Origin of the sequence: Achromobacter sp. ACM01 (assembly GCF_014851745.1) — a bacterium.
Lineage (GTDB): Bacteria > Pseudomonadota > Gammaproteobacteria > Burkholderiales > Burkholderiaceae_B > Achromobacter > Achromobacter aegrifaciens.
This window is the reverse complement of the sequence record NZ_JACVAF010000002.1, coordinates 681,465-796,807: the sequence shown is the minus strand read 5'-3', so window position 1 is coordinate 796,807 and position 115,343 is coordinate 681,465. Positions and strand designations below refer to the sequence as shown.

The window sequence follows — 115,343 nt, the reverse complement described above, 5'->3', positions numbered from 1 at the left end:
CTGCCTGACCATGCTGGATTCCTGACCCATGGCCGCCGCTGAATCCAAACCGCTAGACGCCTCCGTCATACGGGAAGCCGCCCGCTGGCTCGTGCGCCTGCATTCCGGCGAGGCCGGACCGGCGGATCACGCCGCCTTCGAACGCTGGCGTCACGGCCATCCCGAACGCGAGCTTGCCTGGCAACGCGCCCAGCGCCTGATGCAGCAGTTCGACACGGTGCCGGCCTCCGTGGGCGTGCCGCTCTTGACGCACCCGTCGCAGGTCAGCCGGCGCGCCGTGCTGCGTACGCTGGCGGTCCTGGGGGTTGCCGCGCCCGCCGCCTTGCTGACCTACCGCCTGTATGCGGAGCCGGCAGGCGCCTATCGCACGGCGGTGGGCGAAAACCAGGACCTGCGGCTGGCCGACGGCAGCCAGGTCCATCTGAATACCGATACGGCCATGGAGGTGGGCTACTCCGACGAAATGCGCCTGCTGCACCTGCGCGGCGGCGAAATCTATGTGCGCACGGCCGCCGACCCAGCGGGCAGGGCGCGGCCCTTCATCGTGGAGACTCCCCAGGGCCGCTTGCGCGCCTTGGGCACCCGGTTTGTCGTCCGGCAACTGGACGATGGCGACGCCCAGACCGAGCTGACCGTGCTGGAACATCGCGTCGCCGTCACCCTCGGGAATGGCAGTCCGGAGCGGATCTTCAATGCCGGCGAGTCGGTGCGCTTCACCGCCAATGCCTTTCTGCCGAACGCACAGGCCAGGTCAGACGCGCCCGGATGGACGCGCGGCGTCCTCGAAGCCGACAACATGCGCCTGGACGCGTTGCTGGCCGAGGTCTCGCGCTACCGGCGCGGCGTATTGCGCTGCGACCCGGCGGTGGGCGGCCTGCGGGTATCTGGCGTATTCCGCCTGCAAGACACCGACGCGCTGCTTGCCGTCGTGGCCAAGACCCTGGATCTGCGCGTCGTCACGCGTACCGCCTACTGGGTCACCCTGACGCGCTGAAAGCCGCCTGGTTTCACTCGCTTACAACTTTGCCGCTACGCCCTTGTCCCTTTTCCCCGCGCTCATCCGGCATACCGCGCATTGATGACCTGTAGGGATGTGACCAAGTGGCAGTCGTAGACAAAACCCAACCCCGCGTCCTGCGCTTGGCCGGATTGACACTGAGCCTGGCCGCTGCCTTCGCCGCCGCGCCGCCCGCCGCGGCCCAAAGCTCGGCCCCGGCCGCGACGCACGACTACCGCATCCCGGCAGGTCCCCTGGACCAGGCGCTTTCCGCCTTCGCCAAGGCGGGCGGCATCACCGTTTCCTTCCGGCCCGAGGACACGCGCGGACTGAGGACGCAGGGCCTGGACGGCAGCTATGGCGTGGAATCGGGGCTGGCCAGGCTGCTGGCCGGCACCGGCCTCGCCGCGGAGGAGCAGGGCGGCCAGGGATACGTGGTGCGCGCGCCAGCCCCTGCGGCCAAGGCCGTGCCTGCCGGCAACGCCAACACGCTGGAATCGATCCAGGTCAGCGGCGACTGGCTGGGCACCGGCCTGGAAAACAGCGTGCAGACCTTTGGCGGCGCCCGCACGCTGGTCAAGCGCGACGAGATCCAGAACAGCGGCGCCACCAGCGTGGCCGACGTGCTGCGGCGCGTGCCAGGTGTGCAGATCAGCGGCAGCACCAGCGCCAGCGGCAGCTCGGTCGGCCTGCACGTCGGCATCCGCGGCCTGAACCCGCGCAATTCATTCCGCACCACCATGCTGCTGGACGGCATCCCCATGGCCATGGCCCCTTATGGCCAGCCGAACCTGGTGATGTCGCCGACCAGCCTGGGCAACATCGAAGCCATCGACGTGGTGCGCGGCGGCGGGGCGGTGCGCTATGGCCCGCAGAACGTGGGCGGCGTAATCAACTTCAAGACCCGCTCGATTCCGACTGGCAGCGGACTCACCGCCGAGGCCTCCGCCCGCTACAACATCTTCAGCCAGGGCGGCACCAATACCCAGTACACCGGCTTCCTGGGCACGCAGTTCGAAAACGGGCTGGGCGTGGCGCTGATGTACTCCGGCATGGACGGCGAACAATGGCGCGATGCCAGCCATGACCGCTACAACGACGTGGCGCTGAAATGGCGCTTCGAGCTGACCCCGACGTCGGAAATCTACGGCAAGTTCGCCCATTACGACGTCAAATCGATGACGCCGGGCGGCCTGACGGTGGCGCAGTACCGCGACGATCCATTCCAGAACACCCATCCCACCGATTACTGGAAAGGGCAGCGCGATCAGGTCGACATCGGATACCTCAATTCGATCTCGGACACCCAGGAATTCGAGGCCCGGGTCTATCACTACGACAGCTCGCGCCAGAGTTCGCTCATCAATACCGCGACGGGCCGCAACGATTATCAGCCGCGCAACAACCAGGTACTGGGCATAGAGCCGCGTTACACGCAGCGCCTGGAATGGGGGCCGACCACGCACGACGTGACCATCGGCTACCGCTACATCCACGAAACCGGCCAGGACCGGCGCTATTCGGAATCCCTGGCCACGGGCCAACGCATCGGCGCGGCACAGGTCTTCGACAACAAGACCGAAGCGCACTCCATCTATCTGGACGACCGCATCGCCTACGGCAAATGGCGCGTCACGCCCGGCGTGCGGTATGAACACATCCGCACCAACCGCCAGCCCAGCGGCACCGCCAACGACACGCCGTTCGACCTGCGCAACAGCCGCGGCCTGCCTTCGCTGAACATCGCCTATCTGGTCGACGATGCGTTGACGCTCTATACCAACTACAACACCTCGTTCGGCGCGGTGCAGTACACGCAGCTGAACTCGATGTCGGCCTCCAATCCGCTCAGCCCGGAAGTCGCCAAGACCCTGGAAGCCGGCCTGCGCTACTCGGGCGAACAGACCCACACCGAGTTCACGGTCTTCAACCTGAAGTTCGACAACCAGATCCTGTCGATACCCGGCACCAATCCGGCCGTGTTCCGCAACCTGGGCGCCACCACCCACAACGGCGTCGAATTCGCCATCGACTACGACTTCGACAAGTCCGGCCCGCTCGCCGGCCTGAATCTCTACGCCAACTACACCTACGTGCGCGCCATCCAGAAATCCGGCGAATTCGAAGGCCGGGACGTGCCGTTCTATTCGCGCCAGACCGGCACGCTGGGCGGACGCTACATGCGCAACAACTGGACTTTCAACCTCTACACGACGGCACAGAGCGGCCAGTACTCGGACACCGCCAACACCGAAGAGGAGAACGCCGCCGCGACCAACGGCCGCGTGCCGGGTTTCAGCGTCTGGAACACGCAGCTCAGCTACAAATTGCCCCAATGGAAGGGCAGCGAGCTGGCGGTGGGCGTGAACAACCTGTTTGACCGGCGCTACTACACCCGCAACGTCGACACCAACGGCGGCCGCATGGTGGGCGCGCCGCGCATGGTCTACCTGCAGGCGCGCCTGGCCTACTGATGCCCAGGCGCATCTGGCTGCTCTGCCATCGCTGGGTGGCGCTGGGCCTGGGCGGGATCCTGATCCTGTCCGGACTGACCGGCGCCTTCCTCGTGGCCGCGCGGCCGCTGGACAAGCTGCTGCATCCGGAGCTCTTCCGGGCCGGCAACGCAGGCGGCGGCCAGCCCGCATCGTTCGAATCCATGCGCCGCAACCTGGCCGCCGAGTTCGGCCCGCAAGCCTCCTACACCTTCCGCCCGCCGCGCGAATCCGGCGAAACCATGCAGGTCAGGGTGAGGGCGCCCGACGCCTGGGACGGCACTGTCTATCTCGATCCGGCCAGCGGCCGGGAGCAGGGCAGAAGGGGAGAAGACGAGGGACTGGTCGCCATCGTCTACAAGCTGCACAGCGCCCTGATGCTGGATCGCACCGGCAAGGCCGTGCTGGCCTGGACCGCGCTGGCCTATCTGGTCCTGACGGTGTCAGGCCTGATCGCATGGTGGCCGCGCAAATGGCCGCCGTCCTTGCGCATGGTGTTCAACAAGGGCGCGCTGCGCGCCTTGTTCGACGTGCACCGCAACGGCGGCGCCATCCTCGCGCTGCTGCTGGCGGTGTGCATGGCCAGCGGCGCCTATCTGGCATGGCGTCCGATAGGCGGCTGGATCACGCTGGCCAGCGGCCAGCCCCCGGTCGTGGCGCCCAAGCTGCCGGCGCGGCCAGCGGGCGCCATCCCGCCGCGCTCCCTGGACGAATTGGCCGCAACCGCACAAGCGGCATTTCCGGACGGCGCGATCGGCTACCTGCTGTACACGCCGCGCATCGACCGCCCCTTGGCCATACGCATGCGCGTGCCCGACGATCCGCATCCAAACGGCAGATCCTCCGTCTGGCTCGACCCGCGCGACGGCCACGTATTGGCGGCACAGCGCTGGAACGAACTCGATCCCGGCGCGCGGATCAACTCCGTGCTGTATCCGCTGCATACGGGAGAACTGGGCGGAATTGCGGGAGTAGCCATGGTCGCGCTGCTGGGCCTGGGCTTGGGCGCGTTGGGCATCAGCGGGATCTGGCTGTGGTGGCGCAGGCGCGGATTAAAAGCCCAGGCCCGCGCCCGACTTGAATCCCCCTAGATGGACGCCTGCTTCATCCGGCGAGACAGATCGGCGGCCGCCTCCTTGCGCTCGCTATAGCGGTCCACCAAATAGGGCGAGGCATCCCGCGTAAGCAGGGTGAACTTCATCAGTTCCTCGACGACGTCGACCACGCGATCGTAGTAGGGCGATGGCTTCATGCGTCCCGCCTCGTCGAATTCCTGGTAGGCCTTGGCCACCGACGATTGATTGGGAATGGTCAACATGCGCATCCAGCGCCCCAGCACCCGCATCTGGTTCACGGCGTTGAAGGACTGCGATCCGCCCGACACCTGCATCACCGCCAACGTCTTGCCCTGGGTCGGGCGCACCGCGCCCACCGACAGCGGAATCCAGTCGATCTGCGTCTTCATCAATCCCGTCATTGCGCCGTGACGCTCGGGCGAACTCCAGACCATGCCTTCGGCCCATTGGACCAGCTCATGCAGCTCGCGCACCTTGGGATGGTCATCGCTGGCGTCATCGACCAGCGGCAGTCCCGAAGGATTGAACAGCCGGGTTTCGCCGCCCAGCGCCTGCAACAGGCGCGCGGCTTCCTCGGCCACCAGGCGGCTATAGGAGCGTTCGCGCAACGAACCGTACAGCAGCAGGAACCGCGGCGCGTGCGCGGCCCGCACGGCAGGAAACAGCCCGGCCTCGCCGGGTCGATGGAACAACGACGAATCAATGTTGGGCAAATCGGCCAGGGTTTCAGACACGGACCACCTCCGCGCCGATGCGGGTCTCAACGGTTTTCTGGATCAACTTCATGCAACACCTCTATACATACGACACTCAGATTTCAATCGGCCGACGCCCGCGCACGCAGCAGCAATAGCGCGGCAAAGGCGCCAAGCCCTATGCCCCCGGACAGCCACAGCGCGTTGACCCCCCAGCGGTCCAGCGCCACCCCGAAAAGAAATGGCGCTAGCGCCTGCGCCACCCGCGCCGGCATCATCAGCCAGCCCTGGCGCGCGCCATAGCCCTGGGGGCCGAACAGCACCAGCGGCAAGGTCCCCTTGGCAATGGTCAGGATGCCGTTGCCCGCCCCATGCAGGACGGCGAACACCGGCGCCATTACCGGACCGCCTCCCAGCAGCAGGGCAACGCCCGCCGGATGCGCCAGCGCAGCCAGGCGCGCGGACAACAAGGGATGAACCCGCCGCAAGAAACCGAATTCCAGCAGGCGGCCCGCCACCTGCGCCGGACCGATGAGCGCACCCACGGCCACGGCGGCTGCGAGCGTGGCGCCCGTGGCTTCCAGCATGCGCGGCAAATGCGTGGCCATCGCGGTGCTGATGAACCAGGTCGCCGCAAACACGAAGGCGAGGAGGGCAGTGGCATACCTCTGCTGCCGCGGCTGGGGGGCAGAGGAGGGGACATCCTGCACATTGTCCGCAGGCTCTTGCGTTCGTCCCGCGCCCGGCGCTTTCGGAAACCATGCGTTCAACGGCAGGCCGACCAGCAGGTGCAATCCTGCCCACCCCAGGCACGCTCCGCGCCAACCGAATTGGGTTTCCATCCAGGCCGAAAGCGGCCATCCCACCGTGCTCGCAAAACCGGCAATCAGCGTGATCCCCGTGATGGCGCCGCGGGCGTGATGGCCATACAGCCGCACCAGGCTGGAGAAGGCTGCTTCGTAGAGTCCGGCCCCCATCGCCACGCCGATAACCAGCCAGGCGGCGACCATCGTCCAGAGGCCCTGGGCGGCGCCCAGCAAGCCCAGCCCCAGCGCAAACAGCAGGCTCGTGCCGGCCAATACGACGCGCCCGCCATGGCGGTCGATCGCTAGTCCCGCCCAGGGACCGACCACGGCCGAAGCCACCATCGCAGCGGAAAACGCCGCATACACCGCCGGCGCCGACACCCCCAGGTCGCGGGCCATCGGATCCGCCAGCATCGCCGGCAGGTAATAGGAAGACGCCCAGGCGAGCGTCTGAGCCGTGCCCAGGGAGCCAACGACGCGTACGGGAGCGTCGAGCATGTATCAATGCCGCTGGAGGAGGCGGGATGGCGGGCTGCATGCCGCGCTGGCGCCGGTCTCGGCTCCCTCACCAGCCGCGCCCGCGCAGCAATGCTCGGTAAGGTATCCGAGCAAGCCATTCATCTGGGAGAAATCCGCGCGGTAGATCAGATTCCGGCCTTGCTGCTCGACGCTGACCAGGGCTGCGTGCGCAAGCTCCTTCAAGTGGAAAGACAACGCGTTGCGGGCAACGCCAAGCCCTTCGGCCATGACACTGGGTGTAAGGCCGTCGGGCCCCGCGACGACAAGCGCACGAAACACGCGCAGGCGTTGGGCATGGGCCAGGGCATTCAGGGCAGTAACGGCTTGATCTTCATTCATCAATCAATGATACAACAATTATTGAACTATTTATGCATGCAGGCCCGCCGCGGGCCTAAGTAAACGTGCCTCTAGATATCGGCTACATCGCGCAGCCGTACGCCGGAGAAGTTGGCCGCACTCAATGCATCAAACATCGCGCGGTCGCAGATGGGAGGCGCTCCCATGCGATCCTGGCGGAAGATATGGGCATCTCCCACCACGTCCTGTTTGAACACCAGGCTGGCTCCGCCGACGAGGCTATAAAGTTTCTCGTCCTCGCCGGTCTGATAGTTGCGGTCGAACTTGATCCTCACGCGGGAAGAGGCTTCATCCAGGGCGTCGAGTCTGCGCAGCACATTGCCTAGGTAATACTGAGGGGCGGGGCAGCCGTCAGCCAGGCTGAAGTCGCACGCCACAAATGCAAACGCCTCGGCGTCCAACTGCTCAAACAGTTGCTTCAAGGGCTCCGACACAATCCATATGCCAGCAAGCACCTCCAGATCGCGTGGCATTCCGCCTTTCTCCGGTACATGAACCAGGTGGGGACGCTCCGGATACTGATCTGGCATTCCATTAGGACGCGAGACGACATTCATCCCCGGATCGATCAGCTTCTCTTCGTTGGCGATTTCGATGCCGGGAATCCTGCCGTTTCCCAAGAAGCTGGCGTCGATCAGGAAAAATTCGCCCTTATGAGATGCGGCTTCGGCTGAAACTTCAATGACGGCCGGTTCGGTCACGGTGGCTCCAAAGTTCATAACACGCTCCTATCGGCTACGGACTGCACGGAAACACAAGTTCCGCGACCAAACCGCCACCTTCCCGGGGCTTGAGATGCAATGCTCCCCCGAACCGCTTGGCAATGGCATGCACGATCGAGATGCCAAGACCCGCGCCGTCGTTGCGGCTTCGGCCTTGGTCCCCGCGCCAGAAGCGTTGGCCAATCTTGGCTGCTTGATCCGCACTGAGCCCCGGCCCCCGGTCCGCCACGACGATGCGGCATTGTCGGGTTGGAGAATCGAAGCGGGCAACGACTTCGACAGGCATGTCATAGGGGGAGTAGCGAATCGCATTGTCCACCAGGTTGCGGATGGCAGCCTCCAGCATTTCGCGTGGAATGGCGCAGCAAGCATCAGCGCCGTCGACGGATACCGCCAGGCGCAGCCGCGCTTCGACAGTTGTCGCATCGATGACGCTGGCGATGACCTCCTGGATGGACGTACACCCGTTTTCCGAATTGGGCGATGCTTCGGCACGCGCCAGAATCATCATCTGGTCGAGCGTACCCCGCAGGCGCTTCACGCCTTCCTCGGCACTGCAGAGTGACGATTCGGCTTCTTCCCCTTCGGTCAACCTGGCCACTTGCAGGTGGGTATCGATCACGGTCAGCGGTGTGCGCAACTCGTGTGCCGCGGCGTCGGTAAACGCCCGCTGGCTGGAGAGTGCCAGGGATAAGCGTCCCAACAATCCGTTCATGGCATCCAGCACAGGACGAAGCTCGGTGGGCGGCTTTGCGACAGCGATAGGGGTGGTATCGTCCGTTTGCTTGGCCCGCAACTGCATGCGCAAGGCTTGCAGCGGCGCAAGGCCCTGCCCGATACCGATCCACAGGGCAGCCAGCCCGCCAAGAAGCGCGATCAGGAAGGGCACGCCAGCCGCAAACAGCAGCTCATTGATCAGCGTGTTCCTTTGCTCGACGCGATCCGCTGTCGTTATTTGATAACTGTCATCGCGAAGCACATAAATCCGCCACTCGTGTCCGGCGACCATGCGCGTGCTGTAACCGGCAGGCAGGCTGTCGAAATCCGAGGCCGGACTGCCGCTGGTGCGCGCCAGGACCTCGCCGCGCAGCGCGCGAATCTCGCAAGCGATTCCTTCGCTGCCGTTGACGCGGATGGCTTGCGTGAAATCCGTAGTCTTGGCGTTGGGATCTATGACAGACCCGGCAAGCAAGCCCGAGACCATGCGAGCCGACATAGCCAGGCGACCATCAAGCGTGCGGGCCAGGTCGGCGCGCACGCCCAGCATCATCCAGGCCGCCGCCGCCGCCCACAAGACCATGAGAGAAAGTCCTGCAATCAGGACTGCACGAAGACGCAAACTCATGCGTCGAGCCTCCAACCCAGCCGGAATCCCAATCCACGCGACGTTTCAATCACGTCAGCGCCAAGCTTGCGGCGCAGGTTGTGGATATGAACGTTGAGCGCGTTGCTGCTCACTTCCTCGCCCAGCCCGTACAGGCGTTCATTGAGTAGATCAGGAGGGATCCACCTCGCATTGGCCGCGGCCAGATGCGCCAGCAGATCCACCTCGCGACGCGATAGCGAAATGGCTTGGCCTCCCAACCAAGCCAGGCCGCTTTCGGGTTCCAGGCGCAAAGGTCCCGCCGTAATGGTCTGGGCTGCGCGCCCCTGTGTGCGCCTGACCAGCGCATGCAATCGCGCTGCCAGTTCGCGCAAGTCAAACGGTTTGGTCATGTAGTCGTCGGCGCCTTGTTGCAGGCCCGCGATCCTGTGGTCGATGGCATCCCGGGCGGACAGTATCAGCACGGGCAAACACGGTTCAATGCTACGCACGGCAGAGAGCAATTCCATTCCGTCACGGTCCGGAAGTCCCAGGTCGAGCACCAAGGCATTGAAGGAGTTTTCCGTTTGGGCGGCTTCAGCGTCAACGGCAGTGCAAACGTGATGCACCGTGATGCCATGCGCGCGCAAGCCAGCCACGATTCCTTTGCCGATCAGTTCATCGTCTTCTACCAGCAATACCCGCATTTGAATCCCGATCCGTTGCAACCCAGGGCCCATATGTTAGGCCAGAACTTTTCCGTCAAGAATGGCCGGCGCCTTGATTTCCGTTCGTTCCGCGCCTGCTTTCCCTTCTTTAGTTTCGGTTAATCGATCTCCTCCATCATGGCTGGATAAGCTCCCCTGCGCCTCAACATGAGGGCGGCTGGGGAAGGCCGACTATTGCCCCGGAGGAATGAGGTTGTTCGTATATCGACGAGTACTGGCCGTTGTGTTTCTGTTTTTTTTCGCCATCGGCAGTGCATGGGGGAGTGCAGGCCTGTTTTCCTGGCAGGAGGAGGCTGAATTTCTGGATCCTGTCGATGTATTCAAGCTGGCGCAGGTGCAGCAGCAGGGGACGGAACTGGCGGCGCAAGGACATATTGCCGAGAACTACTATGTCTATCGCCACTCGTTGAAGCTGGTTTCGGGGCAGGGCGAGGAAGTCCGCCTGGATCTTCCCCCTGGCACGCCCAAGAATGACGAGTTCTTTGGCGATACGGAAATCTATCTTGGAGATGCGCTGCGACTGCGTTTTCCCGCCTCCGTCACAGGTCCGTTGACACTGCATTGGCAAGGCTGTGCGGAAGGGGGCATCTGCTACCCTCCGCAGACCATGGCATTGAACTTGCCCGCGATGGCGGCGGGGGCAAGTAGCGCTGCCGAGCCTCCTGCCACCACCAGTCAGCCGGAGGCGGGCGCCGGCGCCGCAGCCGACGTCGCCGAGGACCAGGCTGCTGCCCAACGCCTGGCGACGCTGGGGCCGATCGCAGGCACATTGCTGTTCTTCGGCTTCGGCCTGCTCCTGGCTTTCACGCCTTGCACCTTGCCGATGATCCCCATCATCTCCAGCATGGTCGTGGGCGCTCAGGCCAGTCCGCGGCGCGCTTTTGTCACGTCCCTGTCGTATGTGCTGGCAATGGCCGCCACCTATGCCGCCGTGGGCGTGGCCGCCGGCTTGGCAGGCGCGAATCTCCAGGCGACCCTGCAATCCCCCTGGCTGCTGGGAGCGTTCGCGGCCTTGTTCCTGATTCTCGCCAGTTCCTTGTTCGGAATGTTCGAACTGCGCCTGCCGTCCGCCTTGTTGAACCGGGTCGGCTCCGCCAGCCAGGGGCGCGCGGGCGGAAACGTGGTCGGCGCTGCGGCGCTGGGCTTCTTGTCGGCATTGCTGGTCGGACCATGCATGACCGCGCCCTTGGCGGGAGCGCTGCTCTACATCAGCCAGACCGGCAGCGCGCTGTATGGCGGCCTGGCATTGTTTGCCCTGGGCCTGGGCATGGGCCTGCCGCTGCTGGTGATCGCCATATTCGGCGCCCGCGTACTGCCCAAGCCCGGCGCGTGGATGGATCGCGTGCGCATAGCGTTCGGCTACGTGATGGTCGGGATGGCGGTGATGATGCTCGACCGCTTCCTGCCGGCCACCCTGAGCCTGGTGCTCTGGGGGGCCTGGATACTGTCCATCGCCATCGGCCTGCTGGCCTGGCCGCAAGCGGTCGCGCAAAAGCTGCGCCTGATGTGGGCCTTGCGCACACTGGGAGCCATCGCAGGCCTGTGGTCCATTCTCATGCTGGTGGGCGCCGCGTCGGGCGGTGATTCACTGTCACAGCCGCTGGCGCACCTGCGCGCCGCCTCGTCGGCCGCCGTGCCAGCCATCGCCAACAAGCCAGCCTGCGTCGAGGCCAAGTCGGTCGAGGACGTGGACAGGCGCCTGGCGGACGCGGCCGCGCGCGGCCAATGGACCTTGATCGACTTCTACGCCGACTGGTGCATCAGTTGCCACGTGATCGAACGCAATGTATTCGGCGACCCCGCTGTGGCGCAGCGGCTGGCGCGCATGCAGGTGCTGCGGCCGGACGTGACGCGCAACGACGCAACGGATCAGGCCCTGCTCAAGCGCTGGGGCGTCATGGGGCCGCCCACGCTCATCCTGGTGGGACCCGACGGCACGGAGCGCCGAGACCTTCGCGTGGTGGGGGAGGTCAGCGCCGCTGATTTCCTGGCACGACTGAACAAGGCGGGAACGCCATGATAGGCATCGGTCCCTTCTCCATTCAAAGCATGGGCGTCTTCGCGGCTGTACTGTTTTCCTGGCTGGTGACCCGCGCGCTGGCCAAACGCCTGCCGGACGCTTCTCATCGGCTTGCCGGCGCCGTGCTGCTCGACGGCGTGTTTTGGGGCATTGTGGCGGCGCGCCTGGGATACATCGCCTTCTGGTGGGAAGACTACTTCGCGGCTCCCATGGCGCTAATCGCAATCGGGGATGGCGGATACTACTGGTGGGTTGGGGTGCCGGCCACGCTGGCCTTCATCTGGTGGCGGACCCGTACCATGCCGGCGCCGCGCCGTCCCATATACGCGGGCATATTGGTCGGGGTCGTGGCCTGGTTCGCAGGCGGCGCGCTGCTGCCGCTGCTGCTCGAGCCGCCGCGTCTGCCGGACTTGCAGTTGCAAACGCTGGATGGGAAGCCCATCGCGCTGAGGTCATACGAGGGCAAACCGCTAGTCGTCAACCTCTGGGCGAGCTGGTGCCCGCCTTGCCGCCGTGAGATGCCCGCCCTGGAACAGGCGCAGTCCGAGTTCCCGGGCGTCAGCATCGTCCTGGTCAATCAGGGGGAGGGCGCGCAACAGGCGCATGACTTCATCCAGAGCGAAGGCCTGGCATTGCGCAACGTCTTGCTCGACCCTGCGTCCGCGTCCATGCGGGCGGTGAATTCACGCGGCCTGCCCACGACCTTGTTCTATGACGCGCAGGGACGCCTGGTGGACACGCATCTGGGCGAGATCACCATGGCAGCCCTCAAGGACAAGATGTCGCGGCGTTTCGATATACCCCGAGACGGCATCCAAGATTTACCCAAGTAAGGAATGACCATGTTTGCATTGCGTATGCGTATTTCATCCATCGCAGCCATCCCGCTCGTGCTGGCAGCCGGCTACAGCCAGGCCCAGACCGGAGCCCGACCGCCGGCCATCCAGGCACTGGAAGCGCAAGGCCTCACCATCGTGGGAGAGTTCGATGTGGAAGGCGGCCTGCGCGCTTTCGCCGGCACGGCAGAAGACCGCCCCATCGCCGTCTACCTCACCAGCGATGGCAACGCCATCGTGGGCACGCGCCTGGACGCCAATGGCAAGCCCATCGACCGAATGAAACTGCGGGACCTGGTTGAAAAGCCGCTGGGCGAAAAGACGTGGAGTCAACTGGAATCCGCGACCTGGGTACAGGACGGCAAACCCGACGCGCCCCGCATTATCTACACTTTCTCCGATGCAAACTGTCCCTACTGCCACCAGTTCTGGGAAGCAGCGCGCCCCTGGGTGGACGCCGGAAAGGTGCAGCTTCGCCATCTGCTCGTGGGCGTGATCCGGGCAGACAGTCCGGCAAAGGCCGCGGCTATCCTTGGCGCTCCCGACCCAACGGCCGCACTGATCGAAAACGAACACAAGTTTGATCAGGGCGGCATCAAGCCTGCCGACAGCATTCCCGACGCTGTACTCCAGACCCTCGAAGACAACCACATGCTGATGCTGTCGAGCGGGTTCCGAGGCACGCCCGGCATCGTGGTGCGGGAGAGCGACGGCTCGGTCAAGAAATTCAGAGGCATGCCCCAGGGTGCGCAATTGGCCGAGGTGTTGGGGCCGCGCTGAATCCAAGACGGGATCCGCCTTGGACGCCAAGGCACGCAGGCGAGGAGGGCGGTGGCGAAAACCTATGCCTTCCGCGCTCGGATTCCATGCCCTGGCCCATGACGATGCCGGTGATGAATATCCGGATAGTGGGGATGCGTGTGCGTCAGCGCTTCATGGCGGTGCGGATGCGTATGCGGCTCCGCGCCATCCCAGGCAAAGGGATGCGCGTGCTGGTGGTGCTCGTCGTGCACGTGACGGTGGCTATGTTCCATGGCTTCGTGGGTATGTTCGTGCGCATGCCGTTCGCGCAGGTGCAACCACACGCCCAGCGCCATCAGGGCGGCCGCCGGCCAGAATAGAAGGCCCGGATTCTCGGGCCACAAGATGAAGGAAATGATCACCCCGACTAGCGGCGCCACTGAAAAGTAGGCCCCAGTCCTGGCGGTTCCCAGCGTTCTTAGCGCCAGGACGAATAGCGTCAGGCTCAGGCCGTACCCCAGAAATCCCACGACAAGACTGGCCCCCACCATGGTGACGGGCGGAAGTTCGGCGCCACCAAGCAGCGCCAGGATCGTACTGACCGCTCCGGCAGACAAGCCTTTCAGACCGGCGATCAGCATGGCGTCATTGGTGGCGACCCGACGCGTCAGATTGTTGTCTATGGCCCAGCAGAGACAGGCCCCAACTATGAGCAGCGCCCCGAGTGACGGCGCCGTGCCGCCCGGCTCCCAAGACAGCAGTACGCCGCCGAGCACGATCGCGACCATGCCGAGCACGATCTGGCGGTCGGCGTTTTCCTTGAACGCGCACCACGCGATGATGGCCGTGAGCACCCCTTCGATATTCAGCAAAAGCGAGGCCGAGGCGCCGCTCGTCTGGGTCAGCCCGAGCATCAGCAGCGCCGGGCCGAGCACGCCGCCTGTCGCAATCGCACCCGCCAGCCAGGGCAGGTCTGCGCGCGGAATCCGCAAGCCAGGCGCATCCCCCGGGCTGTGGCCGCGGCCGATGTGACGTAGCGCCAGCAGGATGCCGAGACCCAGCCCGCTGCCCAGATAGAGAAGTCCAGCCAGCAGCAACGGTGCGACGCCTTCGACCAAGGTTTTGGCGAATGGCGTGCTCGCGCCGAACAGGAGCGCCGCGGCCAGCGCGGGGGATGCTGAGCGGATCGACATGTGGACGTGTAGACGGCGGGAATGGCTTGGAGGACAAGCGTACGCCCATTTACTTGCGATTGAACGTGGAAGGCCAATCTCGCTAGATCTAGCACTTTACATAATACACATTATGCGCATAACTGGTATGTTTGGCGCTGTTGCGGGATCCCGGACGTCTGGTGCTTTATGACCGCAACAACTAGCTGGTGGTAGCCCCACTGGACTCATCGCAGATCATCGCCCGGCACGTCGCCGGCCTGGCGTTCCAGGACCTGCCGGCATCCGCCGTCGAAGCGACCCGCAGGAACCTGCTCGACACGGTCGGCGTGGCGATCGCCGGCGCCACCGCGCCCGGCTGCGCCGCGGCGGTCGGCGCCATACTTCGACGACACGCACGACCTCGCGGTCCTGCATGCGGGCGTATCGGTGGTGCCGGCCGCGCTGGCGATGGCGGACCGCATCGGCGGCGTCAACGGCGAGGACCTGGCCGTGGCCGTGACGGCGGCCTGGACCTGGCCTGCCGGCTGGGCGTGGCGACGCGGGTCTCGCCCGTGGTCCGTGGCTGGGCCTACACCGCCACCCATAGGCTGTTCGGCGCCACCGCGGCGGCGGCCCGGCTGCTGAAGCTGGACGCGGAACGAACCGGCCATGCCTTGGGGTTAGGTGCCAGGTCTCGGTTGGACGGTGGCAACGGCAGAGATGTGCACTTGAGATCGATGACGCCACGACTTAAAAAGATGAACGTTAGTCCGGCATCACGGCCCGCTGTGCAATGGCATTTTCTGGGAACATGGTGGGCGTTCAGCCGTCACGCATCAATAGGATGCTGAGCCCACACCTACTCAAGATGATTTCGCCGGATGCATATGTCGGAATGACCGCAACATGGCGAAGTCCGACCCCACAACCTTGCAAATCCACCGGCAGCAACCGCTGCGGAGCAGTCGTTCGCGGACAGACTACGAGTGGCCACTGCGGGTCGAAAGCGGAAATTGCTTGCAGAGGCGGGGAAGACCGCCGCTACGTAGCCAGCTGCGGCAGCACCACCGCGTGCTACTGGGCCAGGAACGTCAGGTGTACGGCACGGTCAGCTATCGCTGGTAGGCCGCATCGGACGGCGCGTCCGGCCCTCTCGCCGGCGCGCTGTCGCCCAACGGAGCGCGCGTTCGCCGCGCCCGCATTCCCTACGCCCTTGCGTGATGCCGTGCTTTTGTATTAAAGTTGAAAACCATTCTCATTTACATAAAGGCACGAGGAAGCGTGGTGGGCACTGATTCGGGCGTACAGCAGCAATTTCATTTGCTGTACCGCGATCATCATTCCTGGCTTTTTAGCTGGCTACGCAGACGCATGGGTTGCACCCATCACGCGGCAGATCTCGCTCACGACACGTTTGAGCGCTTGCTGGCCTCGCGCGACGCACTGCTGGGCCAGCCGCTGGGGCTGCAAGAGCCGCGTGCCTACCTGACCACCACCGCCAAACGCCTGCTCATCGACCGGGCGCGCCGCGAGCTGCTCGAACGAACTTACCTGGCCGAGCTCGAACGGCTGGCTCCGGAACTGGCTCAGCATCCCTCGCCCGAGCAATTGCTTATCGCCATGCAGGCGTTGGAACAGATCTGCCAAGCGCTGGAAGGCGTATCCGCCAAGGCCCGCGCAGCCTTCCTGCTGCACTACCTTGAAGGCCACACGCACGCCTACGTCGCCGGGCAACTGAAGGTCTCGACCAAGATGGTGCAGAAGTACCTGGTCCAGGTGCTGTTGCATTGCCATCAACGGCTTGCCTGAACCGTGGCTGCGCCCTCGCCTGCCTCGGTTGCCGCACAGGCCGCGCAATGGATCGTCCAGCTTTCCTGCGACGACGCCGCGCAACGGCGCGCGGCCAGGCAGGCCTTTGAAGCCTGGAAGGCGGCAGACCCGCTCCATGCCACGGCCGCGGAACGCATGGAGGGCCTGTTGGACCAAGTAGACGCGATCCGCGTCGGCGGCGTGGGTGAACCGGGCAGCGCCGCCCTGGCCGCCGCGCTCAATGCGCGCGGCAAGCGCAGCCGCATCAAGAAATACGCCGCCGCCGCCCTGCTGGGCTGCGTCCTGGCCGCGCCCGCATGGCTGACGTTGCAAGCCTATCCCCCCTCCTGGCTGATGGCCGACCTGCGAGCTACCAGCGGCCAATGGAGGACGCAGGTTTTGGACGATGGCACTCGCATCAGCATCAACAGCGGCACTGCCGTCAATCTCCGCTACGACTCCCGGCTCCGGGCTTTGGAACTGATCCAGGGCGAGATTCTGGTCGAGGTCGCCAAAGATGCCACGCGCCCCTTCCTGGTCGAAACCCGGGACGGAACCATGCGCGCCCTGGGCACGAAGTTCGTCGTCAGCCGCGAGGACGGCGCAACGCGATTGAGCGTGCTGGAATCGCGCGTATCGGTCCAGACCGACGCGCAACGCCGCGGCGGATCGCGCGACGCCACCGTGGTTGAAGCCGGCCAGGCCGTGCGGATCCGTCGAAACGGCCTGGATCCAGTGACGGAGATCGACACCGGCCAGATCGAAGATGGCTGGAAGCAGCACCGGCTGTTCATACACGATCGTCCGCTCGCCGAGGTGCTCGACACCCTGGCGCGCCATCGCAGCGGCCTGATTCAGTACGACGCCCACGCGCTAGCCAGCATCCGCATTTCGGCGGTGCTGCCTCTCGATGACACAGATCGCGCCATGCAGCTGCTGACAGCCAATTTGCCGACGCTGCGCGTGCGCAGCTTCACTCCCTATTTCCTGCGCGTGGACGTGGCGCCGGGAGACTGAACCGGGCGGTTCCGGACCCTCAGGCACGCGAATTTTTTTGGACAGCAGGTTCCACTTCCGAATTCTCGTTCGTCAAACCAAAAGACATCACGAACAGGAATTCCCGATATGGCCCTGCCCCGCATCACCGCGCACCCCGTTTCTTCCCGCCAGCCCTACCTGCTCCGCCACCTGCCGCTGGCCGTCGCCCTGGCGCTCGTCGCCCTGCATCCGCATGCTGCGCGGGCCCAGGCCGCAACAGGCATGGCCGTCACCCAATACGACGTCCCGGCCGGTCCGCTGGCCCCGGCGCTGAACCGTTATGCGCAGTTGTCCGGCGCGGACATCGTGGTCGACACGCGCAATCTGCAAGGCCTGACGACCCAGGGGCTGCAGGGCAGCCACACCGTTGCCGGCGGCTTCGACATCCTGCTGCGCGGCACCGGCTACAGCGCCAGGCAGACCCCCGCCGGCTACGTCATCGAGCCCGAACCGCGCGCCAGCGCCGTTACGCTGGAATCCGTGCGCGTGGACGGCGACGCGTGGCGCAACGCCACCACCGAAGAAACGGGCTCCTATGCCGCGCGCGCGGTCACGATCACCAAGGGCGCCCAGACCCTGCGTGAAATACCTCAGTCGGTATCGGTGATGACCCGGCAGCAAATGGACGACCAGGGCCTGACCACGATCGCCGACGCCATGGGCTATGTAACGGGCCTGACGGCCTCCGACTATGAAGACACCGAGAAATTCAATGCGCGCGGGTTCGGCACCAGCGCGCAATACGACGGTCTGCCTCAGCAGGCAGCCAGCACCAACATGGATCTCGCCATCTACGACCGCATCGAGATCCTGCGAGGCCCCACCGGCCTGCTGACCGGGACGGGAGAACCTGGCGGAGCCATCAACTACGTGCGCAAGCGTCCGCGCGCCGAGAGCCATTTTTCCGCCTCCGTCTCCGGCGGCTCCTGGGACCAGTACCGTCTGGAGGCCGACGGCGGGGGTCCGCTCAATGAATCGGGCACGCTGCGCGGCCGCCTCGTCGGCGCCTACAAGGACGAAAACAAATTCTATGACTGGGGACGTTCGGAACCGCGCACCTTTTACGGTGTGCTGGAATACGACCTCGCGCCGCGCACAACGATCGGCGTGACCGCTACCTACAACGATCGCCGCTTCCGCAACTTCAACGGCCTGCCCCTTTACTCGGATGGCAGCGTGCCAGATCGCGACGCGTATGTCGGCCCGTCGAAAATGTCGGACATGTCGACCTATGACGTCGGGACCGACCTGACACATCGATGGAGCAATGGCTGGGAATTCAAGGCGGCCTATCTGCATCGCGACACGCGCTATCGCGGCTATTCGGCGTTTACCGGCAGCCGTATCGATATCGACACCGGCCTGGCCGCCGGCATGTCGGTCGGACGCATCGCGAACGACTTCAAGTGGGATCAGGGCGACGTCCACGTGTCGGGGCCCGTCTCCCTGTTTGGACAGGAGCACACGCTCACGCTGGGCTACAACTACGCGCGCTCTGACGAAACGACCGGAAGCCGCTTCAGCTACATCGAGAACGTCGCACCGCTGACCGATCACGACTTCGATCAGGAATACGCGCTGCCGGTAATCAATCGCAACAACACCATCACCACGCAATCTGGCATCTACGCCTCGGGGCGATTCAAGCTGGCCGAGCCGCTGAGCCTGATCCTGGGGGGCCGCTGGACGGACTACCGCCAGAAAAGCCGCCCGGTGTCGCCACGGACCGGAGACTGGGAATACAGCGCGGCCAATACGAAGGACGAATTCACGCCGTTCGGCGGCATTGTGCTGGACCTGAATCAACAGGTCTCGGTCTACGCCAGTTATACGGACATCTTCGTGCCCCAAAGCGAGCAGGACTACACGGGGCAAACGCTCAAGCCGCGCAAGGGTTGGCAAACCGAAGCCGGCGTCAAGGGCGAGTTCTTCGATGGCCGCTTGAATGCATCGCTGGCGATGTTCCGGATTCGCGACCAGAACCGCGCCATTACCGATCCGGACCACATCGGTTGCGGCGGCACGCCCACCGGTTCGTGCTCGCGCGCGGCCGGCCTGGTGCAAAGCCAGGGTTGGGAAGCGGAAATCAGCGGCAGCCCCTTGCCGGGCTGGGACATAGCCGCCGGCTATACCTTCACCAACGCAAAATTCCTGCGTGACGCCGACGCCGACAACGTGGGCCAGCGCTTCGCTGCCGATGTTCTGCCCAAGCACCTTTTCAAACTCTGGACGCAATACCGGTTCCAACCCCGCGATTTCAACGGCGCGCTGAACGGCTGGCGCGTCGGCATGGGCTTGCAGGCGCAAAGCGATGTCTACACCTCATCCATGCGCCAGGGCGGCTACGCGGTTGTCTCCGCGCGCCTGGGCTACCAGATCAACAAGCAATGGGACGCCGCGCTTTCGATCAGCAACCTTTTCGACCGGGAGTACCTGCGCACGCCGGGCTACGACATTTTCTACAACCTCTATGGCGCGCCGCGCAGCGCTATCCTGACGCTGCGCTACACGATGTAGCGTCTGGTGGAGATCCGCAAGCCTCGCGCAGCGCCGCCGCGATGTTTCCACGCCAAAGCCTTGCTTGCGCGCGGGGTAAACCCTAGGAAGACGGTGTTTTCGGGCGTCCGCCCGACGAGATCCTGGCGACTGGCGGCTTCGCGGCAAGCGCGCAAGCGATAGGCGCGCCAACCGGAACAATTGACACACCATTGCAAATAAATCTCAATATATTTCACGCTATCCGCCCGACCGTCCGCGTTGGGAGGATGCCGGCACTGCCCCCTCCCTGGGCGCTTTTTTCCTTGTCTCTCTCCCTGCGGCCTGCGCGCGCGTGCGCCCGATTCATCGCCGGAGCCATACCCTGTACGACGGATGCTCCTCCTCCAAATTCCGGTGCTAAAGATGAACACGCCACGGGGGAACGCGTCTGCAGGCAATTCAAATCCCGACGCAGGCGCGCCGATCTTGGAGGGAGACTCTATGGCCTCAAGCACTCGACTAGCGGACGTCATCGTCAAGCTGCCAGATCGATCGACCTGCCTCGTACAACGTCGCCTGGTCATCAAACGCAGCGATGCGCCCCCACCAGAGCCGCAATACATCTGTTCATTACCATCGGGCGAGCCTGTGACATGGTTGCGCGATGGGAAGTATCGGCTGCCAGACGGCACCGTCGCTGTCGCGGTCGCTCATCGACGACCCAGCAAGTAGGTATCAAAGTCCATCGCAGTCGACATTGCGCTGCTGATGGCACGCTGCATTACCTGATGTCCGCCGTGATCGGCTATCCGGCGCATGCTTTGCTGACCGGCGCGGAAAGGCTAGGGCATGATATCGCGTCGCCCCCCCCGCCCGCGCAAGCATCAGAACCGCCCGCGCAACGTCAGCATCATGTTGCGCGGCGCGCCGTAGTTGTTGCGGTTCTCGACATAGCCCGGATACTCGTAATACACCTTGTCGAACAGATTGTTCACGTTCAACGCAGCCGTCCAATTCGACGTCACGTCATACGCGACCCGCGCGTTCCACACGCTGTACGACGGCCGGCGCACCTTCGAGATGCTGTTGGTCAGCGCGCTCTGCCAATTCACGCCCGCGCCCACGCTCAGGCGGTTCAACTGGCCGGGCAAGCGGTATTCGCTCCACAGACGCAACAGGTGCCGCGGCGTTTCCTCGCTGAAAGTCTGGCCCTCGCGGTCCGGATCGCTCAGGTATTTATTGCTGTTGAATGTATAGCCCGCCGCCACTTGCAGGCCCCGCATCAGCTCGCCGCTCATCTCCGTCTCGAAGCCCTGGCTGCGCACCTTGCCCGCCGCGCGCGAACAATACCCGCCGTTGCACACCGGCCCGGCCTCGTAGTCCTGCACAGCGCGGTTCTTCTGGTCGATGCGGTACAGAGCGAACGACGTGTTCAGCTTGCCGTCCATCAGCTCGCCCTTCACGCCCACTTCGTAGTTCGCGCCGACGATGGGCTTCAAAATGCTGCCGTCCAGCGTAGTGGCCGTTTGCGGCTCGAAGATATCCGCATAGCTGGCGTAGGCCGACCACTGCGGCGTCAGCGCGTAGACTAGCCCCACCATGGGCGTGAACTCCGCGCTGGCCTTGGCGGTACTGACATCGTCCCACGTGGCGGCCTGCGTGGTATAGCGGCTTTCAAACCAGCTGAAGCGCCCGCCCGACACCAGCGTCAGGTCTTCCGTCAGGCTGCTGCGCAGCTGCGCATAGACGCCTTTCTGCACATGCGGTTCATAGCGCGACGTGCGCTGAGAATCCGGAAAGCTTCCTGGCTTGGGCACATGCGGATTAGGGTGGAACACATCCAGCGGCAGATAGTTGGACGCGTACTCGATGCGGTCCTTCGACGTCAGCCGCGACATGCTCACACCCACCGTCAGGTCCTGCGCCATGCCCAGCACCGTGAAGCGGCCGTTCACATTCGCATCAAAACCAATGTGCTCCGCCGACTTGTCGTAATTCCACGCATTGCGCATCGGCCCCATCAAGGTCACCGGGTCCACCGCGCCCGTCGCGTCCAGCGCCGAGGTCAGGCTCGTCTCCTTCACGTAGGTGGCCGCCACGTTCACGCGCCAATCGCTGTTGAAGCGATGTGTCAGGTCTGCAAACACCTGCGTCTCATCCCGGTCCCACTGGTTCCAGTCCGCGCCCAGAAAGGTAGACCGCTTCAGCCCCAGCGAACTGCCGTCGCTATATCGCGGCAAGCCGCCGAAGAACGGCGTGGACCGCAGGCGCGACACCAGCACGCCCGCGCCCACCGTCGTGCTGGGCGACAGGTCGTAATCCAGCGCGAAGTACAGATTGGTGTTGCGCTCCTTCACCACGTCGATGAACGAACCCTTGGAATCCAGATCCAGCACCGCCCGCGCCCGCAGGCTGCCATCCGCGTTCAAGGCCCCGCCCGCATCCAGCATACCTCCCACGTGGTCCCACGAGCCCGCGCGCGCCTCCATCAACACCTGCGTCTCGGCGGTAGGGCGCTTGCGCACCAGGTTCACCGAGCCGCCCGGCTGCCCCGCGCCTTCGAACAGGCCCTGCGCGCCGCGGAACACCTCCACCCGGTCCAGATACGCCGTGCTACCGGTGAAGCTATTGCCCACCGCATAGAAACTGCGCGACAGCGGCACGCCGTCGTATTGGATATTTGTGATCTTGAACCCGCGAGAATAGAAATTGCGCCCGCCGTCGGCCACCTCGCTGATTGTCACGCCCGTGGTGTTCTCCAAGACCTCGCTGATGGTCGACAGGTTCTGGTCATCCAACCGCTTGCGCGTCACCACCGTGACCGACTGCGGAATGTCCTTCAGCGCCTGCTCGGTCTTGCCGATGGTCGCCATGCTGGACCCGTAAGACTGCGTGCCCTCGGTCTGCGCATGATAGGCGCCCGTCACCAGCACCGGCGCCAGCGTGCTGGTGGCGGACGGCGCCTCGGCTTCCACACGGATACCGCCGTCCACATTCACCGCGCGATACCCCGTGCCCGTCAACAGCGCGCGCAAGCCATCCGCCACGCCATACTGGCCACTCAGGCCCGCGCTGTGCGCCCCGGTCAACTGCGACGAGGAATACCCCAACGAAATCCCCGCCTGCCGCGCAAACGCGGCCAGCGCGTCATTCAACGGTCCCGGCGCAATCGCGTACACGCGGGCCGATTCGGACTGCGCCGCCGTGGCCGGCGCGGCCTGGGCGTAGGAGAGCGACGGCGCCGACAAGGCGGCCAAGGCCGCCGCCAACGGCAGCAGCACGGTAAAGAAGGGATGGGGGCAAGCGCGCAAGCAAGCCCGCGCGCCGGACGACGGCGTCGCGGCCCGGAGACGATGGGTCTTCACGAAAGGGATACTCCAATGAGGGTCGGTCGGTGCTGGGCAGTGCGCACTGCTACAACCGATATGACGAACGAATTCGCCCATCCCCTCAGATTTTTTTGTTTGTTCAGCCCCGCGCCCGTTCCGGCGCCCGTGCGCGTGCCCGAACCCGCGTCACCCGCCCGCCCCACCACAAGCGTCCCGCCTGCGGCTCCACCGGCAGAATCTGACGCAGCAGCGCCAGCACCTTGCGCGTATCGTCCAACTGGAACACCCCCGACACCGGCAACCGCGCCACCGCCGGGTCACACTCGATCGCCCCGTGATAGCGCGACAGCTCCTGCAAGAAGGCGTCCAGCGGCATATCGCGCACCGACAAGGCCCCCTCGACCCAGGCCCCGCCATCCATCACGCGCCCCTCCACCGGCACCAGCGCCCGCACACCTTGCGGCGTCATCCGCGCAGACTCCCCGGCCCGCAGCGTCGCGCCCGCCGTCTCGCCCGCGCCATCGCGCGGCAGCAACGCCACCGCGCCTTCATCCACCGCCACCTCGCTGCCGTCGTCCCACTGCCGCACCCGATACCGCGTTCCCAGCGCGTGCGCCCGCCCGTCGCGCGTCTCCACGAACAGCGGCCGCGACAGCGGGTCATGCCCAGAAATCACATACACCTCGCCCACCAGCAAACGAATGCGCCGCACTGGCCCGCCGTAATCGATATCGACCGCCGTCTCCGTATTCAGCACCAGCGTCCCGCCATCCGGCAGCGCGACGCGACGCCGCTCGCCCCGCGACGTAGACACATCGGCCAGCGCCTGCCGCACCGCAGGCACATCCCCCGCCCGCCACGCCACCCAACCGCCCGCCGCGAGCGCACCCAGCGACATCAAGGCCTTGCGGCGCGACCTCCGTGCCTGTGCCGCCTCTGTCTGCCGCAGAATCCGCGCCGCCGCCTCGCCCGGCATCTCCACCGCTGGCCCCTGCAAACGCGCGCCCAGCGCCTGCAAACGCTCCCACACCAACGCATGCGCGGGCTGCGCCCGCAGCCAGGCATCGAACGCCTGCCACGCCGACGCATCCGCCGTGTTGTATTGCAGCTTGATGCGCCAGCGGATCGCTTCGTCCAACATCGCCCGATCCACCGCGCCCTCCGCGCCGTCCTCCGGACGCGCGCCTGGCGCCCCTGGCGACACGCCCGCCCGATCAAACCCCATAGACCAGCCGATAGCAGTGCTGCAACGCCTGCGCCAGATAACGCTCCACCGTCGCCACCGACCTCCCCACCTGCCGCGCAATCTGCGGGCACGTATGCCCCTCCATCTGCGCCAACAGAAACACCTCACGCACCTCCGGCTTCAACCGGCCCAGCATCTGCGCCACCTGCTCCAGCGACTCCAGAATCAACAGCCGCGACTCTTCCGAGGGCCAATGGCTCTGCGGATAAGTCTGCAACACCGCCAGATAACTGCGCTCGATCTCCAACCGCCGCCAATGGTCCACCAGCAAGCGGTTCGCGATGGTGCGCAGGTAGGCCCGCGGCTCGCGCAGCACGGTGTCAGAGGGGGAGTTTGCCGACAGCAGGCGCACAAACGTGTCCTGCGCCAGATCCGCCGCGCGATGCGCATCGCCCAGCTTCAGCCGCAGCCAGCCGTGCAGCCAGGAATGATGGTCGCGGTACAGCGTCGCGATGCCGGCGTCGGGACTGGCGCTAGGGGTAGCGGGCATGGGGATATATTGGGAATGGGAATTGTTCCCATTATATCCAGACGAATACCGGCCCAAGCCCGGTGTTCGCCCCCATGCCCGCCGGCTCGGGCGGGTCTTTGTCGTTGGGCGGGCGCCTACTGCAACGAAGCCGGCGCGTCGTGCAACACGCCGCAAGGGTCCGCGTCCGCGCCGCAAGCCCGCGCCTGCTCCAGCATGGCATTGACCTGCTCCCTGTGAACAGCGCCGCAGCATTGCTGTGACGCGGTACTGGCCGGCTTCCCAGCGAAGGTCATTTGGCCATCCATGGCCCGAGCTTGAACTCGCTGCTCATTTCGACGCAACACCTACGAGGTGAGCTGTGAATTTGCAATCAATCAGTGTTGCGTTAGCCGCCATCTCATGCGCAACACAAGAAGCACAGCGGGGACCGCAACGCAGATTTGGAGACCCCGATGATCTCCAGAGTGGAGTCGAACGCAACACCAATCCCGAACTACCAAGAATGCGTATTAAGCCCGTAGCGCAACTGAACCTTACTTCTGCACAATGGCTTCCGATGCCAGGCGGCCGGTTTCAATGCACGAAACAAGGTTGGCCCTTACCAACGTGTCCACAGCGCCTTCATCACGCGCACCCGGCGACGTCATAAGCACAATGCGAGCACTATCGAAGGCCTGCGCCAGATCACTTGCGCTGGGCCATTTGGGCTGCAACGCCGACAAGCTCGACTGGACATTGCCCAAGATGCGATTACTGGCATTTTTCAGCTCTGGGACCAGTCGGCTGGAACCCAGAACCGGACTTGCCGCAGCCACGACACAAGTCAATTGAGCCGCTGCCGCCGAAAAAATGGCGTCCTGCGCCGTCAGGGAATACTGCGCCATTAACAATGCGGAGCCCGTCGCGATGCCCGCTCCCACTGCGGTCGTAGCAACATTGCCGATAATCGCGCCTACGGCTCCCGTCACAGCGCCGCCAATCGCTCCCGTACGCAGCTCAAGCCCCCCGGTCCGCGCCCTTTCCGAACGGTAGCGGTAGTATTCGGTCTGAACTTGCAGCTTCGCAACGACGTCGTCAACGGTGGTTTCGGACGACAGGTCGAATGCCTTTTGCGCATTGGTTTTTTCTCCTGTGTTCGTCTTGCTGGGATCGCTCCAGACGTCCAGAACCGGATAGGCATTTGGCGGTGTCCAGGCGCATCCGGATATACCACCCGCGAAGCTCACCAACGCCAATCTGACGGCTGTTCGGACGATGCAACGAGATGTTGGGTATGACACGCGCCCTCCTCTATCGAACTCGATGGTCGCGACACCGCCGAGACAACTGAATCACTGATACGCCTTTTTCATTTTCCGAGTTGACCGATGCCTTGTTCGATGACACTGGTACGCACTCGGACGCCCTGCTCCTGCAATGCCAGATTCCGAAGCACAATTGTCAGATTGGGCAGAGGCATACCGGCGGCATCGAACAATTTCAAGTCCGCATTGATATCAAGGTTCAAGTCGCGCACCAACACGCTCGCGATTTCAGGCGGGCAATTGCAGCCCGCAGCGCAATCGGCCGTCCCGGGCGCCGCTTTCTTTGGCGCTTCGCACCACGGGCCCGCGAAGGTCGCAGCCGGCTTTGCCCGTCCATCCTTGCAGGTCCTGCCATGCCCGTTGACGACAGCTTTCGACCCCAGCGTGTCGCACCATGGCGAATGCGCTGCGGCAATATCCACGGCAGACACCAGGCCCCGCCGGTACTTGGACCGAAGGTCCATCGCAATCGCGCGGGCCGACCAGGCCGCCGCATCGAAGATCGCATGCCCGTCCACGTCGCGGTTGCCGTCGTTGCCCTGCGCGTCGGTCGTTCCCCGCCAAGAGCTGGCCCCATGTTTCTGGCACCAGTAGTTATTCATTTTGATGCAGCGCTTCGCAACCGCGGCGCACTCGACCGCGTTGCCATTGGCATCTGTCAGCGCTTTCCTGGCTTCTTCGCACCAATTCGAGGCCTCGGCCTGGGGGGGTGGCATCGACTGTGCGCCCACGGAAAAGGACAACACTGCCGCCATCGTGGCAGGCGCAACGAGCAGTGACCAGGATACGAGTTGTCGCATGGCAGGCACCTGAAGAGACGGCATACCCGGCAGCCAGACTTCAGCACCGCTGCGCTTCAGAGAGCGCGGAAAGCTGCTGGGAGCATGGATCGTGGGAGCGTTGCTCTCGAATTTTTACCACGCGTGGATTCGTTCAAACACCACCACAACATCCTCCAAATTGAGTATGACGCAGCCCGGTTTTTTCCGGAGGAACGTCACCGCAACTGGAGTCCGCTCAGGGCTGCCCCCCAGTCGCCTTGGCAACATATGCCGCCAATACCTCGATTTCCTGATCCGACAAGCTCGTATAAGCCGGCATCTGGCCGATGCCATTGCGGATGGCCGTCGCCACGCGCGCCGCATCGGGCTTGATTTCGTCGAGCTTGGGACCGATGGCGCCGCTGGATTGCGCGTCGTTCAGGGTATGGCAGATCGCGCAGGCTGGCGTTGCGCCAACGAACAAGGCGCGGCCAGCCTCCATGTCGGGTTCGGCTGCCGACACGCCGGCATGGAGGCTGGCGATCAGCAATCCGGCGCCTAATGCGCGCTTCCTGGGTAACGCCAGTGCAGCTTCCCTCATGCCTTGGCCACCACCGTCACGGCGTGATCGCGCCAACTGCTATTGATGTAGCCGCCGGAATTCTGCGGACGCTCTTCTTCCTGCACGCGGCCCTCGGTATCCGTGGCCCGGCTGACCAGCACGTGTTCGCCCGCCGCCAATTCCACCGGCAACGCGAACTGGCGCCAGGCATAGCGCCCGAGGTCCGGGCCGACCAGCTCCGCCTTCTGCCAGTTCTTGCCGCCGTCTATCGAGACCTCGACCTGCTTGATGCCGTTGGTGCCGCCAAACGCCACGCCCTGCACCACCACGCGCCCGGCCTTCAGGGTGGACGCAGCCGGATTGGGCGTATTGATCCACGACTTCACGCCCATGGCCCAGACAGAGGGCTGGCTCGGATTCCCTTTCTGCCCAGGTGGCGCGAGGCGATAGCCGGTCTGCTGGATCGCGGCCGGGCTTTCCTTTTCAGTGAAGGCCAGCCGCTTGATGTATTTGACGCTGTTCACGCCTGTGTAGCCCGGCACGATCAGGCGCAAGGGGCCGCCATGAGCCAGCGGTATCGGTTCGCCGTTGAGCTCCCAGGCCAGGAGCGCATCCCGCATCGCTTCCTTTGGCACCGAGCGCTCGACCATGACCATGTTCGGATCCAGGCCGTCAGGCAGTTTTTCGCCGCCGGTGCCGGTCATGTACACGGCGGCCGCCTCCAGTCCGCCGCAATGCTCGACCAGGACGCTGACCGGCAAGCCGCTCCAGATCACGCAACCGGCCGCGCCGACCTGCCAAGGCGTGCCGCTGGGTTTGTTGGGGAAATAGCCGCGGCCATTGCCCGAGCACTGCAAGACCATCGCCAGCGTCTGCAGGCCCATGCTCTTCAGCTGCCCCACGCTCAGCGACATGGGTTTTGCCACGCCGGCGATTTCAAGGACCCATGCGTCGCGGTCGGCCACGATGGACTCGTCGGGCGGCGGCAGATTGTTGCGCACGTAGAGTTGGCGCAGCGGCGTGACCACCCCGCTGCCGAATGCCTCGCGCCGCGTTTCTATGGTGTTGGCGCTGTGCACGATCATCGCATCGGGCTGCTTCCAGGCCGCGTAGGCCGGCAGCGGCTTGGCGGCGGATGCCGGGGCCGGTGGCGCGGCCGCGGCTGGCGCGGCTTTCTGTTCCGCGGCCAAGGCCGCGCGTCCCAGGCCCGCTGCGGCCAGCGCGCTGGCGCCGCCAGCCAACAGGCGCCGCCGCGCCGCGCTCTCGATCAGGGATGAACGCATTGCAGTCTCCTCGTTGGGGTCTGGAATCGTTGGTGTTCCAGAACCCTGCCGGCCTGCTACGACGTGGCTGTCTACCCCGCACGCACGTGTCCCAGGCCGCCAATAGTTATGACTGCGATGTTGGTTGAGCGATCTTTTCGTGTCAATTAGTTATTTGCAATACCCTGCCCTAGCCCATTTGGATAGGACGAGCCCATGCCAGCCAGCGCGGCCTAGGCCCGCCGGGCCAGGCTGTACACCGACGCCGGCGGCAGGTTCAGCGGCACGAACCCGACCTTGCTGGCCTGCAAGCCGCAAGCCTCCAGCACACTGGCGGATATCGGACAACGCACGCCATAGGTGAATAGCGCCATCGAGCCCTCTGCCGGCAGCGCGTCGAACACGGCGGCCAGCAGTTGCTGGTGATGCGCATGGCTCATGTTGCGCAACGGCAGGCCGCAGATGGCGGCGCCGATGCCATCCATCTCGGGATGGCGCTTGCGGCAGAGTTCCTGCGCCGGCACCTGCAGGACCGCCGCTTGCGGAAACTGCGCCCGCAAGCTGGAACTCATGGCCTGGTCCTGCTCGACCAGCACCAAACTGGACGGATCTACTCCGCGGCGCAGCATTTCGCGCGTGAACACGCCCGTGCCGCAGCCCAGTTCCAGGACTTTGCCCGCGCCGGGCGGTATGCAGGCGGTGATGGCCGCTGCCAGTGCCGGGCCGGACGGCGCCACAGCGCCTATGGCCGCGGGATTGGACAGCAGCGCCCGGACGAACTGCGTACGCTCCTGCAGCCAGCCCAACGGCGAGCGGCTCGCGGACTGGCGCGGGATAACGGTCTTGTAGGATTGCGTGGAATGCATGGGGGCCTCAGTCTCCTGGATCGGGAATGCCGTGCGACCCCAAAACCTTAACTGCGCAAGGCCCGCCGCACCCGCAACCGTCGGTAAGCACCCTTGTCAATTCGGACATCGACGGAGTGCCTGCCCCATCCGCGCCCGCACGCGGACGGACAGCTTAAGTTGCATGACTATCCCCTGCACGGCGCTACTGAGCCTTACCGCCGGCCGGAACTTCAGCCAGATCGTGTTTGGCCGCCGCCAGCACCGCCGGATCCAGCTTCTCGGAATACTTGCGTACGACCGGCAGCGTCTTCTGTCTGATCAATGCCAATTCGGAGGCAGGAATCTCGTTGATCACCATGCCGTCCTGTTTCAGCTGGTCCAGCACTTTGGCAGCCTCCTCGCGGACCAGCCGCCGCTGGAACATGGCAACCTCGCGCGCCGCGCCGCGTACGATGCCGCGGTCGGCTTCGGAAAGCCCATCCCACCATTTCTTGCTGGCCATGACCACGCTCGGGTTGTAAACATGGTTGGTCAGGGACAGATACTTTTGCACCTCGTTGATCTTGGCGCTCTGAATGATCCCCACCGGGTTCTCCTGCGCGTCGATGGCGCGGGTTTCCAGCGCCGTGTAGACCTCGGTGAACGGCATCGGAACCGCATTGGCTCCCAGCGCCTTGAAACTTTCGAGGAACACCGGACTTTGCATGGTACGTATCTTCAGGCCCGCCAGGTCTTCGGCCCTGACGATGGGACGCTTGGAATTGGTGACTTCGCGAAAGCCGGTTTCCCAGTACGCCAGGCCGACCAATCCCGCACCTTCGAGCTTCTGGAACAATAGCGCGCCGGTGCGGCCGTCGAGCAGCGCATCGGCCTCCTGGTAGTTCGTGATCGTGAAAGGCAGATCGAAGACGGCGAAATCGCGCACCACGCCCACCAGGTTCGATGGCGGGCCGAGCATCATCTGCTGCACGCCCGCCTGCAGCGCCTGCTGCATCTGCGGATCGGATCCAAGCCGGTTGCTGCTGTAGGTCGCAATGGTCAGCCGCCCGGCGCTGCGCTCTTTCACCAGGTCGGCGAATTTCCGGGCGCCTACGGCCAAGGGGTGGTCATCGGCAATGCCCAGCCCGAACTTCAGCTCGGCGGCATGCGTAACCGCGGGCAACAGCGCTGCCAGCGCCAGGCACACGGAAGCAATTCTGGTTTTCATGGTTTTTCTCCAGGGTAGATCATCAAGGTACCCGCACCCCCATGACCACATTGAAAGACGTAGCCCGCGTCGCGGGCGTGTCCCGCGCCACCGTATCGCTCGTCTGCCGCAACAGCCCCCTGGTCGCCGCGAAAACGCGCGCGCGCGTCGAACAGGCCATGGCCGAAGTCGGCTACGTCTACAACCGCAGTGCCGCCAACCTGCGCTCTTCGCGCACCGACACCATCGGCCTGGTCATCCCCGAAATCGCCAATCCGGTCTACGCGGAGATACTTCAGGGAATCGAGGAGTGCATGGCGCCGCTGGGCAAGCAGGTCGTCATGGCCAGCACCAGCGAATCGCTGGAGGTGCAGGACCGTATCCTGCAACGGATGCTCGAAATGCGCGTCGATGGACTGATCATCAGCGCGGCAACCGGCTCCGCCCCCTCGACCTTCGATGCCTGCATCCGCGCCGGCGTACCTGTGGTGCAGGTATTGCGCTCGGTCGATTCCGCGCGCCTGGATTACGCGGGTACGGACAACCGCGCCGGCGCGGGCCGCGCAACGCGGCACCTGCTATCGCTGGGGCATACCCGCCTGGCCTTCCTGGGCAGTTCCGTGGCCACGTCCGTAAGCCATGACCGCTATCTCGGCTATTGCGACGCGTTGCAGGCAAAGGGGCTGTCCGTGGATCAGGAACTGGTGGCCAGTTGCCTGCCCAAGATCGGCGATGCGGCAGCCGCGGCGCATCGCCTGCTCTCTTCCGCGAATCCGCCCACCGCGCTGGTTTGCTTCAATGACATCGTTGCTTTCGGCGTGACGATGGCCCTGTACGAACGCGGTCAGGAGCCCGGCAGGGATGTCAGCGTGATCGGCTTCGACAACATCGAATGGGCGGAAAACTGGCGCCCCGCGCTCAGCACGATGTCCATCAGCGCACTCGAAATCGGCCGGCATGCCGGCGAACTTCTCAGCCGGCGCCTGCAGGACAAAGAGGAAGCGCCGCAACGCATGATCAGCGAGGCCACGCTGATCGAACGGCGCTCCACGGGCGGCCTGGCCGGGCCGCGATAGCGCGCAGGCTCACCGCATAAGGGCAGCAGAGCACGCGTCTAGCGCCCTCAAGGCGTCTGCCTCTACTCCGCTTTGACCTGCGCGGTGGCGATGACGCCGCCCCATTTCCCCTTTTCGTCATGCACGAACGCGCTGGCCTGGGTTCGGCTTAGCGGCATGACGAAGGTTCCCAGGTCCGCCAGACGGCTCTGCACCTCCGATTCCTGCAGGGCTTTGTTGATGGCCGCGTTCAGGGTGTCCAGAACCAGCGCCGGCGTCCCCTTCGGCGCAAAGACCGCGAACCAGCCCAAGGTCACCATGCCGGGCAAGGTGTCCTTGACCAAGGGAATGCCTTCGAAGCCCGGCAGCGTCCGATCCGCGCTCATCGCAACCGGCACCAGCTTGCCCGCGCGCACCAGAGGCACAAGCGGCGCGACGCCGTCTATGTAGACAGGTATGTCGCCCTTGATCAGGGCTTGCAAGGCTTGCGAGGTGCCGCTGAAGCTGACCTGCCGGAACTCGCGGCCGCCAAGTTGGCCGATCAGGTAGACCGACAGGTTGGGTATCGAACCGCGGGTCGGACTGCCTATCACCAGGTCCGAAGCCTCTCCCCCTTTGGCGGCCGCGATCAGGTCGGCGACCGAACGGTAAGGCGTGCCGGGAGTCGTGACCAGCATCATGGGCGTATAGGCCAGCGTGGCAACCACTTCGGTATCGCGTTCGATGTCGAACTTGGCGGCTTGGTACAGGAACGGCGTGGTAACGGCCGCGGCTGCGTGGAACATGGCCAGTGTGTAGCCGTCCGGGTCGGCGCGGGTCAGCGCGTTCATGCCGATGATGCCATTCCCCCCGGGGCGGTTCTCGACGATGACCTGGTGCCCCCATTGGCGGCCCAGCCTGTCGGCGATCAGGCGCGTGATGATGTCCGGCGCGCTGCCCGCGGCCGTGGGTGCAATGATCCTGACCGGCTTGTCGGGGTACTGCTGCGCGCCTGCAGCGCTGTAAGTCGCGCAACCCAGAACAATAGCCAACCCCGTCAGCCAGCGTGCTGCTTTCATGATGTCTCCTTATGGGCGCGTGCCGGAAAAGGTCCACGGCCGCTTATTAATTGCCACTATATCAATTAAATATAAATTTAATTGATATAGTGTTAAATAAGGGTTTACACCACGCGCTCGCGCACTTGCGCGCCGGAATCGGGGAGGACTATCGGGTGGCCGTCTTGCGTTTGGGCTTGGCCTGCACGCCAGGCTCCCGGGCCCATTGCGCGATGCCGTCGAGCAGGATCCGCAGGCCGGCTTCAAATGCCAATTCGGTACTTAGTCCTGAGAACGCCTCTGCGACGTAGCGGGCTCCGGGATAGCGGTCCGCCGGCATGGCATCCAGCCGTCCGCGGATGAAATCGCGATGGTAGACAGGCAACTGCTTGGACGCTTCGGCACGGCTGCTTGCGACCAGGAATTGCGCCAGCAGGTGGTAGGCCAGGGCCACCTGCTCAGCCGAAAAGCCACCTTGCATGAAGGCCGTGGTCACGTGGTTGAAGAACACCGCGCCAAAATCGGTTTCACCTGAATCCACGTCCTGGAACAGGCGGAAGCGGTTATGGGAGGCGACATAGGTGCTGACGCCGGGATTCTCCACCGCAAAGGCCAGGCTGACTCGCGCGATGGTTTCGATGTCGGCGCGCCAGTCGCCGGTCAGCGCCGGCATCCGTGCCAGCCGCTCCCGGTAGTAGTTGTTGAGCACGCCCGATATCAATTTGTCGCGCCCGCCCAAGTAGTAATGGATCAGGCCGGGCGCGACGCCGAAGTCGCGCGCCAGTTGCACCATGGAGATCTGATCCAGCGAGGTTTCGCGTGCCAGCGCGATCGCGCGTTCGATGATGGCAGCCCGGCTGAGCGTGGCTTCACCGTTGATCGGCGACTCGACCCGGGGTGGACGGCCACGCTTGCGCGGTGCGGCATCGGTGGCGGGCTTTTTTGCGGTGGGCATATCGGCACACTCTGGGAAATCCGGATGACCGGGGCATCCTAAGGTTTTATTGCCTCCCTGGCAAATATCCCGCCCGTCCCGCCTCTTCAGCCATCATGCGTCGTGGCGCCGTGCCGCAACAGCACCTCACGCAAGGAGGCGGGAATGGGCGTGCCCACCCTTGCGTCCTGCCGTACGCAGATGGGGGAAAACACCGCCGCAAATACCGGGCTTCCGTCAGGCCGGGTGGCGTGCGCCCGGATATCGAATGAACGCGTGCGCAGCGCTCCTAGACTACATGCGATATGGACTACGTCTCCCGGCCAGAGCGTACCGGTAAAGTCTAAGGACATGCCCCGGCACGGCGTGCCGACCTCATGCGCCTCGCCCAAGCGCTTCCCTTCCCCGAGATGCTCTGTATACAGCCCCACCGCGCCCAACAGGTAGTCGGTAAAGCGCCCGGTATAGACCACCCCCGCCGGATCGCAATCCCCCCATCGCACCTCGCGCCGGACCACGAAGGGGTCGAGGCTCAGGACCATCTCGGTGGCTTTCATGGTTGTCCCTCGCACTCGGCAGGCATCAGCCCGGCCGCTTCGAATTCCCGCACCAGGGCCGGATATTGCTCACGCAGCCGGCCGACGTCGACGCGCCCGGTGCGCGTCATGAAACGCAGCACGAACTCCCGCGGTCCATACTGATCCATCCAGTCCCGCATGCGCTCGTACCAGTTGAAGGAAGCTTCCGACGCGCCTATCAGCTTTTGCTTTTGCGGCTGGCGCGTGGCGCAATATGAAGCCAGCGCACCAGGAATATCGCCGGGCGAACCATTCAATGCATCGGCCAGCGCGATGGCGTCCTCCATGGCGATACGCGTGCCCGACCCGATGGAAAAATGTGCGCTGCTGAGCGCGTCGCCTATCAGCACCCGGTTGCCCACGCACCAGTTGCGCGCGCGTATGACCGGGAACTGGCGCCAACTGGAATGGTTCGAGACCAATGCGTCCCCGTCCAGTTCGGGCGCGAATACCTGTTCGAACAGCTGCTGCCGCGCCTCGGCACTCATCGCCTCCATGCCCAGGTCCTGCCAACTGCGGTGATCGCATTCCGCGACGAAGGTGCTCATGGATGCCGAATAGGGGTAGTAGTGCGCCACAAAGTAACCAGCGCCGTGCTTGCGGAACACCAGGCTTGGGGATGGGAAGGCCTTTGCGACGCCATACCAGGCGAAATGGTTTGTGAGGCTGTACCGGTGCACGTCGAACCCGCACTCGTCACTGTCACGCACCCGGGAATTGATCCCGTCCGCGCCCACCACCACATCGGCATCGAGCGCCTGGAAATCATCGATCCGTTCCTGGTAGCGCACATCCACGCCCAACCGCCTGGCGTGTACGCCCAGGATGCGCAGCAGCTCGATGCGCGCAATGGCGCCGCCGCTGCCGGGGCGCTGCACCGTGACCGGCGTCTCGTTCGACACGATGACCTGCCGGTCGCTGAAGCGCATGGCGCCGGCGAGCGCGTCGAATACCCCGGGGGAGGCATCCCGCAATCGATCCAGCCCCTTGTCGGCCATGACTACGCCGAAGCCGAAGGTGGCATCGGCCGGGTTCTGTTCATACACGGTGACGGCCGCGGCCGGTTGGCGCTGTTTCAACAGGATGGCAAGAAACAGGCCCGCCGGCCCGCCTCCGATGATGGCGGCTTTCATGCGAGCTCCAGAGGTGCAATGGACAGGACGTCCATGTCGAACTGTTCGATACGGCCGCTCAACCCGCCGGTCAAGGCGCCATACCAGACGGCCGGTTTAAAGCCCAGTTCCTTGCGCTCGAACCGCAGCCCAGGATTGCCCAAGATGCACAGATAGCCGTTTCCGGCGGGCTGCGTGGAATAGCCCGCGCTGCCGCGGGCGGCATCCAGCAAACCCTTGAATTCGGGCACGTCCAGTACATAGATGGCCGCCTTGTCCTGCGCCTGCCTGCCCAGCGCGGCGCCCTTGGCCCGCCACACCGGCTCGATGGAGTCAAAGCCGCCCTCCTCCAATGCCATCGCGGCTTCGAGCGTATTCTGGGCGTCCTGCGCGTCTTCCGCGCTGAAGGGCCGCACCTGCCAGGTGATTTCGATGGGATAGCCGTTGGGATCGTTGAAGTAGATGGATTCGATCACCTCGTGGCGGATCTGGTAACGCAAGGGAATCCCGACCGCCTCCACGCGAGCGCGCCATCGCAGCAGCTCGGCCTCGCTTTCGACCCGCCAGGCGGTGTGGGTAGCGCGGTCCTGGTAATGATCCGTGGGCGTCAGGCGCTCGGGACGCTGCGTGCCGATGTAGTAGAAGAAGGCGATGGTGCTGCCATTGCCGCTGTCGAAAAAGAAGTGCAGGAAATCAGGATGGTTCTGCGGGCCCCATCCCTTGGCGGAAATGGCATGCACCAGCGGCAAGCCCAGCAGGTCGCGATAGAAGCGCACGGTTTGCGCGAGCTTCCAGGTCGGCCTGGCCGTGTGGTGCACTCCGTGCAGCCGCACCTTGGGGATGGAAGAAAGTTCAGGCAAGGACGGGCTCATTTGGCGTGTTCTCCATTCGTTTGCTGGCCGCGTTCGGCCTCGAGCGTGGCGGCGATCTGGCCGCGCAACGCTTTTTTGCTCAGCTTTCCAGATGCGGAAAGGGGAAATTCGTCCACGACTTCCAGGCGTTCAGGCCACTTGAACTTCGCTAGCCCGACCTCTTGCAGATAGCCGCAGACCATGGGTAGCGTGAGCGCCGCGCCAGGGAGGCGAGCTATCACGAAGGCACAGACGCGTTCCCCGTAGACCGGATCCGGCATGGCCACCACGGCCGAGGCCAGGATGGCCGGATGCCCGTTAAGCACGTTCTCGACCTCCTCGGCGTTGATCTTTTCGCCGCCGCGGTCCACCACGTCCTTGATCCGCCCGCAGAAGTAGTAGTAGCGCCGGCCGTCGTGCACTTCGCAGCGCATCAGGTCGCCCGAGCGGTAGAAGCCGTCGGCCGTGAAACGACCGACGTCCTCCGCCTCCGACTTGTAGTAACCGCGTATGGTGTAAGGCCCCCTGAACAGCGCTTCGCCGGTTTCACCTACAGGCACTTCGGTGTCGGTGCCGGGCGTCACGATCCGGACCTCGTCGTGGCCCGAAACCGGCCGGCCGACCGAATTTTCGAGCACGTTCGCGCTGTCGCCCTCCTTGGCGAACATGATGACGCCCTCGGTCATGCCGAAGATATGGAATGCGGGCGATCCGGTGGTTCTGGCCAGGCCCGCGGCGTTGCGAGGCGTAATGAAACGGCGGCGCGCCTTTACGCTGGCGTCCGCGCGGTCCAGCTCGGGCAGGATGCGGGTCAGGATCGGGCCCGCCACGCCGAACCAGGTGGGCCGGTAAGTCCGCACCAAGCCCTGCAAGGTGGCTTCGTCCAGGCTGCGGCATACGGTGACCTGAGCGCCGCTCAACAGGAATGGACCGAAGAAGCAGCCCATGTTCAGGTTGTGCATGTAGGGCGTGGGAAAGAACAGCACGTCGTCGCTGGTGTAGCGGTTCCAGGCTGCCACCGCCCGCATGTTGTAGAGATACTCGGAATGAAAGCGCGGGATGATCTTGGGCACCCCGGTCGTACCGCCCGACAGCTGGAACACCGCCACCTGGAACGGATGCGCCTGCACTTGCGCAAGGCGCGCGCGGGCGGCTGCCAGCGGCGTGGCCGCGATCAGGCCGTCTATCGTGACGGCACATCCGCGAGCGGACCCGCGCGCCTGTACGACATGCGCCAACGTCGGCACATGCCGCTGCATCTCTTCTGCGAAGGCCACGTCGTCGAACTTCGGATCGTCGCCCTGGACAAGGTGCAGCCGTGCTTGCGCCAGGTTTCCCAGATATTCGATCTCCAGTTTGCGGAAGGCCTGCAAGGAGCAGATGGGGATGATCCCCGCCTTCAGGCAGGCGCAGAACGCCACCAGCAGTTCATGGCTATTGCCGCACTGGAAGATTGCGCGGTCCAGCGGCCGCAGGCCCAGATCCAGCAGCGCCGCGCCCAGCCTGTCGCTGCGCTGGTCCAGCTCACGGTAGGTGTAGTGACCGTCCGGCCCTACCAGCGCCAGCCTGTCGGCGTGAACGGCAAAGGCATCGCGCAGGCCGCCCGCCAGGGTTTCCCCAGTAAGCACGCCCTGGCGCACATACTCGCGCACCCTGTCTTCATCCGGGTAACGCACGCCCAGCAGGCGCTCGGCCGGCAAGATCCTTTCCAGACTCGTCATTGATCGTTCCTCTTGCGCCCGTGGCGGGCGTGTCTACGGATTGCCCGGTCAGAAATGCGCGCGCAACCACGCTTCCAGATGCTGGGCCGCTACCGTCCTGCCGGCGGGCTCGTCCTTGGCCAGCGCCATGCCATGGTGGTTGCCGCGCACCCGCACATGGGTCTTGGCCTGTGTACCGATCTGGCCGTGGATGGCGACGATGTCGGCCGGGAACGTGCATTGGTCTCCGGTGTACTCGATCAGCAGCGTCGGCTGCCGCACGGCCGGCAGGGTCTGCTCCAGCGCGGCATTGGACGAGAGTCCCGACCAGGTCGACAGCCAGGACTCCGGCGTTACTATCCGGGCAAAGCCCACGCTGCCCCAGTTGGACACGAAGGGATCCTTGCCCCAAAGCGAGCCGGTCTTGCGGTCCGAAGGATCCAGCGTGATATCCCAGGCCCTGGGGTCCGCATCCGTGCGCCAGACGTGAAAGATCGGCGCGAATGCGGCCTGCTGCCGGTCCAGCGGCTGCAGCGAACCCGCCTTGACCTTGCCGCGGGCATCCTGCTTGGCGGCGAGCAAGGCGCGCGCTTGCTGGTCGATGCGCCGCACACGCTCAACCTGCGCGGCACGATACTTATCGAGAAACGCCTGGTCGTACCGCGCCTGCCCCGTCCGCGCGTCATAGCCGTTCTCGGCGCTGAACGGATCCAGCGCCGGATCGGTACGCATCGGATCGGCTTCGTCAACGACCGAGGGATCCAGACCAGACATGAGCAGCCTGCCTTGCCCCGGATGCGGCGACAGCAACACCAGTCCGTCCACCACCGGCATGGCGAGTTCGTTCAGCTTGGTGGGGCGGCCGGCAGGCGTTTTGCCGATACGGGAATCCGGCGCCAAAAGGGACTGCTGGTTGTACAGCGCATACAACCCGGCGCCGCCCGAATTGCCCAGGAGGACGATGCGCTCGTAGCCAAGATCCCGCAAGTGCTGCATGCCCGCCGCCACATCGAACAAGGCGATCTCATGCTCCAGCCTGAGGTCGTTGCCGATCGAGCGCGGCCCCTGCACCCAGCAGGCGCAGCCCGCATCGAGCACCGTCGGCACCATATAGTGCGTAACGGACATCTCGCGCGGATGCATCAGGGATACGACCGTACGCTCCTTGCCTGTCGCCGTGAACAGGAAGCCCAGGGTCCGCTGGCCGTCGGCCGTGCCCAAGGCGTAAGGCACAACCTTATAGGGCCGCTGCATCAACTCGGCATCCCAGGATGCCCCCCGCATGCCTGCCGTCACTGCGGCCATCTCTTTCTCAGCCACGAGCCTCTCCAATTAATTAACACCCAGGCAATTAATTTATGAGATATTTATCTGGGTGTCAATTAATTCTCGATAAGGCCAGCGCGGCGCATAAAAAAGCGCCGGCAGACGCCAATTATTGGCGCTTGCCGGCGTGGTCTTTCCTGGCCCTCTCCGTCAGCGCTGTACCGGACGCAGATTCAAGGTACCCGCCTTCTCGCTATCCACCTTGGCGCGGCTGAACGCCATGGGGAAATACTCGCCCGTTGCCCAGTCCTTGAGCAGGTTCTGGTAATACGGGCTGCGCGGGTCGGCGGATTGTCCCGGCACGTTCTGCATGCGCGAGTTGTCCCAGTCGGCCACGTCGATCACCTGGCGGTATGACGCGCCGCTGGTCTGGCGGAAGTCGCTGGCGCGGAAGGTGGCGCGGTGCACGGTGTCGTTGTCGCCGCTGACCGGATAGCGCGGCGTGCCGTAGGCATTGGCGGTGGCCTCGGGCAGCAGGCTGGCCAGGCTGTGCTCGAACTGGATGTGGTGCAGCTTGCCCCACTGCCATTGCGAGGAATCCGGTCCCAGCTTGGCGCGCAGCTTCTGCAAGCCGTCGTTCAGCGCCTGCAGCAGCAGCGCGTCACGGCCCTGCTGCGGCTGCGCACCGAAAGCGCTGTCCGGCGTGGCCAGCTTTTCCAGCGTTTTGGCGGTGGACAGATTGCCGAAGGCGGCCCGGCCGTTGGCAGGCACGTAGAGTTCAGTCACGCGCTTGACGACCTCGGGCAGCCAGAACTCGTACACCGTGGCCGCGCGCGATTCCGTTCCCACTCGGGCGTCCCAGTCCTTCAGCATGCTCAAGGCCTGCGACGTCGCGGGATCGGCCGAATTCAGCGACTTCGCGTAGCCCGTCAGCGTGCGCGCCGGAATGGACAGGTTGTCGTACTGCAGCGCCTGCGAACTCTGGACCGTTTGCCCCTTGCTGTCGGCCAGCACCTCGCGTATGCGCTGCACACGGTAGGGTTCGGCCCAGGTGCGGGCGGACATGTCCTTGTAGCGGTAGTCGGCCGGCAGGTTGTATTCGTTGGCGGTGGCGACGTAGCCCTCGGGCGGGTTGTAGGCGCGGGGCAGCGCGCTGCCCGGCAGGACGCCGCGCCATTCGAACTCGCCATTGCCGGGCACGGGGAGCATGCCGGACCAATCCGCGCGCGGGCGTATCGGCGCGATGCTGCCGCCGAACCAGCCGATGTTGCCGTCCACGTCGGCATACACCATGTTCTCGCTGGGCGTGTAGTGCTTTTCCATGCCGGCGACGAACTCGTTCCAGTTCTGCGCCTGGTTCAGCCGCAGGCTGGCCAGATAGGCCGCGGTTCCGGGAAATTCCAGATAGGCCGCGCGCAAGGCGTAGGCCTTGCGCTTGACCGGATCCACGTAGATCACCGGGCCGTGGCGGGTGAACTTCAGCTGGCGCGTTGCCGCTGCCTGTCCGCGCACGGGGATCGACTCATCCACCTGGCGCATCTTTTCCCAGCGGCCGTTGTAGCGGTATTCGTCCGGCCTGGCTGGATTGGTGTCGTAGACGTACAGGTCTTCTTCGTCGCCAAAGGCGAAGATCGTCAGCCCGAAAGCGATGCGGTCGTTGTGGCCCATGGACACGCCGGGCAGCGCCGGCTCGCCCGCGCCGATCACGTTCCAGCCCGGCGCGTTCAGGTGCACCATGTAGCGCAGCGAAGGCATGGTGATGGACCGGTGCGGATCGCCCGCGAGGATGGGCTTGCCGCTGGCCGTATGCTGCCCGGCTATGGTCCAGTTGTTGCTCTCGTAGCGGGTCGCCATGGGGTCGAACGCCGGATCCAGCGACGCCAGCAGATTCGCGGACAATTCCTGCGCAAGTTTTTCGCGCTCGGCGGCCGCGAGCGGGCTGCGCGGGAAGTCGGCCGCGACGAATTTCTGGCCGTTGCGCGCCAGGTTGTAGTCGCCCAGGACCTTGCTGTCGACGTCGCGCACGTCCAGTCCGGCAGGCACCTGCAGCGCCAAGGGCGGCTCGAAGGTGCTGAGTCCCTGCACGGCGTTCAGGCCCAGCGCCGCGACGCGTTGCGCCATCCGCACCTCTTCGTTGAGATTGCGGGTCAGGCCATAGATGCGGATGAGCGAGGTCTCGGGGCTCCAGTAGCCGGGCTCGGTGCCGGTCAGCTTGAATTCCGGCGGCATCTGATCGGGATTCGCCTTGACCCAATCGATGTAGGCATTGATGCCCGCCGCGAAGGACGTGAGGATCGCCTTGCCCTGCGGGTGGTAGCTGGCGAATTCGGCCTGCATGTCGCCGCGGTACAGGAACAGGCGCGCCGCGCGGTCCTGCTCGACAAAGCGCGGGCCGAATTGTTCGGCCATCTTGCCCTCGCCCTGGCGGCGCCAGAGGTCCAGTTGCCAGAGGCGGTCGCGCGCCGCGTTGAAGCCTTGGGCGAAGAACAGGTCATCCTGGTTCTGCGCGTAGATGTGGGACACGCCGTGGCGGTCGCGCACGATCTCCACTGGCTGGGACAGCCCCTTCATATCGACGGTTTCTTTCTTGCCTCCGGGCGACGCGCAGCCTGCCAGCACTGCAATCAGCCCGCTCGCCAGGAATGCCGCGGCCCTGCGATTGAACGTACGCATTGACTCCTCCTCGGGTTTATTTGTCTTCTATGTGCCTGCCGGCATCGAGGGGGCCATGCCGCCCGACGCGACAGCTAGCAATATGTACAGCGAAATTCCAAAGGCGGCGAACGCTGTTTCATTTGAACAGGCTTGCCAGAATCGGTAACGTCTGCGCCAGGTCCGTGTTGAAGCCCGATGGCAGAGCGGCACGCCTCTTGCGCAAGCATGCTTTCAAGCCTAAATTGATCTGGTCGCCTGGCGCTTGGCCATTGCAAGCGAACTGCGCGCATGGCGTTCTGGTTGTTTTTCTGTCTTTTGTTCCACCAAGGAGCGATATGATGAAAGTGAAACACCTGTTAGGCCCGGCAGCCCTTGCGCTGTCACTGCTGGTCGCCGCGCCGGTGGTAGCGGCGCCTACCGACCCGGCGCCCATCATCACCGGCAAGCAATGGTCGGAGTCCGACGCGAATCTGAAGAAGGCCTACCTGCTGGGCATGGCGAACCTCATCCAGGTGGAGCAGGCCTATCAGCAGCGCCGCGCGCCGGCGGACAACCAGACGCTGATCCCGCGTTTCGCCAAGGGTTTGCAGAGCCATACGCTCGATTCGGTGCGCGAACGGCTGGATAGCTGGTACGCGGCCAATCCGACCCGGATGGACCGCCCCGTGGTCGAAACGCTCTGGTTCGAAATCGTCGCGCCCGCGGCGCCGGCCACGCCGGCCGCTCCCGCCAAGCGCGCCCGCTAGGAGTCAACCATGAAAGTCATCCGATCGATCGCCATAGGCCTCATGATGGGGTCGCTGGTAGCCTGCACCAACATGAGTTCCAAGCAGCAAGGCACCCTGTCGGGCGCGGCCATCGGCGCCGCTGCCGGCGCGGGCATTGCCGCCATCGCGGGCGGCAGCGGCTGGACTGGGGCCGCCATCGGCGCCGCCGCCGGCGGCATTGCCGGCAATATCTACGGCGACAAGCACTAAGCCTCCGCCCTTGCGCAATGGCCAGCCCCGGGCCGCGGCCCGGGACTGCGGCTACAGATTGCCGGTGGACTTGCCGATCCGCCAGTACACGCCTCCTCCCGTCATACCGCCGTCGACCGGCAAGTCCGCGCCGGTGATGAACGAAGCCTCGGGCCCCAACAGGAACATTACCGCCGCCGCGATCTCGTCGGCATCCGCGCCGCGTGACAGCGGCGTGGCGTCGCGGTTGCCTTCATAGAACAGGCGCGCCCGGCCGGCGTCATGCACGGCATTGGGCTGCATGATCATCGGCGTTTCCACCAGGCCCGGGCATACGGTGTTGACGCGTATGCCCCGCCCCGCCAGTTCCAGCGATGCCGCCCGCGTCAGCCCGCGCAGGGCCCACTTGCTGGCGGTGTAGGCTGCGCTGAAGTAGCCGGTAAGCCCCGCCGTCGAAGACGTATTGACGATGGCCGCGCCCTGCGGCATCAGTGCGGCCAGGTTGCGGATGGCGAGGAATGGCCCGTCCAGATTGATATCCAGCAGGCGCCGCCATTCCGCGTGCGTGGTCTCGGTCACGGTCTTGCGCAGGGTCACGCCAGCGTTGTTGACCAGGCCGTAGAGCGGCACGCCCGCAGCCGAAATCTCATCGGCCAACGCCAGCCAATCGGATTCGCGGGCCACGTCCGCGACCCGGATGCGCAGCCGTTCGGCATCCGCGCCCGCCGCCGCGCGCAACTCCGCCCAGGTCGCATCGCTTTCGGGCAAGACGTCCAGCGCGTAGACGGTTGCGCCGGCCTGCAACAGGCGCAGCGCCTCGGCCGCGCCCTGCCCTCTGGCCGCGCCCGTCACGACGGCCGCCTTGCCGTTCCACCACGATGCCACGTCCTTGTCGTCGCTCATGTCTTGGACACTCCGCCGTCGACCATCAGCACGTGACCAGTGACATAGCCGGATGCCTGCGAAGCCAGATACAGCGCCGCGTCGGCGATCTCGGACGGCTGGCCCACGCGGCGCGCCGGCAGGCGCTCCACGTATTCGGCAAAGGTGGCGGCGTCGGCGTGCATCCAGCTGCTCATCGGCGTTTCGATGAAGCCGGGCGCAATGGCGTTGACGCGCAGCCCCTTGGGACTCCACTCCAGCGCCAGGCATTGGGTCAGATGGGCCACGCCGGCCTTGGCAGCCGCATAGTCGGCGCAGTTCGGGCGCGGCTTGACGCCGGCATAGCTGGACAGGTTGATGATGGCGCCGCTGCCTTGCGCGATCATGTGGCGCGCAGCCGCCTGCGCGCCGAAGAACGTGCCTTTCAGGTTGATGTCCATGGTGCGTTGCCATGCGGCTTCGTCCAGGTCCAGGGCGGGCATGCGGGCCATGAAGCCGGCGTTGTTGACCCACACGTCCAGCGCGCCGTACTGGGCAGCCACCGCGTCGGCCAGTGCGCGTACCGCCTGCGCTTGCGTGACGTCCAGTTGGCGGCAATCCGCGTCCACGCCGGACAGCGCCCCAAGGTCCAGGTCGGTGGCGACCACGGTCGCGCCCTGCTGGCGGAACGCCGCCGCCATGGCGCGTCCAATACCGCCCCCGGCCCCCGTGACAACCGCGATTTTCCCTGCCAGATCCGGATAGTTCATTTTGCTCATGTGATGATGAAAAAATTGGAGTTCAGTTGAATGCCGCGCGCTTGGCGGCCTTGTTGACTGCGGTGTTGCCGGCTTCCTCGCCCGGCAGGCGGATGTCGTTCAGGTCCATGCCCGCCGTCTCCTTGATGAGGAAGGCGCCGGCAAACGCCATCAGCCCCAGCGCCCCCACGTAGGCCGTGTAGACCCAATCCAGCCCTTGGGCGCCCAGCCAGGCATTGATGTAGGGCGCGGTGCCGCCAAAGATCGCGACCGACAGCGAAGAGATGAAGCCCACGCCCATGGCGCGCGCGCCGGTCGGCACCTGTTCGGCCACCACGGCGGGGAAGATCGCCGCCAGCAGCGCCCAAACCAGGAGGCCTATCAACTGCCCCACGAACAGCGTCCAGGGCTGGTCGGTCACGATGTGCGATACCGGGAACACCGCCAGCGCCACGCCCAGGCCGAAGGCCATCACCATCGGCTTGCGGCCGTAGCGGTCCGCCAGCCAGCCGCAGACCGGCAGCCACAACAGGCACACCAACTGCGCGATCAGGCTGGCCGTGTAGGCGCCCGCCGGATCCATGCCCTTGGTCGCGATGGCCGTGGCCGGCGCGAAGGTGACCCAGGTGTAATACGTGGCGTTGGACGCCGCGGCGATCATCACGATGTTGCGGGCGATCTTCAAGGCCTGCCGCGCCGACACCTTCTGCGTGCCGCCCTGCTCCGCGCTGTGTTCGAAGACCTCGCTTTCGCTTGCGCTGCGGCGCAGGAACAGCGCGTAGACACCCAGCAGCGCCCCCACGCCAAAGCCCACGCGCCAGCCCCAGGCTTCCATCGCGGGCTTGCCCAGCCAGGACGTCAGCAACGCCGCCAGCGCGGTCGCGGCCATGACGCCGATGGTCACGCTGACGAACACCGAACTCGACCACAGCCCGCGCCGCGCGGGCGGCGCGATTTCGGCAACGTAGGTATAGGCCACGCCGGACTCCCCGCCATGCGCCAATCCCTGCATCAGGCGGCAAATGAAGAGCAATACCGAAGCCAGCACCCCGGCCTGCTCATAGGTGGGCAGCAGCGCGATCGCCAGGCTGGTCAGGGCCAGCAGGCACATGGTCAGAACCAGCGTGAACTTGCGGCCGTAGCGGTCGCCGATGCGGCCAAACAGCCAGCCGCCGATCGGCCGCGCCAGGAATCCGCCCGCGAACACGGCCAGCGTGGCCAGCAGCGCCGAACCGCGGTCGGTCGGGTCGAACAGGTTCATGGCCAGATAGGCCGAGAACGTGCCGTACAAGGTCCAGTCGAACCATTCCAGGGCATTGCCCACGGCCGCCGCGCGCAGCGAAGCGTGGCGGCGTTGGCGGTCCTGTGTCTCCATCATTATTGTCGTCGTCATTTTTTTATCCGTGCTGGTCTTGGCCGAGGTGCCGCGCGAACCAATTGGCCGCGGCGTTGCTGGTGCGTTCGAAATGTTCCGTGTAGACCGAGTAATGGCCGCCGGGCAGCAGCAGCAACTCCTTGGGCTGATGCGCCGCGTTGAAAGCGTCCTGCTGCAGATCGGCAGGCGTCAGGCCGTCGCCGGTGGCGACGATCATCAGCAGCGGCGTGGGCGCGATACGGCGCACGTACATGCCGGGCTCATAGGCGCGGGCCAGTTCCAGCGACCGCAACGTGACCTCATTGACCCAGCTTGGGCAGCGGCGCGCTTCGCCCGTCATGTAGTTGTAGGAGTCCGGGCCCGGATAGGCGACCGGCGCGTCGGGATCGGCATCGACCATGCGCAGCATCGCAGGCGGCTGGCCCGCGTCGCGTGCCTCGCGGTCGGCTTCGAACGCGGCCTGCAGCGCCTGCGCCTTGTCGTAGCGCACGCGCCGTTGGGCCGCGGAGAAACCGCTGGTGGTCGGAACCTGGCTGACCACGCACTTGACGCGGCGGTCGATGGCGGCCACCGTCAGCGCGTGGCCGCCGCTGTAGCTGCTGCCCCAGATGCCGATGCGCTCACGGTCGACTTCCGGACGTTGGCGCAGATAGGAAATTGCCGAGCGGAAATCCTGGATCTGCCGCTGCGGATCGATCTCCTGGCGCGGCATGCCCTCGCTGCGGCCGAGATTGCGGAAGTCGAAGGTCAGCGCGGCCAGGCCCCGGGCCACCACAGCGGCCGCGTACTCTTCCAGGTCGCCGCCGGCGACCATGGACCAGCCGTGCGCGAGCGCGACCGCGCCGACCGGGCCGCTGGCCTGCTCGGGCCGGTAGAAGGTACCGCGCACCAGATCCCCTTCGACCAGGAATTCAATCGGTTCTGCCGATCCTTTTGGGCCTGATCGTTCTGGCATAGATGAACTCATGCCTGTCTCCTTATCGCTCATCAATGAGCTAAGCTTGTGTGAACAGGTCGAATTCTGCCCATCGGGCCTGGCGCGAACAAGCGCTATTATTCAAGCCATCAATCGTTAATCCCGATTGATATAAGAACGACTACTACGCGCACGGAAGGTGCCCCGGAGCCATGGATCTACGCCAATTCGATTGTTTTCTGGCCGTTGCGGACAAGCTGCATTTCGGCCGCGCGGCGGAAGCGCTGCACATGAGCCAGTCATCCGTATCGGAAGCGGTCAAGGCGTTGGAAAAGACGCTGGGCGCCCCTTTGTTCGAGCGCAGCAGCCGCCGCGTCGCGCTTACGCCGTTGGGCGAAACCTTGAAGCTGGGCGCGGGACCGGCCGTGGTCATGCTGAAAGCCGCGCTGGACGACTGCAAGCGCCAGGCCGCGGGCAAGCCGCGCCATCTGCGCATCGGCTTCCTGGGCGGCGGTTTCTACGAGCTATACCGCCCGCTGGTCTCGGAATTCAAGGCCGCGCATCCCAACGTGGAGCTGGAGTTCGTGGAACTGACCTACGTCACCCACTACGCGGCGGTGGCCGACGGCTCGGTCGACATTGCGTTCTGCCGTTTGCCGCTGGGCGCGGACGGCCTGTGCCATGGGCCCATCGTGTTGCGGGACCAGCGCATGCTGTGCGTCCCGCTTGATCACCCGTTTGCCGCGGCGACCCTGCTGGACCCCGAGCTGCTGGCCGAGGAACGGCTGGTGCGCATGGTGCCGGGATCGGTCAACCAGGAATGGCAGGACTACCACTTTCCGCGCCACACGCCCAAGGGCAAGCCCATCGGCGACGGCCCGGTGGTGCGCACGATCCGCGAGGGCATCGCGGCCGTGAACACGCGCGAAGGCCTGCTGATGCTGACCAAGCGCGCCGCCAGTTATTACGCGACGCCCGAGATCGCATTCGTCGAGATCGACCTGCCCGCCATGCCTTCTGCCCTGGTCAGGCGGGTAGACGACCACCGGCCCATCCTCCAGGAACTGGAAGCCTTGCTGCTGCGCATCGCCGAGCGGCATGGCGTGGCGGCTTGATCCGGGCCGCGAGGCCCGGGCCTCCGCTTATATCGAAGCGGATCAGCGCTGCGAATCCAGGACTTCGTTGTTCTTCACCACTTCCTGCGCCTTGGAGTAGCTTTCGATCAGCAGTTGGTAGGCCGGGAACACCTTGGTGTAGACCTCGGCCCACTGCATGGCGTCTTCGCGGTTCCAGGTCTTCTGCAGTTCCGAGGCCACGGCGGCAGTGTCCATCGGCACCACGCCGGCCTGCACCACGCGCGCCAGCGTGATTTCCTGGGCCATCTTGGTGTACGTGCCAGAGGCGTCGATCACCGCGAACACCTTGTAGCCGTCGGCGACGGCGCTGATGGCCGGGAACGCCATGCACACGCTGGTGATGGTGCCGGCGATGATGAGCGTCTTGCGCCCGGTGGCCTTCACGGCGGCAACGAATTCGGGGTTGTCCCAGGCGTTGATCTCGCCCTTGCGCGCAATGTATTGCGCATGCGGGGCGTTGGCGTGGATCTCGGGAATCAGCGGACCATTCGGGCCTTGCGGCACGGAAGCCGTGGTGATGACGGGCATCTTGGCCAGCGTGGCCATCGACGCCAAGGCGCCAGCGCGGGCACGCAGCTCCGGCATGGGCATGTCGCCCACGGTCTGGAACAGGCCGCTCTGATGATCGATCAGCAGCATGACGGCGTCGTCGGCGTCGATAACAGGACGTTGGCCGTTGAAGTTGGCGGGTGCGGACATGGTGTACTCCTAATTTGAAAGGTCGACGGCTTGTGGCCGAATCAGAAGCCTTATGGCTGCACAAATATTAAAAATAGAACAAAATTGTCGGAAGACCGATTTTTTGCTTTCAGCGTTCTATTTTTTCAACCAAAGGGATGCCCATGCAGGATCTCAACGACCTTTTCTATTTCGTGCAGACCGTCGAGCACCAGGGCTTTGCCCCCGCGGGACGTGCGCTGGGCATGCCCAAGTCCCGCCTCAGCCGCAGGCTGGCCCTGCTGGAAGAGCGCCTCGGCGTGCGCCTCATCCAGCGCTCGACCCGGCATTTCATGGTCACGGACATAGGCCAGACCTACTACGAGCGCTGCAAGGCCATGCTGGCCGAAGCGGAAGCCGCGCAGGAAGTGATCGACGCGGCCCAGGTCGAGCCGCGCGGCGTGGTCAAGCTGACCTGCCCGATCGCCCTGCTGCATACCCATGTGGGCGGCATGCTCGCCGACTTCATGATCAAGTACCCGCGCGTGGTCATACAGTTGGAGGCCACCAACCGCCGGGTCGACGTGCTGGGTGAAGCCGTGGACGTGGCGATCCGCGTGCGCCCGCCTCCGCTGGAAGACAGCGAACTGGTCATGCGTGTGCTGTCGGATCGCGGCCAGAGCCTGGTGGCCAGCCCCGCGCTGACGGCGCAATGCGGCCAACCGGCGACCCCGGACGACCTGGGCGCCTGGCCCAGCCTGGCGCTGGGCTCGCCCAACCAGGCCTATCGCCTGGAGCTGTACAAGCAGGACGGCCAGCAGGCCACGGTCTCGCTTGCCCCCAGGATGATCACCACCGACATGATCGCCTTGCGCAACGCGGCGGTGGCCGGCGTGGGCGTCGTGCAACTGCCCACCATGATGGTGCGCGAACAGCTGCAGGCGGGACAGCTGGTCCGGCTGCTGCCTGACTGGGCCCCGCGCCGCGAGCTGATACATGCGGTGTTCCCGTCGCGGCGCGGCCTGCTGTCGTCGGTCAGGGCCTTGGTGGATTATCTGGCGGAGCGCTTCGGGAAGTTGCAGGAAGACTAGCCCAGCGTTCCGTTTTCAGGACAGCCAGGGCTAAAAATGGCGACTACCGACGCCATTGTCCTTAATCTATCTTGCCGCCTGGTCACTTCTACCGCTGTCGACGCTTGCACGCGTCGGCTGCAGCCCAGGCAACTTGAACTTCCACAGACTCGCAATCCTCCCGCTGGCCGCGCTGGCAATCGGCGCCGCGCAGGCCGCCGGGTCCGCGCTGCCGCCCATCGATCCCTGGCGTTATACCGAGGACTACAGCTACCTGGACGACCCGGCCAAGCGCACGGGCGCCTGGGGCGAAGCCGGCAAATGGATCCGGCTGGGCGATTCCTCCGCGCTGACCCTGGGCGCCGAGCTGCGCGCCCGCTATGAGCGCTACCGCAACAACGAATTCGGCGACGCGGCCGTACCCGACGAGGGTTACCAGCTGTACCGTTTCCTGCCCTATGCCGACCTGCGGCTGGGCCGGCAGGTGCGCGCCTTCGGCCAGTTGAACCTGACCCATGCCGAACGCGACACCGGCTCCATCGGACCGCCCGACGACACCGGCAGCGACGTGCTGCAGGCTTTCGTCGACGTCTCCCTTGCCGGCGCTGGGGGCACCTGGACCGCGCGCGCGGGCCGCCAGGTCATGGCCTATGGCAGCGAACGGCTGATCTCGGCGCGCTACGGTCCCAACGTGCTGCGCTCGTTCGACGGCGGCGCGCTCAGCTGGGCAGGCCAGGGGCTGCGCGTGGACGGTTTCCTGGTGCGCCCGGTGCGCAACGATCCGGACGATTTCAGCGACCGCGCCGACTCCCAGCGCCGGCTCGGCGGCCTCTACGGCACCTGGTCCGCGCCCGGCGGCCTGGGCGACACCGGCCTGGATGCCTACCTGCTGTCGCTGTCCAGCGACTCGGCCACCTACAACCAGGGCAGCGGCCCCGAAACCCGCAACGCGCTGGGCGCGCGCTACTTCGGCCAGCGCGCCTCCTGGCGCTGGGACCTGGAAGCGGTCTACCAATACGGCAGCTTCGCCGGCGCGCCGGCGCGCGCCTGGTCGCTCGCCAGCGACGTGAGCTACACCTTCCACGGCACGCCATTGCAGCCGCGCGTAGGCCTGAAGGCCAACATCATCAGCGGCGACCGCAATCCGGACGATCCCAAGCTCCAGACCTTTGCCGTCTTCTTCCCCAAGGGCAAGTACTTCGGCGAAGCGGGCCTGATCGGCCCTTCCAACCTGATCAACCTGCATCCCTCGCTCACGCTGGACCTGGGCTCCGGCTGGACTTTGGGAACCGCGGCGGTCTTCTATTGGCGTCAAAGCCTGCAGGACGGCGTGTACGGCGTGGCCGGCAATCTGCTGCGCCCGGCCGGCGCCAGCCGCGCCCGCTACATCGGCACACAGGCCGACGTGGTGCTGGGCTGGGAAGTGTCGCGCCACCTGAGTTTCGAAGCCGCCTACTCGGTGTTCCGGCCCGGAAGCTTCATCCGCGACACCGGCCGCGCCGAAACCGTCCATTTTTTTGGCCTGGAAGCGCTATGGCGCTACTGAACCCCCTCGATGACCGGAGACGACACATGAAAAGAACCACGGCGCTTGTCCTCGCATTGGCAGCCGCGCTGCCCTGCGCCGCCCACAGCCGCGACGCCGACCTGGTGCTGCGCAATGGCCAGATCATCACCATGGACCCCGCGGCGCCGCGCGCAACGGCCCTGGCGATCCAGGGCGAACGCATCGTGGCGGTGGGCGGGGACGGCGATGTCGAGCAACACGTCGGACCGGCCACGCGCCAGTTGGACCTGCAGGGCCGCACGGTGATACCCGGCCTCATCGACACGCATATCCACGCCATCCGCGGCGGCCAGACCTATGCGTTCGAAACCTACTGGTACGACGCACCCAGCCTGGCAGACGCGCTGGGCCGGCTGGCGCGCGACGCCGCGCAACGCCCGCGCGACCATTGGGTCGCGGTGGTCGGATCCTGGCATCCGCGGCAATTCCGCGAGCGCCGCGCGCCCACCCGCGCCGACCTGGACCAGGCGGTCCCCCGGCATCCCGCCTATGTCCAATACCTGTACGACTACGCCCTGCTCAATAGCCGCGGCATCGAAGCCCTGGGCCTGGACGGCCCGCAGCCGCCGGAACTGCACGGCATCACGGTCGAGCGCGACGCGCAGGGCCGCGCCACCGGCAGGCTGCTGGGCGGCATCGGCCCGTTCAACGCGCTGTTCGCCCGCCTGAGCCATACCGCCGACCGCCCCGCCGGGCTGCAAGCCTTTCTGCGCGCCATGAACGCGCGCGGGCTGACGGGCTTCATCGATCCGTCGGCCGGCGGCGCTGAAGCCTACGAGCCGCTCTACGCGCTGCGCGACCGTGGCGAACTCACCGTGCGCGCGGGTTACCGGATCTCGGCCATGCGCGCGGGCGGCGAGGCGCAATGGTTCCGCGACATCATGGCCTTCCGCCCGCCGCGCCACGACGACGGCAAACTCGCGTTCCTGGGATTGGGTGAAAACCTGGTATCCGCCATGAACGACGGCGTGCGCATGGGCCCGGGATTCAACCCGCCGGCCGAAGCGCGCCAGGAACTCGCCCGCATCGCCCGCTACGCGGCCGAACGCCGCATCCCGCTCGAGATCCACGCCTACACCGACGATGCCGCCAGCGCCATCCTCGACGTGTTCGAGGAAGTCGGCCGCGACCACGACCTGCGCCCGCTGCGCTGGTCCATCGCCCACCTGAACACCGGCTCGCGCCGCACGCTGGAACGCATGGCGCGTTTGGGGCTGGCCTATACGGTGCAGATGGGTCCGTACTTCGAGGGCGAGGCGATACGCGAGGCCAATCCCAAGGGGGCGGAGCAGGATTCGCCGCCGGTGCGCACGGCGCTGGACCTGGGTCTGCCGGTCGCGGGCGGCACCGATTCGACCCGCATCGGCGTGGCTGGCGTCTGGCAGGCCGTGGAGTACCACGTGCAGGGACGCGCCATCGGCGCCACCGTGCTGCGCGAGCCCGGCGCCTTGCTCACGCGGGAGGAAGCGCTGGCGCTCTACACGCGCCAGGCAGCCTGGCTGGCATTCGACGAAGACGACCGCGGGCAACTGAACGCCGGCAAGCTGGCCGACCTGGCGGTGCTGGACCAGCCCTACCTGACGATGCCGGCGGACCAGATCCACGCCATCAATTCGGTGCTCACGCTGCTGGGCGGCAAGCCGGTGCATGATGCCGGGGTGTTGCCGGCGGCGCCTGCGAAGGCGGTCCAATAAAAAATTGCGGCCCCGCACTGGGCGGGGCCGCAGCGCATCACGCTCAGAACGAGTGGCTGATCCCGACCTGGAAGCCCTTCGAGTTCGCGCCCGGCACGCCTTCCGGCGCGACGTCCCCGGTCACGAAGGCGGCATTGCCCTCGTTCTTGATGAAGGACGCCGCCGTGTACAGCACCGTGCGCTTGCTGAGCGCGTAGGTGTAGCCCAGCGCAAACTGCTGGGCGTCGTCCCCTTCGTACTGTCCGCTCTGGGTGGAACGGGAGTACGACAGCTTCACGTGGCCGCCACCCACAGGCACCGACGCGCCCGCCAGGGCCACGTGCTGCTTGTCCGACCCGATCTTCTGCTGCAGGTAGTTGGCAAACAGCTTCACCACGCGGAAGTCATAGCTGGCGCCCAGGGTCGCGGTTTCGTAGTGCTCGCCGCTGCCCATCGACGTCCTGCCGTATGCGGCGGCGACATTGAGCGGACCGGACTGGTAGCCCAGCCGCCCGCCGGCATAGTCGGCGCCGCGCAGGTCTTCTTCGCGCGCATAGTTCAGGTGTCCGTATATCCCGCCGAGTTTCTTCGGCAGGAAGTACGCCACCATGTTGCTGGCGCGCGAGAGCGTGGTGGCGCCCTCCATCCCCAAGGGCCAGCCCTTGATGATGTTGCTGCTGCCGCCCACGCCCACGGTGCCGAAGGGCGAGAACGAGGACACGTTCCAGAACGCCGCGGTGTAGTCCCGCCCCAGCCGCAGTTCGCCGTAGCGCTCGTTGCTCAAGCTGATGGTCGAACGCCGTGTCCAGTTCAGGCCTTGCGGCCCGCCACTATTCGGCAGGATGGGCGCCTCCAGCCAGAACCCCACCGAGTTGCCGTTGCCCAGATTCTCGGTGCCGCGCATGCCGATGCGGCTGGGCAGCATGTAGCCGCCCTGGTCCATGCCGATCTTGGACGTGCTGCCCGCGGTGGCGCTGGTCACGTTCAGGTCGATGTGGCCGAACAGGGTCAGCGACGACGATTGCGCAAGCGCCGGTCCCGCAAGCGCACAGGCTCCCAACAGCCCGATTCTTCTGATTATTGACATATTCCCCCCAGTTTCCCCGACTCAATTGCCGACGCGTATGCCGGCGCCGCGGATCAGGCTGCCGGTGCTTTCCATTTCGCGGCCGATCAGCTCGGCGAATTGCTGCTGCGGCATGGGCGCGGGCTCGGCCCCCAGGTTGTCGAAGCGCTCGCGCGTGGCGTCCGAGCGCAGCGCCTGTTCGGTGCCGGCATGCAGCTTGGCCAGGACCGCCGGCGGCGTCGCGGCCGGCACGAACATGGCCACCCAGAACAGCTGGTCCACGTCGCGGTAGCCAGCCTCTGCTGTCGTGGGCACGTCCGGCAACGCGGGCGAGCGGTGGTCGGCGCTGATCGCCAGCGCGGTCAGCTTGCCAGCCTTGACCATGGGCAGCGCCAGCGGCAATGGCAGGAAGAACCAGTCGACCCGGCCGGCGATCACGTCGTTGACCGCCTCCGGCGTGCCGCGGTACGGCACGTGGATAGCCTGGATGCCAGTCGCGGCCCTGAACTTTTCGCCCGCGATGTGCGCGCCGCTGCCGCTGCCGGACGAGCCGTAGGTATATTGGTCGGGTTCGGCGCGGGCGCGCTCCACCAGGTCCTTCAGCGACTTGAAGTTGCGCGCGTTCGACGCCACGATCACGTTCGGCATCGAGGCCAGCATGGTCACGGGCGTGAAGTCCTTGAGGGTGTCGTATTTGAGGTTGGCGTAGAGCGACTGGTTGGCCACGTGGGCGGCGGAGTGCACCAGCACCGTGTAGCCATCGGCCGCGGCGCCCGCCACCATGGTGGCGCCCAGCACGCCGCCTGCGCCCGGCCGGTTCTCCACCACCACCGGCTGGCCGAGTTTCTTCTCCAGCTGTTCCGCCACCGTCCTGCCGATGACATCGGTGGTCGACCCCGCCGTGAACGGCACTACCATCCTGATGGGGCGCGCCGGATAGTCCGGCTGGGCCTGCAGCGTGGCGCTAAGCCCCACGACGCCGGCCAGGGCCGTCGCGTATTGAAGAAAATGTCTGCGGTGCAGTGTCATGGTTTGTCTCCTTTTATGCTTCTGCTGCGCGAAAAAAAAGCCGATCGCCCATGACGGACAGGCGATCGGCCGGATAAAGCGGGTCGCGGATCAGGGGGCGAGGACGGGCCGGTCCTGCGCGCCTTCCAGCACCTTGATGTAGGCCTCGCGGGCTTGCGCCAGCGGCACCACGGCGGCCGGACTGACCGGAAAGGACTGCAGGCTGCCGTCCTCGAAGCCGGGCAGCAGCTCGCGGAACACCGCGGCGCAGCGGGCCGAGTCCAGCTTCAGGCTGTCCACGCCGATCAATTGGAGGTCGCGGCGGTAGAAGGCCTGGATGTCGAAGGGCACGTTGCGGTCAGGGGTGGAAATGACGATCTGCCGCCCGCCCACCTTCAACGATTCCAGCGCCGCGGCGAAGTACGGCGAGCCCACCGTGTTGTAGGCAATGTCCGCGCCCGTCTGGCTGGTCAGCTCCATGACACGCTGGGCGATCCCGTCGCGGCTGCCATCGATGACCGACACGCCTGAAACCGCATGGCCGACGTAGCCTTCGCCGCCGCGCTCCACCCCGATCACCCGGGCGCCGGCGCGACTGGCCAGCTGGATGGCGGCCTGCCCGACCTTGCCGTTCGAGCCGAACACCACCACCGTCTGGCCCGGGCCAGACAGGCCGGCGCGGCGCAGCCCTTCATAGGCGGTGACAAACGGCACGCCCGCCATGGCGGCGCTGGCCGCGGCGATGTGGGCAGGCCTGCGCACCAAGGCGGCCACAGGCAGCACCAGGTAGCGCGCGTGGGTCCCGTCGCGCGTAATGCCCAGGTCGCCGCCCGTGCCCCACACCTCCTGCCCCATCCATTCCGCGGGTCCGGCTATCACCTTGCCCGCGTAGTCGCGTCCGGGCGTGCGCGGCCAGATCGCGTAAGGCATCATGCCCATCGCCGCCTTGACGTCGCTGGGATTGATCCCGGCCGCGCTGACTTCGACCACGGCATGGCCTTCCGGCGCCTGCGGCACGGAGATGTCGACCAGGGCCGGCCGCAGCTCGGCGACGGTGGAAACGCGTTCGATCACGCGCAGGGCTTGGATTTTCTTGCTCATGTCTGTCTCGGGTTCTGGTTGTTGCGGGCAAAGGCTGCCCAAGGCGCGGCAAGCCGCGCCGGGATTGAGGTCGAAAGCGGGGAAAGCCGGATCAGGAAAGCGGCGGCTTGGGCATGCGCGTTTCGCCCGGCTCGAGCTTGAGCTCCACGTCCAGGCGGTAGGTGCCGTCGCCCGTCGCTTCGAACTTCCGCAGCAGCGACCCCACCGCGCCGAATGCCGCATCGCTATACGCGTAGGCGTCGTTGGCGTCGAAGATCTGGGTGGTCAACACCTTGTGGCCGGGCGCCGAGGCGATGAAGTGCAGGTGCGCGGGCCGCATGTGGTTGCGCTGCTGCAGCGCCAGCAGGTCGCCGCAGGGGCCGTCGATGGGCACGCCGTAGCCGGCGGGCTTGACGCTGTCGAACCAGAAGCGGCCGTCCGCGTCAGTCATGAACACGGCCCGCAGGTTCATGTCTTCCTGCTCGGGATCCTGGTTTTCGTACAGGCCGCTGGGCGCGGCCTGCCAGGTTTCCAGGCGCGCGCCGGCCAGCGGCTGGCCATCCAGCGTGCAGATGCGCCCCGTCACCAGCAGCCGATCGCCGGTCGTATCCTCGGTGGCGATCTTGGAACCGTTTTCGAGCACGGGCTGGTTGGCGCGCCAGAACGGCCCGATCAGCGCGGGCTCCGTGCCGCCGGCCTCCAGCACGCCCTCGGCGTCCATCAACAGGACCAGCGTGGCCACGCCCAGGATGTCGGCCAGCAGGATGCCTTCGTGCCGCAGCGGATTGGTGGCCTGGCCCACTCGCACCATGAAATCCAGGCCCCGGTGCAGTTCCTCGTAGCTCAGTTTCACGTCCGCCGCAAACGCGTGCAGGTGGCGGATCAGGGAATCAAGAACCTCGCGGGTGCGCGGGTCCGTGGCCTGGTTGGCCGCAAGAACGGCTTGCAGCAACGCTTGCGGCGTGGCGGGTATGGCGCGCTGTTCGCCGGCGGCGCGCGTGTCCGCGCAGGAATTGGCATGACTCATAAACATTCAACCCTGTAGTCTGACTAATGAAATTTGCGTGCCGCGCTTCAGTCGGCGCTTATTCCCGCCTGGGCCGCCACGGCAGCCCATTGCGGGACCTCCTGCGCCACCCTGGCCTTCAGCGCCGCTGAAGAACTGGCGATGACGCGAAATCCGAGCCCGTCGAGCTGCCTGCGCACCGGCTCTTTGCCCAGCGCTTCGGCCACCGCCTTGTTGATGCGTTCGACCGTGGCGGCCGGCGTGCCCGCCGGGGCGAACAGCGCCTGCATGGTTTCCGAGCGGAAATCGGCGAAGCCGGCTTGTGCGATCGTCGGCACGCCGGAAAGCGCCGGCCAGCGCTCTTCCCCGCCCACGGCCAAGGCCCTGAGCCGGCCGTCGGCGAGAAACGCCTGCGCCGCGGGCAGCGCGGCAAAGGCGCAGTCGACCTGGCCTCCCAGCGCCGCCAGCACTGCGGGCGCCGCGCCCGAGTACGGGACGTGCAAAGCCTTGACACCCGCGCGCCGCCACAGCAGTTCGGCAGCCAGATGCACGCTGTTGCCGTTGCCCGGCGTGGCGTACGTGAGCGTGCCGGGATCCCGGGCGGCAGCGTCCAGCAGATCCTTGAGCGCGGCAAGCCGGCTTTCGGCGCGGACCACGATGACGTCCGGGGAACTCACCGCCAGGCTCACCGGCGCGAAGTCGCGCACCGGATCGTAGGCGGGCCGTTCTGCGGCGATGGCAGGATTCGTGACGAACGAGGACGACACCAGCAGCAGCGTGCCGCCGTCCGCCTGCGCCCGGGCGACCGAGGCCACGCCGATATTGCCGCCTGCGCCTGGGCGGTTCTCCACGATCACGCTCTGCCCCAGATAGGCCGGCAGCTGCGCGGCCAGCAGGCGCGCGACGATGTCCGTGGAGCCTCCGGGGGCGAACGGCACCACCAGGCGCACCGGCGTGCGCGAACTCCTGCCGAAGAACGGAACGAGCTGCTTGGCCCGGCCCATCGCAGGCACCGCGCAAAGCGCGCCCGTACAGGCGACGGCCCGCAACACGCGTCTTCTTGCAATCAGCCGGGATACGCCATAGTCATCGCTCATTCCATGTCTCCTCTGTTGTTCTCTTTGTTATCGATGGCGCCGCACCTGGCCGGCGCAGGCCATCGTCCGGCATCAGCTTTCCGCTTTCTCTTTCAGGAAGCCGTCGGTGCCGTAGACCAGGCCGGTGTTCTCGGCGGCGCGCACCACGTCGGGATGCCAGGCAATGCGCCCGCATTCCTCGTCGGTGCCGCCGACGACGGAATAGACGACCAGGGCATGCGGGTTGGGATTGCGGAATCCGCGCATCACGCCGATGGGGCAGGAAATCACGTCCCACTGGTTCAGCATCACCGAGTGCTCGCCCTTCTCGCCCCAGATCACTTCCATCTGACCGTTCAGAGGGCAGAAGACTTCCTCGGTCTTGTGCGCATGCAGGCTGGCGCCCTGCCCCACGGGAATTTCGATGAAGGTCACGCCAAAGCGGTGGTTGCCGGGGATGGCTGGCTCCACGCCTTTGTTCTCCAGCACGCCGCGGTTCATGATCTTGTAGATGTTCTTCTTCATGCCGGGCAGGCGGCTTTCGATGAAGGTCTCCCGGTAGGGCTCGACCTTGCCCCAGCGCGCGATGCGGGTGGCTTCCATTTCCTGAGCATTGATATCCATGTCATTCCTTTTTCTGATGAGCTTTAAAGAGAGAGGTGCTGCGGCTTTTCTCGCGGCTGGTGCAAGTTAAAGCTCACCCCGATGCAGCGTCCACTACCATTTTCTTACCGCTCCCATATAATTTTGTTATGACTCAATCCGCCACATAGGGCTGCTACGGAAATGGATCTGCGGCAACTTCGCTACTTTGTCGTTCTGGCCAACCAGGGGCATTTCGGCCGCGCCGCAAGCGTCCTGCATGTGGCGCAGCCCGCGCTTACGCGCCAGATCCAGCTGCTGGAAGAAGAGCTCGGCGTCCAGCTCTTCGTGCGCCATTCGCGCGGCGCGTCGCCCACCGAAGAAGCCGCCTTCCTGCTGGAACGCGCTTCTTTCCTGCTGCGCTACGCCGAACAGCTCAAGCAGGACATGTCTGCCCTGCAACGCCATCCCAGCGGCCCCGTCGTCATCGGTCTTTCTCCCGGACTCGCAATGACGCTGGCCGTGCCCCTGACTCGCGCCGTGCAGGAACAGCTCCCCGAAGTCCGGCTGCGCTTCGTTCAAGCCTTCTCTCCCACGCTGCACGAAATGCTGCTCAAGGGCCAGGTGGACCTGGCCATGCTCAACGGTCCGGTTCCCGTCGCCAACCTGCTCACCTATCCCTTCCTGACCGAAGGCATGTGCCTCATCGAACCGCCCTCGCATCGCAAGGCCCGGCCCGCGCGGATCGGCGTGCGCGACCTGGCCGAGCTGCCGCTGGTGATGACCGGCCTGGCCAAGTCCGGCGTGCGGCTCGAGCTCGAGGCCCAGGCGGCGCACGCCGGGGTGCATCTGAATCCGGTGGTGGAAGTCGAAACCATGGAAGTCGCCAAGCGCCTCATAAAGGAAAAGGTCGGCGTGACCGTGCACTTCGCCGCAACCGTGCTGGAAGACATCGAGGCAGGCCGCCTGTCCGCCCAGCCCATCGACGGCCTCAGCCTGCGCCGCATCCTGGCCCACCCTTCGGATCGGCCGGCCTCGCGCGCCACCAAGGCGGCGGTCGAGATCCTGCGCCAGGTAGCGCGCGAGCTGGTGGCGACGAAGCGCTGGCCCCACGCCACGCTGGACTTCTGAACCCGCCCCCGCAGGTTGCGGCATTTTTATCATCGTCCCGCGTTCCAGACGCGGGACGCAGCGTACGGTTGCCGCGCCTTCCAAAAGACCCCGCGATCGGGCAGGCATGAACCGCCGCGGCGCGGCTCTCGGCATACACTGCTACGCGCCAAGCCTGTCCCGGACCCCGCCATGCACACGCTCAATCCATGATGTACCTACTGTGGTCGCTACCCGCCCTGGCCGTCATCGGCGCCATCGCCAGCGGACGCCTGAACACCACGGCCGCCGCCTTGCTGGGCCTGCTGGCCGCCGTGCCCATCGCCCTGTATGCGGCGCCCGCCTCCTTCACCACCGGCCAGCTCGGGGTGGCGCTGGAACGCGGCCTCTGGATAGGCGGGATCATCACGCCGTACATCCTGGGCGGGCTGCTGTTCTGGAACATGGCGGCACAAGGACGCGCGCCGCACGCGGCGGCGGACGGCGCAAACACCGCACTGGCCCATCCGCTGGCGCGCCGCCGGCTGCTGTTCTTTGCCTGTTTCCTGGTCGGCCCTTTCGCCGAAGCGGCCACTGGCTTCGGCGTGGGCATGCTGGGAACGGTGCTGCTGATCCGGCCTTTGAATTTGAAGCCGCGCGAAACCATGGTGTTCGCGCTGCTGAGCCAGACCCTGATCCCTTGGGGCGCCATGGGCAGCGGCACGCTGCTGGCGTCGGCCTATGCGCGCGTCCCGGCCACGGAGCTGGCGCTGTACGGCATGGCGCCGGTCGCCTTGCTGACGGTATTGTGGATGCTGCTGTACTGGCGCACCGCCAGGCGCGCAGGCTTGCGCGCTGAACCCGCGGAGCATGTGCGCGAAGCCGTCTGGATGATCGCGAGCCTGGCGGCCCTGAGCGCCGCGACAGCGCTATTGGGACCGGAAACCGCGCTGCTGTCGGCCTACGGCCCGCTCATCGTGCTGCGCTTCCTGCTGGACCGCCGGCCCGACCGGCCCCGGATGATGGCGGCGGCGCGCAAGGCGCTGCCCTATATCCTGATGATTGCTTGGCTGGTGGCCACGCGCTTGCTGCCAGGCTTGAACGGCGGCCTGGCCGGTCTGGCTGCGTTCAAGCCGTTCCCGGACCTGCCCGGCTGGATGCCGCTGCTGCATGCCGGCAGTTGGCTGATCGTGGGCGCCGTGCTCATGGCCGCCATTTGCCGCCAGCGCGACCTGCTCGCGACGCAGGCGCGCGCGGCCTGGACCACGGGACGGCACGCGGTGTACTCCGTGTTCCTGTTCGCCATGATGGCCGAAGTCCTGGCCGGCGCCGGCATCTCGCAAGCGTATGCCGACGGCCTGTTCGCCAGCCTGAAGGACTGGACCATATTGATCACGCCGCTGCTGGCCGGCGTATTCGGCATCCTGGCCAACAGCGGCAACGCGCCCAACAGCCTCTTCATGCCTGCGCAACTGTCGCTGGCCTTGAATGCGGGCCTGAGCGTGCCGGCTGCGGCCGCGCTGCTGCATGTGTCGGGCACGTCGATGGGAATTTTTTCACCGGTGCGGATGTCGATCGCGGCAGGCCTGGCGCATGGCCGCGGCGAAGAGCGCGGCGTGTATGTGCAGTTGCTGCCCTACGCGCTGGCGGCGTTCGGACTGCTGCTGTGCCTGGCGGTGCTGGTGGTGCTGGCGGGGGCCTGATCGCTATCCGCGACCAGCCTGCGATACGGTACACGGCCCGCTTCAGGCGTTCGCGTACATCCGCAGGATCCCATGCCCGATGACTCCCTGGCTGAGCGCGTACTGGCTGAATGCCCCTAGCGGCATCGGCCTGCCATGGAAGTACCCTTGCGTGACCTGCGCGCCCAAGGCGCGCACCATGTCGTAGTCCTCCTGGCTCTCGATGCCTTCGGCCACCACCGTCATGTCCAGCGACCGCGCCATCTCGACGGTGCAGGCCAGGACATCCTGGGCATGGCGATGGCGGCGCGCCCGGGCGATCATGTCGCGATCGATCTTCAATTCGTCGAAAGGCGCGCACAGCAACCGGTCGAGCGAGGAGTCGCCGGTGCCGAAGTCGTCGATCGCGCAGCTGAAGCCGCGCAAGCGCAGTTGCGTGATGGCGCCCGCCAGCGCCCCGTTGGAGCGCGCGCCACCGTCCTCGGTGATCTCGATGACGATGCGGCTCGGATCCACGCCGGCGAATTCGGCCCGGTCGGCCACGTCCTGGGCCCAGCAGATGGAACTTGCGACGGCCGCGGGCACGTTGATGCTGATGACGCAATCGGGCCGGCCGCCCAGTTCGCGCTGCGCCTCGAAGGCGCGCGCCAACATGTAGTCGGTCAGCGACCCCAGCAAGCCCGCCGCCTCGAAAGCCGGCAGGAAAGCGGCCGGAGGAATCATCGCGCCGTCATCCGCGACCCAGCGCGCCAGCATTTCAGCGCCGCGCAGTTCGCCCGTCGACACGCAATGCTGTGGCTGGAAGTACGCAGCAATCTCGCGCTGCGCCAGGGCGCGGCGCAGACGTTCGGTGTCCAGGCCGGCCAGCGCGACGCCGCTGCTCTGCGCCGCGGCGCGCAACGTCGCCTCGCCATCGGCCAGCGCGGTCCGGGCCAGGGATTCGATCATCGAAATCAGGCAGGCCGCCTCCAGCGGCTTGCCCAGCGCGGCGATGATGGGCAGGCCGCGATTCCGGGCGTAGGTCGCCGCCGCCTGCAGGATCCGGGTCGGATGGCTGCTGGCGATCGCGATGCCGCCGCAACCGCCGGCATCGGCCAGCGCATCGATCATCTGCAGCCCGGTGCGGTCCGCCATGTCCAGATCGACAATGACCAGATCCCATTGCTGCTGCTGGATCGCCGCCACGGCCGACGCGCCGTCGTGCGCCGTCGCCACTTCAGGCACGCCGATCTTGCCCAGCATCCGCGCCAGCGCGGCACGTTGGAATTCGTCTTGGTCGACAACTAGGGCGGATTTGAGCATGATGGTCCCGGAGAACGAAGCGCCCATGGCGCGGCGGCGAGGCGCCTGCGGGCGGAAGGCCAGGCAGCGAACTGCCGACGAATTCATTGTTCCACCCGCCGCCGGGAACGGAAATCAGCCGAGTCCTATATTGCCGGTTCCGGCCTGTTTGGCTCTATCATGGCGTCACCCATTCCGGCGGAGCCGAACCCAGCATGGCCGCGCAGATCCAAGACGCCCCTGAGCCCGAGACCGCCGGCCGGCCGTCGCGCAGCGCCATCAGCATCCTGAACCGCTATCAACGGGCGCTGCTATATGTGGGTGGCGCCGTCACAACCTTGGTCCTGCTGACAGTCGCTGGCGTCATGCTGTTCGCGCAAGCCAAGGATTACGTCGCGGAACGCTATGCCGGCTTCGTGGTGCGCAAAGCGCTGTTGCAGACGGCGCTGGGCGTGCGCGAGGGCGCATTCCGCATCGGTCTTTCGCACGAGGAGTACGCCTGGCCCGCACGCGTGTCGTCCGCGGCCCCCGACCTGGTGCAGACTTTCGCGCGCCTGCAAGGGCGCATGGAATTCCAGCGCAACCCCAACTTTCCTCCGGTGGTGGCCCTGGCCGACATCGAACCCGGCCGGCCCGCCGCCGCCTACCTGCCCTATCTGCATCTGACCGACGAGATCAGCTATTCCGCTGCGGCCTACGCCAAGGCGCTTTCGGTCAGCGGCTTCTTCTACAGCCCCGACCGCGGCTTCCTCGGCGTGGGTCCCATGTCCGACACCGTGGATCCGCTGGCGCTGGTGGGCGCGAAAGACGTCGCGGAACTGATCCGGACGATCGCCCCCGACCTGGGCGACCTGGAATCGCCCGAGATCCAGCAGCGCCTGATGGCGGCAGGCGGACCGCGCTGGCTGCCGCCCGCCGTCGATCCCTTGACGCGCAAGCTGTCCCTGCGGCTGTACCAGGCCGCAAGCAGCCAGGGCCGCATATTCGCCATCTTTGTTGCCATCTATCCTGCCGATACGCTGAACGCCTATCTGACGACAACGCGCTACGAAGAGGCAGCCCTGATCGTCGACCAGGACGGGCGCCAGCTCCTGCCTGTGGCCATGGAAGAGCAAGACGCGAAGATCGCTGCCAGGATGCTGGACGCAACGCGATCGGATCCGGTCGCGCCGTCGGAGGTGCGTTACCGCGACGGCCTGTTCATCCTCGGCGACCAGGTTTCCGAATCCGGCTGGCGCCTGACCTACGCCTTTTCCTGGCGCACCATAGTCGCCGACCTATGGCCCAGGCTGGCCGGCTACGCGCTCGCGACGCTGCTGATGGTGACGTTCGTCTGGGCGGTACTGCTGCTGCTCGACCGCAAGGTCTTCAAGCCCGGCTATGCCCGCTCACAGCGCATATTCGAAAGCGAGAACCTGAACCGCACCATGGTCGCCACCGCGCCCTCGGGCCTTGCGCTGCTGTCGCTGAACACGGGCGAAGTGCTGTTGCAGAACGAGGTCATGCAGGATTATGCCGCCAGCGCAGCGCCCGGCAGCCCGCCCTTGCATGCGCGTCTGCTCGCCCTGTATGGCGGCGCTTCGGACGCCGCCGGCTGGCACGCCGAGCTGGAACTGGCCCATCCACGCATCGGCGGCAGCCACAGCGATCTGCTGGTGAACGCGGTGCGGACCAAGTACCAGGGCGTGGACGTGCTGCTGTGCAACTTCACCGACATCACGGCCCGCAAGCAACTTGAACAGAAACTGGACGAAGCCCGCGTCGCCGCCGACACCGCGAATCAGGCCAAATCCGCCTTCCTGGCCACCATGAGCCACGAAATCCGCACGCCGCTGAACGCCATCCTGGGCAATCTCGAACTGCTCGAGCGCTCTGGCCTGCAGCCCGCCCAGAGCGAGCGCCTGCGGGCGGTGACGTCCTCCTCGGCCACGCTGCTGGAGATCATCAACGACATTCTGGATTTCTCCAAGGTCGAATCCGGCCAGATGAGCGTCGAGTCGATTCCTTTCGACCTCGCGGAAGCCGCCCGGCAAGTCGTCGCCGTTTTCACGCCGGCCGCTCAAGCCAAGGGCCTGGAGCTGGATTGCAGCATAGACGACGGCTTGGCGCCCCGCTATCTGGGCGACCCCACGCGCATCCGCCAGATCATGTTCAACCTGGTCGGCAACGCCATCAAATTCACATCCCACGGCGATGTGCTTCTTGAGGTCTACCGCCAGGACGACGATGCGCCCGACACCCCTATCGTGATCGGCGTCAGCGACACGGGCATCGGCATGACCCCGGCGCAGCAAGCCGTGCTGTTCCGGCCGTTCACCCAGGCGGATTCCTCCATCGCCCGGCGCTACGGCGGCACGGGGCTGGGCCTGGCGCTATGCGGCCGGCTGGCCACGCTCATGCACGGCAGCATAGCCGTCACCAGCAAGCCGCAGGAAGGCAGCACCTTCCTCGTCACGCTCCCCTTGCCCCCCGCACCCGCCGAGGCCCCGGATGCCGCAGTTCCGGCGAGCACGGCGCCGCTGGAACCGGAGCAGCCGCTTGCCGCCCGCATCCTGGTGATCGATGACAACCCCGCCAACCGCGAGCTCATGAAAATACAGCTGGAGACCCTGGGCTATCAGGCGGACCTGGCGGCGGATGGCAGCGCGGCCTTGGCGCGCTTCATGGAACAGGCCTACGGCCTGGTCATCACCGACGTGAACATGCCCGGCATGGACGGCTATGCCTTGGCCCGCTGCCTGCGCGCGCAAGGCGCGCAAGTGCCCATCATCGCCTACACCGCCCACGTCGGCGCGCAGGAGCACCAGCAATGCCGCGACGCCGGCATCGACACGGTGCTGGTCAAACCCCTGCTGCTGGACAAGCTGGATGCCGCCATCCGGCGCCTGCTGCGCGGCGCCCCGGCGCCTGCCCCGCGCCCGCGCGCCCGGGACGAGATCGCACAAGGCCCGCTGCCTGCGCGAGTCCATGAGGCACTGACGCGCTCGCTGCACCAGTCGCTCGCAGCCATCCGCAAGGAACTCGCGGCGATCCGGACCGGCAATGCGCCCGCCGAGTCCGAGGCGGGAGCGCATCTGCACTCGCTGCGCGGGGCCTACGCCATGATTCACGAAACGGCGCTGGCAGACCGGTGCGCACAGATGGAAGACCTGGCGCGCAACCGGCGCACCGATGCCTTGGCTGAGGCCTTGGACGTGTTCGAACCCATGGCGCTGGCAGCCCTCGCAGGGCGCCACCCCCGCGACGCCGAAAAATAGGCTTAGTCCTATCCGAACCGGGCCTGCAATCGGACTCGGCTGCTTATCCGCCAGACCACGCGCCTCTACAGTCTGTCCTGCGCCGCCTCGCCGCGCCTGGCCGCCTCGCCAGCCTGGTCCCACCCTGTTCCATCATGAAGCCTCTGAATCTACGCGTCGTGCTCGCCGACGACCATCCCGCCGTGCGCGCCGGCGTGCAACACACGCTCGCATCCAGCAGCACCGTATCCGTGATCGGCGCGGCCCGCGACTCCACCGAGCTGATGGAGATGCTGAGCCGGCATCCGTGCGAGGTGCTGATCTCCGACTATTCCATGCCGGGCGGCCATTTCGGCGACGGCATCACCCTGTTCGGCCTGATCCGCCAGCGCTACCCCGGCCTGAAGATCGTCGTGCTGACCATGCTGGAAAGCCCCGGCATCGTGCATTCGCTATTGAACCTGGGCATTCCCGCCGTCCTCAGCAAGTCCGATTCGTTGAATCATCTGTTGCCCGCGATACATGGCGCCCATGCCAACGGCCGCTATCTTTCGCCGCGGATCGCCGATCTGGCCAATGCGCTGGACCGCGGCGACTATGGGATCCACATGCTGACCCGGCGCGAGCTGGAAGTGGTGCGCCTGTTCGTATCCGGCCTGACAATCAACGAAATCGCCGAGCGCCTGCATCGCAGCAAGAAGACCATCAGTACGCAGAAAGGCACCGCCATGCTAAAGCTGGGGTTGGAGCGCGACATTGAACTGCTGCGCTACGGCATCGAATCGGGACTGGTCAGCGCCAATCCGTCGGGAAGCCCGGCAGGCGCAATGGACCAAGCGCCTGCATCGTCATAAGCCGGGGCAAGCGGCCGGCCTCAACCCTGCGCGCCTTCCGCCGGCTCCTGCACTGGGGACGCGGAGTCCGCGGCCAGCGTGGCTGTCAGGCCGTTCTCCATCGCATACCGGAACAGGTCGACCTCACGTTCGATGCCGAGCTTTTCCATGGCCTTGGCCTTCTGGGTGCTGATGGTCTTCTTGCTGCGATGCAGGCGCTCGGCGATTTCATTGATCGTCAGGCCCGAGGCATACAGCCGCACGACCTCGGATTCGCGCTGGCTCAACACGCTTTCTGGATTGCGTCCCCGCCGGTTCCAGTCTATGCCCTGGATTACCTTGTTGGCGCTGGGCGAATAGTACTTGCCGCCGGTATGCGCGGCGTGGATGGCGGGTATCAAGTGCGCCAGCGCGTCAGACTTGCTGACGATGCCGCCTATGCCCAGCGTGACCAGCGTGTGCAGGACCGCCGCGTTGTCCAGCATGGTCAGGACCACCAGCTTCAGTTGCGGATAGCGCCGTTGCAACAAGCCGAACAGCGATGCTCCATCGCCGAAATCGCCCGCGGGCATGGAGTAGTCGGATACCACCACGTCGCAGGGCGTACGGTCCAGCAATGCGACCAGCTCGGTGGAGTTGGCGGCCGCGCCCACCAGCGCAATCGTGGGCACTTCGGCCAGCGCGTGCTGTACGCCCGCGACCATGCCGGGATGGTCATCCGCCAGCATCACCTTGATCTTGAATTCGTCCATGTCCGACCCTCTGGTCCGGCGCGCTGCCGGGGCGCTGCATTGTATTCGCCCTAATGGCGTCAGCGAATATTGAAAGGCGGAGCCCGCCCGACCACGGCGGGCTCCGCCAGCCGCCGGCTAGTCGTAGGCCAGCATGACGACCGCCTTGGCGGGCCCGGCCGGCGGATGCGTTCGGCTTGCGGTCAAGGCCAGCGCGCCGCCGCCCGCGGGCAGATGGCAGGTCGCGGCCTGCTGCTTGCCCATGCCTGCGCAAGCCAGGGCATATGACGATGCGTCCAGACTGACGAGGCTGACGGTCGCGCTGCTGCGCTCGACGCGCGCGCCCTGGAACTGCATGGCGGCGCCTGCCGCCGTCGGCGCCAGCGTGCGCGTATATGAAGCTGCGGAAATGCCGCCGGTGAACGAGACCATCCCTCCGGCGGCATGCGCCGCCCAGGGCATCACGCCCGCCGCCAACACGCTTGCCATGACCATACGAACAGAAATCCTCGCAGGATGCCTCATGTCAACTCCTCAACAAATGCGGCAAGGGCGCCGCATATTCTTCATTCATGACCGGATAACGACTGCCAGGTCTCGGAATTGAGAGCGCGGAGCCGCCGCCCCGGCCGTGGCACAACAGCCTCTTGCGCGGCGGCAAGTCTGGAAGCGCGAAGCGTGGCCTGCAGGCCACCTCGAAGCCGGCCTTGACGCCGGGCAAACAGGCGGTGCGGGCTTGAGCGGAACAGGCGGTTCGCTGCGGTGCGATGGAGTTGCGTTGCGCGCTCCGAGCCTGAGCCGGCGTAGCCGTCCGCGCCCTGCCCGCAGTCCTGTCCAGGGGCGAATTCATCAGCCGTGTCCTAGTTCGTAAGCCATTGATATAGGACGAATCCGAATACTGGAAAACAAATGCAAATATAGCCCTGAAAATGGATAGCAAGCGGGAATTTCATGGGATTCTTCGCTTCTGCATCGCGCGCGCCACACATCCGCGCGCGCAGTCCCAACCGATACACCGATATGCCGAATACCACCGCCACGGCCAGCCTTGGCGATCCTCAAAACCTGCTCAGCGCTGGTGCGCGACATGCCAGGGAACTCAGCCTCCTCGCCCGCTATCACTCCGTGATGCTGTTCGGAGGCGGCATCGTGCTGTCCGTCCTGATCGTGGTCGCGGCGTGCCTGGTGCTTTATCACTCCGCGCATGCCGCCATCTCCAGGCTGCACACGGAACTCGTCGCGCACCAGTCCCAGGTGGCGCTGGACCTCGAAGGCAAGCAGACGGCCATGCGGCGCGGCGTCATCCATGCGGAGCTGCTCTGGCAGGCGCGCCCCGCGCCCACGCCCGAAACCGAGGCGGCTTTCCGCGCTGGCGGCGGCCACGCGCGGCTGCAGGTCGGCGCGGGCCTGCCATCCATTCTGGCGGCCGGCAGCGTCACGGCCGCCTCGCCCCCGACCAGCTACGCCCGCTACCTGGGCATGACGGAACTGCAGGCGTTCACCGCGACGGCCAGCGAGCGCGAAAGAAAGCTGCCGCTGACGGCTTACGGCTACAGTCCGGACCTGAGTTTCCTGGCCCTGATGCCCGCGCCCTCCACGCCCTATGCGCAGTTGCTCGAGCACCTGGGCGCGGCGGACACCGCCGGTCTCATCGGCCAACTGTCCTATGACCTCGGCATGCTGTCCGATCCCGCCGTGGCCAAACAATGGGAGACCAGCCGGCGCATCCTCTGGCAGCCGCCCGCAATCAATCCGCTGACGGGCCAAAACGTGATCAAGCTGGTCGAACCCGCGTTCGACGGGCCCCAGCCGTTCATGATCTTCGTCAGCGACTACCCCGTCAGCGCCCTGGCAGCCCGCCTGGATGACATCCCCGCGGGCACCGCCGTGGCGCTGGTCGACGGCAATGGCGGCATCCTGCTCGAGTCCGACCGCGCGCAATCCGCCGCAGGCCTGGATACGCCCAGCCGGATCGCGCTGGCGTCGCATCCGTGGAAGCAGGCGGCGCAAGAACCCCTGACGCGCTATCAGGACGGCGTGTTCAGCGTCGGCGCGCGGTTGCTCGATACCGGTTGGACCCTGGTGTATGCCTATTCCTGGCGCACCGTCGCGGCTGCGCTTCTGCCCAGCCTCACGCTATACCTGACCGTAACCGTGCTGCTGCTCGGGACGCTCTGGGCGCTCTTGCTGTGGTTCAGCCGCAAGGCCCTGGCCCCCGTGTACCGCCGTTCGCAGCATGTGTTTGAAAGCGAGCACATGAACCGCTCCATCATCGCATCGGCGCAGTTCGGCGTGGGACTGGTGTCCTGCGCAAGCGGCGAGGCGCTGCTGCAAAACGCGATGATGCAGCGTTACGCTGCCCGCGCCGCGCCAGGCGTGTCGCTGCATGCCTTGCTGCGTGACTGCCACGCCCGCGGCGACCGCGAGGCCTGGCTGCAGCGCGACCGCGAACTTACCCTGACGCTGGACGATGGCCGCGAATGCGAACTGCTGGTCAACATCGTCAAGACCCGCTATCACGGCGATGACGTGCTGCTGTGCAGCTTCTCGGACGCCACGGCCCGCAAGGACATCGAAAAGAAGCGCGAGGACGCGCGCATCGCCGCGATCGATGCAGCGCGGGCAAAGTCCGTCTTCCTGGCCAGCATGAGCCACGAGATCCGCACTCCCCTGAGCCTGGTCCTGGGCCACCTGGAACTGCTGGACCGGGATCCGGCCGCCGCCGGCCAGGGCGGGCGTCTGCGCACCGTCCGCAACGCTTCGCGCGCACTGGTCGATCTCATCAACGACATTCTGGACGTGTCGCGCATGGAGTCGGGGCAGATGACGGTCGAGCGCATACCGTTCGACCTGCCGCAGCTTGTCGCCCAGGTCGTCGCGATGTTCAAGCCCGCCGCGCTCGCCAAGGGAGTGCAACTGTCCGCCACTGTCGGCAGCGAGGTGGCCCAGATCTATGCCGGCGACCCGACGCGGATACGCCAGGTTCTGGTCAATCTGGTCGGCAATGCCCTCAAGTTCACCGACGCGGGCGCAGTGGAAATCACGGTCGAGCCTGCGCGCGACCCTGCGCTGGCGGATTCCATGCTCATGCGCGTGCGCGACACAGGCATCGGGATGACGCCCGAACAGGCGGATCGCGTGTTCACGCTGTACGCGCAGACCGACAGCTCGATAAACCGCCGCTACGGCGGCTCCGGGCTGGGCCTGCCGATCAGCAAGAAGCTGGTGGAAATGATGGACGGCACGATCGCCGTCGCCTGCCCCGCCGACGGGGGCGCCATATTCACGGTGACGCTGCCCTTGCATCCCTGCGCGCAAACGCTGAACGCTGCGCCGTCCGCATACGACCCCGCAACGCCTGCGCCCGACGCCCTGCCTCAGGACATCCGCGTGCTGGTGGTCGACGACCATCCGGCCAACCGCGAACTGATCCTGGACCAGCTGGCCGCCCTGGGCGTCGCGGCAGACGCGGCGGAAGGAGCGGCGGCGGCGATGCGCTGCGTGAAGATGCGCCGCTACGACATGGTGCTGACGGACATCTCCATGCCCGAGATCAACGGTTATGCGCTGGCGCAGTTCCTGCGCGAACGCGGCCCCAGGCTGCCGGTCGTCGCGGTCACGGCGCACGTGGAGCCGGACGAACTGCACAACAGTCAGGCGGACTTCGACGCGGTGCTGCTCAAGCCCATGTCGCTGCGTACGCTACGGCGCGTCATAAGCGAGCACATTCCGCGGGCGCGGCTGAATGAAGAGCCCGCGGGGCTTGCCGAGCCGGCGGCGTTGCCGCCGGATCCCGCCGTCCTGGCGGCGCTGGACTCCAGCCTGGGCTTCTCGCTGGCGGCCATCCGCGACGCGCTGGCGCGAGCGGACTTTCAAGGCGTGCGCGAACAATGCCATTCGATCCGCGGCGCGTTCGCCATGATAGGAAAGACCGCCGTGGCCGACCTCTGCATGCAGATGGGGCAGTATGCGGCAGCCCAGGACCGCGGCAAGCTCCATGAGCGCCTGGTAAGTCTGGAGACCGCCGCGCGCGCCGCCTTGCGCTGAATCCTGGGTGTTGCCAATTGTCCTTCGCAGCGCGGCCACGTATAACGTCGTCTTGGCCGCCTGCCCGGGACGACAGACCCGGCCGGCGTCGCGTCAACCCGCAACCAGGTGTCACCCCGCATGAAGGCATACTTCCACGACGACCAGAAACTGCACCATCCGCAGACCTATTTCTCGCGCGGCAAGATGCGCACGCCCCAGGAAGTGCCATCGCGCCTGGACGCGTTGGCCGAGGCCGCGCGCAAGCTGGGCTTTGACGTGCAGGCGCCGCCAGACCAGGGCGCGGGCGCGATCTCGGCGGTCCACACGCTGGACTACCTGCGTTTCCTGCAAGGGGCGCACTCCGCCTGGAAGCAATTGCCCGACGATTGGGGCGACGAGGTCGTCTCCAACGTCTTCGTGCGCCAACCCAACGCCTTGCGCGGCGTGCTGGCCCAGGCCGCGCGTTACCTGGCCGACGGCAGCTGCCCGGTCGGCCAGCACACCTGGCACTCTGCCTACTGGTCGGCGCAATGCGCCATCGCCGGCGCCGATGCGCTGTTGGCGGGCGAGCGCCACGCCTACGCCATCTGCCGTCCGCCCGGACATCACGCGCGGCGCGACGCGGCCGGCGGCTTCTGCTACCTGAACAACGCCGCGATCGCCGCGCAGCGCCTGACCTCGCGCTTTCCGCGCGTGGCGATCCTGGACACCGACATGCACCACGGCCAGGGGATCCAGGAGATCTTCTACGAACGCAGCGACGTCCTGTATGTGTCCATCCACGGCGATCCCGAGAACTTCTATCCCGTCGTCGCGGGCTACGAGGACGAGCGCGGCGCCGGCCCGGGCTACGGCTACAACATCAACCTGCCCATGCCCCATGGCTCGCCGGAATCGGTGTTCTTCGACAAGCTGGGAGAGGCGCGCCGCGCCATCGAACTGTTCCAACCCGACGCCCTGGTGCTGTCGCTGGGCTTCGACATCTTCGAGAAGGACCCGCAGGCCATGGTCGCCGTCAGCGAAAACGGCTTCGAACGCCTGGGCCGGGAAGTCGGCGGCCTGGCGCTGCCCACCCTGATCGTGCAAGAGGGCGGCTATTACATCGAAGGCCTGGAATCGAACGCCTCGCGCTTCTTCGGCGGACTGGCTTCGGGCTGACCCCGCGCGCCGTCGGCGTCCCGCCGCGGACGCCGGTCGCAAGTCCGCTGCCGTGGCGCAAAAGCCGCGCTAGTGGTTTTCCCTAGAAATGGAAAAGCCCGGTTCACAAGCCGGGGCGCCTCCGGTACATTTCGTCCAGTGGCCTGACCACTGGGCCACCAGATATCCAGGCACCCTCGGTGATCGCCCGGGGGGCATGCAAGACAAAGCCCGGGCAGACCCATTACCCTCTACATCCCGACCATTCATCCAAACGCAACAATGACCTCTCTCCAGGCCGTCGCCTCCACCCGCCTCTACCGCATGATTGCCGACCAGATCGCCGCGCGCATCAAGGCGGGCGACTTCCCCGCGGGCGGGCGGCTGCCGGCAGAGCGCGAACTGGCTGAACAGTTGCAGGTCAGCCGCGCCTCGGTGCGCGAGGCGCTGATCGCGCTGGAAATCGAAGGCTATGTGGAAGTGCGCGTAGGCACGGGCGTGTTCGTGAACCCGGCGCGCGAAGACGGCCAGTACCTGTCGCCGCAGCAGGCGCCGGTTGCCGCCAACGGCGTCGAAGCCACCGACATCGGCCCCTTCGACCTGCTGGAAACCCGTTTGCTGCTGGAACCCGAGTGCGCAGCCCTGGCGGCGCAAAAGGCATCGCCCGCCCAGATCGCGGCGATCCGCGCCGCGCACGAAGGCATGTCCCTGACCGAATCGCCAAGCGTGCACGACCGCGCCTTCCACAGCGCGATCGGCGCGGCCTGCGGCAACGCCGCCCTGGCGGCGGCAATTTCCCATATCTGGCACCTCAGCACGCTGAGTCCCGTATTCAACCGTCTTGAAGAGCACTTCGTGACCACCAAGGTGTGGAGCGAAGCCCAGCAGGAACACGAACGCATCCTCGCGGCCATTTCCGACCGCGATCCCATCCGCGCGCGCCACGCCATGCACGACCACCTGGTCGGCATCCTGGCCCGCCTGCGGGAAGACTTCGGCAGCGCTGGGATCCGATGATTTGATGAACGCCTGAACCCCGGCCTGAACGCCAGGCCCCTCCCCTTACCGACAGAACAAGCACCGCCGGCGCAGAACGCGCCGCCTGCGGCAAGGGGAGCGGCTTGCCCGCCGATACGCAAACAGCAGTTCCGCAGTACCCGTAAGTCCCATACCTAAAACACATCAAGGTGAAAACATGCAGCTGACCCGTACCGTGAAGCTTTTGAGCGCGGCGCTATTGGCGCTTGGCGCCCATGCCGCCCAGGCCAACAAGGCTGACAACTCCCTCAACATCGCGTTCGACGCGGCGCCCGCCACGCTGGACGCCTACAAGGAATCGGACCGTCCCGGCCTGGCGCTGGCGCGCATGGTGTTCTCGGGACTGCTGCAGAAGAACCAGGACACGGGCGAATTCGGTCCGGCCATCGCCACCGGCTACAAGTTCGTGGACGACACCACGATCGAACTGCCCATCCGCAAGGACGTGAAGTTCCATGACGGCTCGTTGCTCACCATCGACGACGTGCTGTACACCCTGAACCTGGTGTCATCCGAAGGCTACAAGGCGCGCTTCCAGAACCAGGTGGCCTGGATCGCCAAGGCCGAAAAGGCCTCCGACGATACCGTCCGCATCAAGATGAAGACGCCGTACCCGCTGGCGCTGGAAATGCTGTCGGAAAACCTGCCGATCTATCCGCGCAAGTACTACGAGGCCAACCAGTCCGACATGGGCGCCAAGCCCATCGGCACCGGCCCCTACCGCCTGGTGGAAAGCCAGCCCGGCAGCCGCTACGTGTACGAGCGCTTCGAGGACTACTTCGGCCCCAAGCCCGCCGTGCAGAAGCTGGTGGTGCGCGTGCTGCCGGACGCCAATACCCAATACGCCGAGATGTTGTCCGGCGGCCTGGACTGGATCTGGCGCGTGCCGCCGGACGTGGCCAAGCGCATGGAAAAGCAGCCGGCCGTCACGGTCAAGAGCAGCAGCATCATGCGCATCAGCTACATCTCGCTGAACCCGCGCGCTGACGACGGCAAGTCGCCGCTGGCCAAGCAGGAAGTGCGCCAGGCCATCAACTACGCCATCGACCGCGAAGCCATCCGCAAGGCCCTGGTAGGCGGCGCCTCCAAGGTGATCAACGCGGCCTGCAACCCGGCGCAGTTCGGCTGCGCCGCCGACGTGCAGTCCTACAAGTTCGATCCGGCCCGCGCCAAGCAGCTGCTGGCCCAGGCCGGCTACCCCAACGGCGTGACGCTGGACCTGGTGATCTCTGCCCCGCCGCGCGCCATCCTGGACGCCGCCGCCGCGCAGATGGCGCAGGCCGGCATCAAGCTGAACCTGGTCGAACAGCAGTACGGCACCGCCATGACCAACTGGCGCGAAGGCAAGATCGCCATGCTGTCGTCCAACTGGGGCTCCTACGGCATCGCCGACGCGGCGCTGTCGACCAGCAACTTCTTCCGCGGCGGTCCGGACGACCAGGCGCGCAACCCGGAAGTCATCAAGTACCTGGAAACCGCCGACACCTCCGTGGACCGCGAGCTGCGCGCCAAGAACTACGCCGCCGCCCAGAAGATCGTGGCCGAACAGGCCTACTGGGTGCCGCTGTGGAACCACTCGCTCAACGCCGTGCAGTCCAAGGACCTGAACTTCTCGGTCGACGGCGACGAGTTCCCGCGTTTCTACAAGGCCCGCTGGAACTGACCGGCGCCGCCGGCGCGGCCCCGTTCCCACGCCCGGCCGGGCGGGAGCGGCGGCCTCTCCGGCGCATTCCGTCATAGGTAGCCCCATGATTGCATTCCTGTTCCGCCGCCTGATTGTGTCCGCGCTGCTGGTGGTGTTCGTCTCGCTGATCAGCTTCTCGCTGGTGTTCGCTTCCGGCAACCCGGCGGCGCGCCTGGCCGGTGAAGGCAGCGCCGCCGACGCGGCCCGCCTGGCGCAGCTGCACGGCTTCAACGACCCCATCCTGGTCCAGTACGGCCGCTGGCTGGGCGGCGTCGCCCGCGGCGACTTCGGCGACAGCCTGTACTTCAGCCGCCCGGTGGCCGAACTGCTGACCCAGCATTTCCCCGCCACCGCCAAGCTGGGCCTGGCCGCCATGCTGTTCGCGCTGCTGCTGGCGATACCGCTGGGCGTGGTCGCCGGACTGCGCCGCGGCTCGCTGATCGACCGCGCCACCATGCTGCTGTCGGCCTGCGCCCAGGCCATGCCGCCGTTCTGCCTGGCCTTCCTGCTCATCATCCTTTTCAGCGTGCGCAACCAATGGCTGCCGGCCTCGGGCTTTGACAGCTGGAAGCACTACGTGATGCCGGTGACCGCGCTGGGGCTGTTCGCCATGCCGGCAATGCTGCGGCTGATGAAATCCGAAATGGAAACCGTGCTGGCCACCGACTACATCCGGACTGCGCGGGCCATGGGCCTGGGCGGCCCGAGCGTGGTGCTCAAGTACGCGCTGCGCAACGCCTTGCGGCCGCTGGTGTCGCTGGCCGCGGCCCAGATGGGCACGCTGCTGGCCGGTTCCGTCGTCATCGAGACCGTGTTCGCCATCAACGGCGCGGGTCTCCTGGCCTGGACCTCGATCCTGCGCGGCGACTTTCCCACGATGCAGGCGCTGATCCTGATCTTCGCCCTGATCTACATCGTCCTGACCCTGGTCGCCGACCTGATCAACGGTTGGCTCGACCCCCGCGTGCGAGTTTCCTCATGAGCAGCGTCATCGCCTCCTCCTTTCCCGTCCGCTCCCGCGGCGCACGCGCGGCCCGCCTGGGCCGCAACCTGGGCCTGGCCGTGCTGGCGCTGCTGGTGCTGGCCGGCCTGCTGGGCCCCTACCTCGTCCCGCACGACCCGTACACGCAGGACCTGCTGGCGCGGCTGCAAGAGCCCGTCTGGGGCGAAGACGGCAGCTGGAACCATATCCTCGGCACCGACCAGCTGGGCCGCGACGTGCTGGCGCGCGCGCTGTACGGCGTGCGCGTGTCGGCGCTGATCGGCCTGTCGGTCGCGCTGATGGGCGGGCTGATCGGCACCATGCTGGGCGTGGCCGCCGGCTACTTCGGCGGCGCGGTGGATCGCGCCGTGTCCTTCCTGATCACCGCGCGCCTGGCGCTGCCCATCATCCTGGTGGCGCTGGCGGTGGTGTCGGTGGTGGGCGCCTCGCTCACCGTGGTGGTGCTGGTGCTGGGCCTGTTGCTGTGGGAACGCTATGCGCTGGTGGCCCGCACCATGGCGGCCGGCCTGCGCAACGCCGAGTTCGTCACGGCCTCGCGCCTGCAGGGCTGCACCCATCTGCAGATCATCTGGCGCGACATCCTGCCCAACCTGGTGGGCAACCTGCTCATCATCGGCACCGTGGACGCCGCCATGGTGATCACGCTGGAAGCGTCGCTGTCGTTCCTGGGCCTGGGCGTGCCGGCGCCGATGCCGTCGCTGGGCCTGATGATCGCCGAAGGCAAGGAGAACATGCTGTTCCAGCCCTCGCTGGTGGTGATCCCCAGCGTGGTGCTGTTCGTGCTGGTGTTGTGCGTGAACCGCGCGGGCGAATCGCTGCGTGCCGTGCAAATGAAGAAGGGCTGACCCCATGACCGATACCAGCCATCCCCTGCTGCGGGTCCAGGATCTGCACATCGACATCCAGACGCCCACCCACGTCAAGCACGTGGTGCGCGCGGTGGACTTCAGCCTGGAGCGCGGCAAGACACTGTGCATCGTGGGCGAATCGGGTTGCGGCAAATCGTTGACCGCGCTGGCGCTGCTGGACCTGCTGCCGGCGGCCGCGCGCCGCCGCGTGGCGAAGCTGGAGTTCGCCGGCCAGGACTTGGCGGCGCTCACGCCCGCCGAACTGGCGCAGCTGCGCGGCGCGCGCATCGCCATGATCTTCCAGGATCCGATGACCTCGCTGAACCCGGTGTTCCCCATCGGCACCCAGCTGGTCGACGTGCTGCGCCGGCACAAGCGTGTCAGCCGGCGCGCGGCTGAAGAACGCGCGGAGTACCTGCTGCGCCGCGTCGGCATCGCCAATCCCCGCGACCGCATGCGGCAGTATCCCTTTGAACTTTCGGGCGGACTGCGCCAGCGCGTCATGATCGCAATGGCGCTCATGTGCGGTCCCGGGCTGCTGATCGCCGACGAACCCACCACCGCGCTGGACGTCACCGTGCAGGCCGAGCTGCTGGACCTGCTGCGCGACATCCAGGCCGAGTTCGGTCTGGGCATGGTGTTCATCTCCCATGACATGGGCCTGGTGGCGCGCATCGCCGACCATGTCATCGTCATGTACGCGGGCGACATCGTCGAAGGCGGCAGCGTGCGCGAAGTGCTGGAGCAACCCAGCCATCCCTATACCGCGATGCTGCTGAACTGCATCCCCCAGCCCGGACGCACCGCGCCGCGCGCCGACCTGCCCACCATCGCCGGCGCCGTCCCCTCGCTGGACACCGCCATCCGCGGCTGCGCCTTCCGCGAGCGCTGCCCGGCGGCCGAAGCCCGCTGTGCCCAGCCCTTCCCCGCGCGCGTGCAGGGCGGACACCGCTGCCTGTGCATCAAACCCGGCGCCTTGCGCCTAGGAGCCACGGCATGAGCAGCCCGACCGCCACTTCCGCCAGCATCAGCCTGAACGCGCTGTGCTTCCAGTATGGCCGCGCCGGCCTGTTCTCGCGCCGGCCCGCGCCGCGCATCCTGCATGACATCGACTTGCACGTGCCCGCCGGCCAGACCATCGGCCTGGTGGGCGAATCCGGCAGCGGCAAGTCCACCATCGCCAAGCTGATGCTGGGCCTGTTGGCGCCGACCCAGGGCCAGGCGCTGCTGGACGGCAAGCCGCTGGCCGCGATGCCGGCCCGCGCCCGCGCCCGCCGCATCCAGATGGTGTTTCAGGATCCTTATTCCTCGCTCAACCCGCGCCGCACCATCAGCGAGATCCTGACCGCGCCGCTGCGCACGCATAGCATCGGCAATGCGGCCTCCCAGGCCGCGTCGGTGCGCCGCATGATGGACGCCGTGGGCCTGGTGCCGGCCTTCGCCGCGCGCTATCCGCGCGAGCTGTCCGGCGGCCAGCGCCAGCGCGTGGCCATCGCGCGCGCCTTGATGCTGGAGCCGCAGTTGCTGATCTGCGACGAACCCACTTCGGCGCTGGACGTATCGGTGCAGGCGCAGATCCTGAACCTTTTGATGGAGCTGCAGCGCGAACGCGGCCTGGGCTATCTGTTCATCAGCCACAACCTGGCCGTGGTGCAGCACATTGCCGACGAGATCGTGGTGCTGCAAGGCGGCCGCGTGGTCGAACGCGGTCCTGCCAGCCAGGTTTACTTCGAGCCGGTCCACCCGTACACGCGGCAGCTCATCGGCGCCACCCTGGCGGTACCGCAGGCGCAGGAGCTCGCGGCATGACCACACCCGCCACCCGCCACCTGCTGCTGGTCGGCAACGACCAGAAAGTCACCTGGGACGACGGCCAGATCCGTTTCCTGGCCCCGGGCAATGACAGCCTGTGCGTCTACGACGCCGGCGCGAATCCCGCCGCGCCGGAATTGGTCGCCACCTTGTCCCTGCCCAACTCCCTGTTCGGCCCGCCAGTCAACCTGGCCGTCACGCCCGACCAGCGCCTGGGCCTGATCGCGGATTCGATGGATTGGCCCGCGCGCGCCGACGGCGCCGGCTGGCAGCCCGAGCCGGGCCGCGGCCTGTACGTGATCGACCTGCAAGCCTGCCCGCCCGCCATTGTGCAGCGGCTGGAGGTCGGGTTGCAGCCCTCGGGCCTGTCCATCAACCGCGCCGGCACGCTGGCGCTGGTGGCCAACAAGGCCGGCCGCTCGGTGTCGGTGCTGCGCATCGCGGGCAAGCGCGCCGAGGTCTGCGGCGAAGTGGACGTAGGCACCCCTGTGGTGGCCGTTTCATTTTCCGCGGACGGCCGCCGCGCCTTCGTGGTCAAGACCGACACCCATCGCCTGGGCGTGCTGCGCATCGACGAGAGCGGCGCGGCCCCCATCGTGACCCACGATCCGGCCGAGGATCTGACCACCGGCCTGGTGCCGTTCAACCTGGTGGTGTCGCCCGACGGCGCGCTGGCGCTGGTGGTGGACATGGGCAGCCCGACCGCGTCGGACGGCCACGCGGATTCGGTCAGCGTGGTGGACCTGCGCGCCGATCCGCCGCGCGTGATCGACCGCGTCATGGTCGAGGACGGCCCCGAAGGCATCGCCATCAGTCCCGACGGCCGCCATGCCGCGGTCGCCATCGTCCAAGGTTCCAACAACCCGTCCAGCGTCTGGTTCCACCACCCGCGCGGACAGATCGTATTGCTGCGCATCGACGGGCAGTCCGTGACCCGCGCCGGCGCCATCGAAGTCGGCGCGCTGCCCGAGGGCCTGGCCTTCAGCCCCGACAGCCGCTACCTCTATGTCGGCAATTTCCTCGATGCCGAAATGCAGGTTCTGGCCGTGGGCGACCACGGCCTGAGCGACACCGGCACCCGCATCGCCCTGCCCGGACGGCCCGCTTCGATGCGCGCCCAATCCTACTGACCCTACCCATCCCCCCTGCTCCCGGAGTTCCGCCATGACCACCGCTCCTCAAAAGAAACCGGCCCTGCTGGCCGCCGCCCTGCTCGCCCTCGCCGGCCTCGCGCCGTTGTCGGCCCACGCCCTGGATATCAAGCTCGGCCACGTGCTGGCGCCCAGCCACAGCTGGAACAAGGCCGCCGAAGGCTTTGCCGCCGAGGTCAAGGAAAAGACCGCCGGCCGCGTCAATTTCGTGCTGTTCCCCAGCGGCCAGCTGGGCAATGAAAAGACCATGCTCGAAGGCCTGCAGATCGGCAGCCAGGGCGCGGCCATCATCGGCTCGGGCTCGCTGCAGCCCATCGAACCCAAGTTCGGCGTGGTCGAGCTGCCCTACACCTGGTCGACCTCGCAACAGGCCTACAAGGCCTTCGACGGCGAACTGGGCGAGGCGTTGGCCAAGCTGGCCGACAAGAAGAACCTGACCATCATCTCGTGGTGGGAAAACGGCTTTCGCCACGTCACCAACAACCGCGGCGCGGTGGCCAAACCCGCCGACCTGGCCGGCCTGAAGACCCGCGTCACGCCCGACAAGATGCGCCTGGACACCTTTACCGCGCTGGGCGCCAACCCCGCGCCGCTGGCCTTCGGCGAACTGTATTCGGCCCTGCAGCAGAAGGTGTTCGACGCCCAGGAGAACCCGCTGTCCATCATCTACACCTCTTCCTTCTTCGAGGTGCAGAAATACCTGTCGCTGACCGGCCACGTCTGGGGTCCGGCCAACCTGATCATCTCCAAGCCGGTGTGGAACCGCCTCTCAGCCGAGGACAAGAAGATCGTGCAGGCCGCCGCCGACAAGTGGCGCGACGCCCAGCGCCAGATGATCACCGACGGCGACCAGCAATACATCGCCCAGCTGAAGGACAAGGGCATGCAGGTCAACGAGGTCGACAAGGCCGCCTTCGCCGCCGCGGTGGAGCCGGTGTGGAAGACCTACTCGGTCACCTACGGCCCCGAGCTGATGGCGCTGGTGCAGAAGTACCGCGAGGCCAAGTAATGCTCAACCGACTGTCCGCGATCCTGTCGGGCATCAGCAAGGCCTTCGCCGCCCTGGCGGTGGCCTTGCTGGCGATCCTGATCTCCTACGTGGTGTTCGCCCGCTTCGTCACCCACACCACGCCGCACTGGGCCGAGGAACTGCCGCGGCTGGTGCTGGTGTGGTCGGCCTTCATCGGCGGCGTCGTCTGCAGCCATGAGCGTTCGCACCTGATGGCCGGGCTGCTGCCCTTCGTGGTGCGCAATCCCCGGATCCTCAACGCCTTTGAACGCATCAACCAGGCGCTCATCATCGTCGGCCTGGCGGCGCTGGGTTATGCCGGCTGGCAGCTGGCCGAGCTGACCATGGACCAGACCCTGCCCGCGCTGGACGTGTCCGCCGGCACCGTCTACCTGGCGCTGCCTTTCGCCTGCGCCATCACCATCGTGGTGCACCTGGCGCAGCTGTTCTCTTCCGCTCCCGCCGCTGCAAAGGATTAACAAGATGTCTACGGGTGCTCTCTTCCTGATGGGCGTGTTCACGATCACGGTGCTGATCGACATGCCCATCGCTTTCGGCCTGGTGCTGTCCTGCCTGGCCTATCTGGCGGTCTTCGACTCCGCGCCCATGATGGTGGCGGCGCAACAGTATGTGGTGGGGCTGGACAGCTTCACGCTGCTGGCGATTCCGCTGTTCATCCTGGCCGCGCAGCTGATGAACGGCGCCGGCCTGACCCAGCGCATCGTGCGCCTGTGCGCCGCCATCGTCGGCGACATCAAGGGTGGCCTGGCGGTGGTGGCCGTGCTGGCCTGCCTGATGTTCGGCGCGCTGTCCGGTTCCGGCGTGGCCGACGTGGTCGCCATCGGCAGCCTGCTGCTGCCCGCCATGGCCCGCAGCGGCTACGACAAGGGCTTTTCCTGCGCCCTGGTCGGCAGCGCCGGCGCCACTTCCACCATCATCCCGCCCAGCATCGTGCTGATCGTCTACGGCACCATCACCGACACCTCGGTGGGCAAGCTGTTCGTGGCCGGGATCATTCCGGGCATCCTGCTGGGGCTGTCGCTGATCGGCGTGGCCGTCTGGCAGTCGCGCAAGCACAACTGGGCCGGCGGCCAGCCATTCAGCTGGCCGGAACTGCGCGCCGCCGCCATCGACGCGCTGCCTGCCCTGATGGTGCCGGTGCTGATCATCGGCGGCATCCGCTTCGGGATCTTCACCGCTACCGAGGCCGCCTCCAGCGCCATCATCTACGCCTTGCTGATCGGCTTCTTCTGGTATCGCACGCTGAGCCTGAAGTCGCTGTGGGACAACCTGAAGTCCACCGGCGAAAGCAGCGCGTCCATCCTCCTCATCATCGGCGCGTCGGGCCTGTTCGCCTGGGTGCTGGTGGCCGAGCAGGTGCCGCAGGCGCTGTCCACGCTGCTGGTCGAATGGACCGACAGCAAGACCGCCGTGCTGCTGGTGCTGACCGTGGTGCTGCTGCTCCTGGGCACTTTCATGGAAGCGATCCCGGTCATCATCATCGTGGCCCCGGTCGTGATGCCGGTGCTGGCGCACTACAACATCGATCCGGTGCACTTCGGCATCCTGCTGTCGATCAACATGGCCATTGGCGCCAACACGCCGCCCGTCGGGGTCGACCTGATGGCCGCGTGCAAGATCGGCGGCATCAACATGATGCAGACCCTGCGTCCTCTGTCCTGGATGATGCTGGCCATGACCGCGGTCATGCTGCTGCTGACTTTCGTACCTGAACTGGTGCTGTTCCTGCCGAGGCACGTGCAATGACCCCTATCACCCCCTCCCGCCGTCCCCCCTTCCTGCGCCGCAGCTGGATGTTCGTGCCCGGATTCGACCCCAACGCCCAGGCCGACGGCCTGGCCAGCGGCGCCGATGCGCTGGTCGCGGACCTGGAAGAGTTCACCGCCCCGGCGGACCGGCCAGCCGCGCGCCCCATCATCGCCGAACTGTTCGGCCGCTGCCGCGCCCTGGGCGTGGTAGCCGCGGTGCGCATCAACAAGCTTGAAGACGACGGCCTGGCGGACCTGCGCGGCGTGATGCCGGGCGCGCCGGACGCGGTGTTCCTGCCCCACGCCGAAAGCGCGGCGCAGATCGCCGCTCTGGACCAGGCGATCACCGCGCTGGAAGCCGAACTGGGCCTGCCCGCGGGCAGCACCGAGATCGTGCCCACGCTGGAGTCCGCGCTGGGCGTGCACCGCGCCTATGACATCCTGACCGCCAGCCCGCGCGTGTCCGCCTGCCTGCTGGCCGCCGAGGACCTGACCGCCAGCCTGGGCGCCGAGCGCGGCAAGGACGGCATCGAACTGCATCACCTGCGCGCCCGCTTCCTGCTGGATTGCACGGCGGCCGGCTGCCTGCCCATCGACTGCCCCTTCAACTACCGCGACATGCCGGCGCTGGAAGCCGATGTGCGCTGGGCCCGCCGCATGGGCCTGAAGTCCAAGTGCGCCACCGTGGCCGACCAGGTCAAGCTGATCCACGCGGTGTTCACGCCCGCCCCGGACGAAGTCATGGCGGCCCATGATTGCGTCGCCCGCTATGAAGCCCAGCGCGCCGGCCGCCACGACGCCGAGCGCATCGATCCGCCTGTCTACAACACCGCGCGCCGCCTGTTGGCGCGCCATCACCAATTCGAACGATGGGCCGCCGAGCGCCGCGCGCAGGCCGTCCCGCAACAAGGAGACTCCGCATGACGTCAGCAGCAATTCCCGAACGCAATGGCGGTCAGATCCTGATGCAGCAGCTGCGCATCCATGGCGCGCGCCGCGTGTTCATGATCCCCGGCGAAAGCTATCTGCCCTGCATCGACGCGCTGAACGACCACACCGATGCCATCGAGGCCATCGTCTGCCGCCAGGAAAGCGGCGCGGCCTACATGGCCGAAGCCTATGGCAAGCTGACCGGCGAACCCGGCATCTGCTTCGTCACGCGGGGCCCGGGCGCCACCAACGCCAGCATCGGCGTGCATACCGCCTTCCAGGACTCCACCCCGATGATCCTGTTCGTGGGCCAGGTGGGCAACGACTTCATGGAGCGCGAAGCCTTCCAGGAAATCGACTATCGCCGCATGTTCGGCCAGATGGCCAAATGGGTGGCCCAGATCGACCGCACCGACCGCATCCCCGAGTACATCTCGCGCGCCTTCGCAATTGCCACCAGCGGCCGTCCCGGCCCCGTGGTGCTGGCGCTGCCCGAGGACACGCTGTGGGGCCGCGCCCGCGTGGCCGACCTGCCGCGCTACCCGCGCGTGCACAGCCACCCCGGCGCCACCGACCTGGCCCGCATGACCCAATTGCTGGACGCTGCCGAACGTCCCTTCCTGCTGCTGGGCGGCAATGGCTGGCACCAGACCGCCATCGACCAGATCGCCGGCTTCGCCGAACGCTTCGAGCTGCCGGTAGGCACGGCCTGGCGCCGCCTGGAGTGCTTCGACCAGCGCCACCCCAACGCCGCCGGCCACGTCGGCTGGGCCATGACGCCCGAGCTGCGCCAGCGCCTGCACGACGCCGACCTGGTGCTGGCCGTGGGCACGCGCATGGGCGAGGCCACGACCGAAGGGTATACCGTCATCGAAAGCCCGCTGCCGCGCCAGCAACTGATCCACGTGTATCCGGACGCCGCCGAACTGGGCCGCGTGTTCTCGCCCACCCAGGCCATCGTGGCGGACGTGGCCAGCTTCGCCGCCAGCGTGGCGGGCCTGGTCCCCGGCCACAAGACGGCGCGCGGCGAGGCGGTGCGCGCCGCGCACCAGGAACTGGTTGACAGCCTCAAGCCGCTGCCATCGCCCGGGCCGATGAGCCTGGACCAGGCCGCCGCCTACGTCGACGCGCACGTGCCGGCCGACGCCTGCATCACCGTGGGCGCAGGCAACTATGCGCTGTATCCCCACCGCTACCGCCGCTATGCCGGCCCCGGCACCAGCCTCACGCCCACCGTGGGCTCCATGGGCTACGGCCTGCCGGCGGCGATCTCGGCGAAGCTGGAAGACCGCAAGCGCACGGTGGTCTGCTATGCCGGCGACGGCTGCTTCCAGATGAACATGCAGGAACTGGGCGTGGCGCTGCAATACCGCCTGGGCGTGGTGGTGCTGGTGTTCAACAACGGCATCTGGGGCACCATCCGCGCGCACCAGGAACGCGAGTTCCCGGCGCGCACCATCGCCCTGTCCTTCGAGAACCCGGACTTCACGCAGATCATCCGCGGCTACGGCGGCTACGGCGAAGCCGTGGAAGACACCGCCAGCTTCGGTCCCGCATTCGAACGCGCGCTGGCCTTTGCCGAACGCGAGAACATGCCGGCCCTTCTGGAAATCCGCTACGACGCCAATGGCATTTCGCCGGGCGAAACCCTGATGGGCATCCGCGAAGCCGCACTGGCCCGCAATGCCGCCGCCAGCCACTGACACAGAGGAACTCCAACATGACGACGATATCGATCAACGGACAGCGGCTGTGGCAGTCGCTGATGGACCTGGCGCAGATCGGCGCCACGGCCAAGGGCGGCAACTGCCGCCTGGCGCTGACCGCGCTGGATGGCCAGGGCCGCGACCTGGTCACCGGCTGGATGCGCGATGCCGGCATGACGCTGCGCGTGGACCAAGTGGGCAACATCTTCGCCCGCCGCGCCGGCCGCAACAATGACCTGCCGCCGGTCATGACCGGCAGCCATATCGACACCCAGCCCACCGGCGGCAAGTTCGACGGCTGCTATGGCGTGCTGGCGGGCCTGGAGGTCATGCGCAGCCTGAACGACCACGGCGTGGTCACGGAGGCGCCGCTGGAAGTCGCCATCTGGACCAACGAGGAAGGCTCGCGCTTCGTGCCCGTGATGATGGGTTCGGGCGTATTCGCCGGCAAATTCCCGCTGGAAGTGGCGCTGACCGCGACCGACCGCGACGGCAAGTCGGTGGCCGAAGAGCTGGCAGCCATCGGCTATGCCGGCACGGACCCCGTGGGCGGCCGCCCGGTGGGCGCCTATTTCGAGGCCCACATCGAACAAGGCCCGATCCTGGAGCATGAAGAAAAAGTGGTTGGCGTGGTGACCGGGTCGCTCGGCCTGCGCTGGTACGACGTGACCGTGACCGGCATGGAAATGCATGCCGGCCCCACCCCCATGCCGATCCGGCGCGACGCGCTGTACGCCTCCAGCTTCCTGCTGCAGGCGGTGGTCGACATTGCCAACGATAACCAGCCGCATGGCCGCGGCACCGTGGGTGAAATCCACGCGCACCCCGGTTCGCGCAACGTCATCCCGGGCCAGGTGCGTTTCACGGTGGACCTGCGCCACGAGGACGAGGCCACGCTCACCCGCATGGACCAGCGCTGGCACGAAATCTGCGCCGAAATCGCCCAGCGCCACAACGTGGAAGTGGACGTGAAGCACGTGCAGTACTTCCCGCCCACCCCGTTCGACCCGGACCTGGTCGGCAAGGTGCGCGACGGCGCCGCGCGCCGCGGCCTGGCCGCCATGGACATCGTCACCGGCGCGGGCCACGACGCGGTCTACATGGCCGCAGTCACCCCTACCGCCATGATCTTCGTGCCGTGCAAGGACGGCGTCAGCCACAACGAGATCGAGGACGCCAAGCCCGCTGACCTGGAAGCGGGCTGCAACGTGCTGCTCGACGCCATGGTGGCGCGCGCCAACGCCCAGGAGGTCCGCTCATGACCCAGGACGCCGCCTACTGGCGCGCCCGCGCCGCCGCGCTCGCCTTCAATGGCCAGGCCTACATCGACGGCGCCTATTGCGACGCGGCCGATGGCGCCATCTTCCCCGCCACCAGCCCGATAGACGGGCGCAAGCTGGCCGACGTGGCGTCTTGCGGCGCGGCCGACGTGGACCGCGCCGTGCAGGCCGCCCGCCGCGCCTTCGAAGCCGGCGTCTGGAGCGCCTTGGCGCCGCGCCAGCGCAAGCAGCATCTGCTGCGCCTGGCCGCGCTGATCGACGAGCACCGCGAGGAACTCGCGCTGCTGGAAACGCTGGACATGGGCAAGCCCATCCGCGACGCGCTGGCCTTCGACGTACCCGAGACGGCGCGCTGCTACGCCTGGTACGCCGAGGCGATCGACAAGATCTACGACGAGATCGCCCCCACCGGCCCGGACGCGCTGGCCACCATCACGCGCGAAGCGCTGGGCGTGGTCGCGGCGGTGGTGCCGTGGAACTACCCGCTGATGATGGCCGCCTGGAAAGTCGCGCCAGCCTTGGCCGCCGGCAACAGCGTCATCCTCAAACCGGCCGAACAAGCCTCGCTGTCTGCCATCCGGCTGGCGGCGCTGGCCGAGGAAGCAGGCATCCCCGCCGGCGTCTTCAGCGTGGTGCCCGGCCTGGGCGCGCAGGCCGGCCAGGCGCTGGGCCTGCATCCCGATGTGGACTGCATCGCCTTCACCGGGTCGACCGCCACCGGCAAGCGCTTCATGGAGTATTCGGGACAATCGAACCTGAAGCGCGTGTGGCTGGAGTGCGGCGGCAAGTCGCCGCACATCGTGTTCGAGGACTGCCCCGACCTGGACCGCGCCGCTCAGGCTGCGGCCCTGGCCATTTTCTCCAACCAGGGCGAAGTCTGCATCGCGGGCTCGCGCCTGTATGTGCAGGACGGCATCTACGACGCCTTCATGTCCAAGGTCGCGGACTACGCCGCCGCCCTGCAACCGGGCGATCCGCTGGATCCCGCCACCGCCATGGGCGCCATGGTCGACGAACGCCAGATGCGCGGCGTGCTGGCCCGCATCGAAGCGGGCTCGGCCGAAGGCGCGCAGTTGCGCATGGGTGGGCGCCAGGCCCTGGGCGCCACCGGGGGCTACTACATCGAACCGACGATTTTCGATTGCGCCAGCCAGGACAGCAGCCTGGTGCGCGAGGAGATCTTCGGCCCGGTGCTGGCCGCGCAGCGCTTCGCCACCGAGGACGACGCGGTGCGGCTGGCCAACGATTCGATCTACGGCCTGGGCGCTGGGCTCTGGACTGCCAACCTGTCGCGCGCGCACCGTCTCTCGCGCCGCCTGCGCGCGGGCCTGGTGTGGGTCAACTGCTACGCCGACGGCGACATCACCGTGCCTTTCGGCGGGGTCAAACAGTCGGGCTTCGGCCGCGACAAGTCGCTGCACGCGCTGGACAAGTACAGCGACCTGAAGACGACCTGGATCAGCCTGACGGCTTGATCCCCTGGGCGGACGCCCGCGCGGCGTCCGCCATCCTTGCCATTTCGCGTTATCTGCTTGGCCGCCAGCGCCATTGAAGGCGGTGGGCCCTTGTGCGACCTTGAACGGCGACGGGCTGCCCACCGCGGTTCCGTTGCGGGCAGGCGCAGGCGCTCTCCCGCCATCAGAACAATGACTGGAGACTACGATGCGCAATGCGACAAGGCGAGCCGCGCTGGCCGCCATGCTGGCCGCCACAGCCTGGGCCGCAGCCGGGCCGGCTTGGGCGCAAGCCCCCTATCCCTCCAAGCCCGTCACGATCCTGGTCGGATTCCCGCCCGGCACGGCCACCGACACCGTCGCCCGCATGGTCGGCGACCGCCTGGCGCAGCGTCTGGGCCAGCAGTTCATCGTCGAGAACAAGCCTGGCGCGGGCGGCTCCATCGCCGCCGGCCTGGGCGCGCGCGCCAAGCCCGACGGCTATACGCTCATGATCGGCGCGTCCGCGCCGCAAGCCATCAACCCGCATGTCTATCCCAACCTGAACTACGACGCGCGCAAGGATTTCGCGCCCATCGGCCTGCTGACCTGGCTGCCCTACCTGTTCGTCGTCAGCCCCGACAATCCGGCCAACAACCTGCAGGACTTCCTCGCTGCCGTGAAGGCCAAACCGAACCAGTACACCTACGCCACCACCGGCGTCGGCACCACCAGCCATCTGGTGACCTCGGTGCTGCTGGCCAAGGCCGGCGCCAGCATGATCCACGTGCCCTACAAAGGCAGCAGCCAGGCGCAGACCGATATCGTGGGCGGGCGGACCTACGCCACCTTCGACACCATGGTGTCCTCGCTGGCCCTGGTTAAAGCGGGACGCCTGAAGGCGATCGCCGTCAGCACCCCTGAGCGGGTCGCGAGCCTGCCGGAGGTGCCCACCGTCGCCGAACAGGGCTACCCCGGTTTCGACATGGGCGCCTGGCTGGGCCTGATCGCGCCCGCCGGCATCCCGCCCGAGATCCAGCAGAAGCTGGCCGTCGAGGTCAACGCCGTGCTGGCAGACCCCGCCGTGCGCGACAAGCTGGCGGACCTGGGCGCCCAGGTCCGCACCACCGCCACGCCCGCCGAGTTCGGCGCGCTGATGAAATCCGAATACGAATCGTGGGGCAAGGTGGTCCGCGATTTCAACGTCAAGGCCAGCGACTGAACCGGAGACCCGAACCATGCAAAAAGCCATGAGCCCCGCGGAACGCGACACCCGCATTCAACTGGCCGCCTGCTACCGGCTGGTGTCCCACTTTGGCATGAGCGATCTCATCTACAACCACATCACCGCGCGCATACCCGGGCCCGAGGGCCATCTGCTGATCAATCCCTACGGCATGATGTACGACGAAATCACCGCTTCCAGCCTGATCAGGATAGGCCTGGACGGGAACGTGCTGGACAATCCCGGCGAGTACGGCATCAACGCTGCGGGCTACGTGATCCACAGCGCCGTGCACGGCGCGCGCCACGACGTGCAATGCGTCATCCATACCCACACGCGGGCCGGCATGGCGGTATCGGCGCTGCAATGCGGCCTGCTGCCGCTGACCCAGACCGCCATGCGCTTCGCCAAGATTCCCTACCACGACTATGAGAGCGTGGCCATCGACCTGGACGAGCGCGCGCGCCTGGTGGCGGACCTGGGCCAGTCCGAGGCGATGATCCTGCGCAACCACGGCCTGCTAGCCGCCGGCCCGAGCATCGCGCAGGCATTCAACACACTGTATTGGCTGGAGATGGCCTGCAAGGCGCAGGTCGACGCCCTGGCCGCCAACCGCGAACTATGCGTGCCGCCGCCAGAGGTCGTCGAGAAGACCTGGCACCTGTATCAGCCGACAACGCGCCGCCCCTTCGGCGAACTGGAATGGCCGGCCATGGTGCGTCTGATGGACAGGAAGGATCCTGGCTACCGCGATTGAGCCCCTGCCTGGTCTCGCCCCAGAAGGTCGATGCCGGCCGCGCTGTCCGCGCCGTCCGGCAGGATCGCCGCGAGGCTGGTCTTGACCTCCACGAAGTACGGCGCGGCCGAGGCCAGCCCGCGGGCGATGGCCGCGGCCACCTGGTCCGGATGGGTGACATACTCGGTCTGCATGCCGAAGGCGCGCGCCATCATCGCGAAATCGGGACTTGCCAGATTGGTGCCCGCGTAGCGCCCGGGATAGGTGCGCGCCTGATGCAGGCGGATGGAGCCATAGCAATTGTTGTTGGAGACGATGAAGAACACCGGCAGTCCGCGCTCGGCCGCGGCCATCATCTCGTTGCCCGTCATCATGAAGCCGCCGTCGCCAACCAGGCACACCACCTTGCCATGCGGATTGCGCAGCTGCGAGGCAATCGCCGCCGGCGTGCCGTAGCCCATGGCGCCCGATTGCGAGGCCATCAGCCGTTGCGGGTAGACGAAGGGAAAGTGGCGATACACCGGCGCCGCGAAGGTGCCCGCGTCCAGGCAAACCATGAGGTCCGGCGGCGCCTGTTCTGCCAGCGCTCGCACCACCGACACGAAGGGCACGCCATCGTCGGCCTTTGGATCGGGCCAGGCGGCGGAGCGCTCGCGGATCGCGCGCAAGGATTCCGCCCAGTCCTCGCGCCCGCCACGGTCCGCCGCCGGCAGCGCGGCCAGCGCCTGCGCCGTGGCCACCGGATCCGCGATGATGCCCACGTCCGCCGCAAAGTGCTGGTTCACGAAATGCGCGTCGGCATGGCAATGCACCAGCGTCTGCGACGGCCTGGGATAGGCCGGAAACGTGTAGCCCTGGGTGGTGATGTCGCCCAGGCGCGTGCCCAGGGCCAGGATCAGATCGCTGGAATCGAACGCCTCCACCTGCGCGGGCTGCGTCGCCAGGTCCAGGTCGCCGGCGTACAGCGGATGCGTGTTGGGGAACAAGTCATGCTGGCGGAACGATACTGCCACCGGTATGCCGTGCCGCTCCGCCAGCTGCCGCAGCGCCTCGCGGCCGCCCGGCGCGTTGAAGGCGCCCCCGGCAATGATCAGCGGCTTGCAGGCGGCGTCCAGCAAGGCTTGCAGTCGCGCCAGCGCGGCGGGCGCCGGCTGCGCGGGACTGGCCGGCTCGGCCACCCAGTCCGGTTGCGGCACGCAGGCCTGCTGGACGTCTTCCGGCACCACCAGCACCACTGGCCCTGGCGTACCCGAAGCGGCCACGCGCAAAGCCTTGAAAGCGGCCCAGGCCACGTCCTCGGGCGCCGCCACCTCATGCACCCATTTGGCGATCGAACCGAACATCTTCTGGTAATCGATCTCCTGGAAGGCCTCCTTGCGCAGGTCCTTGCGCGGCACTTGCCCGATCAGCAGGATCAGCGGCACGCCGTCCTGCTGCGCGGCATGCACGCCGATGGCCGCATTCGCCGCGCCCGGTCCCCTGGACACCATGGCCACGCCCGGGCGGCCCGTCAACCGGCCATCGGCGCACGCCATGAATGCCGCGCCCCCTTCGTGCCTGCAGGTCACCACGTCGATGCCGGCGAAATCGTGCAAGGCGTCGAGCACGCCCAGATAGCTTTCGCCAGGGACCAGGAAGACCCGGTCGATGCCGTTGCGGGCGAAGACCCCGAGCAAGGCGTGGGAAGACGTGTTCAGTTCGGCAGCAGGTGTCATGGAGGGCAGGAAACCAAGGGCAAGCGCGCAGGCGCGGGTCTGATACGCAGGAATTCTAGGGTGGCTGGCGGCAGGCCATGTAGGCATACTGTGCCTATCAGATATACAAAAAACGCACACAAGGAGGAGCCGCCCGCAAGCGCTGGCGGCGAGACATCGCGATGGACCTGCGCAAGATCGAAAACCTGATCCACGTGGCCGACTCGGGCAGCTTCTCCAAGGCCGCCTCGGTGCTGGGCATCGCGCAATCGGCGCTGGGCCGCCAGGTCAGAAAGCTGGAAGACGAATGCGGCTGCGCCCTGCTCTACCGCAACGGCCGCGGCGTGTCCTTGACCCCGGAAGGCGAGAAACTGCTGGATAGCCTGCGCCCCTTGCTGGCGCAAATGGCGCGGGTGGTGACCGAATTCCATGACGAGCAGAAATCGCCCTCCGGCCAGGTCACGCTGGGCCTGACGCCCACGCTGTCCCACATGGTCGGCATGCCGCTGGTGGCGGCAGTCTGGAAGCGCCATCCGCGCATCCAGCTCAACGTCATCACCGGCTACAGCGGCTATGTGCACGAATGGCTGGCCAACGCCCGCGTCGACATCGCGGTGCTGCACGATGCGCGGCGTTCCCAGCACGTGGTGGTCGATCCCCTGGCCGAGCTGGACTTGGCGCTGGTATCGCCCGCACAGAACCTGTCCCCCGCCGCGCGGGCCTTGCCCTCCATCGACTTCGCTCAGCTGGGCGATCTGCCACTGGCGCTGCCCACGCGCAGCCATGGCCTGCGCCGCACGCTGGAACAGGCGGCAGCGCAGGCTGATGCGCCCCTGAATGTCGTGTTCGAAATGGACGCGCTGGAACTGATGAAGGAAATCGTCTTGAACGGACTGGCCCACACGGTGCTGGCCCTGCCTGCAGTGGTAGGCGAATTGAACAGCGGCCAGCTCGTCGCCCGCAGGATCGTCAATCCTGCCCTGTCCACCCGCCTGATGCTGGCCACCGCATCGAACCGGCCGCTGACGCAGGCGGTGAAGATAGTGCAGGACATCCTGCGTGAATTGCTGCGGGACATGGTTGAGGCGGAGCCTTATCGGTCGTACATGCGGATGGCGGATGCGCGGTCGGCACCGCCATGAGGTTTTGCCGCCTTCCATCCCCCCGCATCACCTCGGCACCGGCAACGGCGGCGCAGGCGTCAGCGGCCCCGTCGGCACGCCGCGCTGCGCGGGCATCGGCGGCAGGCGGGATGGCGCGGGGCTCATCCAGCCGGGCTGCCGGCTCGGTCCACTGGAGGGTGGCGCGGGCGGGCCAGGCGGCCTGCCCGCGGTGGCGCAACCGGTGCCCAGGCAGGGTTCCTGGGTAGCGCCCGGATTGATCAGCCGGGGACATGATGCGCCGACGCAGGCATCGGGTATGACGCGGGCCGAAGGCGGGGGTTGGGGAACCGCGGGTCCGGCGCCTTGCGCGACGGCTGGCCCGCAGGCCGCCGCCAGCAGCGCGGCGGCGCAAAGAATTTTCATGGCTGCAGCCCCTCTGCCCCTGGTCTGCGGCCGCGCGCGATGTTGCCTGCGCAGCCCGGGCCCGCGTCGCGCCGGGGCCTGGACGGACGCGGGATGATTCCAGTGTGCTCCCGCGCCTGAATGCCTGTCCAGGCAGCCCCGCCGTCAATCCAGCCGGATATCCGCGCTTTTCACCACCGACGCCCAGCGCGCGCGTTCGCTGTTGAAGAACTGCGCCAGTTCGGCGGGATTGCGGGTGACGATTTCAGCGCCCTGTTCGTTCAACTGCGCCTTCACGTCCGGCTGGTTGACGATCTGCGCCATCAGTTCCGACAAGCGGATGGCGACGGGATCGGTCGTGGTCACGGGCGCCATCACCCCCTGCCAGGTACCGGACTCGAAGCCCGCCACGCCCTGTTCGGAAATGGTGGGGATGTCAGGCACCAGTTGCATGCGTTCGCGCTTGGAGATCGCGATCGGCCGCAGCTTGCCGGCCTTGATGTGGGGCAACGTGGCCAGCAACCCATTCATGATGACCTGGGTCTGCCCGCCTATGGTGTCCGTCACCGCCTGCGAACCGCCCTTGTAGGGCACATACTCCCATTGCGCGCCCGTCGCCTGCTGCACGGCGACCGCGGCCAGATGCGGCGCGCTGCCGATCGCCGTGACCGCGAAGTTCAGGCGCTGCTTCTTCGACAGGGCCACCAGTTCGGGCACCGTCTTGGCCGGCACGTCGGGATGCACGGCCAGCACGTGCGGCGAATAGGCCAGCATGCCGACCGCGCGCAAGTCCTTGGACGGATCGAAAGACAGCTTGGTGTACACCGACGGGCTGATCGCCAGCGCCCCCACGTCGCACAAGAGCACGGTATGGCCCTCTTGCGCCGCCTGCACCACCAGGCCGGCGCCCAGGTTGCCATTGGCTCCAGGCTTGTTCTCGACCACCACGGTCTGCTTCAGGGCGTCGGCCAGGCGCGGCGCCAGGATGCGCGCGATGATGTCCGACGAGCCGCCGGGCGGGTAAGGCACGATGATGCGGACCGCGCGCGCCGGCCAGTCGCCCGGCTGCGCCCATGCCGGCAACCACGGCGACAGGCATAGCGCCGCAGCGCCGCCCAGGAATTGTCTCTTGCTCGGGTTCATGCAGTCTCCTCTGGAATTATCTTGCGCGCGGACGCCGTCCCCGGCGCACTGCCGCAGCCTTTTGGGAACGGCCGCCGCGCGCACCTGCGCCAGCTTCGTCCGGCTAGACCATAGTCATCGTACAACTATGAAATTATTATTGGAAAGCAAAATATATCCCTATCGGGTATGCACCTATCCCGGCGCCTACGGCAATGAATTTGCCTTGAATGGCGATATTTCATGTTGTACGATGACTTACCACTTAACCAGGCTGCCGGCAGACTTTGCCGTTCGATGGCGCCCCATACGGATCAACGCAACATGACCACCCCGCAGGAACTCAAGCACATCGTTTCGGAAGGCTTGCTGTCTTTCCCCGTCACCGATTTCGACCAAAACGGCGACTTCAACGCCAGGAACTATGCGCAGCGCCTGGAATGGCTGGCGCCCTACGGCGCGACCGCCCTGTTCGCCGCCGGCGGCACGGGCGAGTTCTTTTCGCTGGCGCCAGAGGAATACGCCGACGTCATCCGCACCGCGGTGCAAACCTGCGCGGGCAAGGTTCCCATCCTGGCCGGCGCGGGCGGTCCGACCCGCACTGCCATCGCCTACGCGCAAGAAGCCGAGCGCCTGGGCGCCAAGGGCATACTGCTACTGCCCCACTACCTGACCGAAGCTTCGCAACAGGGCATCGCGGCGCACGTCGAGCAGGTCTGCAAATCCGTGAACATCGGCGTCATCGTCTACAACCGCGCACAGTCGCGCCTGTCGGCCGACAGCCTGGCGCAACTGGCCGAACGCTGCCCCAACCTGGTGGGTTTCAAGGACGGCGTGGGCGATATCGAAGCCATGGTGCGCATCCGCCGCAAGCTGGGCGACCGCTTTTCCTACCTGGGCGGCCTGCCCACGGCCGAGGTCTATGCCGCCGCCTACCGCGCGCTGGGCGTGCCAGTCTATTCGTCGGCCGTGTTCAATTTCGTGCCGCGTATGGCCATGGACTTCTACCGCGCGATCGCCGCGGGCGACCATGACACCACCAACCGCCTGCTGGACGATTTTTTCCTGCCGTACCTCGACATCCGCAACCGCGTGCCGGGATATGCCGTCAGCATCGTCAAGGCCGGCGCCAAATTGGTCGGTCACGATGCGGGTCCCGTACGCGCGCCTCTGACGGACTTGCGGACTGAAGAACTGGAGATGCTGGACGCCTTGATCCGCAAGCTCGGCCCGCAGTAAGAGACGCTCCCTGGCGGTGGTATATATAGACCCGTCCAGCCACACCAGGGAGTCCGACCATGGCGCGTCGACGCAGCCTCGCGTTTCTGCTCAGCATGCTTGCCGCGCCCGCGGGCGCAGACGTGGTCTACGACAACCATGGACTGGTGGTCGAAGCCGCCACCGGCAGCCGCAGCGACTGGAACACCGGCCAGCGGCAGACCACCCGCGCCACCACCATCACCTACCGGGGCCAGCCGCTTTGCGGCAAGGACGTCGGCGCCCTGCTCTATCCCGATGGCCAGCGCATCGAGGCCCGCGCCTTCTTCTGCGCGTCCACCGCCAAGGCCTTGGAAACGGACGCCGTGCTGGCCTACTTCACCAGTTCCAGCGCCAATACCGTGCTGGCGCAACTGCGCGTGGCCAACGGCGCGCTGCGGGTCGAGCGCCTGGCCTTGTCCGCCAAGCCCGAGCGCGACCGCATCTCCACGACCCGCTTCGAAGACGCGCGCCTGCCCGGCTGGACACGCGTCCAGACTTCCTGGAACGAAACCGTGATGATCCGCCACGCGCCGCTTGCCGCCCTGAACCTGGGCCCGGGCAAGCTGCTGGACGTGGCCGACGGCGTGGCCTACCTGGCCGTGCCGCCAGGCAGGGACGTGATCGAGATCGAGCCCACCAAGCAGGTCAAGGATGCCGATGGCTATCTGCAGATCGTGCCGGCCATCACCAAGTTCGTGGACACTCCGGTGGCGTTCCGCGCGGTGCGCATGAGCGACGGGCGCGAACTGGCCCGCCTGGATTTCAAGGACCCTTGCCTGCGCCTGCCCGCGATCCAGTTCGACCGGCCGGACGCGCTATCCAAGACGTCGGCAGCGCCCGACGTGGCCTTCGACGACGTGCCGGCCTGGCGCGCCGCCACCCTGCAGCTGACGCAGGCGGCGCAGGGGCGCGCCGCGCTGCGCCTGCAGCCGGGCGTGGCCCTGCCGCGCAAGCCTGGCTGCGCGCCGGGTTGATCTCGCCCGCTCAGATCAGGAACTGGCGATAGGCCTCGTTGGCGGTTTCTTCGGTATGGGCGTAGCCCAACTGCCGCAGGAATGCGTCCAGCGCGGCGCTGTCCGCCAAGGGAGCCTGGATGCCGACCAGCGCTGAGCTGAACTCCGTGCCCTGGTTGCGGTAGTGGAACAGGCTGATGTTCCAGTTGGGCGCCATCTCGGACAGGAACTTCATCAGGGCGCCGGGACGCTCAGGAAACTCGAAGCGGAACAGGCGCTCGCCGGCTGCCAGCGGCGAGCGGCCGCCCACCATGTAGCGGATGTGCTGCTTGGACACTTCGTTGTTGCTCAGGTCGCCGACGGAGAAACCCTGCTCCTGCAGCGCCGTCATGATTTCCGCGGCGTCGCCGCGCCGCGAGATCTGCATGCTGACGAAGATGTGAGCGGTACGCGCATCGGCGATGCGGTAGTTGAATTCCGTCACGCTGCGCTGGCCGATCACGCTGCAGAAGCGGCGGAAGCTGCCGCGCTCTTCCGGCACCGTCACGGCAAAGACCGCCTCGCGGGCTTCGCCGACCTCGGCGCGGTCCGCCACGAAGCGCAGGCGGTCGAAGTTCATGTTCGCGCCCGAGGTCACCGCCACCATGGGCAGGCCTTGCACGCCTTCGCGTTCCACGTACTTCTTCAGCCCGGCCACTGCAAGCGCGCCGGCCGGCTCCAACACGCTGCGCGTGTCCAGGAATACGTCCTTGATCGCCGCGCAGACCGCGTCCGTATCCACCAGGATGATCTCGTCCAGGTGTTCACGGCACAGGCGGAAGGTCTCCTCGCCCACCAGCTTGACCGCCGTGCCGTCCGAGAACAGGCCCACCTCGGGCAGGTTGACCCGTTCGCCCACCTGCATGGACAGCGACATGGCGCAGGAATCCTCGGTCTGCACGCCGATGACCTTGACGCCCGGATCCACCGCCTTGATGTAGGTCGCCACGCCCGCGGCCAGCCCGCCGCCGCCGATCGGCACGAAGACAGCATGCAAGGGGCCCGCGTGCTGGCGCAGGATCTCCATGCCCACCGTGCCCTGGCCGGCGATCACATAGGGATCGTCAAAGGCCGGGATGAAGGTCAGGTCCTGCGCGCTGGCCAGCTTCTGGGCGTGGCCGTAGGCATCGCTATACGAATCGCCCGCCTGCACCACCGTCACCGTGGGGCCGCCATGCGCCTTGACCGCATCCACCTTCACCTGCGGCGTGGTCTGCGGCACCACGATGATGGCGCGCACACCCATCCTGGCCGCCGAGATCGCCACGCCCTGCGCATGGTTGCCGGCGGACGCCGTGATCACGCCGCGATCCAGCGCGGCCTGCGGCGTATTGCGCATCTTGTTGTAGGCGCCGCGCACCTTGAAGGAAAAGACCGGCTGATTGTCCTCGCGTTTGAAGTAGACCGGATTGCCCAGCCGGGCCGACAGGCCGCGGGCGCGGTCCAGCTCGGTTTCGCGGGCGATGTCGTAAATGCGGGCGGTCAGGATCTGCCTCAGGTATTCCATCGGCGTAGCCCGGCCGTCCTGGAATGCGGTCGGCGTGGCGGTTTGCTGGCTGGCTTGCGGGGTGTGGTGCATCTGGCTCTCTGCTTCGGTGTGCTTGCCCGGCAGAGGCGGCCACAAAAAACCCGCCTCGTGGGGCGGGTGGCTGTGACTGTTGCGGTCGCGCGCTAACCCACCATTCCAGGAATGATGGTAATAATCAGCGAAATGCGGACGGCGCGGAAATTCATGGGGACGTAGCTTCCTCCTTGTGCGGCGCTTTGTCAAACGGGCAATCGGCCATGGCGCGCCTGATTTAATATGTCCCCGTTTAATTTGGCGCCATTATGGCCACATCCCGGCCGAATCCGCGGGTTTTTGCTGCGCAGCAGGCGTAGCGCGGTATTACAATGGAAGGTTCGTGGCAGTCGCACTTCCCCAAATCAAAAAAGGGCAGGCGCCAGCCATGTTGGGTATACGCCTTCCGACCAGGTCCTGGACGCGTCCGCGTGCTTGCCCATACGAACCCACTCTCCGACAACATCTACCGGCTTCTGGCCGCATAGCATGTTCGGGTTTGCGCCTAGCGCCTGCCGAACAGATTCAAGGATCATGTCTCTTACTCCGAAGATTATCTATACCCTCACCGATGAAGCTCCGGCGCTTGCAACCCGTTCGCTGCTGCCCATCGTCCAGGCTTTCGCAAAGCCCGCAGGCATCACGGTCGAGACCCGCGACATCTCGCTGGCCGGCCGCATCATCTCGGTCTTCCCCGACTACCTCGAAGACAGCCAGAAACTGGGCGATGCCCTGTCGGAACTCGGCGCCCTCGCCGTGCAGCCCGAAGCCAACATCATCAAGCTGCCCAACATCAGCGCGTCCATGCCGCAGCTGAAGGCGGCCATCAAGGAACTCCAGGACCAGGGCTACAAGCTGCCCGACTACCCGGACGCCCCCGCCAACGACACCGAGCGCGACGTCAAGGCCCGCTACGACAAGGTCAAGGGCAGCGCCGTGAACCCGGTCCTGCGCGAAGGCAACTCCGACCGCCGCGCCCCGCTGTCCGTCAAGAACTACGCCCGCAAGCACCCGCACAAGATGGGCACCTGGTCGGCTGACTCCAAGTCGCACGTCGCCCACATGAGCGAAGGCGACTTCTACGGCACCGAAAAGTCGGCGCTGATTTCGGAAGCCGGCGACGTCAAGATCGAACTGACCGCCGCCGACGGCGCGAAGACCGTCCTGAAGGAAAAGACCCCGGTCAAGGCCGGCGAGATCATCGACGCCGCCGTGCTGTCCACGGCCAAGCTGAAGTCCTTCCTGCAAGCCCAGATCGACGATGCCCGCGCCACCGGCGTGCTGTTCTCGGTGCACCTGAAAGCCACGATGATGAAGGTCTCCGACCCGGTCATCTTCGGCCACGTCGTGTCCGTGTTCTACAAGGACGTGCTGGCCAAGCACGCCGACGCGCTCAAGCAAGCGGGCTTCGATCCCAACAACGGCATCGGCGACCTGTACGCCAAGATCCAGTCCCTGCCCGCTGACAAGCAGGCCGAGATCACCGCTGACATCGACGCCGGCTACAAGACCCTGCCGCAGCTGGCCATGGTGAACTCCGACCGCGGCATCACCAACCTGCACGTGCCCAGCGACGTCATCGTCGACGCGTCCATGCCCGCCATGATCCGCGACTCGGGCAAGATGTGGAACGCCGAAGGCAACCTGCAGGACGCCAAGGCCGTGATCCCCGACCGCAGCTACGCCGGCGTCTACCAGGCCGTCATCGAAGACTGCAAGCGCAATGGCGCCTACAACCCGGTCACGATGGGCAGCGTGCCCAACGTCGGCCTGATGGCCCAGGCCGCCGAGGAATACGGCTCGCACAACAAGACCTTCGTCATCCCGGCTGCCGGCACCGTGCGCGTCACCGACGCTTCGGGCAAGGTGCTGCTGGAACAGGCCGTCGAAGCCGGCGACCTCTGGCGCATGTGCCAGACCAAGGACGCCGCCGTGCAGGACTGGGTCAAGCTGGCCGTCACGCGCGCCCGCGCCACCAAGACGCCCGCCGTGTTCTGGCTGGACGAAAACCGCGCCCACGACGCGCAGATCATCGCCAAGGTCAAGCACTACCTGAAGGACCACGACACCAGCGGCCTGGATCTGCGCATCCTGAGCCCGGTGGAAGCCACCAAGTTCTCGGTCAAGCGCATCCGCGAAGGCCTGGACACCATCTCGGTGACCGGCAACGTGCTGCGCGACTACCTGACCGACCTGTTCCCCATCATGGAACTGGGCACCAGCGCCAAGATGCTGTCGATCGTGCCGCTGGTCGCCGGCGGCGGCCTGTTTGAAACGGGCGCGGGCGGTTCCGCCCCCAAGCACGTGCAACAGTTCCTGGAAGAAGGCTTCCTGCGCTGGGATTCGCTGGGCGAGTTCATGGCCCTGGCAGAATCGCTGGACCACCTGGGCCGCAGCTACGGCAACGCCCGCGCACAGGTCCTGGCCAAGACCCTGGACCTGGCGACCGCCAAGTTCCTGGACGAGAACAAGTCGCCCGAGCGCAAGGTCGGCGGCCTGGACAACCGCGGCAGCCACTACTACCTGGCCATGTACTGGGCCCAGGCCGTGGCCGCGCAGACTGACGACCGCGAACTGGCTGCCCTGTTCGCGGCGCCGGCCCGCGCGCTGGCCGACGGCGAGGACAAGATCCTGGCCGAACTGAAGGCTGCCCAGGGCAAGCCCGTCGACATCGGCGGCTACTACCAGCCCAACGAAGCCCTCGCCAGCCAGGCCATGCGCCCCAGCGCCACGCTGAACCAGGCCCTGGCCTCGATCGGCTAAGCGCCTGCCGCGCATAGCGGCAAGTAAAAGGCCGGCAGCCCTCGGGCAGCCGGCCTTTTTTCATGCGCTCGGATTCAGGGCCCGGGCTGCGGCATTGGGGTCGGATTGGCGGACGGCAGACCGGCGCACGCACGCTGGCGGAACGCCGCGTCCACGTCGATGCGCCAAATACTCCGCTTCTCGCTTGCAAGCCGCGCGGCCACGCCGTTGAGTACGGGATATCGTCCGCCGTCCTCCTTCTGGCCCCAGATCCAGAAACGCGCCCCGTCGGCGGCCTCGCACATGCGCAGACGCAAGTCCTGGTCGTCGATCAGCACGCGCTTGCCCGTGGCCGGATCGAATTGCGCCGCGTCGTACAGCTCCTTGCGCCAGTTGTCCCGCTTGGGGATATCGGGGTTCCGCCAGTCGTCGACGATCCAGGCGGGCTCGCGGGCCTGGGTATAGAAACCCAGGTCGAAGGGCAAGGCATGCAGCGCGACCTGTATGTCTTGCGGCTGCATTTCGCCGCGCAGTTCCCGCGCCTGCGGCCCCGCGCTGCCGCGCGGATTCGACGCCCCGACGATGACCGCGGCCAGGCAGATCACGGCCGACACCCCGGCGGCGATCCAGACGCCCCTGCGCTTGCCCGCCGCCCAGGCAGGCGCGATACGCTCGCTGACCAGGAACGCCAGCGGCGGAAACACCGGCAGCACATAGCCGATCAGCTTGGAATGCGGGATGGAAAAGAACACGATCACGACCGCCATCCAGATCGCCGCCAGGCGGCGCAGGCCCTGCGGATCGGTCTCGCGCCAGTAAGACGGCCTGAAGACCGACGCGCCCCAGATCGACCACGGCAGCGCCAACCCCGCCACGATGGGCAGGTAGAACCAGAACGGCTGCGCGTTGTTGAAGCCTCCCTGCGAAAAACGCTCGAACTGCTGGTAGACGAAGAAGTACTGGTAGAAGCCGGGATAACGCAGCTCCATCAGCCAGAACCAGGGCACCGCCACTGCCGCGAACGCCAGCAAGGCTGGCACCCACAGCAAGGCGCGCACGCCGGGCCAGTCGCGGCGCAGCAGCAGCCAGGCCAGCACGATCGCGCCGGGCAGCGCCACTCCGATCAGTCCCTTGGCCAGCACCGCCAGCGCAGCCAGCACGCCCGTGGCCACCGACATCGCGCGGAACGGGCGCCCCGCGGCGCGGCGCAAGACGGTGTCGGCGGCTGCCAGCACGCACAGCGTGATCATGCTGGCCACCAGCATGTCCATATTGGCGAACTGGGCGGCGCCGAAGAACAGCGGCATCATGCCCAGGATCACCACGGCCCAACGCGCTTGCGCGGCATTGCGGTAGCGCGCCACGAAGGCATAGAGCCCGGCGCCCGCGCTCCAGGCGCCCAGCAGCGACGGCAGCCGCGCACTGAATTCGTGCACGCCGAACAGCACATAGCTGATCTGGGCCAGCCAGTAATACAGCGGCGGCTTGTGGAAGTACGGCATGCCGTCAAGCAGCGGCACCATGGGCGAGCCGCTGCGCAGCATCTCCCAGGCCACTCCGGCGTAACGGCCTTCGTCGGGCAAGGTCAGCCAGCGGGCCCAGGCCAGCGCGCCCAGCCAGAGAGCCAGGCACGCCAGCACCAGCCAGCCTGGAAAGGCAGCGCGGCGCGCCGCAGGCGCCATCGATGCGGTCATGGAAACGTTCATGCCCGGCGCTCCGGCAAGGCGCGCGCAGAGAGGCGGCGCTGAGCGGAAGCAAGCTGCTGCGGGGGCGCTGCGGAATGGGAAGCAAAAGGCATGGGGATCCGGAAAAGGTTCAGGAAAATGCAAGATTTCGCGCAGTATCGCCAAGCGCGCGTCAAGCTTTCATGAAATTTCCGGAAAAGCCGCCGCTTCCTAGGACGGATGCAGCCGGTCCAGCCTGAGCCGCCCGCGCTCGTCGGTCAGGCGGCGCATGGCGCCGTAGGCTGCGGCGATCGCCGCCATGCCGCTGGCGCCGCACAGCAGGAACATCAGCAGGATCTGGTACTTGGCGGCCTCGATCGGATCCATGCCGGCGATGATCTGCCCGGTCATGATGCCCGGCAGCGTGATGATGCCGGCGGCCGACATCTGGTTGATGCTGGGCACGATGCCGCGCCGCACGGATTCGCGCAGCAAGGACGAAAATGCCTCGTGCACGGTCGCGCCCAGCGCCAGCCTCGCTTCGATCGCCAGCTTTTCCCGGCGAGCGCCGGACAGCACCCCGTCCAGCGCCAGGCTGGCGGCGTTGAGCACGCTGCCCAACACGATGCCGATCAGCGCGATGGTGTAGCGCGGGTCGTACCAGGGGTCCGGACGCAGCGCCGTGTTCAGGATGAACAGCACCGTGATGACCGTGGTCCCCGCCACCGCCATCGCGCCGACCCAGCCGTTTCCGCGTTGCGTCAGCCTGGCCTTCGGGCGCGCGGCGACCTCCCTGGCCGCCAGCGCCATCATCACCGCCACCACCAGCGCCGTCAGCCACGGGGCGGCGTGCGCGAACACGATGCGCAGAATGTGGCCGACCAGCAGCAGCTGCACCACGGTGCGCAGCGCGGCCCACAGTACCTGTCGCTGCAGGTTCAGGCGCAAGGCGAAGGAAATGCCGGCGCTGAGCAGCACCAGCAGCGAGGCTATGGCCAGGTCCGAGGCCTGCAGCTTGATCACGTCCATAGCGGCTCCAACCTGCCTTGTTCCATGCGCCAGGAACGCCGCGCAAGCCGTTCGGCCTGGGCTGGACTATGGGTCACCATCAGGATCCCCGCCCCGCCCTCCAGGTAGCGCCGCAGCTCCGCTTCGACCTGGTCCGTGGCCGCCTGGTCCAGCGCCGCGGTCGGCTCGTCCAGCAGCAGCACGCGCGGCGCCAGCGCCAATGCGCGCACCAGGCCCAGGCGCTGGCGTTCGCCCGTGGACAGTTCATGCACCAAGGCGTCCAGCTTGTCCGCGGACAGCCCCAGGCGTTGCATGATGGCCAAGGCCCGGGCGCGGTCCGTGAAATGCCGCGCGACCAGGTCGTCCCACCAGCCGGCCTCGGCCTGGCAGTACATGACCTGCCGGCGCCATTCGTAGCCCCGCATGCCCGAGCGCGGCCGGCCATCCAGCAAGGCCTCGCCATGCCCGGGGTCCAGATCGGCGGCCTGGCGCAGCAACAGGGATTTGCCTGAGCCCGAAGGACCCATGATGGCTGCGCACTCGCCCGCGGCGAGATCCAGGCTGACGGGAGAGAGGCGTTCGCTGTAGATGCCGCGCAGCGTGAACAGCGGCCCTGGTTCAGACGTAATGGTCGGCATGGGTATCGATCTTAGACCGTAAATGCGCGAGGCTGGTCCAAGGCAATGGCCAGCCGGCCCGATTCGATGTCCTCGCGCGCATGTGTGTCTTGCATCAGCGCGATGCCCTGCCCCGCGGCGGCAGCAGCAGCAGCAGCAGCAGCAGCAGCAGCAGCAGATCGTCCTCGTAGCTCGGGCCGCGCTGCGCTTCCTTCCTGGCGTCCACGCAGTGCGCCTGCAGCCACAAGGGCCAGTCCGCGCGGTCGGAATCCTGCAGCAGCGGGTACTTCAGGCAGTCTTCGGGCCGCACGATGGGGGGCCTTGCGCCAGCATGGCGGGGCTGGCCACGGGCAGTAGCAGCAGCACCGGCGGCATCAGCCGGAAGGCCGACAGCCCGGGTAAAGCCCCAGGCCATGCCGCAACGCCACGTCGATGCGGTCGCGCTTGAAATTGACCAATTTTGACGATGCAGCCACGCGAACCTCGCTGTCCGGATGCAAATAGCTGCGCTTATCTGAAAAATCCAAATCCGATGAGGCTCCCTATGCGATACGCCACGCTGCATATGGGTGCCGCCTGCAACACACAGGCAAGACACCGCAATAAATCGGCATTTGCTAGAGTGATCATATTGAAAATGATAATCATCCCCAGAAGAGAATCATGTTCACGCAATGCCGGCTCCGGCAAAAGGCAGATCCCATATGAACCGTGAAATCCATGACTTCGCCGCCATCGGTCTTGGCCCGTTCAACCTCAGTCTCGCCTGCCTGGCCGCGCCCTTGTCCGGCGTGCGCGCGGTTTTCCTGGACAAGAAGCCAGGCTTCGATTGGCACCCCGGAATGCTGATCGAGGACTCCACCTTGCAGAACCCCTTTCTGGCGGACCTCGTGAGCCTGGCGGACCCGCGTAGCGAATACAGCTATCTGAATTACTGCAAGCAGACCGGGCGCATCTATTCCTATTACATGCGCGAAAACCACTACCTGAACCGGGCCGAGTACAACCGCTACTGCAAATGGGTCGCGGCCCGCCTGCCGAACCTGCGCTTCAATCACGACGTGCAGAGCGTGCTGCACGATCCAGACAGCCGCGCCTACCTGGTGACCGGCCAGCATGCCGTCAGTGGCGAACGCTTCATGGTCCGCTGCCGCAAGCTGGTGTTGGGACTGGGCACGCAACCCCAGCTGCCTGAATGCTGCGATCCGCGCACCGCGCCCTACATCCACAGCGCGGACTACTTGCGCCACAAGCCCCAGCTGCAGCGCAGGCAGGGCATCACCATCGTCGGCAGCGGACAGAGCGCGGCCGAAGTGTTCCACGACCTGCTGCGCGACAGCGCCAAGCACGCCTACAGCCTGACCTGGATCACCCGCTCGCCCCGCTTCTTCCAGATGGAGAACACCAAGCTCACGCTGGAGCTGATCTCTCCCGACTACACCGACTATTTCCACGACCTGCCCGAAGCCCGGCGGCGCGAGATGCTGCGCCAGCAAAGCAGCCTGTACAAGGGCATCAACGCCTCGCTGATCAATCAGATATACGACCTCCTGGACGAGAAGATCCGCGCAGGCGACCGCCGCTACACGCTGCTCACCAGCGCGGAACTGCGCGCCAGCCGGCATGAGCGCGCCACGGGCCGCTACCATCTGGACTTCATGCACGTTGACACCGGCCAACCGTTCAAGCACGTGACGGACGGCCTGGTGCTGGCCACCGGCTACGCCCCGCGCATCCCCGCCTGCGTCAACCCCATCAGCGACCGGATCGCCTGGGATGAAAACGGCGGCTACCGCATCGCCCACAACTACGCCGTGGACCGCGCCGGCACGGAGATCTTCGTGCAGAACACCGGGCTGCTCAGCCATGGCGTCACGAATCCCGACCTGGGATTCTGCTGCTACCGCAATTCGCAGATACTGCGCGACCTGACCGGCGTGGAGCACTACGCCATCGAGCCTCGCACCGCACTGCAGGACTTCCGCCCGCCGGCGAACGGCGTACTGGCGCACCGCCTCGGCATGCCGGAGCCGATGCCCATGATGGACGGCCATCGGGCCGCCACCATCTGATCTTGCGGGGAGCCAGCATGCTCACGATGACAGCCACCTTTCTGGGCGAGGTCGTGCGCCAGTCGCGCGACCATTACGACGAGGGCCGGGGACTCGCCTTGCGCCCCCTGGTTCCGGATGCGGACGCCGCGCTGCTGCGGCATTGGTTTTCCATGGACTACGCGCGCTTCTGGTCCATGCAGCGGCACAGCGAGGACCAGGTGCGCGACTTCTATGACGCCCTATGCGGCAGCGGACACGCCAGCGCCTGGCTCGGCAGCCATGAGGGACAGCCAGCCTTTCTGGTGGAGTGCTACGACCCCGCCCGCGACGAAGTCGGCGAACACTACGCGGTGCGGCCAGGCGACCTCGGCATGCATCTTTTCATCGGCCCGCCGCGCTTGCGGATTCCCGGCTTCAGCCGGCAGGTGTTCGCCTTCGTGATGCGCTTCATGTTCGACCGGCTGGATGCCGCGCGCATCGTGGTCGAGCCCGACGCGAACAACGCCAAGATCCACGCGCTCAATCTGGCCATGGGATTCACCTATGCAGGCCAGGCCCGATTCCGCGACAAGACCGCCAGTCTGGCGTTCTGCACACGTACACAGTTCGAACAGGTCCAATACCAGGAGTCGACCCCATGAATCCGCATGCCACCACTCATCCCGCGCAGGTCGCCAGCCATCTGGAGCCGGAAGTCTGGGCCAAGGTCAACCGCCTGCTCGTGCGCAAGGCCATCTCCGAGTACACCCATGAAGGCCTGCTGCAACCCGAACGCCTGGGCCCGGCGGACACGCCGGGGTTCGACCGCTATCGCCTGGCGCTCGCGGACGGCCGCGTCGAGTACCGCTACGACGCGCAACTGATGGCCATGCGCCACTGGCGCATCCGCGCGGAATCGATCGCCAGGACCACGGCCGGCGCGCCCGCGCCCCTGGACGCCCTGCAGTTCGTGATCGAGATCCGCGACAAGCTGCGCATTCCGGAAGACCGGCTGCCGATCTATCTGGACGAAATCGCCAGCACGCTGCACGGCGCCGCCTACAAGCACACGCGCGCTTGCCTGCCCGCCCCCGAACTCGCGCTGGCCGACTATCAGACCATCGAAACCTCGATGATCGAAGGACACCCCAGCTTCGTCGCCAACAACGGCCGCCTGGGTTTCGACGCCGAGGACTACCACGCCTATGCGCCGGAGGCCGCTGCCCCGATCCGCGTGATGTGGCTGGCGGTGCACAAGGACAACGCGCATTTCGCCTGCCTGTCCACCATGGACTACGCCAGCCTGTTGCGCGGCGAACTCGGCGAGGACGCCGTGGCGCGCCACGCCGCCACGCTGCAAGACCAGGGACTGGACCCCGCCGACTACTACTTGATGCCGGCGCACCCCTGGCAGTGGTTCAACAAGCTGTCGCTGGCGTTCGCACCCTATGTGGCCGAACGCAAGATCGTATGCCTGGGTTACGGCGAAGACGACTACCTGGCACAGCAGTCGATACGCACCTTCTTCAACATCAGCCAGCCGGGCAAGCATTATGTGAAGACCTCGCTGTCGATCCTGAACATGGGTTTCATGCGCGGGTTGTCGCCCTATTACATGTCGGGCACGCCCGCCATCAACGAATACATCCACGGCCTGATCGAGTCCGACCCTTGGCTGCGCGCCAATGGCTTCACCATCCTGCGCGAGGCCGCCAGCCTGGGATTCCGCAACTACTACTATGAAGCTGCGATTTCCGTCGACACGCCCTACAAGAAGATGTTCTCGGCGCTATGGCGCGAGAATCCGCAGGCGCTGATCGGTCCCGGCGAACGGCTGATGACCATGGCCGCGCTTCTGCACGTGGATCCGCAGGGCCTAGCCCTGCTGCCCGCGCTGATCCGGGCCTCGGGGCTGAGCGCCGCCGCGTGGCTGGAACGCTATGTGGATGCCTACCTGACGCCGCTGGTGCATTGCTTCTACACCCATGACCTGGTGTTCATGCCGCATGGCGAGAACGTGATCCTGGTGATCCGGGACCATGTGCCGGTGCGCGCCTTCATGAAGGACATCGCCGAGGAATCCTCCATCCTCGACCCGCAGGCCGACCTGCCCGAGAACGCGCGGCGGCTGGCGGCGGACGTGCCCGAGGAATACAAGCTCCTGACGATCTTCGTCGACGTGTTCGAGGGCTACTTCCGCCATCTGTCCCAGATCCTGGCCGACACCGGCCTCATGCAGGAGGACGATTTCTGGGAGCTGGTCGCGGGCCGTATCGCCGCCTACCAGCAGGCACATCCGCAGCGGCTCGAAAAATACCGCCGCTACGACCTGTACGCGCCGGACATGATCCACTCGTGCCTGAACCGCCTGCAGCTCGCCAACAACCTGCAGATGGTCAATCTGGCCGATCCCATCGGCAGCTTCCAGATGGCGCCCAGGCTGCCCAACCCCGTGGCACCTTACCGGCCGCAATGGCTGGACCGGACTGCCGACGCCGCGCAGGCCCTTGCGTGACCCGCGAACTGGACGATCTGCTCGCGCTGGCGGGCCGCCTCGCGCCTGGCCTTGACGGGCGCGTGGGCCCGCCAGCCGCGCCCGGCATCCGTCCGGGCGCGAGCAACGCCGACGCCATCGCGCGGTTGCGCGACTGGTGGCGCGAACGCCATCCAGAAGCCGGCCAGCACTACCTGGCGCTGCGCTGCTGGGGCCTGTTGATCTGGCAGCCCGTGTACCTCTGCGTAATCGCCGCGCATCGCAGCGCCATCGTCCCGGACCTGACCCGGCTCAGCCAGCCGGTCGCCAACGGCTTCATCGCCGGCTACACCATGGAACGCCATGAACCCCTGCGCGGCGGCCTGGAGGCGCGGCTGGACGCGGCCGCCACGCAGCTGCGCGAGATCGGCGCCCTGTTCCAGCGCGAGCTGGGCGCGGCGCTGCGCCTCAATCCGCGGGCCACCGCCTGCATGCAGGCCGACTGCGTCCTGTCCGCCCTGTTGGCGGCTCGAACGGGCGTGAGCGCCGCCGACAATGCCTGGGCCACCGCAGCCGCGGCCGATTGGCTTGCGCGCCTGGGCATCGCGGGCAGCAGCGGCTACCTGAACTATCAGCGGCGGTCGCTACCGGCCATCGCCGTGGACCGGCAGGTCTGCTGTCACCACTTCCGCAGAAGCGACGGCGACTACTGCAGCACCTGCCCCAAACTGGATATTGCCGAACGCATCGCCCGGATCGACGCCGAGAGCGTCGAGCCCGCCTGACGGGCGGCCGCCTTGCGCAAGGCACAAGGAGTCGGACATGACGGACATAGGCCGCCTTGCACACGTCGAGCAGGCGCTCAGCCCGCTGCACGTGCGGGCATATTTCGACGAAGACCTGTACGCCCGGGAACAGGAGGTGATATTCAAGCGCTCGCCGCTGTATGTCGGGCACGAAAAAGCCGTGCCCGAATCCGGCGACTGGCGCAGGCTGCCGCACGAGGAAGGCGGGCGCGTCCTCGTGCGCGGCGCCGACGGCGTGGAACTGATATCCAACGTATGCCGCCACCGCCAGTCGCTGATCCTGGGCGGCGAGACAGGCGCCGTCGCCGGGCCGGGCAAGCCGGCGGGCAATCTGTCGGCCACGGGCGGCAACATCGTCTGCCCGCTGCATCGCTGGACCTATGACAATCGCGGCCAGATCCTGGGCGCGCCGCAATTCCCCAGCACGCCCTGCCTGAACCTGCCGCGGTTTCCCCTGAAGCGCTGCCACGGCCTGCTATTCGAGGGGCCGGGCGACCCGCTAGCGGACCTGGGCGACCTGTTCGCCCGGCCCGAGTTCGACTTCTCGGACTATGTGCTGGACCACGTCGAAGTGCACCAATGCAACTACAACTGGAAGACCTTCATCGAGGTCTATCTGGAGGACTACCACGTCGGGCCGTTCCACCCCGGGCTGGGGCGCTTCGTCACCTGCGAGGATCTGAGCTGGGAGTTCGGCAAGCGCCGCAGCCTGCAGCGCGTGGGAGTGCACGACGCCCTGGAGAAGCCCGGTTCCGACGTATACCGCGACTGGCACGGCACCCTGATGCGCTACCGCGACGGCGCGCCTCCGGATTTCGGCGCGATCTGGGTGACCTACTTTCCCACCCACATGATCGAGCTCTACCCGCACGTGCTGGTGCTGTCCACGCTCTACCCCAAAAGCCCGCAGGAGACGGTCAACATCGCCGAGTTCTACTATCCCGAGGAAATCGCCCTGTTCGAACGCGAATTCGTCGAAGCGCAACGCGCGGCCTACATGGAAACGGCGGTCGAGGACGACGAAATCGGCGAGCGCATGGATGCCGGCAGACGCGCGCTGCTGCGGCGCGGCGTCAGCGAGAGCGGCCCGTACCAGTCTCCCATGGAGGACGGCATGCTGCACTTCCACGAGTGGTATCGCAACATCATGGGCGAGCATTTGGGCGATTGCGCCGCGCCCTGAGCGCCGCTGCCAGACCGTTGAATAAATGCGAATATATGCTATTCTCATTTAGACCCCGCCGCTTCCCCTGGCCGACGTCCGGGGGGCTCAACCCGCCGTGCGAGTGACGCCATTGAATCCCTCCTTCCCCGCAGTCCGATTCACCGTCGCCGACTTCAACCGCCTGGGCGGCCATAACGGTTTCCGCTACCAGTTGCCCGGATTCCAGGCCGCTAGCGCCGACCCGGACACCGTCTGCATCGCCGAAGGCCGCGTCGAGGAACATGCCATCCGCCCCGGCCTGACGCTGGTCATGTCCGACGTGCTGGTTCATCACCACTACGAATCGACCTCGGTCATGACGCCGCGCTTTTCGGCCATCGTCATGCTCCAGGGCCAGGCTCAGGCGCGCGTCGGCCACCACGACGACCTGCCGCTGGTCGCCCAAAGCGGTATCAGCGCCGCCTACGGCGATACGGTCGCTATGACCGGCATCCACCGTGCCGGCCAACGGCTGCGCAGCGTCAACCTGTCGCTGTCCGAGCCGGACGCCGCGGACGACGACCCGATCAGCGATCGGATCCGCAAAGTCCTGCGCACGCCCGCCTTCCGGCTGCGCCGCTGGCAGGTGCAGGCGCATCTGATGCAGTCCATCGAACATCTGCTGGAATGCCGTTGGGACGACCCGCTGTGCGCCATGCTGCGCGAAGGCGTCGGCGCGCAGCTTCTGGCCCATGCGTTGGCTGCGCTGGACCAGCAGGAGCCCGAACCCGGCACGCTGTCGCAGCGCGACCGCCAGTTGCTTGAGCGCGTGCGGGAACGGCTGCACAGCGCGCCTGGCGAAGAGCACACCCTGGATGATCTGGCGAAACTGGCCTGCATGAGCCCCAGCACCCTGCGCGCCAAGTTCCGCGCCGCCTATCAATGCTCCGTGTTCAGCTGGCTGCGCGAGCGCCGGCTGGAGGTCGCCCGCGAGCAATTGGCTCGCGGCTGCAGCGTGCAGCAGGCCGCGCACTGCGTGGGCTATCGGCATGCCACCAATTTCGCCACGGCGTTCCGCGAGCGCTATGGCGTCGCGCCCAGCGAACTGAACTGAACGGGGCTGCCGTGAGCGCCCCGGCCCGCGGCTTTCGGCAGCATCCATTGTTCTTGCGGCATTGCCCATTCATCCGACCGCGGCTGGCGGGCGACCATGAGGCCACGCTTCCCGCCCCGGGAAGCTCCTGCCCCGGACGCTCCCGTGCCCAGCCCCGACAAACCGACTTCCTTTCCCATGATGGTGCTGATGCTGGGCCTGCTGGCCTGCGTGGCGCCCGCCACCATCGACGCCTATCTGCCCGCCTTCGCCGCGCTGGAGCGGGAGTTCGGCGTGCCGCAAGAAACCGTGCAGCTGACCCTGGGCGTCTACATGTTCTGCTACGCGGCGATGCTGCTGCTGCATGGAACGCTGTCGGATTCGCTGGGCCGGCGCCGCGTCATCCTGGCGACGCTGGTTTTCTACATCTGCGGCAGCGCGCTGGCCGCCGCCGCGCCGAGCTTCGGCTGGCTGTTGGCCGCGCGGACGTTGCAAGGCCTGTCCGCAGGCGCCGGCATCGTGGTGGGCCAGGCCATCGTGCGCGACTGCTACGAAGGGCCGGCGGCGCAACGCGTCATGTCCTATCTCATCCTGGTGTTCAACCTGTCGCCGGCGTTGGCGCCCATCATCGGCGGCCAGTTGGCGGCGCAGCTGGGCTGGCGCGCCGTCTTTGTGATGCTTGCCGCCCTGGCCGCGACGGCCTGGGCGCTATGCGCCTGGCGGCTGCCCGAAACCCTGCCCGCCAGCCGGCGCCGGCCGCTGTCCGGGCGTGCACTGGCTGGCGGCTACGGCGCGCTGCTTGCGGACCGGCGATACGTCGCGCTCGCCGCCGCCTTCAGCCTGATCTTCGCGGCCCAGGGCTTGCTCATCGGCGCCGCACCAGACTTCATTGCCAACGTCCTGGGCCTGCCCGTAACGGATTTCGCATATCTGTTCGTGCCGCTCGTGATCGGCGCCATGGCGGGCGCGCTGTTCGCGGCGCGCAAGGCCGGACGCTGGACGGATCAACGCATCACCTGGCTGGCGTACCTGCTGATGGGCGGCAGTTGCCTGGCAAGCGTCATGTATGCCGCTGGCGCCGGGCGACCCGCCCTGCCCTGGGCGGTCATCCTGCCCGCCATCTATACCTGCGGCCTGGCCATGTGCGTCCCGGCCATGACCCTGCACATCCTGGCCCGTGCGCCAGGGCTGTCCGGCACCGCCGCTTCGGTGCTCGGCTTCGCCCAGATGCTGGCCTTTTCGGTCGCCAGCGGCTGGGGCGTGCCCATGGTCTATGGCAAGCCCCTCGGCCTGGCGCTTGCGATGCTGGCCTGCGTCGCCGCAAGCGCGGCAGGCTGGGCCTGGCTGCAACGGCAGTCCGCGCCTTTGGCGAACGCCCGCTCGGGTTGATGCGGCGGCGTTCGGCATACGCATCGCATCTTCCGGCATACATTCAAGTCTCCAGCAAAAACAATAATTCTCATTACCAAATTTTTCAGCCGGAGCTTGTGTTCATGTCCCCCGCACTGTCCCCGCCGCGCGCGCTTCCGCGCCGGGCGAATCTGCTTGCCCTGGCCGTCCGCGCGGCCTTGCTGTGCTCAGCCTTGCCCTACCACGCCGCCAACGCGCAATCCAGCGTCTCATCCGGCGCCGACCAGCCCGCCGAGCTCCCGGCCGTCACGGTTCGGGGCGCCGGCATACCCGGCACCACCGAAGGCACCCATGCCTACAACACCGAGGCCATGAGCACCGCGACCGGCCTGACGCTGTCGCCGCGGGAGACCCCGCAATCGGTCAGCGTGGTGACCCGCCAGCAGATCGAGGACCAGGGACTGCAGGACACCGGTTCCATCCTGGCCAGCGCGCCCGGCATCTCGGTCACGCGCAGCGACAGCAACCGCCTGTCGTTCTCGGCACGCGGCTTCGCGATAGACAACTTCCAGTTCGACGGCCTGAACGCCCCGATCCTGAGCCAATGGAACTATGGCTCCACCGACATGGACGCCGCCATCTACGACCGCGTGGAAATCGTGCGCGGCGCCACCGGCCTGATGACCGGCTCGGGCAATCCGTCCGCCGCGGTGAACTTCATCCGCAAGAAGCCGCTGCGCGAGTTCGCGCTGTCCGGCAGCGCCAGCGCCGGCAGCTGGGACTACGTGCGCGGCGACGCCGACCTGTCGGTGCCGCTGACGGAGAACGGACGCGTCCGCTCGCGCTTCGTCGCCGCCTACAGCCAGGGCGACAGCTACGTCACCTTCCTGGATTCGCGCAAGCGCACGCTGTACGGCGTCATCAGCGCCGACCTCACGCCCGACACGCTGCTCACCGTCGGCTTGGAGTATCAGCGCAACCAGGGCAACGGCTTCGGCAGCGGTTTCCCGCTGTTCTATTCGGATGGCTCGCGCACCGACTTCAACCGGTCCGTGGCCAACAATACGCGCTGGGCGCGCATCGATACCGAATCGACCACCACCTTCGTGGACCTGAGCCACCGCTTCGCCAATGACTGGAAGGCGCGCGCCGCCTATAGCCACAATGAGGGCGAGTACCGCATGAAGCAGCTTTACCGCGGCGGCTATCCGGACCGGACCAGTGGCACGGGCATGAGCAGCAGCTTCAACAACTACGATGGCGACCGCTCGCGCGACGATATCAACCTGACGCTGTCGGGCCCGTTCCAGCTGTTCGGCCGCAAGCACGAACTGGCCCTGGGCTGGATGAGCGTGAACGACCACAGCGACATCGGCCAGTACCTCATGGTCGGCGCCAAGCCCGCCATCGGCAGCTTCTTCGACTGGCGCCAGGACCATATCGCCGAACCGGCCTGGTCCAGCCGCAAGACGCCAGCGGACGACATGCGGGTCAAGCAGACCGGAACCTACGCCGTGGGCCGGTTTTCGCTGGCCGATCCGCTGCACCTGATCGTGGGCGGACGCTGGAGCAATTGGGAGACGAACCAGACCTACTTCGGCAGCAAGCGGCAATACAAGATCAACGACCAGTTCACGCCCTACGCCGGCCTGATCTACGACATCAACAAGACCTACACGGCCTACGCCAGCTACACCGAGATCTTCCAGCCGCAGAACGCACGCTCGCCCAGCGGTTCCATCCTGCCGCCGATCGACGGCAAGAGCTACGAGATCGGCCTGAAGGCTTCCTACCTGGACGGCCTGCTCGACGCGGCCGTATCGCTGTACCAGACTCGCCAGAACAACCTGGCCCAGGCCATTCCCGGCGAGTCGGTCATAGGCATGCCCGGCACGCAGGCCTACCGCGCCGTATCCGG

97 protein-coding genes (2 of these 97 cut by a window edge) are annotated in these 115,343 nt (G+C 66.4%); 52 read left to right on the top strand and 45 right to left on the bottom strand.

Going from position 1 to position 115,343, the window contains the following annotated elements; translation table 11 throughout:
• The 4 genes from IB268_RS12095 to IB268_RS12080 form a co-directional block, all read left to right on the top strand.
• Positions 1–25, top strand: the 3' portion of a protein-coding gene (locus IB268_RS12095) for a sigma-70 family RNA polymerase sigma factor (protein ID WP_192354300.1). It extends 476 nt beyond the left edge of the window; only the last 25 of its 501 coding nucleotides appear in the window; its start codon lies beyond the left edge, outside the window; its stop codon occupies positions 23–25.
• A gap of 3 nt (positions 26–28) precedes the next feature.
• On the top strand, positions 29–994 hold the full coding sequence (locus IB268_RS12090) for a FecR domain-containing protein (RefSeq protein ID WP_192354299.1): 966 nt from the start codon (positions 29–31) through the stop codon (positions 992–994).
• A 146-nt stretch (positions 995–1,140) separates the two neighbouring features.
• A complete protein-coding gene (locus IB268_RS12085) occupies positions 1,141–3,471 on the top strand; it encodes a TonB-dependent receptor (protein WP_225588730.1) in 2,331 nt (776 codons plus the stop codon).
• Complete coding sequence (locus IB268_RS12080) at positions 3,471–4,580, top strand: PepSY domain-containing protein (protein WP_192354298.1); 1,110 nt, start codon at positions 3,471–3,473, stop codon at positions 4,578–4,580. Before IB268_RS12085 ends, IB268_RS12080 begins: the two co-directional genes overlap by 1 nt.
• Here the strand turns inward: IB268_RS12080 and arsH are convergent.
• The 6 genes from arsH to IB268_RS12050 form a co-directional block, all read right to left on the bottom strand.
• A complete protein-coding gene (gene arsH / locus IB268_RS12075) occupies positions 4,577–5,299 on the bottom strand; it encodes an arsenical resistance protein ArsH (protein WP_175164046.1) in 723 nt (240 codons plus the stop codon). The two genes, IB268_RS12080 and arsH, sit on opposite strands and share 4 nt — an antisense overlap.
• Before the next feature lie 83 nt (positions 5,300–5,382).
• Positions 5,383–6,564, bottom strand: coding sequence for an MFS transporter (locus IB268_RS12070; RefSeq protein WP_119452101.1), 1,182 nt, complete (start codon positions 6,562–6,564; stop codon positions 5,383–5,385).
• A 3-nt stretch (positions 6,565–6,567) separates the two neighbouring features.
• Positions 6,568–6,924, bottom strand: a complete 357-nt coding sequence (locus tag IB268_RS12065) for a helix-turn-helix transcriptional regulator (RefSeq protein ID WP_054454415.1) — start codon at positions 6,922–6,924, stop codon at positions 6,568–6,570.
• A gap of 71 nt (positions 6,925–6,995) precedes the next feature.
• On the bottom strand, positions 6,996–7,664 hold the full coding sequence (locus IB268_RS12060; RefSeq protein WP_192354297.1) for an imm11 family protein: 669 nt from the start codon (positions 7,662–7,664) through the stop codon (positions 6,996–6,998).
• A 16-nt stretch (positions 7,665–7,680) separates the two neighbouring features.
• The gene (locus tag IB268_RS12055) at positions 7,681–9,012 is read right to left on the bottom strand and encodes an ATP-binding protein (RefSeq protein ID WP_125471297.1); all 1,332 of its coding nucleotides are present in this window, start codon (positions 9,010–9,012) and stop codon (positions 7,681–7,683) included.
• Complete coding sequence (locus IB268_RS12050; protein WP_192354296.1) at positions 9,009–9,677, bottom strand: response regulator; 669 nt, start codon at positions 9,675–9,677, stop codon at positions 9,009–9,011. Before IB268_RS12050 ends, IB268_RS12055 begins: the two co-directional genes overlap by 4 nt.
• A 208-nt stretch (positions 9,678–9,885) precedes the next feature.
• Here IB268_RS12050 and dsbD point away from each other — a divergent pair, with 208 nt between their 5' ends.
• The 3 genes from dsbD to dsbG are packed head-to-tail and all read left to right on the top strand — an operon-like array spanning position 9,886 to position 13,334.
• Positions 9,886–11,718 (top strand): protein-disulfide reductase DsbD, encoded by a 1,833-nt coding sequence (gene dsbD / locus IB268_RS12045; protein WP_192354295.1) that lies wholly within the window; start codon positions 9,886–9,888, stop codon positions 11,716–11,718.
• The gene (locus IB268_RS12040) at positions 11,715–12,551 is read left to right on the top strand and encodes a TlpA disulfide reductase family protein (protein ID WP_192354294.1); all 837 of its coding nucleotides are present in this window, start codon (positions 11,715–11,717) and stop codon (positions 12,549–12,551) included. The genes dsbD and IB268_RS12040 overlap by 4 nt, the downstream gene beginning before the upstream one ends.
• A gap of 9 nt (positions 12,552–12,560) precedes the next feature.
• On the top strand, positions 12,561–13,334 hold the full coding sequence (gene dsbG, locus IB268_RS12035; RefSeq protein WP_125471299.1) for a thiol:disulfide interchange protein DsbG: 774 nt from the start codon (positions 12,561–12,563) through the stop codon (positions 13,332–13,334).
• 62 nt (positions 13,335–13,396) lie between these two features.
• Here dsbG and IB268_RS12030 read toward each other — a convergent pair whose 3' ends face one another.
• Entirely contained in the window at positions 13,397–14,488 is a 1,092-nt protein-coding gene (locus IB268_RS12030) for a DMT family transporter (RefSeq protein WP_125471300.1), read from the bottom strand.
• A 188-nt stretch (positions 14,489–14,676) separates the two neighbouring features.
• Here IB268_RS12030 and IB268_RS31320 point away from each other — a divergent pair, with 188 nt between their 5' ends.
• From IB268_RS31320 to IB268_RS12010, 4 genes are all read left to right on the top strand, one after another.
• Positions 14,677–15,300: an MmgE/PrpD family protein gene (locus tag IB268_RS31320; protein ID WP_175164030.1), complete on the top strand. Its 624-nt coding sequence runs from the start codon at positions 14,677–14,679 to the stop codon at positions 15,298–15,300.
• A gap of 430 nt (positions 15,301–15,730) precedes the next feature.
• The gene (locus IB268_RS12020) at positions 15,731–16,258 is read left to right on the top strand and encodes a sigma-70 family RNA polymerase sigma factor (RefSeq protein WP_166738323.1); all 528 of its coding nucleotides are present in this window, start codon (positions 15,731–15,733) and stop codon (positions 16,256–16,258) included.
• Between the two features lie 3 nt (positions 16,259–16,261).
• Positions 16,262–17,275, top strand: a complete 1,014-nt coding sequence (locus tag IB268_RS12015; RefSeq protein ID WP_192354293.1) for a FecR domain-containing protein — start codon at positions 16,262–16,264, stop codon at positions 17,273–17,275.
• A 108-nt stretch (positions 17,276–17,383) separates the two neighbouring features.
• Positions 17,384–19,813: a TonB-dependent receptor gene (locus IB268_RS12010; RefSeq protein WP_192354292.1), complete on the top strand. Its 2,430-nt coding sequence runs from the start codon at positions 17,384–17,386 to the stop codon at positions 19,811–19,813.
• 845 nt (positions 19,814–20,658) lie between these two features.
• Here the strand turns inward: IB268_RS12010 and IB268_RS12005 are convergent.
• The 9 genes from IB268_RS12005 to IB268_RS11965 all read right to left on the bottom strand — a co-directional run bounded on the left by IB268_RS12005 (position 20,659) and on the right by IB268_RS11965 (position 30,765).
• A complete protein-coding gene (locus IB268_RS12005; protein ID WP_370540013.1) occupies positions 20,659–23,139 on the bottom strand; it encodes a TonB-dependent siderophore receptor in 2,481 nt (826 codons plus the stop codon).
• 103 nt (positions 23,140–23,242) lie between these two features.
• Positions 23,243–24,244: a FecR domain-containing protein gene (locus IB268_RS12000; protein ID WP_225591364.1), complete on the bottom strand. Its 1,002-nt coding sequence runs from the start codon at positions 24,242–24,244 to the stop codon at positions 23,243–23,245.
• A gap of 73 nt (positions 24,245–24,317) precedes the next feature.
• Positions 24,318–24,839: a sigma-70 family RNA polymerase sigma factor gene (locus IB268_RS11995; RefSeq protein WP_125471308.1), complete on the bottom strand. Its 522-nt coding sequence runs from the start codon at positions 24,837–24,839 to the stop codon at positions 24,318–24,320.
• Between the two features lie 515 nt (positions 24,840–25,354).
• A complete protein-coding gene (locus IB268_RS11990; protein ID WP_156337378.1) occupies positions 25,355–26,101 on the bottom strand; it encodes a hypothetical protein in 747 nt (248 codons plus the stop codon).
• 68 nt (positions 26,102–26,169) lie between these two features.
• Entirely contained in the window at positions 26,170–26,925 is a 756-nt protein-coding gene (locus tag IB268_RS11985; protein ID WP_192354291.1) for a hypothetical protein, read from the bottom strand.
• Positions 26,926–27,142: 217 nt separating this feature from the next.
• Positions 27,143–27,436, bottom strand: a complete 294-nt coding sequence (locus IB268_RS11980) for a cytochrome c (RefSeq protein WP_302476938.1) — start codon at positions 27,434–27,436, stop codon at positions 27,143–27,145.
• Positions 27,437–27,483: 47 nt separating this feature from the next.
• The gene (locus IB268_RS11975; protein ID WP_054454437.1) at positions 27,484–28,731 is read right to left on the bottom strand and encodes a sulfite oxidase; all 1,248 of its coding nucleotides are present in this window, start codon (positions 28,729–28,731) and stop codon (positions 27,484–27,486) included.
• A 212-nt stretch (positions 28,732–28,943) separates the two neighbouring features.
• On the bottom strand, positions 28,944–29,576 hold the full coding sequence (locus IB268_RS11970) for a class I SAM-dependent methyltransferase (RefSeq protein ID WP_175162756.1): 633 nt from the start codon (positions 29,574–29,576) through the stop codon (positions 28,944–28,946).
• 184 nt (positions 29,577–29,760) lie between these two features.
• Complete coding sequence (locus IB268_RS11965) at positions 29,761–30,765, bottom strand: TRAP transporter substrate-binding protein (protein WP_192354290.1); 1,005 nt, start codon at positions 30,763–30,765, stop codon at positions 29,761–29,763.
• A 41-nt stretch (positions 30,766–30,806) separates the two neighbouring features.
• Between IB268_RS11965 and IB268_RS11960 the strand changes: the two genes are divergently transcribed.
• A complete protein-coding gene (locus IB268_RS11960; protein ID WP_192352108.1) occupies positions 30,807–31,820 on the top strand; it encodes a LacI family DNA-binding transcriptional regulator in 1,014 nt (337 codons plus the stop codon).
• A gap of 62 nt (positions 31,821–31,882) precedes the next feature.
• On the opposite strand, the gene IB268_RS11955 is transcribed toward IB268_RS11960, so the two are convergent.
• The 8 genes from IB268_RS11955 to IB268_RS11920 all read right to left on the bottom strand — a co-directional run bounded on the left by IB268_RS11955 (position 31,883) and on the right by IB268_RS11920 (position 41,950).
• Positions 31,883–32,857, bottom strand: a complete 975-nt coding sequence (locus IB268_RS11955) for a tripartite tricarboxylate transporter substrate binding protein (RefSeq protein ID WP_119451478.1) — start codon at positions 32,855–32,857, stop codon at positions 31,883–31,885.
• Positions 32,858–33,005: 148 nt separating this feature from the next.
• Positions 33,006–33,791 carry a TetR/AcrR family transcriptional regulator gene (locus IB268_RS11950; protein ID WP_119451479.1) on the bottom strand — a complete coding sequence of 262 codons (786 nt, stop codon included), beginning with the start codon at positions 33,789–33,791 and terminating at the stop codon, positions 33,006–33,008.
• 86 nt (positions 33,792–33,877) lie between these two features.
• A complete protein-coding gene (locus IB268_RS11945; protein ID WP_119451480.1) occupies positions 33,878–34,327 on the bottom strand; it encodes a thioesterase family protein in 450 nt (149 codons plus the stop codon).
• Positions 34,324–35,481 (bottom strand): FAD-dependent monooxygenase, encoded by a 1,158-nt coding sequence (locus IB268_RS11940; protein ID WP_192354289.1) that lies wholly within the window; start codon positions 35,479–35,481, stop codon positions 34,324–34,326. Before IB268_RS11940 ends, IB268_RS11945 begins: the two co-directional genes overlap by 4 nt.
• Positions 35,478–36,332, bottom strand: coding sequence for a VOC family protein (locus tag IB268_RS11935; RefSeq protein ID WP_119451482.1), 855 nt, complete (start codon positions 36,330–36,332; stop codon positions 35,478–35,480). Before IB268_RS11935 ends, IB268_RS11940 begins: the two co-directional genes overlap by 4 nt.
• Positions 36,329–38,032 carry an AMP-binding protein gene (locus tag IB268_RS11930; RefSeq protein WP_192354288.1) on the bottom strand — a complete coding sequence of 568 codons (1,704 nt, stop codon included), beginning with the start codon at positions 38,030–38,032 and terminating at the stop codon, positions 36,329–36,331. The genes IB268_RS11935 and IB268_RS11930 overlap by 4 nt, the downstream gene beginning before the upstream one ends.
• Positions 38,033–38,080: 48 nt before the next feature.
• Positions 38,081–39,265, bottom strand: coding sequence for an alpha/beta hydrolase (locus IB268_RS11925; RefSeq protein WP_119451542.1), 1,185 nt, complete (start codon positions 39,263–39,265; stop codon positions 38,081–38,083).
• Between the two features lie 222 nt (positions 39,266–39,487).
• Positions 39,488–41,950, bottom strand: a complete 2,463-nt coding sequence (locus IB268_RS11920; RefSeq protein ID WP_192327825.1) for a penicillin acylase family protein — start codon at positions 41,948–41,950, stop codon at positions 39,488–39,490.
• Positions 41,951–42,270: 320 nt separating this feature from the next.
• On the opposite strand from IB268_RS11920, the gene IB268_RS11915 reads away from it, so the two are divergent.
• Positions 42,271–42,678, top strand: a complete 408-nt coding sequence (locus IB268_RS11915) for a hypothetical protein (RefSeq protein WP_082401051.1) — start codon at positions 42,271–42,273, stop codon at positions 42,676–42,678.
• Between the two features lie 9 nt (positions 42,679–42,687).
• On the top strand, positions 42,688–42,909 hold the full coding sequence (locus tag IB268_RS11910; protein WP_013393765.1) for a YMGG-like glycine zipper-containing protein: 222 nt from the start codon (positions 42,688–42,690) through the stop codon (positions 42,907–42,909).
• Between the two features lie 51 nt (positions 42,910–42,960).
• On the opposite strand, the gene IB268_RS11905 is transcribed toward IB268_RS11910, so the two are convergent.
• From IB268_RS11905 to IB268_RS11890, 4 genes are read right to left on the bottom strand one after another with little or no spacing between them, the layout of a single operon-like run.
• Positions 42,961–43,791: an SDR family NAD(P)-dependent oxidoreductase gene (locus IB268_RS11905; RefSeq protein ID WP_225591363.1), complete on the bottom strand. Its 831-nt coding sequence runs from the start codon at positions 43,789–43,791 to the stop codon at positions 42,961–42,963.
• Positions 43,788–44,528 carry an SDR family NAD(P)-dependent oxidoreductase gene (locus IB268_RS11900; RefSeq protein ID WP_225591362.1) on the bottom strand — a complete coding sequence of 247 codons (741 nt, stop codon included), beginning with the start codon at positions 44,526–44,528 and terminating at the stop codon, positions 43,788–43,790. The genes IB268_RS11905 and IB268_RS11900 overlap by 4 nt, the downstream gene beginning before the upstream one ends.
• A 22-nt stretch (positions 44,529–44,550) precedes the next feature.
• Positions 44,551–45,882, bottom strand: a complete 1,332-nt coding sequence (locus IB268_RS11895; RefSeq protein WP_166738328.1) for an MFS transporter — start codon at positions 45,880–45,882, stop codon at positions 44,551–44,553.
• A 22-nt stretch (positions 45,883–45,904) separates the two neighbouring features.
• Positions 45,905–46,837 carry an alpha/beta hydrolase gene (locus IB268_RS11890; RefSeq protein WP_225596814.1) on the bottom strand — a complete coding sequence of 311 codons (933 nt, stop codon included), beginning with the start codon at positions 46,835–46,837 and terminating at the stop codon, positions 45,905–45,907.
• Positions 46,838–47,010: 173 nt separating this feature from the next.
• Here IB268_RS11890 and IB268_RS11885 point away from each other — a divergent pair, with 173 nt between their 5' ends.
• Positions 47,011–47,913, top strand: a complete 903-nt coding sequence (locus IB268_RS11885; RefSeq protein WP_054454448.1) for a LysR family transcriptional regulator — start codon at positions 47,011–47,013, stop codon at positions 47,911–47,913.
• Between the two features lie 42 nt (positions 47,914–47,955).
• Here IB268_RS11885 and IB268_RS11880 read toward each other — a convergent pair whose 3' ends face one another.
• The gene (locus IB268_RS11880) at positions 47,956–48,633 is read right to left on the bottom strand and encodes a hydrolase (RefSeq protein WP_054454449.1); all 678 of its coding nucleotides are present in this window, start codon (positions 48,631–48,633) and stop codon (positions 47,956–47,958) included.
• 143 nt (positions 48,634–48,776) lie between these two features.
• On the opposite strand from IB268_RS11880, the gene IB268_RS11875 reads away from it, so the two are divergent.
• The 3 genes from IB268_RS11875 (at position 48,777) to IB268_RS11865 (ending at position 52,922) form a co-directional block, all read left to right on the top strand.
• A complete protein-coding gene (locus tag IB268_RS11875; RefSeq protein ID WP_192354287.1) occupies positions 48,777–49,682 on the top strand; it encodes a LysR family transcriptional regulator in 906 nt (301 codons plus the stop codon).
• Between the two features lie 133 nt (positions 49,683–49,815).
• Positions 49,816–51,207, top strand: coding sequence for an alginate export family protein (locus tag IB268_RS11870; RefSeq protein ID WP_192354286.1), 1,392 nt, complete (start codon positions 49,816–49,818; stop codon positions 51,205–51,207).
• Between the two features lie 26 nt (positions 51,208–51,233).
• Positions 51,234–52,922 (top strand): amidohydrolase, encoded by a 1,689-nt coding sequence (locus tag IB268_RS11865; protein WP_192354285.1) that lies wholly within the window; start codon positions 51,234–51,236, stop codon positions 52,920–52,922.
• 43 nt (positions 52,923–52,965) lie between these two features.
• On the opposite strand, the gene IB268_RS11860 is transcribed toward IB268_RS11865, so the two are convergent.
• The 6 genes from IB268_RS11860 to IB268_RS11835 form a co-directional block, all read right to left on the bottom strand.
• Entirely contained in the window at positions 52,966–53,988 is a 1,023-nt protein-coding gene (locus tag IB268_RS11860) for a porin (protein ID WP_175180928.1), read from the bottom strand.
• A gap of 21 nt (positions 53,989–54,009) precedes the next feature.
• The gene (locus tag IB268_RS11855; RefSeq protein WP_192352103.1) at positions 54,010–54,996 is read right to left on the bottom strand and encodes a tripartite tricarboxylate transporter substrate binding protein; all 987 of its coding nucleotides are present in this window, start codon (positions 54,994–54,996) and stop codon (positions 54,010–54,012) included.
• Positions 54,997–55,086: 90 nt separating this feature from the next.
• A complete protein-coding gene (locus IB268_RS11850) occupies positions 55,087–56,076 on the bottom strand; it encodes a zinc-binding alcohol dehydrogenase family protein (protein ID WP_119451491.1) in 990 nt (329 codons plus the stop codon).
• A 91-nt stretch (positions 56,077–56,167) separates the two neighbouring features.
• On the bottom strand, positions 56,168–57,082 hold the full coding sequence (locus tag IB268_RS11845) for a dioxygenase (RefSeq protein WP_082401000.1): 915 nt from the start codon (positions 57,080–57,082) through the stop codon (positions 56,168–56,170).
• A gap of 47 nt (positions 57,083–57,129) precedes the next feature.
• Positions 57,130–58,158 carry a tripartite tricarboxylate transporter substrate-binding protein gene (locus tag IB268_RS11840; RefSeq protein WP_192354284.1) on the bottom strand — a complete coding sequence of 343 codons (1,029 nt, stop codon included), beginning with the start codon at positions 58,156–58,158 and terminating at the stop codon, positions 57,130–57,132.
• Between the two features lie 72 nt (positions 58,159–58,230).
• Positions 58,231–58,761 carry a cupin gene (locus IB268_RS11835; protein WP_054454462.1) on the bottom strand — a complete coding sequence of 177 codons (531 nt, stop codon included), beginning with the start codon at positions 58,759–58,761 and terminating at the stop codon, positions 58,231–58,233.
• Positions 58,762–58,923: 162 nt separating this feature from the next.
• Between IB268_RS11835 and IB268_RS11830 the strand changes: the two genes are divergently transcribed.
• Entirely contained in the window at positions 58,924–59,850 is a 927-nt protein-coding gene (locus tag IB268_RS11830; RefSeq protein ID WP_192354283.1) for a LysR family transcriptional regulator, read from the top strand.
• A 188-nt stretch (positions 59,851–60,038) separates the two neighbouring features.
• Positions 60,039–61,511 (top strand): hypothetical protein, encoded by a 1,473-nt coding sequence (locus tag IB268_RS11825; RefSeq protein ID WP_119451494.1) that lies wholly within the window; start codon positions 60,039–60,041, stop codon positions 61,509–61,511.
• A 42-nt stretch (positions 61,512–61,553) separates the two neighbouring features.
• Here IB268_RS11825 and IB268_RS11820 read toward each other — a convergent pair whose 3' ends face one another.
• Positions 61,554–62,792 carry an EAL domain-containing protein gene (locus IB268_RS11820; protein WP_175162780.1) on the bottom strand — a complete coding sequence of 413 codons (1,239 nt, stop codon included), beginning with the start codon at positions 62,790–62,792 and terminating at the stop codon, positions 61,554–61,556.
• A gap of 194 nt (positions 62,793–62,986) precedes the next feature.
• Here IB268_RS11820 and IB268_RS11815 point away from each other — a divergent pair, with 194 nt between their 5' ends.
• Together IB268_RS11815 and IB268_RS11810 are read left to right on the top strand one after the other, a co-directional pair.
• A complete protein-coding gene (locus tag IB268_RS11815; protein WP_225591360.1) occupies positions 62,987–66,028 on the top strand; it encodes a hybrid sensor histidine kinase/response regulator in 3,042 nt (1,013 codons plus the stop codon).
• Positions 66,029–66,162: 134 nt separating this feature from the next.
• On the top strand, positions 66,163–66,861 hold the full coding sequence (locus IB268_RS11810; RefSeq protein WP_192354282.1) for a response regulator transcription factor: 699 nt from the start codon (positions 66,163–66,165) through the stop codon (positions 66,859–66,861).
• A gap of 20 nt (positions 66,862–66,881) precedes the next feature.
• Here IB268_RS11810 and IB268_RS11805 read toward each other — a convergent pair whose 3' ends face one another.
• Positions 66,882–67,592: a response regulator transcription factor gene (locus IB268_RS11805; protein ID WP_175180924.1), complete on the bottom strand. Its 711-nt coding sequence runs from the start codon at positions 67,590–67,592 to the stop codon at positions 66,882–66,884.
• A 117-nt stretch (positions 67,593–67,709) separates the two neighbouring features.
• Positions 67,710–68,066, bottom strand: a complete 357-nt coding sequence (locus IB268_RS11800; protein ID WP_192354281.1) for a hypothetical protein — start codon at positions 68,064–68,066, stop codon at positions 67,710–67,712.
• Positions 68,067–68,591: 525 nt separating this feature from the next.
• Between IB268_RS11800 and IB268_RS11795 the strand changes: the two genes are divergently transcribed.
• The 18 genes from IB268_RS11795 (at position 68,592) to IB268_RS11710 (ending at position 90,382) form a co-directional block, all read left to right on the top strand.
• Complete coding sequence (locus IB268_RS11795; RefSeq protein WP_192354280.1) at positions 68,592–71,618, top strand: sensor histidine kinase; 3,027 nt, start codon at positions 68,592–68,594, stop codon at positions 71,616–71,618.
• Positions 71,619–71,738: 120 nt separating this feature from the next.
• Positions 71,739–72,758 (top strand): histone deacetylase family protein, encoded by a 1,020-nt coding sequence (locus IB268_RS11790; RefSeq protein WP_119451495.1) that lies wholly within the window; start codon positions 71,739–71,741, stop codon positions 72,756–72,758.
• A gap of 261 nt (positions 72,759–73,019) precedes the next feature.
• A complete protein-coding gene (locus IB268_RS11785) occupies positions 73,020–73,754 on the top strand; it encodes a FadR/GntR family transcriptional regulator (protein ID WP_054454472.1) in 735 nt (244 codons plus the stop codon).
• A gap of 178 nt (positions 73,755–73,932) precedes the next feature.
• Positions 73,933–75,438, top strand: coding sequence for an ABC transporter substrate-binding protein (locus IB268_RS11780; protein ID WP_054454475.1), 1,506 nt, complete (start codon positions 73,933–73,935; stop codon positions 75,436–75,438).
• Positions 75,439–75,523: 85 nt separating this feature from the next.
• A complete protein-coding gene (locus IB268_RS11775) occupies positions 75,524–76,441 on the top strand; it encodes an ABC transporter permease (protein WP_119451496.1) in 918 nt (305 codons plus the stop codon).
• Positions 76,438–77,307 (top strand): ABC transporter permease, encoded by an 870-nt coding sequence (locus IB268_RS11770; RefSeq protein ID WP_192354279.1) that lies wholly within the window; start codon positions 76,438–76,440, stop codon positions 77,305–77,307. Before IB268_RS11775 ends, IB268_RS11770 begins: the two co-directional genes overlap by 4 nt.
• A gap of 4 nt (positions 77,308–77,311) precedes the next feature.
• Positions 77,312–78,310 (top strand): ABC transporter ATP-binding protein, encoded by a 999-nt coding sequence (locus tag IB268_RS11765; RefSeq protein WP_192354278.1) that lies wholly within the window; start codon positions 77,312–77,314, stop codon positions 78,308–78,310.
• On the top strand, positions 78,307–79,119 hold the full coding sequence (locus IB268_RS11760) for an ATP-binding cassette domain-containing protein (protein WP_192354277.1): 813 nt from the start codon (positions 78,307–78,309) through the stop codon (positions 79,117–79,119). The genes IB268_RS11765 and IB268_RS11760 overlap by 4 nt, the downstream gene beginning before the upstream one ends.
• On the top strand, positions 79,116–80,252 hold the full coding sequence (locus IB268_RS11755) for a YncE family protein (RefSeq protein ID WP_192354276.1): 1,137 nt from the start codon (positions 79,116–79,118) through the stop codon (positions 80,250–80,252). The genes IB268_RS11760 and IB268_RS11755 overlap by 4 nt, the downstream gene beginning before the upstream one ends.
• Before the next feature lie 34 nt (positions 80,253–80,286).
• Positions 80,287–81,282: a DctP family TRAP transporter solute-binding subunit gene (locus IB268_RS11750; RefSeq protein WP_054454487.1), complete on the top strand. Its 996-nt coding sequence runs from the start codon at positions 80,287–80,289 to the stop codon at positions 81,280–81,282.
• Entirely contained in the window at positions 81,282–81,761 is a 480-nt protein-coding gene (locus tag IB268_RS11745) for a TRAP transporter small permease (protein WP_054454489.1), read from the top strand. Before IB268_RS11750 ends, IB268_RS11745 begins: the two co-directional genes overlap by 1 nt.
• 4 nt (positions 81,762–81,765) lie before the next feature.
• Complete coding sequence (locus IB268_RS11740; protein WP_054454491.1) at positions 81,766–83,049, top strand: TRAP transporter large permease; 1,284 nt, start codon at positions 81,766–81,768, stop codon at positions 83,047–83,049.
• On the top strand, positions 83,046–83,975 hold the full coding sequence (locus IB268_RS11735) for a CoA ester lyase (protein WP_054454493.1): 930 nt from the start codon (positions 83,046–83,048) through the stop codon (positions 83,973–83,975). The genes IB268_RS11740 and IB268_RS11735 overlap by 4 nt, the downstream gene beginning before the upstream one ends.
• Positions 83,972–85,684, top strand: coding sequence for a thiamine pyrophosphate-binding protein (locus IB268_RS11730; protein WP_175213349.1), 1,713 nt, complete (start codon positions 83,972–83,974; stop codon positions 85,682–85,684). The genes IB268_RS11735 and IB268_RS11730 overlap by 4 nt, the downstream gene beginning before the upstream one ends.
• A gap of 17 nt (positions 85,685–85,701) precedes the next feature.
• Positions 85,702–86,949 carry a Zn-dependent hydrolase gene (locus IB268_RS11725; RefSeq protein ID WP_175213348.1) on the top strand — a complete coding sequence of 416 codons (1,248 nt, stop codon included), beginning with the start codon at positions 85,702–85,704 and terminating at the stop codon, positions 86,947–86,949.
• The gene (locus IB268_RS11720) at positions 86,946–88,442 is read left to right on the top strand and encodes an aldehyde dehydrogenase (RefSeq protein WP_175162806.1); all 1,497 of its coding nucleotides are present in this window, start codon (positions 86,946–86,948) and stop codon (positions 88,440–88,442) included. Before IB268_RS11725 ends, IB268_RS11720 begins: the two co-directional genes overlap by 4 nt.
• A 187-nt stretch (positions 88,443–88,629) precedes the next feature.
• Positions 88,630–89,622 (top strand): tripartite tricarboxylate transporter substrate binding protein, encoded by a 993-nt coding sequence (locus IB268_RS11715; RefSeq protein WP_119451503.1) that lies wholly within the window; start codon positions 88,630–88,632, stop codon positions 89,620–89,622.
• A gap of 16 nt (positions 89,623–89,638) precedes the next feature.
• The gene (locus IB268_RS11710) at positions 89,639–90,382 is read left to right on the top strand and encodes a class II aldolase/adducin family protein (protein WP_192354275.1); all 744 of its coding nucleotides are present in this window, start codon (positions 89,639–89,641) and stop codon (positions 90,380–90,382) included.
• Here the strand turns inward: IB268_RS11710 and IB268_RS11705 are convergent.
• Entirely contained in the window at positions 90,370–92,076 is a 1,707-nt protein-coding gene (locus IB268_RS11705; protein ID WP_192354274.1) for a thiamine pyrophosphate-dependent enzyme, read from the bottom strand. The genes IB268_RS11710 and IB268_RS11705 overlap by 13 nt on opposite strands.
• A gap of 161 nt (positions 92,077–92,237) precedes the next feature.
• Between IB268_RS11705 and IB268_RS11700 the strand changes: the two genes are divergently transcribed.
• A complete protein-coding gene (locus IB268_RS11700; protein ID WP_054454505.1) occupies positions 92,238–93,197 on the top strand; it encodes a LysR family transcriptional regulator in 960 nt (319 codons plus the stop codon).
• A 528-nt stretch (positions 93,198–93,725) separates the two neighbouring features.
• On the opposite strand, the gene IB268_RS11695 is transcribed toward IB268_RS11700, so the two are convergent.
• Positions 93,726–94,703: a tripartite tricarboxylate transporter substrate binding protein gene (locus tag IB268_RS11695; RefSeq protein WP_192354273.1), complete on the bottom strand. Its 978-nt coding sequence runs from the start codon at positions 94,701–94,703 to the stop codon at positions 93,726–93,728.
• 303 nt (positions 94,704–95,006) lie between these two features.
• On the opposite strand from IB268_RS11695, the gene kdgD reads away from it, so the two are divergent.
• Together kdgD and IB268_RS11685 are read left to right on the top strand one after the other, a co-directional pair.
• Positions 95,007–95,921 (top strand): 5-dehydro-4-deoxyglucarate dehydratase, encoded by a 915-nt coding sequence (gene kdgD, locus IB268_RS11690; RefSeq protein ID WP_054454508.1) that lies wholly within the window; start codon positions 95,007–95,009, stop codon positions 95,919–95,921.
• Positions 95,922–95,980: 59 nt separating this feature from the next.
• Positions 95,981–96,916 (top strand): hypothetical protein, encoded by a 936-nt coding sequence (locus tag IB268_RS11685; RefSeq protein ID WP_175162814.1) that lies wholly within the window; start codon positions 95,981–95,983, stop codon positions 96,914–96,916.
• A 10-nt stretch (positions 96,917–96,926) separates the two neighbouring features.
• Here the strand turns inward: IB268_RS11685 and ilvA are convergent, their stop codons facing one another.
• Positions 96,927–98,513 carry a threonine ammonia-lyase, biosynthetic gene (gene ilvA, locus IB268_RS11680; RefSeq protein ID WP_119451545.1) on the bottom strand — a complete coding sequence of 529 codons (1,587 nt, stop codon included), beginning with the start codon at positions 98,511–98,513 and terminating at the stop codon, positions 96,927–96,929.
• Between the two features lie 516 nt (positions 98,514–99,029).
• On the opposite strand from ilvA, the gene IB268_RS11675 reads away from it, so the two are divergent.
• Complete coding sequence (locus IB268_RS11675; protein WP_192354272.1) at positions 99,030–101,258, top strand: NADP-dependent isocitrate dehydrogenase; 2,229 nt, start codon at positions 99,030–99,032, stop codon at positions 101,256–101,258.
• A gap of 74 nt (positions 101,259–101,332) precedes the next feature.
• Here IB268_RS11675 and IB268_RS11670 read toward each other — a convergent pair whose 3' ends face one another.
• From IB268_RS11670 to IB268_RS31040, 4 genes are all read right to left on the bottom strand, one after another.
• The gene (locus tag IB268_RS11670) at positions 101,333–102,943 is read right to left on the bottom strand and encodes a glycosyltransferase family 39 protein (RefSeq protein WP_192354271.1); all 1,611 of its coding nucleotides are present in this window, start codon (positions 102,941–102,943) and stop codon (positions 101,333–101,335) included.
• 189 nt (positions 102,944–103,132) lie between these two features.
• Complete coding sequence (gene fetB / locus IB268_RS11665) at positions 103,133–103,930, bottom strand: iron export ABC transporter permease subunit FetB (protein WP_054454515.1); 798 nt, start codon at positions 103,928–103,930, stop codon at positions 103,133–103,135.
• Positions 103,921–104,547 carry an ATP-binding cassette domain-containing protein gene (locus tag IB268_RS11660; RefSeq protein ID WP_054454517.1) on the bottom strand — a complete coding sequence of 209 codons (627 nt, stop codon included), beginning with the start codon at positions 104,545–104,547 and terminating at the stop codon, positions 103,921–103,923. The genes fetB and IB268_RS11660 overlap by 10 nt, the downstream gene beginning before the upstream one ends.
• 94 nt (positions 104,548–104,641) lie before the next feature.
• Positions 104,642–104,836: a hypothetical protein gene (locus IB268_RS31040; protein ID WP_225591359.1), complete on the bottom strand. Its 195-nt coding sequence runs from the start codon at positions 104,834–104,836 to the stop codon at positions 104,642–104,644.
• A gap of 394 nt (positions 104,837–105,230) precedes the next feature.
• On the opposite strand from IB268_RS31040, the gene IB268_RS11650 reads away from it, so the two are divergent.
• The 8 genes from IB268_RS11650 to IB268_RS11615 form a co-directional block, all read left to right on the top strand.
• The gene (locus IB268_RS11650; RefSeq protein ID WP_054454518.1) at positions 105,231–106,598 is read left to right on the top strand and encodes a lysine N(6)-hydroxylase/L-ornithine N(5)-oxygenase family protein; all 1,368 of its coding nucleotides are present in this window, start codon (positions 105,231–105,233) and stop codon (positions 106,596–106,598) included.
• 17 nt (positions 106,599–106,615) lie between these two features.
• Positions 106,616–107,221, top strand: a complete 606-nt coding sequence (locus tag IB268_RS11645; protein WP_175162821.1) for a GNAT family N-acetyltransferase — start codon at positions 106,616–106,618, stop codon at positions 107,219–107,221.
• Positions 107,218–109,074, top strand: a complete 1,857-nt coding sequence (locus IB268_RS11640) for an IucA/IucC family siderophore biosynthesis protein (protein ID WP_054454522.1) — start codon at positions 107,218–107,220, stop codon at positions 109,072–109,074. Before IB268_RS11645 ends, IB268_RS11640 begins: the two co-directional genes overlap by 4 nt.
• Complete coding sequence (locus IB268_RS11635) at positions 109,032–109,817, top strand: siderophore ferric iron reductase (protein WP_054454523.1); 786 nt, start codon at positions 109,032–109,034, stop codon at positions 109,815–109,817. The genes IB268_RS11640 and IB268_RS11635 overlap by 43 nt, the downstream gene beginning before the upstream one ends.
• Before the next feature lie 37 nt (positions 109,818–109,854).
• Positions 109,855–111,021, top strand: a complete 1,167-nt coding sequence (locus IB268_RS11630) for an aromatic ring-hydroxylating dioxygenase subunit alpha (protein ID WP_054454525.1) — start codon at positions 109,855–109,857, stop codon at positions 111,019–111,021.
• A 103-nt stretch (positions 111,022–111,124) separates the two neighbouring features.
• Positions 111,125–112,096: a helix-turn-helix transcriptional regulator gene (locus tag IB268_RS11625; RefSeq protein WP_054454527.1), complete on the top strand. Its 972-nt coding sequence runs from the start codon at positions 111,125–111,127 to the stop codon at positions 112,094–112,096.
• 177 nt (positions 112,097–112,273) lie between these two features.
• Positions 112,274–113,464, top strand: coding sequence for a multidrug effflux MFS transporter (locus tag IB268_RS11620; RefSeq protein ID WP_192354464.1), 1,191 nt, complete (start codon positions 112,274–112,276; stop codon positions 113,462–113,464).
• A gap of 104 nt (positions 113,465–113,568) precedes the next feature.
• Positions 113,569–115,343: the 5' portion of a TonB-dependent siderophore receptor gene (locus IB268_RS11615; protein WP_082401008.1), read on the top strand. It continues 442 nt past the right edge of the window; 1,775 of the gene's 2,217 nt are visible here — the first part of the coding sequence; it begins with the start codon at positions 113,569–113,571; the stop codon falls past the right edge of the window.

Bases quoted from the DNA above. Each gene is read 5' to 3' on its own strand.
- IB268_RS11845 (WP_082401000.1), bottom strand. From the start codon at position 57,082: ATGAGTCATGCCAATTCCTGCGCGGACACGCGCGCCGCCGGCGAACAG.
- IB268_RS11895 (WP_166738328.1), bottom strand. From the start codon at position 45,882: ATGGAGACACAGGACCGCCAACGCCGCCACGCTTCGCTGCGCGCGGCG.
- IB268_RS11765 (WP_192354278.1), top strand. From the start codon at position 77,312: ATGACCGATACCAGCCATCCCCTGCTGCGGGTCCAGGATCTGCACATC.
- dsbD (WP_192354295.1), top strand. From the start codon at position 9,886: ATGAGGTTGTTCGTATATCGACGAGTACTGGCCGTTGTGTTTCTGTTT.
- IB268_RS11820 (WP_175162780.1), bottom strand. From the start codon at position 62,792: ATGCTCAAATCCGCCCTAGTTGTCGACCAAGACGAATTCCAACGTGCC.
- IB268_RS11705 (WP_192354274.1), bottom strand. From the start codon at position 92,076: ATGACACCTGCTGCCGAACTGAACACGTCTTCCCACGCCTTGCTCGGG.
- IB268_RS11660 (WP_054454517.1), bottom strand. From the start codon at position 104,547: ATGCCGACCATTACGTCTGAACCAGGGCCGCTGTTCACGCTGCGCGGC.
- IB268_RS11635 (WP_054454523.1), top strand. From the start codon at position 109,032: ATGGCTGGACCGGACTGCCGACGCCGCGCAGGCCCTTGCGTGACCCGC.
- IB268_RS12040 (WP_192354294.1), top strand. From the start codon at position 11,715: ATGATAGGCATCGGTCCCTTCTCCATTCAAAGCATGGGCGTCTTCGCG.
- IB268_RS11960 (WP_192352108.1), top strand. From the start codon at position 30,807: ATGACCACATTGAAAGACGTAGCCCGCGTCGCGGGCGTGTCCCGCGCC.
- IB268_RS11890 (WP_225596814.1), bottom strand. From the start codon at position 46,837: ATGCCAGAACGATCAGGCCCAAAAGGATCGGCAGAACCGATTGAATTC.
- IB268_RS11685 (WP_175162814.1), top strand. From the start codon at position 95,981: ATGGCGCGTCGACGCAGCCTCGCGTTTCTGCTCAGCATGCTTGCCGCG.
- IB268_RS11930 (WP_192354288.1), bottom strand. From the start codon at position 38,032: ATGACGAGTCTGGAAAGGATCTTGCCGGCCGAGCGCCTGCTGGGCGTG.
- IB268_RS11945 (WP_119451480.1), bottom strand. From the start codon at position 34,327: ATGAAAGCCACCGAGATGGTCCTGAGCCTCGACCCCTTCGTGGTCCGG.
- dsbG (WP_125471299.1), top strand. From the start codon at position 12,561: ATGTTTGCATTGCGTATGCGTATTTCATCCATCGCAGCCATCCCGCTC.
- IB268_RS11910 (WP_013393765.1), top strand. From the start codon at position 42,688: ATGAAAGTCATCCGATCGATCGCCATAGGCCTCATGATGGGGTCGCTG.
- kdgD (WP_054454508.1), top strand. From the start codon at position 95,007: ATGACCACCCCGCAGGAACTCAAGCACATCGTTTCGGAAGGCTTGCTG.
- IB268_RS11675 (WP_192354272.1), top strand. From the start codon at position 99,030: ATGTCTCTTACTCCGAAGATTATCTATACCCTCACCGATGAAGCTCCG.
- IB268_RS11950 (WP_119451479.1), bottom strand. From the start codon at position 33,791: ATGCCCACCGCAAAAAAGCCCGCCACCGATGCCGCACCGCGCAAGCGT.
- IB268_RS11985 (WP_192354291.1), bottom strand. From the start codon at position 26,925: ATGCGACAACTCGTATCCTGGTCACTGCTCGTTGCGCCTGCCACGATG.
- IB268_RS12060 (WP_192354297.1), bottom strand. From the start codon at position 7,664: ATGAACTTTGGAGCCACCGTGACCGAACCGGCCGTCATTGAAGTTTCA.
- IB268_RS11755 (WP_192354276.1), top strand. From the start codon at position 79,116: ATGACCACACCCGCCACCCGCCACCTGCTGCTGGTCGGCAACGACCAG.
- IB268_RS11650 (WP_054454518.1), top strand. From the start codon at position 105,231: ATGAACCGTGAAATCCATGACTTCGCCGCCATCGGTCTTGGCCCGTTC.
- IB268_RS12055 (WP_125471297.1), bottom strand. From the start codon at position 9,012: ATGAGTTTGCGTCTTCGTGCAGTCCTGATTGCAGGACTTTCTCTCATG.
- IB268_RS11735 (WP_054454493.1), top strand. From the start codon at position 83,046: ATGACCCCTATCACCCCCTCCCGCCGTCCCCCCTTCCTGCGCCGCAGC.
- IB268_RS12080 (WP_192354298.1), top strand. From the start codon at position 3,471: ATGCCCAGGCGCATCTGGCTGCTCTGCCATCGCTGGGTGGCGCTGGGC.
- IB268_RS11805 (WP_175180924.1), bottom strand. From the start codon at position 67,592: ATGGACGAATTCAAGATCAAGGTGATGCTGGCGGATGACCATCCCGGC.
- IB268_RS12010 (WP_192354292.1), top strand. From the start codon at position 17,384: ATGGCCCTGCCCCGCATCACCGCGCACCCCGTTTCTTCCCGCCAGCCC.
- IB268_RS11620 (WP_192354464.1), top strand. From the start codon at position 112,274: ATGATGGTGCTGATGCTGGGCCTGCTGGCCTGCGTGGCGCCCGCCACC.
- IB268_RS11825 (WP_119451494.1), top strand. From the start codon at position 60,039: ATGATGTACCTACTGTGGTCGCTACCCGCCCTGGCCGTCATCGGCGCC.
- IB268_RS12000 (WP_225591364.1), bottom strand. From the start codon at position 24,244: ATGTTGGACGAAGCGATCCGCTGGCGCATCAAGCTGCAATACAACACG.
- IB268_RS11770 (WP_192354279.1), top strand. From the start codon at position 76,438: ATGAGCAGCGTCATCGCCTCCTCCTTTCCCGTCCGCTCCCGCGGCGCA.
- IB268_RS11975 (WP_054454437.1), bottom strand. From the start codon at position 28,731: ATGCGTTCATCCCTGATCGAGAGCGCGGCGCGGCGGCGCCTGTTGGCT.
- IB268_RS11915 (WP_082401051.1), top strand. From the start codon at position 42,271: ATGAAAGTGAAACACCTGTTAGGCCCGGCAGCCCTTGCGCTGTCACTG.
- IB268_RS11875 (WP_192354287.1), top strand. From the start codon at position 48,777: ATGCAGGATCTCAACGACCTTTTCTATTTCGTGCAGACCGTCGAGCAC.
- IB268_RS11695 (WP_192354273.1), bottom strand. From the start codon at position 94,703: ATGAACCCGAGCAAGAGACAATTCCTGGGCGGCGCTGCGGCGCTATGC.
- IB268_RS11775 (WP_119451496.1), top strand. From the start codon at position 75,524: ATGATTGCATTCCTGTTCCGCCGCCTGATTGTGTCCGCGCTGCTGGTG.
- IB268_RS11780 (WP_054454475.1), top strand. From the start codon at position 73,933: ATGCAGCTGACCCGTACCGTGAAGCTTTTGAGCGCGGCGCTATTGGCG.
- IB268_RS12090 (WP_192354299.1), top strand. From the start codon at position 29: ATGGCCGCCGCTGAATCCAAACCGCTAGACGCCTCCGTCATACGGGAA.
- IB268_RS11630 (WP_054454525.1), top strand. From the start codon at position 109,855: ATGACGGACATAGGCCGCCTTGCACACGTCGAGCAGGCGCTCAGCCCG.
- IB268_RS11865 (WP_192354285.1), top strand. From the start codon at position 51,234: ATGAAAAGAACCACGGCGCTTGTCCTCGCATTGGCAGCCGCGCTGCCC.
- IB268_RS11925 (WP_119451542.1), bottom strand. From the start codon at position 39,265: ATGCAGCGGCCCTATAAGGTTGTGCCTTACGCCTTGGGCACGGCCGAC.
- IB268_RS11920 (WP_192327825.1), bottom strand. From the start codon at position 41,950: ATGCGTACGTTCAATCGCAGGGCCGCGGCATTCCTGGCGAGCGGGCTG.
- IB268_RS11885 (WP_054454448.1), top strand. From the start codon at position 47,011: ATGGATCTACGCCAATTCGATTGTTTTCTGGCCGTTGCGGACAAGCTG.
- IB268_RS11740 (WP_054454491.1), top strand. From the start codon at position 81,766: ATGTCTACGGGTGCTCTCTTCCTGATGGGCGTGTTCACGATCACGGTG.
- IB268_RS11700 (WP_054454505.1), top strand. From the start codon at position 92,238: ATGGACCTGCGCAAGATCGAAAACCTGATCCACGTGGCCGACTCGGGC.
- IB268_RS11745 (WP_054454489.1), top strand. From the start codon at position 81,282: ATGCTCAACCGACTGTCCGCGATCCTGTCGGGCATCAGCAAGGCCTTC.
- ilvA (WP_119451545.1), bottom strand. From the start codon at position 98,513: ATGCACCACACCCCGCAAGCCAGCCAGCAAACCGCCACGCCGACCGCA.
- IB268_RS11835 (WP_054454462.1), bottom strand. From the start codon at position 58,761: ATGGATATCAATGCTCAGGAAATGGAAGCCACCCGCATCGCGCGCTGG.
- IB268_RS11850 (WP_119451491.1), bottom strand. From the start codon at position 56,076: ATGAGCAAGAAAATCCAAGCCCTGCGCGTGATCGAACGCGTTTCCACC.
- IB268_RS11760 (WP_192354277.1), top strand. From the start codon at position 78,307: ATGAGCAGCCCGACCGCCACTTCCGCCAGCATCAGCCTGAACGCGCTG.
- IB268_RS11710 (WP_192354275.1), top strand. From the start codon at position 89,639: ATGCAAAAAGCCATGAGCCCCGCGGAACGCGACACCCGCATTCAACTG.
- IB268_RS11800 (WP_192354281.1), bottom strand. From the start codon at position 68,066: ATGGTCATGGCAAGCGTGTTGGCGGCGGGCGTGATGCCCTGGGCGGCG.
- IB268_RS11880 (WP_054454449.1), bottom strand. From the start codon at position 48,633: ATGTCCGCACCCGCCAACTTCAACGGCCAACGTCCTGTTATCGACGCC.
- IB268_RS12070 (WP_119452101.1), bottom strand. From the start codon at position 6,564: ATGCTCGACGCTCCCGTACGCGTCGTTGGCTCCCTGGGCACGGCTCAG.
- IB268_RS11750 (WP_054454487.1), top strand. From the start codon at position 80,287: ATGACCACCGCTCCTCAAAAGAAACCGGCCCTGCTGGCCGCCGCCCTG.
- IB268_RS11730 (WP_175213349.1), top strand. From the start codon at position 83,972: ATGACGTCAGCAGCAATTCCCGAACGCAATGGCGGTCAGATCCTGATG.
- IB268_RS11970 (WP_175162756.1), bottom strand. From the start codon at position 29,576: ATGCATTCCACGCAATCCTACAAGACCGTTATCCCGCGCCAGTCCGCG.
- IB268_RS11830 (WP_192354283.1), top strand. From the start codon at position 58,924: ATGGATCTGCGGCAACTTCGCTACTTTGTCGTTCTGGCCAACCAGGGG.
- IB268_RS12050 (WP_192354296.1), bottom strand. From the start codon at position 9,677: ATGCGGGTATTGCTGGTAGAAGACGATGAACTGATCGGCAAAGGAATC.
- IB268_RS11790 (WP_119451495.1), top strand. From the start codon at position 71,739: ATGAAGGCATACTTCCACGACGACCAGAAACTGCACCATCCGCAGACC.
- IB268_RS11810 (WP_192354282.1), top strand. From the start codon at position 66,163: ATGAAGCCTCTGAATCTACGCGTCGTGCTCGCCGACGACCATCCCGCC.
- IB268_RS11900 (WP_225591362.1), bottom strand. From the start codon at position 44,528: ATGAGCAAAATGAACTATCCGGATCTGGCAGGGAAAATCGCGGTTGTC.
- fetB (WP_054454515.1), bottom strand. From the start codon at position 103,930: ATGGACGTGATCAAGCTGCAGGCCTCGGACCTGGCCATAGCCTCGCTG.
- IB268_RS11940 (WP_192354289.1), bottom strand. From the start codon at position 35,481: ATGAAAGCCGCCATCATCGGAGGCGGGCCGGCGGGCCTGTTTCTTGCC.
- IB268_RS11905 (WP_225591363.1), bottom strand. From the start codon at position 43,791: ATGAGCGACGACAAGGACGTGGCATCGTGGTGGAACGGCAAGGCGGCC.
- IB268_RS11715 (WP_119451503.1), top strand. From the start codon at position 88,630: ATGCGCAATGCGACAAGGCGAGCCGCGCTGGCCGCCATGCTGGCCGCC.
- IB268_RS11670 (WP_192354271.1), bottom strand. From the start codon at position 102,943: ATGAACGTTTCCATGACCGCATCGATGGCGCCTGCGGCGCGCCGCGCT.
- IB268_RS11795 (WP_192354280.1), top strand. From the start codon at position 68,592: ATGCCGAATACCACCGCCACGGCCAGCCTTGGCGATCCTCAAAACCTG.
- IB268_RS11860 (WP_175180928.1), bottom strand. From the start codon at position 53,988: ATGTCAATAATCAGAAGAATCGGGCTGTTGGGAGCCTGTGCGCTTGCG.
- IB268_RS11815 (WP_225591360.1), top strand. From the start codon at position 62,987: ATGGCCGCGCAGATCCAAGACGCCCCTGAGCCCGAGACCGCCGGCCGG.
- IB268_RS12065 (WP_054454415.1), bottom strand. From the start codon at position 6,924: ATGAATGAAGATCAAGCCGTTACTGCCCTGAATGCCCTGGCCCATGCC.
- IB268_RS11955 (WP_119451478.1), bottom strand. From the start codon at position 32,857: ATGAAAGCAGCACGCTGGCTGACGGGGTTGGCTATTGTTCTGGGTTGC.
- IB268_RS11645 (WP_175162821.1), top strand. From the start codon at position 106,616: ATGCTCACGATGACAGCCACCTTTCTGGGCGAGGTCGTGCGCCAGTCG.
- IB268_RS11785 (WP_054454472.1), top strand. From the start codon at position 73,020: ATGACCTCTCTCCAGGCCGTCGCCTCCACCCGCCTCTACCGCATGATT.
- IB268_RS11935 (WP_119451482.1), bottom strand. From the start codon at position 36,332: ATGAGCCCGTCCTTGCCTGAACTTTCTTCCATCCCCAAGGTGCGGCTG.
- IB268_RS11855 (WP_192352103.1), bottom strand. From the start codon at position 54,996: ATGACACTGCACCGCAGACATTTTCTTCAATACGCGACGGCCCTGGCC.
- IB268_RS12030 (WP_125471300.1), bottom strand. From the start codon at position 14,488: ATGTCGATCCGCTCAGCATCCCCCGCGCTGGCCGCGGCGCTCCTGTTC.
- IB268_RS11965 (WP_192354290.1), bottom strand. From the start codon at position 30,765: ATGAAAACCAGAATTGCTTCCGTGTGCCTGGCGCTGGCAGCGCTGTTG.
- IB268_RS11725 (WP_175213348.1), top strand. From the start codon at position 85,702: ATGACGACGATATCGATCAACGGACAGCGGCTGTGGCAGTCGCTGATG.
- IB268_RS11640 (WP_054454522.1), top strand. From the start codon at position 107,218: ATGAATCCGCATGCCACCACTCATCCCGCGCAGGTCGCCAGCCATCTG.
- IB268_RS11840 (WP_192354284.1), bottom strand. From the start codon at position 58,158: ATGAGCGATGACTATGGCGTATCCCGGCTGATTGCAAGAAGACGCGTG.
- IB268_RS11995 (WP_125471308.1), bottom strand. From the start codon at position 24,839: ATGCCCGCTACCCCTAGCGCCAGTCCCGACGCCGGCATCGCGACGCTG.
- IB268_RS11720 (WP_175162806.1), top strand. From the start codon at position 86,946: ATGACCCAGGACGCCGCCTACTGGCGCGCCCGCGCCGCCGCGCTCGCC.